We start from the raw sequence: 115,343 nt of genomic DNA, 5'->3' as shown, positions 1-115,343 counted from the left end.
CGTATTGCCGGTTGCTTGCACATGACAATACAAACCGCTGTGTTAATTGAAACATTGGTGGAGTTGGGTGCAGATGTAACCTGGAGTTCTTGCAATATTTTCTCTACACAAGACCATGCTGCGGCTGCTATTGCGGCTGCCGGTATACCGGTATATGCTTGGAAGGGAATGAATGAGCAGGAGTTTGACTGGTGTATTGAGCAAACTCTATTTGCATTTAAAGATGGGCAACCATTAAATATGATTTTAGACGATGGTGGCGATTTAACCAATATGGTTTTAGACCGCTATCCGGAATTAGTAGCAGGAATAAAAGGTTTGAGTGAAGAAACTACTACCGGAGTACACCGCTTGTATGAGCGTGTGAAAAAGGGAGCTTTACCTATGCCTGCAATAAATGTAAACGATTCTGTAACTAAATCTAAGTTCGATAATAAATATGGATGTAGGGAATCGTTGGTAGATGCAATTCGCAGAGCTACCGATTTAATGTTGGCAGGAAAAGTGGCCGTAGTTGCCGGTTATGGCGATGTGGGTAAAGGCTCGGCAGAATCGTTGCGCGGTGCAGGTTGCCGAGTGTTGGTTACAGAAATTGACCCTATTTGTGCTTTACAAGCTGCCATGGATGGATACGAAGTGGTTACAATGGATGAAGCTGCAACACGTGCCAATATTTTTGTTACTGCCACAGGAAACGTAAAAATTATTTGCGACCGCCACTTTAAAGCCATGCGCGATAAAGCAATTGTGTGCAATATCGGGCATTTTGATAACGAAATTGATATGGCATGGTTGAATACTAATTATGGGGCTACGAAATACTCTATTAAACCGCAGGTAGATGTATTTAATGTAGATGGCAAAGAAGTAATTGTATTGGCAGAAGGGCGCTTGGTAAATTTAGGTTGCGCAATGGGGCATCCTTCTTTTGTAATGAGCAATTCGTTCTGTAACCAAACTTTAGCACAAATTGAATTGTGGAATTACAGCAATAAGTACGAGAATAAAGTGTATGTGCTGCCTAAGCATTTAGATGAAAAGGTTGCGATGTTGCACTTAGAACATATTGGTGCCAAATTGGAAACGCTACAGCAAGAGCAAGCCGATTACATTGGCGTAAGTGTCTCAGGACCGTTTAAATCAGACCACTACAGATATTAATACCGTTTAGGCATTAGTAACTGTTTAAGCGCAGATGGGGGCTTCCTATCTGCGCTTTGTTTTTTTTAGAAAGGTGTGGAGTTTGAGATAGAAATACTTACTCTTCTAGTTTTTTGCTGAGGTCGAGCCAGTACCTGCGCCATTTTTCGAGAATGGTTTGGAAATCGGGCGGCAGTTCTTTTTCAAAAAACATTTCTTTTCCGGTTACAGGGTGCTTAAACCCAAGTATGGCAGCGTGGAGTGCTTGTCGCGGAAGTATTTCAAAGCAGTTTTCTATAAACTGTTTGTATTTGGTATGGATAGTTCCTTTTAGTATTTTATTGCCTTCGTAGCGTACATCGCCAAAGAGTGTGTGCCCGATGTGTTTCATGTGTACGCGGATTTGGTGGGTTCTCCCTGTTTCGAGTTGGCACTCTACGAGTGTAACATAATTTAGCCGCTCTAAAACTTTATAGTGGGTTATAGCTGGCTTACCAAAGGAGCCATCGGGAAATACTTCCATTTGCATACGTTGGCGAGAATGCCTGCCAATATGTGCATCTACGGTTCCTTGGTTTTCGGCAATATCGCCCCATGCTAGTGCTATATATTTTCTTTGGATGGTGCGATCGAAAAATTGTTTTGCCAAATGAGCTAATGCTTGTTCCGTTTTGGCAATTACCATTACGCCTGTGGTGTCTTTGTCTAAGCGGTGTACCAATCCCGGGCGGAAAGGCTCTTTGGATGGCGGCAATTGCTCGAAATGATACATGGCGGCATTGATAAGTGTACCGCGTGGATTGCCTAAACCCGGATGCACTACCAAATTTGCCTGTTTATTTATTACCATCAGGCTTTCGTCTTCATATAAAATTTCGAGGGGAATATTTTCGGGAGTGAGGTCGTAGTTTTCGCTGTGTTTAGGGAAAATGAGCAGTACGCTATCGTTTGGCCTAATCTTGTAATTGCTTTTAACCGGTTTTCCGTTTACAATAATGTTGCCTGCTTCTGCAGCGTATTGTATTTTGGTGCGGCTGATATTACTGGTGAGGCGATTGGCTAAAAACTTATCTATGCGTTCGGTTTGCTGGCCAGCATCAATTTTTAGGGTTACTTCTTGTAGCAGTTCGTCTCCGGAGGTGCTGTTGTCGTCAAGTTCAAAATCTTCGGTTGTACTCATATTATTTGAAGCCTTTAAGGTCTTCTTTGGTGGCAGCACTTACTCCTACGCGTTTGCATACTTTAGATGCTACGTGGTTGGTAAATCTGCAAATATCTTTTAATTCCATTTTATGCACCATTGCCAGTGCGGCAGCGGCAATTACGGTATCTCCGGCTCCGCTTACATCGGCAGCGTTGATTGGTTTTACGGATATGGTATCGCTTTCTCCGGCTTCGTTGCTATAAAAAGCTCCATATTGCGATAAGGTAAGCAGCAGGTTTCTAAAGCGGTTTTTGCGTTTTAATTCTTCGGCTGCTTCGTTGAGGGAGGTAAGGTTTTTTGGGTGAATTTTCATTTGCAAGGCGGCAGATAATTCTTTCAAGTTGGGTTTAAAGAGGGCTACATTTTGGTATTCAAAGAAGTTTTTTTCTTTGGGATCTACGCACACGGGAATACCTAATTTGGTGGCTAAAAGCAAGGTTTGTTTTATTACTTTTTTGGTAAGCACGCCTTTGTTGTAGTCTTGAAGAATAATAATGTCTATTTTTTCTTTGCGTAGTATTTCGTTTAGCTTAAGGAGTAGCTGCTCTTCTTCCGGTTTAGAAATATCATCGGTTATTTCTTCATCGTAGCGCATTACTTGTTTGTCTTCATCAAAAATGCGTGTTTTTACGGTAGTAACTCTTTCTTCGCTTACAATAAAATGGTTATTTTTTAAACCCTTTTCGCGTAAAATTTTGAGTAATTCTTTTGCGTAATGGTCATCGCCAGTAACTGTAAGAATATGTGGTTTGGCGCCTAAACCTTTTATATTTAGTGCCACATTGGCGGCTCCGCCTGCTCTAATTTCTTTAGTATCAATTTCTACTACCGGAACCGGAGCTTCGGGCGAAATTCTATTTATTTCGCCAAACAAGTAGCTATCTACCATTACATCGCCTACTATTAAAACCTGTGTTTTAGTAAAGTTTGGAAGTTTCAATGCTGCGGAAGTGTTTTTATATTTTTTGAAATTACGGCTGCGAAAGAACAATTTTAGTTTGAAGAAGTGAAGCGGAAGCAAGCAGTATTTTTGTAGCTACTAAATGGACTTGCCGATATGGATATTGTGGGCTACATTTACCGAATTAAAATAAAAAAGCCCCGATGTTCACCGCATCGGGGCTGTTACCATATTTTGAATATGGCAACAAAATCAACAGCGTTGCAAATGTAGCAACTTAGCAGAACTGCTCTTTACATTTAACACATAATCTTTTTAGTATCTTTTAATTTATTGATAATTAAAGAGTTATCAATGCAAAATATGAATGCATGTTTTTTGTAAAATGTTAATTTTTTAACTAAAATGGACTTTTTTTGTTAGAGGAAGGCAAAGCATTAGCTTTGATTCAATATGGATGGTATTAAGAGAACCCGTTTTAAGTTTCATGGCTCCGGCAGTGCGCTTTTGGGTATTTATTTTTTGAATTTAATATTTGTAATACTTACGCTTGGCTTGTATTATCCGTGGGCAAGGGCAAAGCTTATACAGTATTTTTATGGCGAAACGGAATTAGAGGGTAGCCGTTTCCAATTTCATGGCACGGGAAAAGAAATGTTTTTGGGTTTTATTAAGGCAGTGGCGGTGGTGGCATTTTTGTATGCGGCATTGTTTGCTGCACAGTTATCTGGAATTGCAGCTGTGCGCATTGGCGCTTTTGCACTTTATTTTTTGGTGTTTATAGCCATTGTGCCATTTGCCATACATGGTGCATTGCGCTATCGGCTGAGTAGAACTTCATACAAGGGTATTCATTTTGGCTATAGGGGCAACTTAAAAGAATTGGTAGTACTTTTTGTGAAGGGAACATTGCTTTCAATAGTTACACTGGGAATTTATGGCCCTTGGTTTGAGGCGGCATATCGGCAATATACGATTGGAAAAATTAGGGTTGGCAATGCCTCTTTGGAGTACGATGGCGGGGGCAATACTTTGTTTCTAATTCATTTCAAAGGAATTGTTTTTAGCATACTTACCTTGGGCGTATATGTATTTTGGTATATTAAGAATCTTTATCATTTTCAAATTAACCATGTAAAAATCCGGCAGGGCAACACGTCTTTTCGGCTAAATACCAGTGTTACTGCAGGAGATGTTTTTGCCATTACCATTGCAACTTATGCTGCACTTTTTACGTTGGGTTTGGCGTTGCCGTGGGCTGTAGTGTATAGTTATAGAGTAATTCTTAACTCAATTTCCATAGAAGAGGGTTTTGATCCTGAGCAGTTGGAGCAAACCGAAGAAGATTACAACGATGCCACCGGAGAAGATTTAACAGATATGCTGGATATTGGCATGGTTTAAATTATTATTAAATATATCGTGAAGTTCGATTTCACTTTTTCAAAAATCATTTTAGGTTCGCATTTTACACAAAACGAAAAACGAGTTTATTATTCAACAATTAAATTAAATACGAAATGGGAGAGAAAATAAGTATCAGCCGTGGGAAATTGAAAGTACCCAACAACCCAATTGTTCCGTTTATTGAAGGCGATGGCACCGGGCCGGATATTTGGAAAGCATCGGTAAAAGTATTGGATGCCGCAGTAGAAAAAGCCTATAAAGGCAAAAGAAAAATAGAGTGGAAAGAAGTATTGGCAGGCGAAAAGGCGTTTAATAAAACAGGCAATTGGTTGCCTGATGAAACGCTGGCAGCATTTAATGAATATTTGGTGGGAATTAAAGGCCCGCTTACTACTCCGGTAGGTGGCGGTATTCGCTCACTGAATGTTGCTTTGCGTCAAATTTTAGATTTGTATGTGTGTCTTCGTCCGGTAAAATACTATGCCGGAACTCCATCGCCCGTTAAAAAACCGGAAGCTGTGGATATGGTAATTTTCCGTGAAAACACAGAAGATATCTATGCCGGAATTGAATATGCAGGCGGGAGCGAACAAGCCAACGAAATATTAAAATTCTTGAAGAAAAAGTTTGAAAAGGAATTTGGTAAAATTCGTTTCAACGATAAAAAGCGTGGTAAAGATTATCTGAAGTTGGCTCGTTTAAAGGATGCCGACTTTGAAACTTGTGTGGGAATAGGTATTAAACCTGTTTCAAAAATTGGTTCACAGCGTTTAATTCGCTCGGCAATTGAATATGCACTTTCTCAAAAGCGCAAAAGCCTTACGCTGGTTCATAAGGGAAACATTATGAAGTTTACTGAAGGTGCTTTCCGCGATTGGGGTTACCAAGTGGCAGAAACCGAATTTGGCGATAAAACATATACATGGAGCCAATGGGAAAAAACTAAAAAAGAAAAAGGTGAAGCTGCTGCCAACGAGGAGCAAAAGCAGGCTTTGGCAAGTGGTAAATTGTTGGTAAAAGATGCAATTGCCGATATTACCTTGCAGCAGGTTTTAACCCGTCCAGAAGATTTTGATGTAATTGCAACTTTAAACTTAAATGGCGATTACCTAAGCGATGCATTGGCTGCACAAGTTGGCGGTATAGGTATTGCTCCGGGAGCCAATATCAATTATGTAACCGGACACGCTATTTTTGAAGCAACACACGGCACTGCTCCCAAATATGCCAATTTAGATAAGGTAAATCCGGGTTCTGTAATTTTATCGGGAGCCATGATGTTTGAATACTTTGGTTGGGATGAAGCTGCAAAACTCATTCACAAAGGTTTAAGCGGTGCTATTGCCGGAAAAAGAGTTACTTACGATTTTGCGCGCCTAATGGATGGTGCCACCGAAGTAAAATGCAGCGAATTTGGCGATGAAATTATCAAGCACTTTTAGTATTGGTAGTTTTACGATTACGCAATAAAAAAAGCGGCTCTTCAAATTTTTGGAGAGCCGCTTTTTATTTAGGATACACTGTTTATTTTTTCTTTCCTTTTGCAGGGGCTGGAGCTTTGTAATCGGGTTGTGCTTTTATTTCGGCAATTAGTTTTTCGTTCATTTTTACATAATCGTCATTGCTAGCTTCTTTAGCTTTGGTTAAAGATAATTCGGCACTGGCAATAGCATTGTTATAGTCTTTCAATTTGTATTGAATTTTTGCTTTAAGATGGCTCATCCAAAAAGCATAAGGGCTAATTTCTACTGCTTTTGTGCTCCACTCCAATGCTTTGTTTAAGTCTTTATTGTTTTCGTAATAGTAAGTAGCCGCTTGGTGATATGGGCGTTTGTCGGCAGCCATTTCTTTATCAATAGCTTTCATAATAGTAGCATCAATATCGGCAGTAATGGTAAACGATACTAAGGTTTTGTCCCATTTCAATTGAATATCTGCTTGTGTTGGTTTTATGTTTTGAACATCTATGGTAAATGTTTCAACTGCATCGTTTAGCAATACCGGTTTTACAGGAATACGCACTATGTCGTTTTCTATTTTGTAAGCAGTGGCTGAGGTTACATTCAAATCTTTTGTAAGAATAACTTGCCATTCGTTTTCGCCCGGAATGGTTAGTAAGCCGTATTTTCCTTTTTCTATTTTGGTATGGTCTATGGTTACGTTTTCGCCAAATTCGATGGTGGTAGCGGCATTGGCTCCGGTACGCCAAACTTTACCGAAAGGAACTACATCGCCAAAAATTTTTCTGCCTTTTTTACCGGGGCGAGAGTATTCTAGTTCTACAAACGAAGTAGCAAATTGTTGCTTTAATGTTTGCGATGGACTTGGTGGTGGCGTTGGCAAAGATTGTGCAAATCCGGTGTGTACACTTGCTAATAGTGCAGTTGCCAAAAATGATTTGGCAATAAAATGATTGATAGTTGATTTCATATTGTATTGATGTGTTGTTTTAAAATGTTGTTTATTAATATCTTTTTATTGCAAGCGCATGTATGCAATTAAATCGGTGTTTTCTAACTGAGTATGTCCTAAAGCGCGCAGCATGGTAATTACTTGCCCGCGGTGGAAACTGCCGTGGTTCACAACGTGGAAAAGAATATCTTCTACAGGTTGCGAAAATTCTAAGCCTTTTAAATTTTTATAGTGAATAAGGGAGTCTAAAAATGCCCTGTCTTTGGTAGCAATAAAGTCATGCAATGCTTTTGAATTGGCAGCAAAGGCATCTAATGCTTCATTAAAATTTCCGGTGAAACTTTCGCTGGGCCAAGTGCTAATTTGCCCGCCTTGAAGGCGCGTAAACCAAACCACTTCGGCATCCCAAATATGGTAGATGGTTTTTTTGAGTGTGTTGAAACTGCTGGGTGTTTCTTTTTCAATTAAATCGGGAGAAACTGTTTTGAGCAAACCTGCAATTTTGTTGTTTGCCCAATGGCTGTATGCCAAGTGGCGTTGAATATTGTACATCTAATTTTAATTTTAGCGACTGCGAATGTATATGCTTAAAAGCTACTTTCGTCTAAAAAGTTCATAATAATGAAGAAAAAGGAAAGCCTATCAATAGAAACTATTTGCGCGAGTGATGCAGGCTTAAATGTGTTGAATGCACACGCTGTTCCGGTATTTGCTTCTTCCACATTTATTTATGAGTCGCCTACCGAAGCAGCAAAAATTTTTGCAAGCCAAAGCGAAGGTTTTATTTACAGCCGATGGAGCCACCCCAATGCAGAACTTATAGAAAATAAGATTGCTAAGTTAGAATCGTATGGCTTGCCCAATACCGCAAGGGCACTAGCTTTTTCATCGGGCATGGCAGCATTCAATGCATTGTTTCAATCGCTGCTGCAAACAGGCGATACAGTGTTGGTTCAAGGAAATATTTATGGCACTTCGGTAGATTATTTCAACCATTTTGGAAAGCAGTTTGGAATAAAAGTAATTTATGAAGACTTTAAAGATTTTGAAGCACTGCACCAACACTGCAAGCAGCATCGCATTGGTGTGTTGTATGCCGAAACGCCATCTAACCCAACCGTAAATTGCTACGATATAAAAAAGCTCAGCGCCATTGCTCATCAATACGGCTGTAAGCTTTGTGTAGATAATACTTTTGCCACTCCTTTATTACAGCAGCCATTGCAGTATGGTGCCGATTTTGTGCTGCATTCTGCTACTAAATTTTTAAACGGGCATGGCAATGCGCTTAGTGGAATTATTGTTTCGTGCGATATAGAATTTATGCAAAATCAATTGTGGAAAGTACGCAAACTGCACGGAAGCATTGCGCCTCCATTTGATGCTTGGCTGTTGAATAACGGTATAAAAACATTGCCGTTGCGGATGGATAAGCATTGTAAGAATACGATGGAAGTAGCCACCTTTTTGAGCAAACATAAGGCGGTTGCCACTGTAAACTATCTTGGTTTGCAGCACCATGAAGATTACAAACTTGCAAAAAAGCAAATGAAAGATTTTGGAGGCGTATTAAGTTTTGAGTTAAAGCAAGGCTTAAAGGCAGGAAAGAAATTGATGGAGCGTTTAAAAGTTTGTAGACTAACCGCATCGCTGGGAACTTGCGATACTTTAATTCAGCATCCGGCCAGTATGAGCCATTCTTTTGTGCCGCAAAGCCAGCGCGAAAAATTTGGTATTACCAATGGTTTGGTGCGTTTAAGTGTTGGGTTAGAGAATATAAACGATATTTTAAATGATTTAGAGCAGGGCTTAAAGTAAACAAATGTTTTGCTGCACACAATAATAGTTTCAATTTTACGATATACTTGCGCTGCATTTTTTGCTGGTGAAGAACTATTTACATTTCTTTTTATTACTGCTTGTTTATGATGTTGCTGCCCAGAATCCGGTAGGAGGAAGTGCTGCAATTTCGTTTTTAAGTACTCCGTTTAGTGCACGTGTGCAGGCAATGGGCGGTATTAACCAAACATTGTTTGGCGATGATGTTTCTTTAGGATATTCAAATCCTGCAACATGGAATAAAAAGATGCATAAAACCGTAGCGTTTGGTACCTCTTTTTTGCCTGGTGCCGTAAACTCTGGAAACATAACTTACGCACATCACTTCGATAAAAAAGCAACTTTTGGTTTTGGTATGAACTACATTGCCTATGGTAGCATTACACGTACCGATGAAAGTGCCAATGAAATAGGAAAAATGAATGCCGCTGAGTTTGTATGGTATGGCGGGAGTGCATATCATTTTGCAAAAATTCTTTCGGTAGGAGCCAATGCCAAGTTCTTTTATTCGCAGTTGGCAGAGTTTAGTAGCGTAGGTATGGCGGCAGATATAGCATTTAGCGTAAACGATACGGTACGGCATTTAAGTGCTACACTTTCGGCAACCAATATTGGCGGGCAGTTTAAGCCGTATCGCAAAGGCAATCATGAAATGTTGCCCTTTGATTTGCGTTTGGGATTTGCGTTTGGTTTCAAAGGTTTCCCAATTAAATTTCACATGACTATTCACGATTTGCACCGTTGGAATATCCGCTACAGCAATCCAAACGAAAGCACTAATTCCAATTTATTCGACCAAGCGAATACCACTCCAAAGAAAGATATTGGCGATGAAATTTTCAGGCACTTTATTATTGGTGCCGAAGCCAATATTAAGAAAGTTGTACGCTTGCAGTTTGCATACAATCACCAACGCAGGCAGGAGCTAAAACAGGAAAATGTGCGTGGTATTGCAGGTATTTCTTTTGGCTTGGGAATTCATGTTAAGTTTTTGGATATTCAGTATGGTTTGAATCCTGCTGCACTGGGTAAAACTACTAACCACCTCACTTTTGCACTCAACATTGCCAAGTTGCCTAAGCGCAAAAAATGAGATTGCAAGGCAATAAAATCAATTCCTCTGATCTGCACCCCAGTTTAGTTTATTTTTAAGAGCCGTAAGGAAATTCATATCGGTTAAGCGCACCAAATTTACGCAAAAATCTGCTTTGCGAATGGCAATTTGGAAACTGCTGTCTATACTTTCAAAGCGCGAATCGAGCGTGCACAAAAAACTTTTACTGCGTCCGGTAACCTCAAAGGAGAGTACCACTTTATCGCTTACCACCATTGGGCGCACATTAAGGTTGTGCGGAGCAACCGGTGTAATTACAAAGTTATCTGCCGTGGGATATAGTATGGGACCTCCGCAACTAAGTGAGTAGCCGGTAGAGCCTGTAGGGGTGCTTACTATTAAGCCATCTGCCCAATAGGAGTTCAATAGCTCTCCGTTCAAGTATGTATGAACGGTAATCATAGATGAATTGTCTTTGCGTTGAATCGTCATTTCATTCAATGCAAAATTCTGATTGCCAAAAATTGGTTTGTTGCATTCTAAAGCAAGCAGGGTACGTTTGTCTATAATATAGTTGCCTCTTTCTACGGCTTCTACAATTTGTTCAATATGATCTTTGCCTATATTGGCTAAAAAGCCCAAACGACCAAAGTTAATGCCAACTAAAGGCGTTTCTTTATCTTGAATAAAAGTTACACACTCTAGTATAGTGCCATCGCCACCCATGCTAAACACATATTCTACATCGTTTTTTACCTCTTCGAAATTTTGATAGAGTTCTGCCTCAAACGAAAGGTTGAGTTGGTCTTTAAGCAATGCAGCAAAATCTCTTTGCATAGCCACTTTTCTACCATGTTTTTTTAGGCAATCAAAAAGTTTTTGGGCATAAGGAGCATTGGCTGCCTTAAAGTTTTTGCCGTAAATAGCAATCATATAAAGCTAAGGTGCGTAAAGTTTCTGAGTTATAGAAAATTGGCGTTGAATTTGTTTTAGGCAGGTGGTTTTTCAGGAATTTCGTTTAGTAGTTTTAGGTTTCCGGTTGCTTGGTAGCAGAAGTTCTGTTTTCCATTACTTATCCATAAGTAAGGAACAGAAAGCGCTTGGTTGTAAACTAAAATTTGGTTGAGTGTTTGTTCATTCAATTCAATATGCTGCGCTTTGCATTCTACCATTAAGTAAGGTTTTCCTACACGGTCAAAAACTAGAATATCGAAGCGTTTGGTAAGGCCGTTTACTTCTATGGCACGCTCTATGGCAATTAGATTTTTAGAATAATTTTTTTCAAAAACCAAATAGTGTAAAATATGCTGGCGCACCCATTCTTCGGGCGTGAGCAAAACTTTTTTCTTTCTAACAATATCGAAAATAAAGCGCCCTTGCAGCGTATCTTCAATTTGAAAATTGTAAGAATTAAATACAACTTGGGTCATGCAAAAAAATTAGTTCACAACAGCCAAAACTCATAGTTAATATTTGAATTCTAAAATCTATTATTACACTATGATTCAAATTGGTACATCTTCGGTGGCATACTCTCCTTTTTTAAAGAATGCTGCCATGCTTGGTTTTGGTATGTATCAGCATACCATGCAAGAGCCCGGAACTTTACACGTAAGAGCTTTTGTACTCGAAAACGAAACTCAAAAAATTTGTATAGTAAATGCAGAATTAGGGTTCATAACATTGGCGTTGCACCAGGCTGTTTTAAACGAATTAAAAGCTAAGTATCCGCAGTTTGGATTAAGTGAAAAGAACCTTGTTATTACAGCGCAACATACACACAGTGCTCCGGGTGGTTTTTCGTATTATCCATTGTATAATATGCCTACTCCGGGCTTTTCAGAAAAAATATATAAGGAAGTGTATGGTGCAATTGTGCAGGCAATTGTGCAGGCAGAGGGCAATAAAAAGCAAGGAAAAATATCGCTGCATAAGGGGAGTTTTGAGTTAGATAAAGAAGTGGCATTTCAACGCTCTATGAATGCGTATAATGCTAATCCCGATATTCCCGAGAAACTCACCATGCAAACTTTACACAAAGGTGTGAACCGCGAAATGCAATTGCTTAGTTTTGAAAGTGAAAGTGGAGAGCCGCTGGGCAGCATCAATTGGTTTGGTGTGCATACTACGAGCCTTTCCAATAATTTGCATCAAGTAAATGCCGACAATAAAGGCTATGCTGCTAAATTCTTAGAGGAGTATTTTGCAGCTAAGGGAACGCAATATGTTGGTGCATTTGCGCAAGGTATTTGTGGCGATGTTTCGCCTCGCTTTCGCTACAAGAAGAATATCTTTAAATGGCAACGAGGCTATTGGTATGGCAAGTTCGATAACGATTACAAAAGTGCTGCTTACAATGGTAAACTTCAGTTTGAAAAAGCAATAGAGCTTATAGAACAAAAAGGCGCAACGGTAGGCTCTAATTTCGATAGCGAAATTTGGTGGATAGATTTTACCGAGATTAAGTGCGACCCACAATTTGCAAAAGGAAATACAGATGCTCGCACTTGCGAAGCATGTATGGGGCTTCCATTTTTTAGAGGTGCTTTATTCGATGGCCCCGGCATGCCGGCTGTATTGCTACCGATTGCAAAAAAAATGATTGAACGAGTAAAACAGCGCGATTTAGAAACTCAAGGAAACGATGAAAAGGTACAGTTGAAATATCGCGTGCAAGGCAATAAAGCTATTTTGCTCGAAACCCACGCACCACGAATTTTGGGATATGCTAACTTTAGCAAGTTACCCATACCCGGTATTTTTGATGGCAGCATAGCCGCATTCAAAAAGTATTATGCGCAAATAGGCAGCAAAAGAAAAGTGCTGTACACTCCTAAAGTATTACCTATACAACTTACATTTATCGGTAATGTGGCAGTAGCCGCTTTCCCGTTTGAAATTACAGTAATAGCAGGAAAAAGGCTGGTAGCTTCACTTAAAGAAAAGTTGGCAGCGGCAGGTATTACAGAAGTAATTTTGGCACCTTATGCCAATGGCTATTCCGGTTACATTACTACCAACGAAGAGTACCAAGTGCAAATGTATGAAGCCGGGCATACTGTTTTTGGGCAGTGGAGTTTGGCTGCATTGCAAACTAAATTTAATGAGTTGGCAACCGAAATGCTGAAACCTAAACAAGAACGCCAGTTGGCGCAGGCAACTCCACCGCAGGCAACACTTGAAGAGATGAACGAATTTCCTTTCTACAAAAAGTAATACATGGTTAAAACTGCAAACGCAGAAATATTTATTGTAGTTCCTTCGTTTAACGAAGCCGCACAGTTGCGCAACACCTTGCTACCATTGGTAGAGCAAGGTTATTCTATTGTAGTTGTAGATGATTTTTCTACCGATAATACGGTAGCAACCATTCAAGATCTTCCTATATATTATTTGCGCCATCCTGTTAATTTGGGGCAAGGCGCTGCCATACAAACAGGCACCAGTTTCAGCATACAGAAAGGCGCATCTTTTATTGTGCATTTCGATGCCGATGGGCAACACAATTACAAAGAAATTCCGCTATTGCTAAGCAAACTGCAGGCAAATGAGGCCGATGTGGCGCTGGGTTCGCGTTTTAAGCGTAAAGAAGATATTGCCGCAATACCAACCATGCGCAGAGTCGTTTTGCGTGTTGCAATTATGGTAAATGGTGTTATTACAGGATTATGGTTAAGCGATGCACATAATGGATTTCGTGCATTTACAAGAGCAGCAGCTGCCAAAATTAAAATCACCGAAAACAGAATGGCACATGCTACCGAAATTCTTTCATTGATAAAAGCTCAAAAGCTACGTGTAGTAGAAGTTCCGGTGCATATAGAATATACCGATTATAGCAAACTGAAAGGGCAAAGCAGTGCCAATTCAATCAATATTCTAATTGATTTAATACTGAATAAATTGTTTTGAAATCTGAATTAAATAACGTGATAAAAATTTATGTACGTTTGTAATCTATGCAAGCAATTATTCCGGTAGCCGGAGCAGGCACACGCCTTCGTCCGCTCACTTATACCCAGCCCAAGGTGCTTATTTCTGTTGCCGGAAAACCAATTCTTTCTTTCATAATAGAAAGCCTAAAAGAAAACGGTGTTACGCGTTTTATATTTGTAATTGGCTATTTGGGCGAAAAAATAAAAGACTTTGTAGTAGAAAACTATCCTGAAATCGATGCTCATTTTGTAACGCAAGAAACGCCCGAAGGAATGGGGCACGCACTCTTTTGCGCAAGAGAAATAGTAAACATCAATGAACCGCTTATTATTCAATTAGGCGATACCATTACTGATGCCGATGTGAGCGAGTTGGTACATGGCGAAACTTCAACCCTTTGTATAAAAAAAGTAGAAGATCCGCGTTCTTTTGGCGTAGCAGAGTTAGGAACCGATGGTACCATAAAGAATGTGGTAGAAAAGCCATCTATTCCCAAATCTAATATGGCATTGGTTGGTTTGTATTTTATATACGAAACCAAGCAGTTGTTTGAAGCATTGGCATATAATGTTGAACATAATATTCGTACCAACAACGAGTTTCATCTCACAGATGCACTGCGTACCATGATTACCAACGGAGTAGTATTTAATAGCTATAAAGTAGAGCAGTGGTTCGATTTAGGTAAAAAAGAAATTCTGTTAGAAACCAACACCATCTTATTGCGAAAATTGGGCGATTTGGCAGTGCGCAAAGGCGCTACTCAAAACTCAATTATTATACCTCCGGTGAGTATAGGCGAAGGTGCACAAATTGTGAATTCTATTGTAGGTCCCAATGTTACTATTGGCGATCACAGCGCAGTACAGTTTTCTATTATTCGCGATTCTATTGTGGGCAGCTATACCAAACTCGAAAATATAACCTTGGTAAATTCACTCATTGGCTCCGATGCGGGCATCAAGGGATTCTCACAGAGTTTAAATATTGGCGACAATACCGAAATAGATTTAAGCAATAGCTAAAGTAGGCAGCACGGCTGCTAATTAGAGCCGCATCCTGCTGTTGTTACTTGAAAAAGAATGGTAACAAACCATTTTGTTTTTGTTTTTTGCCTAACATCGCATTCTGTTATGCAAAAATTACGATTGGTATTTTTCGGCACACCGGAATTTGCAGTGCCAATGTTAGAAACGCTACTTACTTCTTCGCACGAAGTGGCAGCAGTAGTTACCGCGCCCGATAAACCGGCAGGCAGAGGGTTAGAACTGCACCAAAGCGAAGTAAAACAGTGCGCACTCAAACATGGATTAAAAGTACTGCAGCCCGATAAACTGAAGAGCGAATCCTTTGTGGAACAACTCCGCACCTTGCAGGCAGATTTGTTTGTTATAGTGGCATTCCGCATGTTGCCCGAAGTGGTTTGGAATATGCCGCGCTTAGGCTCCATAAATTTACATGCCTCTCTATTGCCCAAATACAGAGGTGCCGCCCCAATAAATTGGGCAATTATCAATGGCGAAACCCAAACTGGTGTAACCACCTTTTTTTTACAACACGAAATAGACACCGGTCATATCATTTTTCAAGAAGAAATAGCAATTGCTCCATCAGAAACAGCGGGAACACTTTATGTAAAATTGATGTATTTAGGCGCACAAGTATTGCGAAAAACTATTGATGCAGTGGCTGCTAATAGTTATCCGGCTATTGCACAAGCACACATTATAGATGCCCCCAAAGCTCCTAAAATTTTCAAGCCCGATTGCGAAATAAACTTTAACTATACGGCAGAGGAATTGCACAATTTTGTGCGGGGATTGAGTCCTTACCCGGCTGCCTTTTTTCACTTTAAAGGAAAAATAATGAAGGTGTTTTTATCGGAAATTGAACTGCAAGAACATCAATATTTACCGGGCGAAATTTTTTCTGATGAAAAAACGTATTTAAAGGTAGCTTGTGCCAATGGATTTTTACACCTGCTGGAAGTGCAATTAGAAGGAAAGAAAAAAATGGATATAGCCATGTTTCTAAGAGGGTTCACCATGAATTGAATTTAAAATTACATTGCTAATTTTTGAAAAGAAAGTAAGATGGAAAAGCAAAAAAAAATTCGAATAGTAACAGCCGCTTCGCTTTTTGATGGCCACGATGCCGCCATCAATATTATGCGAAGAATTATGCAGGCACAAGGCGCAGAAGTTATACACCTGGGGCACAACCGCAGTGCACAAGAAATTGTGGAAGCCGCAGTACAAGAAGATGCCGATGCTATTGCCATTACAAGCTATCAAGGCGGGCACATAGAGTTTTTCAAATACATGTTCGATTTGCTAAAACAATACGAATGCAGCCACATCAAAATTTTTGGAGGAGGCGGAGGAACCATTCTTCCTTCAGAAATTGAGGAGTTACACGCTTACGGCATAGCCAAAATATATTCGCCAGACGATGGCAGGCAGTTGGGTTTAGAAGGCATGATTGCAGATGTAATTGCAAACGCAGCAAGCAGCAACGCTCATACCGATACTTCATTTACAAAGACCGATTGGAGCACTGCAAATTGGAAAGCCATTGCACAAGCCATTACCGCAGCAGAGAATGGAGCATTTGATCAAGTTAAGAAGTCAATGAATGGAAATATTTCGGGAAATGCAGTTGTGTTGGGTATTACAGGCACTGGCGGTGCGGGAAAATCGAGTGTAACCGATGAAATTGTAAGACGTTTCTTATTGAACTACCGCAATAAAACTATTGCTGTAATTTCTGTAGATCCAAGTAAAAAGAAAACCGGAGGCGCATTGCTGGGCGATCGTATTAGAATGAACGCCATTTTTAATAAGAGAGCTTATATGCGCTCTATGGCCACGCGCGAAAGCGATAAGGCTCTCAGCGAATATGTAATGCAGGCAATAGATGTGTGCAAGGCAGCCGGGTTCGATTTTATTATTTTGGAAAGTGCAGGGGTAGGGCAAAGCGATGCTTCTATCTTGCAATTCTGCGATGTGTCTATGTATGTAATGACGCCAGAGTATGGCGCAGCTTCGCAGTTGGAAAAAATAAACATGCTCGATTATGCCGATGTAATAGCCATCAATAAATTCGATAAGTCGGGCGCTTTAGATGCACTGAACGATGTGTGCAAGCAATACAAACGAAACCACATGCTTTTTCAGGCTCAAAACGAAGAGTTGCCTATTGTGGGTACGGTGGCATCTAAGTTCAACGATGCAGGTGTAAACCGTTTGTTTGAATGTATTGTACGCACCATACAACGTAAAACAAACGCAAATTGGGGAGAATTGCAACCGGCAGCAAAGGGCACAGATTTAACCCAGGCAATTATTCCGGCACAGCGCACACGCTACCTTGCAGAAATAGCAGAAACTATAGAGCAATACGATGAATGGACAGACGAGCAAAGTATCATTGCACAAAAATTGTATCAACTAAAAGGAACAATAGATTTATTAGGAGAAAAGTAAAATGGAAGCAGCAGTTGATTTTGAACCATACAGTGCCAAAGATTTAGAAACCGACCAAGAAGTAAGGTGGTGCCCGGGTTGTGGCGATTTTGTGATACTAAAGCAAGTACAAATTACCATTCCTAAGCTAAAAATTCCACGCGAGAAAATTGTATTTATCAGCGGAATAGGGTGCTCTTCTCGGTTTCCTTACTACATGAATACTTACGGCATGCACTCCATTCATGGCAGAGCTACCGCCATTGCTACCGGTTTAAAAATAGCCCGCCCGGATTTGAGTGTTTGGATTATTACAGGCGATGGCGATTCGCTTTCAATAGGAGGCAACCACTTAATTCATTTACTTAGAAGAAATGTAGATGTAAATATTTTATTGTTCAATAACCAAATTTATGGTTTAACCAAAGGCCAATTTTCACCCACCTCCGAGCTTCATAAAGTAACTAAATCTTCGCCTGCGGGAACGGTAGATAATCCATTTAATCCATTAGCATTGGCACTGGGAGCCGATGCCAGCTTTGTGGCAAGAAGTATGGATAAAGAACCTCGGCATTTGCAACGAATGTTAGAGCGGGGAGCAGCACATAAAGGCACATCATTGCTGGAAATTTATCAAAACTGCAACATTTTTAATGATAATGCATTTGAGGTTTTTGGAAATAAGGTATCACAAAAAGCAAGTGCCATTTTTGTAGAGCACGAAAAACCATTGCTGTTTGGAGAAAGCGAATCGCTGGGTATTGTTTTAGATGGCTACCAGCCCAAAGTCGTAAATTTACAAGAAGGATACAGCGCCAACGATTTATGGATACACGATGAACGCGATATTCTAAAAGCCCAAATTATGGCGCGATTTTTTAGTAATGAAGACTTCCCACGCCCATTTGGAGTTATCTTTGCAAAAGAAAAACCTACTTTTGAGCAGGCAATTGGAGCACAAGTTGAAGCCGCTAAGCAGCAAAAGGGAGAAGAAAGTCTAAATTTACTACTCTCCGGCAACCAAACTTGGGAGGTAGTGTGATTTTTTTTTAATTCTTTTTTTTCAAAACTTTCAGCTTTGAACAATTTTGATATTTTTGGGCTGATAAGTACGTTAAATTATCTATTGTAACTATTTTTATGGTGAAACTTTCCAAATTATTCAGTACGGCATTATTGTTGTGTTTTATAAGCGCAACAGTAGCACAATCTACTACTGATACCACACAGCAATCAAAAAAGGCTGAGAAAAAAGACATCCAAAATCAGGTGAAATTTATGAAGCCTGACATGGAAGCCAAAGAATTTAATTTTAACGATAGAAAAGCAATAAGCCAGCCGTTAATGCCGCGTATGGACTTAGATAGCGCTGTTTACCAAAGCAAGAAAAAGCAAAAGAAGCAGCAAATGGCATTTAAAGAAATGAAATACCTCTACCCGGCTCGCCCAAGTGACCAATGGGAAATAGGTATTAATTTAGGATATGCTTTTGTGAGCGGTGATGTAAACCCAAATTGGGCTAAAGTATGGCAAAACTGGGGCGCAGGTTTAACTATAAGAAAATCAATTGGACACGTATTCTCTTTGCGTTTCCAATACCAGTTTGCTTGGATGACAGGCTTAAATTGGGAACCGGATTTTAACCTTAAATTCAACCAAGCATTAAATGGTAGATACAACGGAAATGTTAACTATTACACAGGGGTTGGTACCGATACCTCCAATAGAATTCCTAAGGGAAATAGAGGATACTTCTTCTATAATTACAGAACTTTTGTACACGATGTAGCATTACAAGCAGTAGTAAACTTAGGCAATATCCGTTTTTACAGAGAGCGTAACATGGTAAACTTTTACCTCTTTGGTGGTGTGGGTGGAACCCTTACTAGAACACAAGTAGATGCTTTAGATGCTAATGGAAGAATGTATGATTTTACCGATGTGTTGGCAATATACCAAATTGGAGGTTCTCCGGGCACACCTCCGGTAAATGCACGTTTAGATAAAAAGAAAGAGTCTTTGAAAATTTTGAAAGGAAAATTTGATGGAACTTATGAGTCTGATGCAGACAGAGATGTAAACAAAGCAGGATTATTCAAGAACTATCAATTATTACCTACCTTTAATTTTGGTTTTGGAATGGGTTTCCATATTTCAAAATGGGTTACACTTTCACTTGAGCAAAAATTCATTATCACAGGAACGGATGTCTTGGATGGCTATCGTTGGACACAGGACGACTATCCTGGTTTCACACGCGATAACGACAATATCTCTTATACTTCTATAGGATTTAATTTCCATGTAGGTAGAAATAAAGTAGAGCCGCTTTGGTGGTTAAATCCTAATGATTATGTATATCGCAAATTGGCAGAAACCAATCCCGATAAAATTATTGCAGATGCATTTAAGGATGATGATGAAGACGGTGTTCCAAATAAGTTGGATAAAGAGCCTAACACTAAGAAAGGTTGCCCAGTTGATGTAAAAGGCGTAGCACTTGATAGTGATAAAGATGGTATTGTTGATTGCGATGACAAAGAACCGTATTCACCTCCGGGTTATCCGGTAGATCAATTTGGTGTGGCTCAAATTCCACCAAATCCTTGCTGCGATGAGGGCGATGATATGTTAATGCTTGGTGGCGGTGCCGATGGCAAAGGCGGAAAAGAAGGTGTAGGTGCAGAGGGTTCTAGACGCAGACGTGGTCGCGGTGGCGATTGCTCTAAGATTGAGTTGCCGGGCGTTTACTTCGATAACGATAAGTACTATATTGATCCTGCTTACTTAAGCTCATTACACCAAGTAGCAGAAAGAATGCAACAATGTCCTGATATGCGCTTAGCAATTACAGGTTACGATGAAAGCAGAAATGATCAAAAATATAATGAGCAGCTTTCCTGGAATAGAGCACAAAAAGTTGCCGATTACTTGGTTGAGAAATATGGTATTTCAAGAGATCGCTTCTTGGTAAAATATCAAGGAGGTAAAAAATCTAATGCAGGTAAGAGCGAATTAGAACGTAAGCAAAGCCGCAGGGTAGAATTCCGTTATGCAGATGAAGATGAGAAGGGCGAAAGCAATCCGGCTTCTCCGCATCCGGGCTACAAAGCTGGTTCCGATAAATAATCGGTAATTCATAAAAAGAAGAGGCTGCCTCCAAAAGGCAGCCTCTTCTTTTTTGCACCAGTAAGGTGTATCTTACTAAGGGTTGATTCTTTTAAATTAGGGCACTCGTAAAAGTTTACACTTACTTAACTTAGATGCTTGTAAATGTTGTAGTATGCATAGATTAACGATAGCAGACAAGGTTATTTCATTCAATAAGCAATTACAGTTTTCAGGAAAGTTGCCGAAGGGTTTTCATGCACTTAATCCTTATATGGATAATCCGGAAACTATGGTGGTAATGGAAAAGTTTTATCGGAAATACTATAACGACTCAAGAAAAAGGATTCTTATTATCGGTATAAATCCCAGCCGGCATGGCGCGGGCGTTACGGGTGTGCCTTTTACCGATACCAAGCGTTTAGAAAGCGAGTGTGGTATTTCCATGCACTCGGCACACACGCATGAGGTTTCATCGGTTTTTATGTATGATATGATTACGGCTTTTGGCGGAGCAGAAAAGTTTTATGGCAGGTATTATATCAATTCACCTTTTCCATTGGCAATTGTAAAGCAAACAGCACCTCACACATGGCTAAATGCTAATTATTACGATGATAAAGCATTGTTTGAATCTGTAAAGTCGTTTATGATGGCATCATTACTGGTTCATATCGGCATTGCTGCCGAAACTTCCGTTGCTTTTATATTGGGGAAGAAAAATGCAGACTACATTAAGCGGCTTACTAAGGATACACCGCTTTTCGATAAAACTGTTGTGTTAGAGCATCCTCGATATATTCAGCAATATAAGTTGAAGGAAAAAGATAGCTACATCCATAAGTACTTGGAAGCATTGCAGTAATCTACTGCTTACATATCGTTTTGTGCACTTTTAGGTTTAATGAATACCGCTACCTCTTTGCCACCTTCGTTGGTGTATATTTTTAATGTTTGTGAAGTGCTATCAAATTCCTGCCGCCAGTTTTCTAAACCTGTTAGTTGAAAATCGTATCCATTCGGAAATAAAAACTTGGGAATAATAATTTCGGTGGGTGCAGCAATGGAGGAGTCGCTTACATAAGCAAGTTGAAAGATATTTTGATGCTTATCGTATTCAAAGTTTTTTAGTAAGCCGGCAGTAGCATGTGGATATACGGCAACAATTTCGTTCATAATAGGAGAGGGTGTTTTATCGCTTTTAAATGGTCCCCAACCTCCCAAATCGCTCGACCAATAAGACCATGATACATTGTGTTGATTAGCTCTTTTAAAAATGTCTTGTAAGTATTTATCGAAATCTTTTTTGCCAGGGCTTAATCCAAATTCACCAATAAGTATTGGGGTTTGGTGCATAGCTGCTTCGCGAAGTCTATTGCGATACCATTTCACCAATTTCTTTTGATATTTCTTGGAATAGTTTCCGCCAATATCAACAAATGCAAGGTAAAGGTGCGGAGCATATACCAATTTGTTGGTACCGCTCGGTATGGCATCTTCTACTTTAGGCAGGTGCGATTTCATTCCAAAATTTACACCAAAAGAGCGCGGTTCAAAAAAAATATAGCGGGTGGTATCTGCAGTTCTAATACTGCCAATTACTCGTTTGTAAAAGGCGTGCAGTTCCTTTTTTTCAAACTTTCCGGAGAGGGTTCTTATTACCTTGCCGCCATGCGGTTCATTCATTACATCGTAGCCAATTACATAGGGATTATCTTTAAATACTTCAATTACTTTTTTCCATGCCAACATATAGTGGTCTTGCAGTTCTTTTCGTTTTTTATACTTAAAAAAAGTAACGTACGATTTCTTTACTTTCGGCTCTAAGTTTTGCAGCCACCAAGCCCATTTATCGGGTATAATATTTTGAATTTTAGTTTGGGTAGAAGCCCATGCAGGTGCTCCGTTGCCTCCTACGCCAAAGCCGTAAATATCTTGGTGCATATCAAGAATTACATACATTTTTCGGTTGGTGTACCATTCCACCCGCTTTTTTACTTCTGCCAAATAGCTATCGTTGTACACATCTTGTTCCGGCTCAATAGCGCCCCAAAAAATAAGGTACCTTACGGAGTTGAAACCAAATTCTGTTTGTTCGCGTTGCACATCTTCTTCACCTATCCAAGGATGATTATCGGTACTGTGTTTGGCGCTGCTACTGGTATTTAAACCATGCAATAGTAGCGTTCTGCCAAATGCATCTTTTAGTACCGGGTGTGTGGATTGGGCGTAGCTTACGGCACTACTGCAACATAAAAAATATAAAAGTAAACCTAATGGATAATGTAAAACATTATGTAGTTGAAACATAGAATAGGAAGAAATGAAATGAACTTGCAATTTATTGTTTTTATTAAAGCAAAATTTTGGACAAACCAATTTTGTAACTTCTTCATCTTATTTAGAACAAATCTCTATTTTTGGCAACTTTCAAAAAAAACAAACGGATGAGAATAAAAGTTACGCAATTACTTTGTTTAGCTCTACTATTCAACTTAAAAGTATTTGCACAATACAAAGGCTGCAACATTCAGCAAATCATAAGCACTTTTACAGGCCAAGGTTATACGCAGTTAAATGTACAGGGGCAGGATTGTAGTTTGTATTTTATCAATCCCACTTCGCAAGATGCAGCAGCAGCACAGGCAGCAGCGCAGGCTTTAGGAGCCAATTTGGTGGTAATGAACGATGCTACCGAAAACCAGAATGTGGTGAATGCACTAAATGCGCAGAATGCTTTTGCATTGGCGGGTAAAATATGGATTGGTATTAAAAGAACCTCTGTGGCGGCTCCAACTTTTTATGCTTTAGATAGTTCAACCGGTCCTTTCTTGACACCAACCACCGGAGGACCAACTCCGGGAATATACCAAAACTGGTCGAGCGGAGAGCCTAATAACAACGATTACCAATGTTCGCCAATTTGCGGTGTGGGCTGTAATGGCTATGCTTGCAGCAATGGTGAACAATGTGTGCAAATTTATAGCAACGGGTTTTGGAACGATGAAAAGTGTAATGATGGTACCAGCATTTCTTTAATAGAAGTAAACCTTTGTCCGCAAATAACGGGTAATAACGATACTACTATTTGTGAGAATAAAACGGTGCAGTTAAAAACTCGTACCATCTTAGGATCGCCTTCTTATGCTTACCAATGGAGTTCGGGGCAAGCTACTCAGAATGCCTATGTTACTCCGGCAACTACTACAGCATATATTTTTAGAGCTACCGATCGCTATAACTGCTATTCTGAAGATACTGTAACTGTAACTGTAGATGTGTGTCCTCCGGTAGTTGGTCCGCAAGGTTGTGATATTCAACTTATCATAAATACTTTTACCGGAGCGGGATATGTGCCGCTACCTGTTCCTGGCGAAGATTGCAGTTTGTATTTTATCAATCCGTCATCGCAGGATGCGGCACAGGCTCAAACTGCTGCTGCTACTTTGGGCGCTAATTTGGTAGTGTTTAATAGTGCTACCGAAAACCAAAACGTAATAAATGCACTCAATGCCAATAATATATTTGGGCAGTATGGCGGAACTATTTGGATTGGCTACAAGAGAACCGGAACTAATGCTTCTACGTTTTACGCATTGGATGGTTCAACAGGTAGTTTTACTCCGGGAGCGGCAACACCATCACTCTTTCAAAACTGGGCAAGTGGTGAACCTAATAACAGTGGCTACAATAGTTGTACTTTTGGTTGCGGTAACTTTACATGCAGTAATCAATACAAATGCAGCAATGGAGAACAGTGTGTGCAAATTTATAGTGCCGGTTCTTGGAACGATTTAGCGTGTAACGAAACCAGTGTATCTGTTATTGAAGTAAACCTATGTCCAGAAGTAAATGCTACCTTTAATAACCAAACTCTTTTTAATTTATTAAAAGATACCACGGTATGTGCAGGAGCTAATGTGGTGTTGAAATCTAATCCTATTCTGGGGTCTAAACCTTATACGTATGTATGGACACCTAGTGCAAAGGTTTCTCAAAACATCACAGAACAAATTTTACAAACACAGCAGTATATAGTAAAAGTAACCGACCGCTATTCTTGTTATTCTTACGACACGCTTACCGCAAATGTACAAGGTACTTTTAATGCCGGATTTACTGCCAGCCCTGCTACGGTTTGCGAAGGCAGAAGTACATTTTTAAGTTTTAATGGAACACCTTCCCCTAATGCAACCTTTACTTGGGGTTTAAATGGAGGAACTATAGTAAGTGGCACACCAAATGGTCCGGGTCCCATTGAAGTGAATTGGAATTCAAGCGGGGTCAAAAATATTACATTAGATATTAACGATGGTGGCTGTACTATTCCGCAAGCTACCGGCTCGGTAACTGTGAACCCCAATCCTACTGCCGATGCCGGAACAGATATGGTTGTTTGCAGTGGAGGCGCTACGGTTATTGGTGGTGTACCCATACCTAATGCTACTTATTTTTGGACACCAACCACTGGGCTTTCAGATTCATTGGTAGCCAATCCAATAGCGAGAGATACCAACCTTACCAATGCACCCAAAGTTACCAAGTATTATGTGATAGTTACGGCAGCAGGTTGCTCGGGCATAGATTCTATGCAACTAACCATTAGCCCGCCACAGATAGAACCTATTTTACCTGCAAGCCCTATCAATTTATGTAAAGGAGCCAGTGTTACATTATCATCGGCACAGCAGTTTGTTCAGCAAATGTGGAGCACAATGGCTGCTACACCTACTATTTCCGTTAATCAAACGGGTAGTTATTATTTTCTTGGTGTAGATGCACAAGGTTGTGTTTGGAAGAGCGATACCGCACAAGTTACGGTAGCTGCTAATCCGTTGCCCACTACTATTTCTACCAATGGCACTTTGCCTGTTTGTAAAGGCGGAAGTATTGTGCTCAATAGCGATAGTACTTACAATGCTTATGCATGGAGCAATGGTGATGCCACACAAAGTATTACGGTAATGCAAGCGGGTACATATTACCTTACAGCAGTAGATGCCAATAGTTGCGAGGTAAAGAGTAACGATTTGGTAATTACCTTCAATCCCAATCCATTGCCAATTATGATTACTGCCGATGGCCCTGTTGCGTTTTGTGATGGCGGCAGTGTAAATCTGAGTACCGATTCTACTTTCCAAACTTATATTTGGACAAATGCTGGCAGCCAGCAAACTATCAATGTAACGCAAAGCGGCACATACCATGTTACTACCACCGATGTAAATAATTGCGAAGGATTGAGTAACGATATTGTGGTAACGGTTTATTCTTTACCAGTAGTAAATTTGGTGCAGTTGCGCGACCAGCAGTGCTATAATGTAGCAGATGGCAGTATTGTGGTTGATGCTTCAAACGGTGCACCTGTTTACAATTTTGTTTGGGGCAACGGTGCTTCGGGCAGCAGCCTTTCGCAGTTATTACCTAATACTTACGATGTTACCGTTACCGATAACAACCAATGTACCGGAACGCAATCTTTCACCATACAGCCAGCTCCTGTGTTTACCGCATCTATTGATAGCGTAAAACATGTTACGTGTTTTAATGGTAGCGATGGCAGGCTAACGGCTACCGGAGTTGGCGGTACTCCCGGCTACCAGTATTTATGGAATAACAATGCTCAAACCGCTTCTATCCAGCGTTTAAAAGCAGGTAATTATGCCGTTACGGTATTTGATAGCAGAAACTGTGTAGCCACAGCACAAACCACCGTTACCGAGCCAGACGAAATTGTGGCGCTTCCTCCTGATACTACTATTATTAAAGTGGGTAAAAAGCAAAAATTATTGGTAGAAGTTACGCCTTCGAGCAGTAATTATGTGTATGAGTGGCGACCACAGCGCGGATTAAGTTGCTACGATTGCAATGATCCAATTGCTTCTCCAATTCAAAGTATAGATTATACGTTTATTGTGCGCGATGCCAATGGCTGTGCCGATACGCTTTTAATTCCATTTACTGTATTGGCAGATAAAACTATTTACATTCCTAATTTCTTTTCTCCCGATGGCGATGGCAATAACGAGTTTTGGTGTTTATTTGCCGATGCTGTTCAAAGTATAGACTTAAAAGTATTTAACCGTTTGGGCGAAATGGTATTTGCAACCAACGACTTAAAGCAGTGTTGGGACGGCTATTACCGTGGCGAAAAGGTAGATGCAGGTTTATATGTGTATGTAGTTCGTTTTTCATTTATTGATGAAACATGGACACAGCGCGAAGGCAGCGTTTTTGTTTACAGATAACCTAAACATTCAATGACAAAACTATTAAGCGGAAGAGTTGCACTTGTAACCGGAGGTACAAGAGGAATTGGCTATGCAATTGTAGAAACTTTGGCAGCGCAGGGTGCACATGTAGTTTTTACTTATGTAAGTTCCGAAGAGCGTGCAAAGCAAGTAAGCAGCCAGTTAAGCAGCGAAGATGTGAAAGTGGTTGGCATAAAATCCGATGCCGGAAATTTTGAGCAATCCGGTGCGGTAATAGATGAAGTAATTAAGCAGTTTGGCAAAATAGATATACTCGTAAATAATGCAGGTATCACGCGCGATAACCTGCTGCTGCGCATGAGCGAGCAGCAATTTGATGAAGTATTACAAGCTAATCTTAAAAGTGTTTTTAACCTCACCAAACATGCCTCTAAGCACATGCTGCGTGCAAAGCAGGGTAGTATTATTAACCTTACTTCCATTATAGGTTTGCGCGGTCAGGCAGGACAGGCAAATTATGCTGCATCTAAAGCAGGTATTATTGGATTTACTAAAAGTATTGCCGATGAATTTGGCTCGCGCAGCATTCGCTGCAATGCTGTATCTCCGGGGTTTATTGAAACCGATATGACCGAGGTGTTGAGCGATGATGTAAAAGCCGGAATCTTACAACAAATTCCTTTTGGCAGAATGGGCAGCGCACAAGAAGTGGCCAATGCTGTACTATTTCTTGCCAGCGATCTTTCTACCTATGTAAGTGGGCAAGTGCTAAGCGTTTGCGGAGCTATGAGCAGGTAATAATTGCAGCTGTGCAATTGGTGTAAATGCTAATCTGCTATGTACAGAAAGCTGTCTTGCATATCAAATACTAAGGTTACGCGATTGCTTAAATCTGCATATTGCTTACTATTTTGTATCTCCCAGCCTACTATATATTTTCCTGCATAGTTAGCTGCTACATAATTTAAAATTCCGGTGGGAATTACACTGTCGGGTAGCTTAGAAGAACCGTCAATATCAACTATATTCTTTTGCAGGTTAAATTCCAATTTTACTCCGCACGATAGGTTTATTTCATACGCATCATCGCGATTGCCTGTTTCTTTAGTTGCTTTTGTAATGACACAGCTAGGGAAATGCGTGGCAGCATACTGTTTAATTTCTGCCGGAATATCTTTTTCGTCAAGCAACTTTTCTTTATTGCAATTGGTAAGAAAACACATGGCAAAAAATATAGTAAGAAGAACTATAGGATATTTCATAAGGCATTTATTTACAAGGTGAAGTAAGTGTTTTAAAGGTAGTGTTTATTTGTAAGTAACGCACTATATAAACCATTGCCGAAACTTTTTTGTATGAGTATCGTAAGAGATAGCAAACGTCTTATCTGAACAAGAAACTGAAAAGCTATGAAAAACTTTTACATCAGCCCACTTATTGATAGCGCACCGGAGCACGAAGTAATGCCTCCGCAACGCACCTCTAAGGTAGCAACAGCACCACCATCGGCACCGCCCATGGAAGTACCCGCACCTGTTGGAATTTCGTTTATGTGCTAAGTTGGGTGCCGGAGTATTGCATTAAGCCAAGGCGCTTATTTTTTGCAGCAATACTTCTGCAATTTTTCTTTTCGATTCTATTGTCCATCCGGCAATATGTGGAGTGAAGAGCACTTTTTGTGTTTGTGCCAATTGCTGGAGAAGTTCATTTTCTAAAGGCGTGTAGCTTTCCAATTTTTCATTTTCTAACACATCTAAAGCAGCACCATGTATTTTACCCTGCTGTATAGCATGTAGCAGCGCCACAGTATCTGTGCAACTTCCGCGTGCAGTATTTAAAAACCAAATTTTTTGTTTGAAAGCAGCAAAGAATGTTTCGTTGGCAAAATGTTTGGTTTCCGGAGAAAGCGGCAAGTGTAGGCTTACAATTTCAGCCTTTTCAAAAATTTCTTGAAGTGTAGTTTGGCGCACTTCGTTGGTGGTGCAATTGGTGTGGTATTTATCGTAAGCAAGTATAGTTGGGCAAAAGCCTTTTAGCACATTTGCAAAGGCGCTCCCTGTGTGCCCAAAACCAATGATGCCAACAGTTTTACCAAACAACTCTACACCTCTGTTGCGCTCGCGTATCCATTTTTTTTGCACTACCTGTGCATGTGCGCTATGAATATTGTTTAAGAGCGATAGCAGCATGCCAAGTGCGTGTTCAGCCACTGCTTGTCGGTTTCCTTCGGGCGAAGTAATGGGTGTAATGCCGTGTTGGTGGCAGTATTCAAAATCAATAACTTCTTTGCCCGATCCGCAGCGGGCTACAAATTTCAGTTGTGAGGCTTGGGCTAGCAATGTTTTATTTGCCTGTACTTTGCTATTGATAATAAGCCCTGTAAACTCACCAATAATCGGGAGTACTTCTGCAGCTGCAATTTCGGGTAAATGAACTACCTCAAATCCTAGCTGGCATAAGCCCTCGGGCAGGCATTCATGTACAGGTTCGGTAATGAGTACTTTACCCTTATTCATATTGCAAGCGTAAACTAGTATGGATGATTGCTGTTTATTTGCTGCTTTTTGTTTTCGCGTTCAAAATCTTCCAATTCTTTTTTGCGCTCGGCATCGGCTTTGCGCTTAATTTCCATATTGATGCGGCTTTCTTCTTCCTGAATTTTACGGTTGTGTTCTTCTTCCTGTTTTATTCTAATGCTATTCGCGTTCTTGTTTTCGTTTAGCATGTTGGTAACAGGGAAACGCAAATCTTGGAATTTGCCTGTATGGTTGCCGTATTGTTCATCGGCACGGTTAGCAGAAACAAACCAAGAGAATTTAGCATTAGAAGTACCGTTTTTCAATTCAGTAACATCAAATCCGGTAGCAGTTTCGTTGGTAACGAATACACCATTGCAATCGCCTTTCAATGTTACAAAAACACGCATCGGATGTTTTTCATTCACACAAATATTTTTGCTGAAAATAGGGTCGAGCGTAATGTGAGCTTTGCCGTTTATCAATTGCCCTTCTCCAAAATCTTGGAATAGCACTTCAGGTGATTCCGGAGCAAACATTACCCTGCCTTTATTTTCTTGATCGCGCACTACGGTAGAAACAGTACCAATACCTATAATTTTATATGGTGTTGAACTCTCATACGCACCTACTTTTACCAATGAAAGTGCAGTGGAAAGGCTATTGTCGTACACGCCAAACGAACCGCCTGCATGATTGGTAGTGGCATTATTGTCTTCCACGGCAAAGCCTTCTACGCCAATACCAATACCGGCAGCAATAATACCGCGCGAGCCAACATAGTTGTTGGTAGTGTTGGTGATATTATATCCATTGCCTCTTACCCAAATTCCTGCAGTGGCAGAGGTGGTAGAAACTAGCAATCCGTTTTGTGTAGCAGAATTTATTTCTGCCTGAAACGAAGTGTTTGGCTCTACTACGCCAATACCAACTCTTCCGGCAGAAGTAATGGCAACTCTGCGAGAGCCACCGGTATAGAAATCTAAACCATTTTGGTTTTGCAATGCCGTTTGTCTATTTGAAGCAATGGCAGTATTGGCATTGCCAAACATTACACCACCTCCCAGTGCCAAGTTGCCCATATTTTGCCCTGTTCTATCAACAAAAACATACCCATCTACCATAAGAGCCTGCGTTGGGGCTGCTGAACTGCCACTAAGCGTACCTCCTATAGACATATTTCCATTTGCCGCAATAATGGCTCTAACAGTTGGATTGGTAGCGCCTGAATTGGTAGTAGAAAATACCAATCTACCACCCGATCCGGTGGCAGTGGTTCCTTCTGCGTAAGCTTCAATTACTGCATTAGAAGAAAGATTGGTAGTAGGTGTGGCAGCCGTGGCACCATAGTAAGAACGCCATAAAATTCTACCCAGTGGATCTCCATTTACTACGGTTGTGGCACCACTTGGCAGAAAAGTACCTCTGGTTCTAAAGAAAATAAACTTAGAGTAATCCGATGCCGTGCTAGACGACATGCGGAGCAATACCGCATCGGAATTATCGGCAGCAGACTTCGGAATCATGTTAATTTGAACTTTGGTGCCGGTCCATCCGGAGTTTATATTGTTGTCGTACACCAAGGTGTTACCAATGATTACATCGCTATTGGCGGCAACTCGTATTGCTTCGCGGGCACTTGTTCTAATTGAAAATGGTGTGCTATCGGTGGTGCCCACATAATTGGTTAGTGGATTGGTTAAAGTGTTACCTGTCAGTTTCCAAAACTGTCCGGTTGTACTATCAATCACCCATTTTGTGCCATCATACTTTATTACCCCATTAGTAACTTTAGGTCCAACAATAGTATCACCTAAGATTCCATCTACTGTTGGGTTAGGATAAGTGCCGCTTAAATCGCCACCTGCATTACCGCTCATAGAGCCTGTAGGTCCTGTTATACCCGTAGCGCCCGTAACACCATTAGTTCCTGCTGCGCCAGTAGCCCCCGTTGCACCTGTAATGCCATTGGTGCCGTTAGTACCTGCTGCTCCTGTAGCTCCGGTTGCACCAGTTACACCGTTTGTTCCATTGGTTCCATTTGTGCCAGCTGCCCCAGTTGCACCTGTAGCTCCAGTTACACCGTTTGTTCCTGCTGCTCCTGTAGCTCCCGTTGCACCAGTAACGCCATTGGTACCGTTAGTACCTGCTGCTCCTGTAGCTCCTGTAGCACCGTTTGTTCCATTGGTTCCATTTGTGCCAGCCGCCCCAGTTGCACCTGTAGCTCCAGTTACACCGTTGGTTCCTGCTGCACCAGTAGCACCCGTTGCACCTGTAACGCCATTAGTACCGTTGGTGCCTGCTGCGCCAGTGTCGCCTGTAGCTCCGGTTGCACCGTTTGTTCCATTGGTTCCATTTGTGCCAGCTGCCCCAGTTGCACCCGTAGCTCCAGTTACACCGTTGGTTCCTGCTGTACCAGTAGCACCCGTATCACCAGTAACGCCATTAGTACCGTTGGTACCTGCTGCTCCTGTAGCTCCTGTAGCTCCGGTTGCACCGTTTGTTCCATTTGTGCCGTTAGTTCCTGCAGCTCCGGTATCGCCCGTGGCACCCGTTGCTCCAGTATCACCAGTAACGCCATTAGTACCGTTGGTGCCTGCAGCACCAGTGTCGCCTGTAGCTCCGGTAACACCGTTTGTTCCATTGGTACCGTTAGTTCCTGCAGCTCCGGTATCGCCCGTGGCACCCGTTGCTCCGGTAGCACCCGTTGCTCCAGTATCACCAGTAACGCCATTAGTACCTGCTGCACCAGTATCGCCTGTGGCTCCGGTAACACCGTTTGTTCCATTGGTGCCGTTAGTTCCTGCAGCTCCAGTATCGCCTGTAGCTCCGGTAGCACCGTTTGTTCCATTGGTGCCGTTAGTTCCTGCAGCTCCGGTATCGCCCGTGGCACCTGTTGCTCCCGTAGCGCCAGTATCACCAGTAACGCCATTAGTACCGTTGGTGCCTGCTGCGCCAGTATCGCCTGTAGCTCCGGTAGCACCGTTTGTTCCATTGGTGCCGTTAGTTCCTGCAGCTCCGGTATCGCCCGTGGCACCTGTTGCTCCCGTAGCACCAGTATCACCAGTAACGCCATTAGTACCGTTGGTGCCTGCTGCACCAGTGTCGCCTGTAGCTCCGGTAACACCGTTTGTTCCATTGGTACCGTTAGTTCCTGCAGCTCCGGTATCGCCTGTGGCACCCGTAGCTCCTGTTGCTCCCGTAGCACCAGTATCACCAGTAACGCCATTAGTACCATTAGTGCCTGCAGCACCAGTGTCGCCTGTAGCTCCGGTAACACCGTTTGTTCCATTGGTGCCGTTTGTTCCTGCAGCTCCGGTATCGCCTGTGGCACCTGTTGCTCCGGTAGCACCCGTATCACCAGTAACGCCATTAGTACCATTAGTGCCTGCAGCTCCGGTATCGCCCGTGGCACCTGTTGCTCCGGTAGCACCCGTAGCGCCAGTACCACCAGATGGTTGGCAAAGCGAAATCCACTGAACAGTTACCGAATTATAGAAAAACACGCATTGCACATCAGTATCGTAAATTAGCAAACCGTTAGCCGGATTTGCAATGGCTGTGCGCTGTGCAGTAGTTAGCCGCGGTAGCAAAAAGCCTTTATCGGCAGCCGACAAATCTAAAATGGCAGATGGAGCCGGATTGGGCGTGCCTATACCGATATTATTTTGAGCAAAAGTGTGTAAGCCTGCAACTACGCATAAGGTGAGCAATAATTTCTTCATGTAGGTATATATTCTTTATAGACTGATTTTATTTTACTAAATGAAATACTCCCAACAACTTATACCTCAAGGTGGTACCAAAATTGATGAAGCCTTAAATTTAGACACTTTAAAATAAAGAACAGTTGTTTTACAAACAAAAGAATAAACTGAATATTTTCAAACAGTTATGCACATACAGGTGAAAACATAGCGTGGCAAAGGTTTTCTCCGAGCTTTTTGTAATTCATGATCTCTGATTCCTTGAAAAATCGAGCTACCTCTATTTCTCCATTTTCAAGAGAATCTGAAGCATGCACTACATTTGACTGCATACTCGTGTACAAGCAGTTTTTTATCTCCAAAAGGAGTTGTGTTGAATAGATACAAGATGGAATGGCACTGAATACCAAGCAAGGCTGAATATGCGTATATGAAAATGGCGTAGCACTTAGAATGCAGTAGCAGCTACAAAACTGTAAGCAAACAATTGCATTACAAGGTAGTTACTTTACGATTTCTTTTTCTTTGGAGCGAGCGTCATCATCATGCGCTTGCCTTCTAAGGCGGGCATTTGCTCTACGGTGGCTACTTCTTCTAGCCGTTTTGCAAATTGGAGGAGTAGTAATTCGCCTCTGTCTTTAAACACAATAGCACGCCCTCTAAACATAAGCACGGCTTTTACTTTATTGCCTTCGAGCAAAAACTTTTCGGCATGTTTAGATTTGAATTCCACATCGTGTTCATCGGTATTGGCAGTAAAGCGAATTTCTTTTACTTGCACTTTTACTGCTTTTGATTTCAACTCTTTTTCTTTCTTCTTTTTTTCGTAAAGAAACTTGTTGTAATCAATAATTCTGCAAACAGGCGGTACGGCATTGGGTGAAATTTCAACCAAGTCTAATCCCATTTCTAAGGCTTTGGCAATTGCCTCGCGAGTTTGGTAAATTTTCGGTTCAATATTATCACCGACAATTCTTATTTCGGGCGCAGTAATTTTTTCGTTAATTCTGTGTTCCGCTTCTTTTTTGATGGGTCCTTTAAACCGTGGACGTATAGGTAAACTCAAACGCTAAATATTGTTTTGTGAAATAATTTTGTGCAAATGAACAAAGCCTAACTTGAAATTCAAAAAAAGAATTGAAGTTTTGCGCACTTAATGTGGAAAACATGAAACAATTTAACCATAAATGGGTTTTGATAACCGGAGCCACCTCCGGATTTGGCAAGGCAACAGCCGAAATTTTTGCAGCACACGGTGCAAATTTAATTTTAACGGGCAGGCGTGCCGATCGCCTAGAGGTGAGCCGCGAACTACTGCAAGAAAAATTTGGGGTGGAGGTGCTGAGTTATTGTTTCGATATTACGGAGAGAAGCCAGGTAATTGTAATGGCCAACGATTTGCAAACGCGCGAAATTGTACCCGATATATTGGTGAACAATGCGGGGCTGGCTTCGGGTAAAGAGAAAATTTACGAAGGACTTTTTAGTGATTGGGAACAAATGATAGATACCAATTTGAAGGGGCTGCTATATGTAACAAGAATATTTTTACCCATGATGGTAGAGCGCAACACGGGGCATATTGTAAATATCGGCAGCACAGCAGGGCATACCGTTTACCCGGAAGGAAACGTATATAATGCCACCAAATTTGCCGTGCGGGCATTAAGCGAGGCCATCAACATAGATTTGGTGGGTACGAACATACGTTGTTGCTCCATAGACCCGGGTGCTGCCGAAACAGAATTTTCGCTAGTGCGCTTTCATGGCGATGTGCAAAAAGCCAAAAAGGTTTACGAAGGCTACCAGCCACTTACAGCAGACGATATTGCCAATGCTGTGCTATATGTGTGTGCCGCACCACCGCACGTAAATATTACCAATATGGTAATATACCCAACTGCTCAGCGTAATGCGTATGTTTGGCACAAAGAAAAATAATGATAACACGCGTAGTTAAAATGACATTTGAGGCAAGCCACTGTGCCAATTTTGAACGAGTATTTGAAGAGCGGAAGGCACAAATTGCAGCATTTGAAGGTTGCCAAGGTGTGGCATTAAAAAGAAGTGCCGACAATGCTCCCATATATTTTACGTTGAGTACTTGGGAGAGCGAAGAGGCGCTGAACACATACCGCCAATCGCCACTTTTTGAAGCAACGTGGAGTACCGTAAAGCAATGGTTTGCTGCTAAGCCGGAAGCGTGGTCTCTAAAAGCGGTATAAACACACTGCTTGCATTGAAATAAGACTGAATTGCTATTTTCAACATTTGTGGTATGGTAAAATGGTTGATGCTTGTGGTTTTTCCCATGTGGATGGTGGCTCAAAGCCCCAAAATACGGATTCTTTTTTTGCTGGATGCTTCGTACAGTATGAATAAGAACTGGACAGGCGGCACCCGCTGGCAAGCAGCCATGCAAACCATGATAGAAATTACCGATAGCTTAGCTTCGCTGCCCAATGTGGAATTTGCGGTACGTGTGTATGGACATCAATTTTCGCTGCGCGACAACAACTGCAAAGATTCGCGTTTAGAGATGGCTTTTGGCAATGTAAACTCAAATTCTATACGGAGGAAGCTGGCAAGCATAGTTCCCAATGGTGTAACGCCTTTGGCATATTCATTAGAAAAATGTGCCAATGATTTTGCTGCTACCGGAGAGGTGAGCCGCAATTTTTTGATAATTATTACCGATGGCGAAGAAAGCTGTGGTGGCGACCCATGTGCCGTTACGCAAAAATTGCAGCAGAACAATATTCTGCTAAAGCCGATAGTGCTGGGTATTCAGTTGCCGGATGTGCTGCAACAGCAGTTTAGCTGCATAGGCGAACTTACCAATACAGCAAGCGGAGCAGAACTGAACCAAGCATTAAAAAAGGCAGTGGGTGAAACTATTTCCAAAACTACTTTCCAACTCAATATTTTGGATGCAGCAGGCAAGCCCACCGAAACCGATGTGGCATTTACGCTTACCGACTCTAAAACAGGTGTAGATAAATATCATTTTCACCATACTTTAAATGCACGCGGTTTGCCCGACACCATTACCATTTCGCCACTTTTTACTTACGATATACAAGTGCATAGCACACCGCCCGTTTTTGTGAAAGGCATAAGTATGAAGCGCAACGAACACAACATAGTTTCGGTAGATGCGCCACAAGGTGTATTGGAAGTGCAGTTTGCAGGCAGTGTGCCTAAGCATAGTTCGGTAGAAAAAATAAAGTGCTTGGTGCAATTGCCGAGCAACAGCACTACTTATTTTTGGCTGCAACCGGGCAGTAAGCGCAAGGTAATAACCGGAAACTATGTGGTGGAAGTGCTTACCAATCCTGCCATTGCGGCTGCACGGCTTAAGGTAGATGAACGCAAAACAACCACGGTGGTTATTCCTGCTCCGGGCTTGGTAACTTTTAGCCGTACTTATGAGTTATATGGTGCTGTGTTTTTAAAAAGTAAGGAAGGTTTGCAAAAGGTGTATGATTTTAATGAAATGCAGAAGCAAGAGGTAATTGCGCTGCAACCGGGAAAGTATGTGGCTATTTACCGCTCTAAGTTTGCCCAAACAATGCATACCACCGTTGAAAAAGAATTTGAAGTAGTGGGTGGCAGTTCGGTTTTAATACGGCAGTAAGTACCGCAGTTTAAATCTTTTCCAGTTCAATTTTTCGCGTAGCCAGGTTGGCATCTACCACCCGCACGCGGATGGGTTCGCCCATATTGTAGCGAATGCCTGTTTTATTGCCGCGCAGGCAAAGTTGTTTTTCATCGAAAGTAAAATCTTCGTTGCCGAGGCGCTCGGTGGTAACCATTCCTTCGCATAGTAAGGCGCTCATTTCTACAAAAATGCCGCGGGCAATTACTCCGGTAATAATGCCTTCGTATTCATTGCCAATTTTATCGCTCAAATATTCCACTTGCTTATAGCGAATGGCTTCGCGCTCGGCATCCATAGCTTTGCGCTCCATGAGGGAACTTATTTTGCATTTTTCTTCCAGTTCGCTTTTGTCTATTGCTACTTTGCCGTTTTTGAGCAATTCTAAAGTAAGGCGGTGCGCCAACAAATCGGGATAGCGCCTAATGGGCGAAGTAAAGTGGGTGTAGTGTTCTATTGCCAAACCGTAATGCCCAATATTTTTGGTGGTGTAGGAGGCTTTAGCCATGCTGCGGATGGCCATTTGCTCTAAAAGACCTTGCTCGGGATTGCCGTTTACATTTTGCAGGAGTTGGTTTAGGGTGGCTGCCACTTGCTTGGGGCTTTCTAAATCGAAGGTTAGGCGGTAGCCAAAGCGGGAAGCAATGGTTGCAAACTGCTCTAATTTTCCGGCATCGGGTGCATCGTGAATGCGGTACACAAAGGGACTTCGTTTTTTGTTTACATCTAATTTGCTGCCGAAGCGTGCAATGGTTTCGTTGGAAAGCAACATTAAATCTTCAATAAGCAGGTGTGCGTCTTTGCGTTGTTTTACGTATAGTTCAACGGGTTTACCGGATGAATCTAGCCTAAAGCGCACTTCGTCTTTTTCAAAAGAAATGGCTCCGGCATTGAATCTTTTTTTGCGGATAGATTTGGTAATGCGGTGAATAATTTTGAGTTCTTCGGCAAATGTGCCATTACCTGTTTCCAATACTTCTTGTGCTTGCTCGTAGGTGAATCTATGGTTAGAATGAATAACTGTTTTGGCAATGGTAATATTTTTGATTTCGTTTTGGGCGTTGAATTCAAAAATGGTGGAGAATGCGAGTTTATCTTCGTTTGGGCGCAGGGAGCAAATGATATTTGAAATTTCTTCGGGCAGCATGGGGCAAACTCTATCGGGCAAATACACCGATGTGCCGCGTAGAGAGGCTTCTTTATCTAATGCGCTGTTTTCGGTTACATAATGTGCCACATCGGCAATGTGTACACCAATTTCTACGTTGCCGTTGGGCAGGTTTTTAAAGGAAATGGCATCGTCAAAATCTTTTGCATCTGCGGGATCTATGGTAAAGGTGGTAACGCTGCGGTAATCAATTCTATCTGCAGCATCTTTTTCTAATACGGTTTGCGGAAGTTTGCGCGCCTCTGCAAGTACTGCAGGGGGAAATGCCAGGTGAAATCCGTTTTGCACCAATATCATTTTCATTTCGGTATCGCTTTTGCCGAAGGTTGCTATGTGCTCTACAATTTCGCCCGTGGGGTGCTTGCCGGGTGTGCCCCAGTTGGTAATGCGGGTAATTACTTTAGTATCGTTTTCGTAAGTGGTAGCTTGCTCTAATGGAATGTGGATGAGGAAGGTAACGCGCTGGCCTTCGGGTTGCACAAATGCGTGTGTGCGGTGAATGTGTAAGGTGCCAATAAAACTTTCTTGACTGCGCTTGGTAATGGCAATAATTCTGCCTTCGGGTTTCTTTTTGTAGTGGCCAATTATTTCAACTAAAACTTCATCGCCATGCAATGCTCCTTTGGTGAATTTTGCAGGTACGTAAATATCTTTTTCGGAATCTTCGATAATAATATAGGCGGCTCCTGTTTTGGTTAAATCTACAGTGCCTTTCAGGTGTTTAGCGTGTGGGTGTGTGCTTGTGGTGTTGGTAGTGGGAGCTGTGGTGCTTTCTTTAGGCAGTAGTTTTATTTTCCCTCTTTGATGCACTTCTATTTTGCTTTTTGCTTCTAATTTTTTTAGTGCTTCAATAATGGTTTCTTGGGTAAAATCGTCTTCTAGCAGTGGAAACAATTTTTGCAATGTGGCTTGGCTTTCTAAGGCTTTTACTACAATTAAAATAGATTGTTCTGCATCGGCAACACTGCCGCCTTTCTTTTTAGACTTTTTCTTTTTATCCACTGTTGCCTATTAAATTTAGTTTCGATAATAGTTTTTTATATAAGGGCGAGCGTAAGAAGAAATCAACAGTAGCAGGTTTACGGCAACAGTGTTTGTTCTATGTAGGCAGTAATTGCTTCGGTTTCTTGGGGTTGAAACCAGTGGATGTTTTCATCTTTTTTAAACCATGTAAGTTGGCGCTTGGCGTAGTTTCTGGTATTTTGTTTTATGAGTGCAACGGCTTCGGGCAGCGTTAATTTATCGTCTATAAGATCGAAAAATTCGGAGTAGCCTACTGTGTTGAGTGCAGGTAATTTTTTGTTGATATAGAGTTCGGTGGCTTCTTCTTGCAAGCCGTTTTGGAGCATTTGATCTACGCGCTCGTTTATTCTTTGGTAAAGTATTTCGCGCGGGAGTTGCAGCCCTATTTTTATGATGTTGAAAGGGCGCTCTGCTTTTTTGCCAATACGTTGCTCGGAATACTTTTTTCCGGTGGCATAAATAATTTCTAAGGCACGTTTTAAGCGAACAGGGTTTTTGGTATCTACAATAGCAAAGTATTCGGGGTCTAAGCGTTGTACTTCGTTTTGCAGCCACTCCAGCGATTGTTCATTTAAGAATTTTCGTGTAATCCAGCGTTCATTTTCGTTGTCGGTTTCCATTTTATCGAATCCGCTGCAAACGGCATTGATAAACAATCCTGAGCCGCCCACCATAATGGCAATGTTGTTTTTTTTGAAGTAGTTTTCTAAAAATTCGAGTACTTCAAATTCAAATTTTCCTGCACTATAATGTTTGGTAAAAACCGAAAGATTATTGATGAAATGATGGGGGACGGTTTGCAATTCTATGGTGCTTGGCTTGGCGGTGCCTATATTCATTTCGCGGTAAAACTGGCGCGAATCGGCAGAAATAATTTCGGCATTCCAGCGCTGTGCCAATTGTATAGCCAATGCTGTTTTGCCTACTGCCGTAGGGCCGCAAATTACAAGGAGTGTTGGTTTCACTTTATGTTGTTTAAAATTTGCGTTGCCCAAGCGGGGTAGTTGCCTACTGCTATTTTGGCGTTGTAGAGTTCTTTAAACTTATCGCGTTTTAAAAAGTAGCGAATGGTGTTGGCTGCCGGATTGGCTAAGCGCGAATTTGGATTGGTGGCGGCATCAATAAGATTGGCAACCAATTCATCGTTGAAATAGTTTAGGTTTTCGAGTGCATTCATGGCTTTGGTGCGCGTACGAAATTCATAACTGTTTGAAGTGAGCGTTACCAATTTTCTGGCATAGGTTTCAGGCTCATCGGCTGCTTTTATGGAGAGCCATGTAATTTCTACATTTCTGTTGATGCCGTCTATGTTTTTGGTGGCATCTAAGAATTTTGCTTTTTGGTTGGGAAATAGTTTACACAATTTTTGTAGTGTGGTTTCTATGGTAATGTAGCTGGAGTCGCGCAGGAGTTGCTCGTAGTGGTTTAGTTGCGCTTCGGGAATGGAATCTATATACTCTATGGCTGCTCTGCGCACGTATAGGTTGTGGTGGTTAATGGCTTTTTGGAAGAGTGCAAGTTCTGCGTCTGTTTTGGGTTTGCGCAGTTGGTATATTATTTCTTGCTGAATAGGGTAGTAGTTGTTTTTATCGAAGAGTGCAATTAAAAAATCGCTTTTAAGTTCGGGAGCTGTTTTGCGTAATGCCACGAGGGCATCGTAGCGGTCTATAAAGTGTTTGGCTTGCAGTGCTTGAGTTTGTAGTTGGTATGTTGGTTTATTGAAAATTACTTTTTTAAGGATGTGGTCGCCTTCATCAAAAAGTGTGTAAGCAATCTTTTTTCCTAATGGAATTTTTATGGTGAAGGTATCGTTGCCGGAGAGCATTTTGTTTTGTGCTGCGAAGGTGCCATCGGTAAAGTACACTTTTACTTCGGCAGGCATGGTAAAGAGCTTGCCCGATTCGTTTTTTTGTTGTGTTTGAGCTACGGTGAGTTGGTAATAATCGAGTTTGCTTGTATCTGTTGAAATTTCAAATATTGGGTAGCCGCTGTGCAAAATCCATTCATCGAAAAACCAATCTACATTGATGCCGCAGCATTCCATAAAGGCACGCCAAAAATCGTGCGTATCTACGTTTCCGAATTGGTGTTTTTGCACATAATTTTTTACTGCTTTTCTATATACAGAATCGCCTACCGTATGGCGCAACATGCTTAGTACTGCGCTGCCTTTGGGATAATGCCTTGCGCTGCCGGCATTGGAATGTGCCACGGGAAAATGGTCGCGGTTATCGGCATTGATGGCTTGTTCGTATTCGTTGCGTTTGTTCCATTCGTAGTTGGGTTCGCCAAAGGTTTTGCGCATAAAAAGTTTGGCATAGTAGGTGGCAAAACTTTCGTGTAGCCAATGGTGTGTGGCACTCCATTCTGTTATTAAATTTCCAAACCATTGGTGGGTAAGTTCGTGGGCATTGGTGGCAATGTAATTTCTTTCGAGTGCCTGCCTTTTGTTTTGTAAATAGAAATCGGTGAAGATGGTGGCAGTAGTGTTTTCCATAGCTCCATACATAAAGTCTTGCACAGGTATGTTTGCATATACTTCCCACGGGTAAGGTATGCCAATTTCTTCGGGCAGCCACTCCATCATTTCTTTACTGTATTGGTAGGTTGGTTCAAATGTTTCGGGCTGGTTGGCATAGTAGTATTGGCGCGATACTATGCCGTTTTTTGCTTGAATATCTTTATAGGCAAACTTATCTATTGCAAGCATGAGCAAATAGGGCACATGTGGTTTGTTCATGGCGTAATGCCATATATATTCACCTTGGTTGTTTTTCTTTTTTGAAAGGAGTTTGCCGTTTGAAATTACGGTGTAAGCAGAATCGAAGGTAATAACGGTTTCGGTAATAAGGCGATCGTTTACAGCATCGTAGCAGGGAAACCAGTGGCGGTTGTCTATTCCTTGCCCTTGGGTCCAAATTTGCTTGCGCGATAGATTTTGTGGGTCGTTCCATCCAATAAAGTATAAGCCTTTTCGAGGTTGTGCAGTATATACAATTTCGAGTTGGTAGTTTTTTTTCCAGTAGAGTTTTTCGGTAAAATAAATGCTAACACCTTGTTCGTTGGTTTGCCATTTTTGAAGTTTACCATTGAGTTTTACGGTGTCTATTTTTATGCCGGGTGCATCTAAATACAACGTATCAATTACAGGTTGTATTGGTTGAAAATTGTAGCTTGCTTTTCCTGCTACGGTGCCTTTTTTAGGTGCAAAAGCCACTTCTAATTTCAGTTTTATGAAATCTACGTTGTGCTCGCGGTAGCGGCCTGCCTCATCGGGTATATGGCAGTTTAGAGAATCGCAGGCAATGGCCGAGAGGCTGTAAGCAAAGAATGGTAATAGAAAAGCTAAGATGCGCATGTGGCGAATGTACGCTTTTCGGTAGTTTTTTGCTGCTATTTAGCGCTTTTTAATGCTTGAGGTAGCAATAAAAAAAGCCTTGCGAAATATAATTATTTCGCAAGGCTTACCAGTAAAATAAATAGTACTTATCCTTTAAAAAGTGATTGCAGTTTCATGGCAATGCCCATATCGCCTTTTACCTTAATTTTTCCGCCCATGAAAGCGCTCATTGGGTTGAGTGTTCCTGCCATCATTGCTTGTAGGTCTTCTGTAGATACGCCAATGGTACAGTCTGCTTCTTTATCTTCGGTAGAAACTACGTTTTTTTCGCCTGTGCCGTCAATAAATACTTTGTTATCACCGAAATCGAATTTCAAAGTTTTTCCTAAGGTTGGTGCTGCTGCTGCACCTGCTTGTAATGTTGCAAATAATGATTCAAATGCCATTGTGTTGCTATTTTTATTATTGGTTAATGAAATACTTTCTGTTGGTGGGGCGGTGTTGTGTTGCTGTTGGTTGTAGTTGATGGTTAAGCCTGTTTTTTTATATTGCTTATCGTCTATAATCATCTTAGCAATAATTTCGCGCATAATTTCAGTGGAACCTCCTCCAATAGTTAATATGCGGCTATCGCGAAACATTCTTGCCATTTTGTACTCTTCCATATAGCCGTAACCGCCAAAGTTTTGTAGGCACTGGTAGGCTACTTTATCGCTTAGTTCTGTTGCCATAAGTTTGGCAATGGAGCTTTCTTTTACGGCATATTCGCCATCGTTGTGCAGGCGGCAGCAGTGATATACGTAGTATTTTATGGTTTCGGTTTCGGCTGCCAATTGTGCCATGCGGTGGCGCAGTACTTGAAATTTGTTTATTGGCCTGCCAAAGGCATGGCGTTCGCTCATGTATTGGAGGGTGTATTCTATGGCCGCTTCGCAGGCTGCAATGGCAGAAATGGCACCGCAAAGGCGCTCTAATTGTAAGCCGCCCATTAGATATACAAAGCCTTGCCCTTCTTCGCCAACAAGGTTTTCTACCGGCACTTTTACGTTGTCGAAAAAGAGTTCTGCCGTATCGGAGGAATGCCACCCCAATTTCTTTAATTTTTTGGCACTTACTCCGGGTGCATTTCTATCTATTACCAATAGCGAAACTCCTTCGAAACCTTTGGCGGGGTCTGTTTTTACAACAGTTACAATATAGTCGCCATAAACGGCATTGGTAATAAATGTTTTTTGCCCGTTTACAATGTAGTAATCGCCTTGGCGAATGGCTTTGGTTTGTATGTTTTGAACATCGCTGCCTGCTCCGGGTTCGGTAATACCTATGGAACTTACCAATTCGCCTCTTATGGTGGGTGCTAAATATTGTTGTTTTAAAAATTCGCTGCCGTGTTTATAGATGTAAGTGGTGCTCATGTATTGAATAACACTGGGTGTAACGGCAAAACCTCCACTCCACATCTTAGAAATTTCTTCACAAAAAACTACTGAGTACCAAAAATCAACGGCAGATCCGCCATATTGTTCGGAATAGTTGAGTCCCATATAACCCATGTCGCCAAACTTTTTCCAAATTTCTTTTGGGATGCGTTGGTTTTCTTCCCATTCGTCTATGTGCGGTGCTACTTCTTTTTGTAAAAACTCTTTAAGCCCTTGGCGAAAGAGTTCATGTTCTTCAGTAAAATAGTAGCTTTTCATTGCTTGTTTTTCTATTCAAAACAAACGTACATGAATTTTCGGAAAATGGAAACGAAGATGTGTTGCCTTTACTTGTAAGGAAAGGCTTTTAACTGTTTTCCGAGAGGTGGTTTATGAGTTTATCTAGCAGGGTGTTTAGTTGCGCAATTTCTGTTTTAGAGAAAACGGTGAGGGCTTTGCCTTCCATTCCTTGTGCGGCATCAATGGCTTCAAGTACTGCCAGTCCTTTTTGTGTAATTACAATATCTACTGCTCTTCTATCGTGTTCGCAAGTAATGCGCTCTACGAGATTGGCTTTGCGGAGTCGCTCTACTATGCGCGAAACATCGCTATTCTTATCGAGCATTCTTTCGCGTATAAGGTTTACGGTGGCGGGTTTTGGATATTGGCCGCGCAAAATGCGCAGTATGTTGAATTGCTGTGGCGAAATATCGTAGTCCTTTAAAAAATCGTGGTGCTTAGTGTTGAGAATATTGGTAGAAAAGATTAGGCTAATTAGGGCGCGCTGGTAAGGATTTTTAAATGCCGATTGCTGTATTAACTCTTCTATTGAACTCATAATATTTGCTTGTGGGTGAAATAAAGAACGGGTGGCTTTTGTGCCGCCCGCTCTTATCAATTAAACACTAAACTAAGAAGTTGGTTATATTTTTTGAAGTTCGAGTTTTACGGTAATGGTTACATCTTTGCCCACTACTGCTCCGCCTGCTTCGGTAAGCATGTTGAATTTTAAGCCGTAATCGAAACGGTTGATTACACCTGTAACTTTAAAGCCTGCTTTATCTTTTAAAGTACCTCCGTGTACTACATCTAATTTTACGCGTTTGGTTACATCGCGAATAGTTAAATCGCCTTCTAATACATATTTATTGCCACTTACTTTTTTTAGTGAAATACCTTTAAAGGTTATCTTGGGATATTTAGCGGCATTGAAGAAATCATCGGCTTTTAAGTGTGCATCTCTTTTTTCGTTTTCGGTGTTGATGCTGTTTACATCTATGCTAAAGTTGATTACTGCATCGGTGAAATCTTCTTTTGAGGCAGTAACATCGGCTTCATACACTTTAAATGACCCTTCGGTTTCAGAAATCATCATGTGTGGTACGGAAAATTTTACGGTGCTGTGTGCTACATCTGCTTTCCATTTGTTTTGTGCAAATGCTGTAGTTCCTGCAAATAGGCTTAATGCAATCAATAAGTTTTTCATAATTGTATGGTTTGAATTTTAAATGATAATGCAAATATAAGTTTAAACATTTAATGTTGCAACATGAATTTATTCAAATTGAATTTCTTTAACAAAAGCATTGCAGCAGCGCTACTTAAATGCAGCGAAGGAAATTATAGAAAGGAAGCCCGCTGAAGGCGGTCGTTTATTGCTTTTCCCAAGCCCTCATCTGGAAAGTATTCTGCCAGCAGCACATCGAAATTGCTTTGGTCTAGCTGGCGCATGGTGGTAAACAAATTTGCAGATGCTTCTTTTAAATCTTTGTTTACCGAAAGCGGAAAAGCGGTGGCATTTGCAATTGCTGTAGTATGAAATGTAATTACGGCAATATTTTTAGGGAGGTGTTCTTTTACGAGGGCTTCAATATTGTTTGAAAGGAATAATTGTTTTTTGGGTGCGTAGTGCGAAAGCAGTTTGCCCGGTGTGCCTGGATTAGAAGATTGGTTGATGTGTAAAGTGATATTGGGGCAAACGGTTTGTAATTCTTCTACACTTACTCCACCTAAACGGTGGACAATAATTTCGTTTTCTTTTGCTTCTACAATGGTAGATTCTACTCCAATATTGCAATTGCCGCCATTGAGTATGTAAGGTAATTTTCCGTGTAGTTGTGCTGCTACATGCTGTGCTGTGGTTGGGCTAATGTAGCCAAACGGATTGGCACTGGGCGCTGCTAATGGAAATGAAAGTATATTCAGCAATTTCAATGTGAGCGGATGGTTGGGTATGCGCAGTCCAACGGTGCTTAAGCCGGAGGTTACCAAATCTGGAATTATATCTTTTTTGGGTACGAGCAAAGTAAGTGCCCCGGGCATAAATTGCTGTGCTAGCTGCAAGCCTAAATCAGATAGTTGCTCAGCATATATTGGAATTTCTGCAACGCTTTTTAAATGCACAATAAGCGGATCGAAATGTGGGCGATTTTTGGCTTCGAAAATTTTGGCTACGGCATTGGTGTTGAGTGCATTGGCTGCCAGCCCATACACAGTTTCGGTAGGTATGGCAACCAATTCTCCGGCTTCGAGCAATTGCTTTGCTTGCTGTAAGTCTTCACCAATGTGGGTTTCAAACATTAGCCTAAGCTTTCTTCCAATAATTTAATCTTAAGCAAGGCATCATCGCGTTTTTTCTTTTCGTTGTCTAGCACATTTGCGGGTGCAGAGGATGTGAAGCGTTCGTTGCTTAATTTTTTTTCTACGCTGGCAAGAAATCCTTTGGTGTATTCCAACTCTTTAAGAAGTTTTTCGCGCTCTGCGGCAGTATCGGTGGTGGTACCGGTATCTACAAAAAACTTATAGCCTTTTACTACAAAACTTTTTAGTTGCTTTAAGTCATCTGCTGTGGGCTTTAAAGTTTCGAGTTTACAGAGTTTGCTTATGCTGGGTGCAAATGCTGCAAAACTTGTTTCATCGCTGCCGTTGTAAAAGCATTTGGCGGTTGCGGCATTTTTCATACCTGCTTTGGTACGGATGTCGCGTATGTTTGAAATAATTTCGAATGCGAGTTCGGCTTGGTTTAGCAAGGTGGTGTTGGCTGTGTGTGCAGCACGCGGAAATGCTGCCACACAAAGACTTTCGCCCTCTTTTCTAGGTGTAAGGTTTTGCCATATTTCTTCTGTAATAAATGGCATAAATGGATGCAGCAATCGCATGAGGGTATCGTAAAACTCTACGGTTTTATGGTAGGTAAAAGTATCTATTGGTTTACCGAATTCTGGTTTAATGAGTTCTAAGTACCAAGAGCAGAAATCGTTCCAAAGTAGTTTGTATAGGTTAATGAGTGCTTCGCTCAGGCGAAAATCTGTGAATGAGTCTTCTAATTCGGCAATGGCAATGTTGAGTTTATTTTCAAACCAATCAATTACCACTTCGTTGGCAGTATTTTTTTCGCCTGCTACATCCCAACCTTTGATAAGGCGTAGTGCATTCCACATTTTATTGCAGAAGTTGCGGCCTTGTTCCGGTTGTTTATCATCGTAAAGCAAATCGTTTCCGGCAGCGGCAGCACTCATTACGCCAAAGCGTACACCATCGGCACCGAATTTTGCAAGTAATTCCAAGGTGTCGGGCGAATTGCCAAGGCTTTTGCTCATTTTTCTGCGTTGCTTATCGCGTACCATTCCGGTAAAGTAAACCTTCTTAAATGGTTGTTCGTTTCTAAACTCGTATCCTGCAAAAATCATGCGGGCAACCCAGAAGAAAATAATATCCCACCCGGTAACGAGTACAGAAGTAGGGTAGTAGTATTGAATTTCTTTATTGTTGGGGTTTTTAAATCCATCAAAAACCGAAATGGGCCAGAGCCAACTGCTGAACCAAGTATCTACTACATCTTCGTCTTGTTTAATATCTTGGATTTGCAATTGAGGGTCATTGGCTAGGAGTTGCTGGTAGGCTTCTTCTTTTGTTTTTGCAACGGTGAATGCACCATCAGGAGCATACCAAGCTGGTATGCGTTGCCCCCACCAAAGTTGGCGCGAAATTGGCCAATCGCGGAAGTTTTCGAGCCAATGTTTATAGAGATTTTTAAATCGCTCAGGAAAGAACTTTATGTTATCGTTCATTACATTTTCTAAAGCAGGTTTTACCATTTCTTCCATGCGCACAAACCATTGGAGCGAAAGGCGAGGCTCAACTGCTGCGCGGGTTCTTTCGCTTAGCCCAATTTTATTGGTAATGGTTTCTGTTTTTACAAGCAATCCGTCTGCCTCTAATTTTTCGGCCGCTAACTTTCGAGTAGCAAAGCGGTCTTTGCCAACGAATAATTGTGCGGCTTCGCTAATGGTGCCATCTTCGTTAAAGCAATCAATTACAGGAAGGTTGAATTTTTTTCCGATTTCGTAATCGTTGATATCATGTGCGGGAGTTATTTTTAAGATACCTGTGCCGAAAGTTATATCAACATACTCGTCTGCAATTACGGGTACTTCGCGATTTATCATTGGCACAATAACTGTTTTACCAATGTATTGTTTATAGCGTTCATCGTTAGGATTTACGCACACGGCCACATCGCCCATAATGGTTTCGGGACGCACGGTGGCCACCGGTAAAAATTCTTCGCTGTCTTTGAATTTATACTTAATGAAGTAGAGTGAAGTTTGTTGTTCTTCGTACAGAACTTCTTCGTTGCTTAGGGTTGTTTTGGCTGCGGGATCCCAGTTTACCATTTTTAAATCGCGGTAGAGGTAGCCTTTTTTGTAAAGGTGAATAAAGGAGTCTATTACTGCTTCGCTCAGCGATTCTTCCATGGTGAAGCGTGTGCGCTGCCAATCGCAACTGGCTCCCAATTTTTTTAACTGCTCTAGAATAATACCGCCATATTTATCTTTCCATGCAAAGGCATGTTTTAGAAATTCTTCGCGGGTGATGTCGCTTTTTTTTATGCCTTTTTCGCGCAGCATTTGCACTACTTTGGCTTCGGTGGCAATAGAGGCATGGTCGGTTCCGGGAACCCAGCAGGCATTTTTGCCTTCCATACGCGCTTTGCGTATAAGAATATCTTGAATGGTATTGTTGAGCATGTGCCCCATGTGCAGCACACCGGTTACGTTTGGCGGTGGAATTACAATGGTGAAAGGCTCTTTTTCGTTTGGTTCGCTATGAAAAAAATTATTGTTCAGCCAGTACTGATACCATTTATCTTCAACGGTTGCGGGATTGTATGTTTTCTCTAATTCCATGCGGGCGAAGATATAGAGATGAACTATTTAACGAAATGAAGTTTCTAAAAAAATAAGAAAGAGAGGTTTGCACCTTACACAATTCTGTAGTTGATGGCAGCAGCTATTGGCTGTAAACTTTTATGCAGCGCGGTAAACTGCTCGAAAGTAAGTTGCTGCTCGGCATCGCTTTGTGCGGTGGCAGGGTTGGGGTGTGTTTCAATAAGCACACCGTCTATACCCATTGCTACTGCCGCACGACACAAATCGGAAACTCCGTAAGCAAAGCCCATTGCGTGGCTTGGATCTACTATTATTGGCAGGTTTGTATTTTCTTTTAGCCAACTTACGCCACAAAGGTCGAGCGTAAAGCGCGTTTTTGTTTCAAAGGTTCTTATGCCTCTTTCGCAGAGTATTACATTGGGGTTGCCGCCACTTAATACAAACTCTGCTGCTTGTACAAATTCTTGCAATGTGCTGCCAAAGCCTCTTTTTATTAAAACAGGTTTTTGTGTTTTAGCACACGCCCGCAATATGGCTTGGTCGTACATGGCTTTAGCCCCAACTTGGATAATATCGGCATATTCAATTACTTGATGAACATGGCTGGAATCTTTTACCTCTGTAATTATTTGCAACCCGAAAGTGGAGCGTATTTTGTGGAGTAGTTGCAAACCTTCTTCGGCTAAACCTTGAAAACTGTATGGCGAAGTGCGCGGTTTAAATGCTCCGGCTCGCAATATTTTTACCCCTGTTTTTACACAAAGTTCGGCACATGCAGTTATTTGTGCTTCGCTTTCAACAGAACAAGGTCCGGTAATTACAATTGTGTTTTGTGTGTTGCCGCCTATGGTTATTTCACCAATAGTGATGGTTCTTTTTTGTGCTCTAAAATCTTTGCTTGCTAACTGAATATCGCTGCTTGTATGCGTAACTCTTTGTGCTAAACTTTCAACTTCGGGAGTGATGTTTTTTTGCTTGAATGGCGTAACTAAAATGTACTTTCCGTTTTCTTGAAAAAGTAGGGCTTGGTAAGCAATGCTTAATTTTTCGGCCTGTGCTTTTTGCACAGATTCTTTTAGTTCAATTATCATTTCAACTTGCTTTAAAGTGTAATTACGCCTTCAAAAACTTTTTCTGCTTTGCCAATCAATTTAATGTTGGAAAACACTTTACCATCGTAGTTAAAATCTACTTGCAAATTGCCGCCTTTGGTAATTATGTTTGTTTGCGGAGTGGTTGCTTTGGTATATAAAAAGTTGGCAATAGAAGCAGCTACCACGCCTGTACCGCAGCTTAGTGTTTCGTTTTCTACACCTCGCTCGTAAGTGCGTATGGTTATTGAGTTTGCGCCTAGGGACGCAACAAAATTTACGTTAATTCCCTCTTGAGCAAAACGTTCGCTGTAACGTATTTTATGTGCTTCTTCTACAATGTTTAATGCGTTTGGCTCTGCGGTAAACTGTACAAAATGCGGAGATCCGGTGTTGAGCACAAAACTGTTTTCGTGCTGCTCAATGTGTGCAACATTATTCATGGCAAGTGTTACTATGCCTTGGTTATCTATACTTCCTGTGTGTATGCCATCTACTGCTAAAAAGGTGCATTGGTTTTGTATTGCACCAATTTCTTTTGCAAACTGAATAATACATCGGCCGCCATTTCCGCACATGCTGCTTTCGCGTCCATCGCTGTTAAAGTATATCATTTCAAAATCGAAACCTTCTTTGTTTTGAAGCAGGATTAAGCCATCGGCACCAATGCCAAACTTACGGTGGCAAATGGTTTCAACCAGTGCAGTATTCTCTCTGTTGAAGAAAAGTGTGCGGTTGTCTATCATCACAAAATCGTTACCTGTGCCTTGGTACTTTTTAAAATTAACGTTCATTCAGTATTGCTTGTTAAATGAATTAAAGTGTTGCCTTTGGTGAAATAAAATTGGATAGAAAGCGTACTAATTTTGCAAAGGAAACAATTTCGGTTGTTTCTGTTTTTCAAAAAAGAATAAAACTAAATCGTATGAATTTTAAAACAATTGTAAGTGTGGTTGCCGCTTCGGTTTTAAGTGCCGTGTTGGCAATTGTTGGGTACGAAAAGTATTTTGGTAATAAAACTACGGTGCAAATTGTGGAGCAGCTGCCAGTAAAATTGGCAAGCTATAGCTCAAACAGTTCGCTGCAACCGGTAGATTTTAGATATGCAGCAGCAGCGGCAACGCCAAGTGTGGTGCATATAAAATCGGCTTACAAGGCAGAGCCGGTAAGCTACCGCGGGCGCGATCCGTTTGGCGGTTTATTTGGCGATGATGCGCTTAAATATTTTTATGGGCCTAATCCTTATCAAAGCCAGCCTAAGGTTGCTACCGGAAGCGGTGTAATTGTAAACGAAAGCGGTTACATTGTTACCAATAATCATGTGGTAGAAAATGCCGATGAAATTGATGTAACCCTGCATAACAACAAGAACTATAAGGCAAAATTGGTAGGTCGCGATCCGGATACCGATTTGGCTTTAATAAAAATTGAGGGAGAGAACTTTCCTGCCATCAATTTTGCCAATAGCGATAGTGTAATGATTGGTGAGTGGGTAATGGCAGTAGGTAATCCTTTTAATTTATCTTCTACTGTTACGGCAGGTATTGTGTCTGCAAAGGCGCGCAACATCAATATACTTGCACGCAGCAATTCCAGTTCGGCAATAGAATCGTTTATACAAACAGATGCTGCCGTAAATCCGGGAAATAGTGGCGGTGCTTTGGTAGATATTAGCGGAAATTTAATTGGAATAAATACAGCCATTGCTTCGCCTACAGGCAGCTATGCAGGCTATTCTTTTGCCGTGCCTTCTAACATTGTGCGCAAGGTAGTGGTAGATTTGCAAAAATATGGTGCCACACAGCGCGGCTTTTTGGGTGTGCAGATTCGCAGTGTGGACGATGAGCTTGCTCAAAAAATAGGACTGAGCAAACCTATTGGCGTGTATGTAGATGTAGTGAATGAAGGCAGTGCAGGCAAGGAGGCAGGCTTAAAATCGAAAGATGTAATTACCAAAATAAATGGCATTGATGTAAATAGTGCTCCCGAATTGCAAGAGCAGGTTGCTAGGTTTCGCCCCGGTGATAAATTAAATGTGGAGTTTTATAGAGATGGTAAAGTTGAAAAGGCAACCGTGGTATTGAAGAATAAATACAATACAACTGCTGTAGTAGATAACAATCGCGATATTTTAGGTGCGCTTGGTATTGAAGTTGATGAGCTTTCGGCTAAGGAGAAAATGCAACTTGGAGTAGAAAGCGGTATAAAAGTTACCAATATAAAACCCGGAAAAATTCAAGAATTTACCGGAATTAGAAAAGGTTTTGTAATTACTCAACTAGACGATAAACGTATTGACTCTGTAAATGATTTTGTAAATGCCTTAAAGAATAGAAATGGCAAAGTATTGGTAGAAGGAATATATCCCGGAAAGCCAATGAGTTACCTATATGCATTCAGGATGTAAAATAATTTGTAATAACATGCTCAACTTCTAAGTAGTATTTTTATTATTACAAAAAAGTTGAGTATGTTTTTACAAAAAGTAGCAGCTACGGTTATAGCTGTATTTATTACCACAGTTTCTTGTTGGTCTCAAACAATTATTTCTTACACTTTACTAAAGTCATTCAGCAAGCAGCAAGTAGATTCGTTGTTAACAGCCAATAGCATTCCGGCTTCGGCATTAAATACTAAGTATGGTGTAAATTTCTATAAAGTATTATACCGAACGCCATACAAGCATCCCGATTCGCTGGTGCAAGCATCCGGTGCGGTGGTATTGCCACAAAATGCTACGTGTAATGTTCCATTGGTAATATATAGCCACGGTACAGAAAGTAATGCAAGCAAAGTAGCATCTACATTTAAGGGCGCACAGTGGGAAGTAGGCGTGGGATTGGCAGCTTCGGGTTTTGCAATGGCACTTACCGATTTCTTGGGCATGGGCGATAAAGATCCAAAAGTTTTAATGCACCCATACCAACATGCTTTTCACGAGGCTAATACAGGCATAAATATGTTGCGCGCTACGCGCGAAGTTGCACAGTCGGAATCGGTTGGGTTAAATGGTCAGGTATTTCTTTTTGGTTATTCGCAAGGCGGTTATGTAACTACTGCCATTTGTAAAGAAATTCAGCAAAAATACAGCCATGAGTTTACAATTGCTGGTGCGGTTCCTATGAGTGGTTCGTACGATTTAGATGGGGCTCAGTACGACTTAATGAAAAGCAACGACCCATATCCGACTCCGGGTTATTTACCCTTCTTAACTTTAGGCTACCAAAGCGTTGGAGTACCTTTGTTTACAGTTCCTTCAGATATTTTTAAGAGTCCTTACGATACGGTAATTCCTCCGAAATTATATTCTGGTACAGTGGGAATTGGTACTCTCAACGGTTTCTGTAATCCGGTACCCAAACTCATGTTTAAAGATTCAATTGTGAATGCAATTTTTAGTGATAGCAATCATGTTTTTCGCCAAGCATTGCGCGATAATAATTTGGTGAAAGGTTGGGTTCCTCAGTTTCCTATCCGTTTGTTTTATTGCTCGGGCGATGAGCAAGTATCTCCACAAAACACAGTGGTGGCATATAATACATGGCAAGCGGGTGGTGCACCTAATTTGGCTAAATCTGATTTTGGAAATTTATCGCATGGCAATTGTGCGCAACTTTGTTTCTTAGCAGGGAAAACATTTATTGATAGTTTGAAGCAAGATTGCACTACAGGAATTAAAGAAACAGGAAGTGCTGCCATACAATTGTTTCCTAATCCTGCAAACGATGTTGTGCGCATTGCATTTACCAATGGTGTAAAACCTATGAGCATAGAAGTATGGGCTACCGATGGAAGGTTAGTGGTTTATGCCGATAAGTTGGTTTCGAATATAGAACTGAATGTGGCTCAATGGCAAAGTGGATTGTATGCAGCTGTAATTACTACCGATAAAGGGAAGTTTACAAAAACCTTTATGGTAAGCAAGTAGCCAATAGGCTATTTTATGGAGCAGTCGAAAATTTTTTGGTTTTCGATAAAGCCTTCCAACGTATCGCCAATAGTAATTTTGCCAACACCAGCAGGCGTACCGGTATAAATTAAATCGCCCAGTTGCAGCGTAAAAAACTGCGAAACGTAACTGATAATTTTATCGAAGGAATACATCATTAGCTGAGAGCTGCCTTCTTGTACTTTTTTTCCGTTGAGCAGCAAGTGAAAATGTATGGGATCTGAAAGCCCTTGCTTAGGTATAAAAGTGCCGATAACTGCACTACTATCAAATGCTTTAGCAATTTCCCAAGGCAAGCCTTTTGCTTTTTGATGGTTTTGTAAATCGCGGGCAGTAAAGTCAATTCCAAGTCCTATTTCTTCGTAGTACTTATGGGCAAATTTTTCTTGAATGTATTTGCCTTGTTTGGAAATCTTAATAACTAATTCGGTTTCGTAGTGAATATCGCTGCTCCATTCGGGATGGAAAAATGGCTTGTTGTCTTTTAGAAGAGCTGTATTGGGTTTCATAAAAACTACCGGATGTGCCGGTATTTCATTTTGCAGTTCTTGTATGTGATCTACATAGTTTCTGCCGATGCAAATTATTTTCATGCCTAGTACTTTTATTTTGCGGCTTGTTGGTATTTGTTTACTGCTGCTAAATTGCAAAATCGGTTAAAAGAAAATAGAATAGCGTAAGCAAGGTGTTTATTTTTTTGTAATTATTGTTTATTGCATTTATGATTACATATCGCAGAAACGAACAGCTTACAACCATTTTGCCGGATTGGAAGGGAAACCCTGTGGTACATGGAAAATTTATAGATCCAGAGAAGCGTTTTTCGGGTTCGTTCAAAAAGTTTTTGCAATGGAAGTTTTCAAAAAATGAGAAAGCAATCGCCAAGAAAAATGATGTGTGGAAGGTGGGTGTGCGCAAGGGAAACGATTTTCTTTCGTGCAGCGAAAATATATTGGTATGGCTGGGACACGCCAGCTTTTTCTTGCAAGTAAATGGCATTCGCATACTTATAGATCCGGTATTGGGCAGCATATCCGGAATAGTGCCGCGCTATAGCGAATTGCCGTGCAGCATAGATAATTTTAGAGGTATTGACTATGTACTTATTTCTCACGCACATCGCGACCATTGCGATAAAAGCACGCTGCAAAAGCTGGCGGCACAGAATAACTTTACACTACTTACTTCGCTGAACACGGGCAAACTAATTGCCGGTTGGATAAGTAATTTAAAATTTCAAGAAGCAGGTTGGTATCAGCAATTTAATTTGCTCGAAGAAAAGTTGCGCATTACATTTTTGCCAACGCAACACTGGAGCAATAGGTTTTTAACCGATACGAACCAAACACTTTGGGGTAGTTTTATGATTGAAGCCGATGGTAGAAACCTTTTCTTTAATGGCGATTCCGGCTATTGTAAATATGCTAAGCAAATAGGAACACTTTTTCCCAATATAGATATTGCCATGATTGGTGTGGGAGCCTACCATCCACCAATGATGATGCGCGATGTACATACCAATCCATACGAAGCATTACAGCTATTTGAAGACTTGAATGCCAAAACTTTTGTGCCTATGCACTATGGCACTTTCGATTTGGCCGATGAGCCTATGAGTGAACCGTTTACGGTGTTGCAAAAATTAGAAACCGAAGAACGATACAAGGGAAAAATACGTTTATTGGAAGTTGGTGAAAAGATGGTGCTTTAATTTTTTACAACTTTTATTGAAAGGTTTTGATGCATTTGACTTCTTTCGGCTTTTGAAATTGATGAAACATAGTTTGCAACACTTACTGAAATACATATTGAAATTGCTATCTGCAATAGTGCTGCTTACAATGCCGCTACTTACCAAGGCGCAACTAAATTTCGACTTTCAAGAAGGTACATTTTTAATAAAAGGAAAGGTAACCGATTTACAAACCAAGGCTGCTATTCCAAAAACAAATGTAACCTTGGTGAATAGAAGAGCGGGACTTTCTGCCGATGTAGAGGGTGTTTTTTCTATGTATGTTTTTCCTGGCGATACATTAAAATTTTCATCGCTCGGATATATTTCAAAAAGATTAGTGGTGGCGAATATTCCTAAAGATTCTATCTATAATATCCATATTGAATTGGTGAAAGATTTTGTGCGGTTAAAAGAAGTAACTATTTACCCGTATAGAACAGTAGAAGAATTTAAGCAGGCTTTTATGGAAGCAAAAGATGTGAATAAAGTGGTGTTGCCGGGCATTGCACCACCTAAGTATTCTACCAATATCCCTCGACCTAAGTTTACCAACCCAATTTCTTTTCTCTACGAAAGAACTAAGAAGAGGCGTGCTGCAAATCCCGATTTTCGCCCGTAGAAATTTTTTTTTGCCATTCCCAAAATCCATAGCAGGCCATTAGGCAAAAGAGTATGTATAAGCCCGAAGTAGCATACAGTTGTTTAGAAAAATACATGTATGCGGCCACGGCATCTATGGCAATCCACATCCACCAATTTTCTATCATTTTTTTTGCAGTCATCCAAGTGGCAATGAGGCTAAAAACTGTTACGCCTGCATCTAAAAAAGAAGAAGTTTGTGCCAAGTATGTTTTTCCAAATTTTCCCAGCACGTAAGTAGCCGCCATTCCGATTACCATCAAAGAAGCCCAGCGACTGTGGGTTATCTTTGTTATGGTTGGTAGAGAAGAGTTGCTGCGGTTATTCCAAAGTGCTAAGGCATATATGGCAACTGCTACATAATATAATTGAAGCGCAGCATCGTAATACAATGCCGCTTGGTAGTTTATGAATACATAAATGGCTGAACCTAGGCCGCCAAATAGCCAGCACCATTTGTTTTCTTGTGCAGCTAACCAAACATACAACAGCGATAAAATAATTGCTGAAATTTCTACAACCTTATCAATTTCCATTATTAGCGTACCAATGTAATACTACCTTTAAAATTATTGCGGTTATAGTTATCTATCCAAACTACTTTCAAGTGGTAAATATATACTCCTGGCTCTGCTTCTTTTCCATTAAAAAAGCCATCCCATCCTTCTTTAAAACTGCTGCTTTCAAACACTTTTTCGCCCCAGCGATTAAACACTTTTAGGCTAAATTCTTTTACGGCTTTTTGGTTGCCAAGAATGTTTAAAATGTCATTTGAACCATCGTTGTTGGGAGTAAAAAAGTTAGGAATAAAAATAGTGTAATCCGGTACTACGGTTGCTTGTAGAGGAACCGAGGCAGTACAGCCATTGGCATTGGTTACAAGTACTGTATATGCAATAGAAGAAATTCCATCGAATACCGGATTGCTGCAATCGTAGCAACTCAATCCTGTTGTGGGCATCCAATTGTAAGTTACTGTTCCGGTTTGGTTAGAAGTTACATCTATGTCCATTGGATTGCCCAATGGTGTTGCAAGTGGATTTGGTGAAACTGTAAGCATAATAGAATCGGGCTCGTTTATTTGCGTAGTGAAGGTTGCAGAGCAACCATTCATGTCTGTAACTTCTATGTAGTAACTTCCTGCGGCTAAGCCCGAGTATATGCCGCTCAGCGAAGAATCTAATCCATCGCGCAAGAAGCGATAACCCGGAGTGCCGCCACTGGCGGTAATTTCAATTATACCATCCTTGAAATTGTAGCAAGATACATCGCTGTTGTTGAGTGTGTAGCTCACAGGAGTAGGCTCTGTTACTTGCAAAGAAGTTGTTGCCGTGCAGTTATTGCCATCGGTTGCAGTAATGGTATAAGTTCCTGCAGGAATATTGCTGAAAAGCCCTGAGGCGGCTGTGTAATTAGAAGCGCCATCCGATGCAGTATAAGAAAAAGGGCTAGTGCCACCGATAGCATTGCTTGTAATGCTTCCATCGCTAAAGCCATTGCATGTAGTTGCTGTTGGGTATGCGCTTAGTTGAATGGCTGTTGGTTCATTTAGAGTAATAGATATGGTAGCGGTGCAGTTGTTGCTGTCTGCAACTGTTACATTGTAAGTGCCTGCTGCTATTTGCGATGCACTAGAGGTAGTGCTCACATTAGGGCTCCAAGTGTAAGTAAGATTTCCTGAACCTCCGCTTGCAGTAATTGTTGCCGTGCCAGATTGGTCTGCATTGCACAGCAAATCAGTTTGGGTACTGTGGGCAATAATTTGTGTTGGTTCGTTTATAGTAATGTTGCCAACTTGCTTGCATCCATCTGCCGCAGTAGAAGTAACTGTATAGTTGCCTGCCGGTAATGCAGCGGTTGCAATGGTAGAGTTGCCTGCACTCCATTGAAAGCTATATGGAGCTGGGCCAACGGTTGGTGCAGCGGTTGCACTTCCGTTTGCACCAAAACACAAAGCATCGGTGGCAGTTACGGTAAGCGGAATGCCGGCAGGCTCTGTGATTTGTATTGAAATAGTATCGGTACAATTGTTGGCATCGGTAACGGTGAGTGTATAAGTACCTTGTGTAAGTGCGGCACGGTCTTCATTGGAATTAGCATCGTTCCAAGCAAAAGTATAAGGCGTAGTACCTCCGGTTACAGTAATATCAATACTGCCGTTGTTTCCACCAAAGCAAGAAACATCGGTATGCTGTTCTGCAAGTATAAGTTGCGCAGGTTCTGTAACCGTTTCGCTTACTGCCACAGAGCAGTTATTGGCATCTACAACATTGCCTGCATACGTATTGGGTGCAAGATTAGGAATAGTAGAGCTTCCGGCAGGTACAGGATTGTTTAAGAAAGAATAAGGAGCTGTGCCACCGCTTACGTTAATGGTTACAGTACCATTGTTAAGCCCAAAGCAAGTAACATCGGTATGCGAAGTGGTTACGGTAAGTGCGCTATCGGGCTGAGTAAGGGTTACAGAATCCACTTTCGTACATTGGTAGGCATCGCTAATAGTTACCTCATATTTTCCTGCCGGAATATTTTGTGGATTGCTACCAATTGCCGTTACGGGATTCCAAGTGTAAGTATATGCAGGCACACCGCCACTTACAGTTACATTAATGCTTCCGGTGGCATCGCCAAAGCAGTTTACATTTTGTGGCGTAATGGAATAGGTGATTGCTGGCGATTGGGTTATAGTGGTGCTTCCGGTAACGGTACAGCCTTTATCATCGGTAACGGTAACTGTATAATTTCCGGCAGCCAAATCTAAGTTAGTGGCTGCAGATGCAATATTGCTCCATTGGAATAAATATGGTGCTGTTCCTCCGCTTGCATTGGCTGTTGCAGTGCCCTTTCCGGCTTGGTAGCAGCTATCTATGGTATTGGTGATATTTACCGCCAATGGAGTGGGAGCCGAAACAACACCGTTGGCGGTAGCGGTACAGCCTTTAGAGTCGGTAACTGTTACGGAATAATTTGCTGCAGCTAAATTATTTGCTGCAGGATTGTTTGGTAAACCACCACTCCAAGTGTAATTGTAATTGGGTGTGCCTCCCGATGTTACCGAAACTAGTGCACTGCCATCGTTGGTTCCGGCACAAGATAAGTTAAGGGTGGTCATGCTGGCAACCATAGCTGCAGCTGGCTGCGAAATTGTTACGCTACCACTAAATGAATTACCTGCATTATCGCTGTAATTATAGGTGTAATTCCCAGCGGCCAAATTACTTATGGAGGCACCGGAGCCTCCGTTGCTCCAAGTAATTGTTTTGGTGCTGCCACCGCCTGTAACGTTTAGTGTGGCGCTGCCATTGGTGCCGTTAAAGCAAGTTACATCGGCTACGGTGGTAGAGGAGGTAATGCCACAAGGTAAGTTGTTGAGCGTTACACTGTATTGCAATAGCGAAGAACATCCGTTAGCATCTTTAAAATCGGGAATATAGGTGCCTGCTCCTAAGTTGCTGGCAACATTAGTGGTGCTAATGGTAGGCCAGTTTATATATTGGTAAGGTGTAGTTCCACCGCTTACAGTTACGGTTGCAGATCCATTTGCCAAGTTGCAGTTAGGATCTGTTTTAGTAATGCTTGCAGTAAGTGCAGTTGGCTGGTTTAAGGTGTATTGCCCTGTGGTAGTGCAAACGCCATCGGTTACGGTTACGCTGTACGTTCCGGCTGTTAGCCCAATGGCATTAGCAGTATTTTGTCCTGTGCTCCAACTGTATTGATAGCCACCATAGCCTGCCGAAGGTCCAAAACCATCTGTTGCCGCCACTGTAATACTACCATTGTTGCCGCCATTGCAAGGTGGCGGTTGCATGGTTGGTGTTAATGTAATATTGGGAGCAATGGTAACAGGTTTTGAAAAACTTTTGGTACACCCGCTTACATCAGTAATTACAAGCGTTACATTGTAAGTACCAATCGCTGCATACGTATGTGAAGGATTTTGTTGAGAGGAAGTACCTCCATCGCCAAAAACCCATGCCCATGATTGTATGCTGCCTACATTGCTGGTAGAAACATCTGTAAATTGAATGGTGGGTGAACACGATTGGTAGTTTGTGCCAGCTACCCAACTCGAAATACTTTGAATACAAACATTTTGTTCGTTAGTGCCGCCTCCGGTTGCAGCTGTCCATCCCCAGTTTACAATTGGGTTTCCGCCAAAATAAGTTTGAACTATATTGGGTATTACCATGCTCAGGCGCAGGTTGCCATCCAAGTACACAGAATAGGTGTTGGAGTTTACGTCCCATACAATTCGCACAATATGGTTTTGGCAATCGTCTAACGGTGCAGAGTTAGGTTGTGCCGGCACCGGCCCGCCAACATTGTGATTGTAAAGACCTGCCGAGTTAAAAGCGATATGGTGATAGCTCGGATCATTTACGTTTGAATTTTGATAAGTATCAAATTCTACGGCAAATGAAAACGGTTGGTTATTTCCAGCATAGCCCAAACCTTCGCCCGGATTCCCTAATCCATTGGGATTGGTAGTGAGGGCAAACATTAAACCATCGGCACCGCCACCGTTGTTGCAACCAAAAAACACCGAGAATGTAAAATCAAAGGAGTTATTAAGGTTAATGGTTTTGTTTTGGAAAATAGCACCTGCCTGATTCTTGGCATTGGGCGTAATTCTAAAGCATTCGCAACCGCCCAATTGCACAGCATTGCCAAGTACGGTATAGTTCTGTGCTTGTATGGTTGCAAAGAAAAACAGTGAAATACAAAGTAGTAGTTGGTGTAAAGATGAGCGCATATTCAGTTGATACTACCTTAAAGACACGATTTTTTTTTCAAAAGTTGGCAATTAGATTTCAAAGAGTTTCCACATTCCGTTAATTTTATAGCGTCTATTGCCTTTTTCGAGTGTAAATTATGCTTGGGCAATTCACTAATTAGCCTACATTCGCGCTGCGTTTAAAAATCGGTTTCCATGAGTTCTTTTTCACAAACGACAGTAGCAGCCACCCCTTCGCCAAGTTTATTGGCTATGGCAGACGAAATGCAGCATGAGCAAATACTTTATTTTAATGATGATGAAACCGGATTAAAAGGGTTTATTGGTGTTCACAATACAGTTTTAGGACCTTCTTTAGGCGGTTGCCGCATTTGGAATTACAGCAGCGTAGATGCTGCATTTTTAGATGTGCTTCGGTTAAGCAGAGGCATGACATTCAAATCATCAATAAGTGGTATAAATCTGGGAGGCGGCAAGGCTGTAATTCTCAATAATAATCCGGCACAGCGTACCGAAAAATTTTGGAAAAAATTTGCTGAATATGTAGAAAGTCTGGGTGGAAAATATATTACCGCAGAAGATGTGGGAACTTCTACAAAAGAGATAGCATACATGATGCCGGTAACCAAGCACTTGAGCGGTAAGCCGGTAGAGCAAGGCGGGGGCGGAGACCCATCGCCATTTACGGCTTATGGTGTTTATTTAGGACTAAAAGCTGCCGTAAAAAAGGCTTTTGGGAATGAGAAGGTAGAAGGCAAACGCGTGGTAGTGCAAGGTGTTGGGCACGTTGGTTATTATTTGGCAGAGCATTTAGTAAAAGAAGGTGCAAAAGTTTTTGTTACCGACCTTAACGAAGCCGCAGTGCAAAAAGCAGTGCAGCAACTTGGTGTTTCAGCCATTAGTTTGAACGAAGTTTATACGCTGGATTGCGATGTGTATGCACCGTGTGCATTAGGTGCAACACTAAATGAAAGCACCATTCCGCAATTAAAGTGTGCCGTAGTGGCAGGTGCTGCCAATAACCAGTTGGCAAACGAGAATGCCGATGGCAAGCGATTGCTCGAAAAAGGAATTGTATATGCTCCCGATTTTTTAATCAATGCAGGAGGCGTTATCAACTGCTACCAAGAAGTAATTGGCTACAATCGCCAAAAAGCACAAGAAAAAGTAGAAGGTATCTACGACCAAACACTTAATATCTTACAGTTAAGCGATACCGAAAAAATATCCTCGCACGAAGCAGCTGTAAAAATTGCGATGGAAAGAATAAAGAAAGCAAAAGCCAAATAGTTCAATGTTAGGAAGAAGAAATCTTAGAATAAAAGTAATGCAAACTCTTTACGTTCGCGAATTGGGTGATGATGTAAGTTTGCAATTCTTAGAAGGACAGTTAAAAACAAGTTTACACCGTAGCAATTTACTGTACCTTACGCTTGTTCAATATATTATAGACGTAAGTTTGTATGTATTGGAAGATAAAAACAAGCGCATGGCCAAGTTTTTGAAAACAAAAGAAGACTTAGCACTCAATACTATTCTTTCAAGAAATAAAGTAGTAGAAACATTGCGCACCGATGAGCGGTTGCAGCAATACCTAAGCCAAGAAAAAATTTCTAAATACATAGATGCAGATGTAGTGCGCCAACTTTATATCGAAGTAACCGAAAAGCAACGGTATAAAGAATACATTAAGTTAGAAGAATCTACCTTAGATGCCGATATAGATATACTTGCGTTCATTATTAAGAATGTACTCACCAAAAACAAAGTTTTAGATAAGTATTTAGAAGAAACTTTCGTGAATATGGATGACGATAGCGGCACACTTTGGCTTGTACTTCAAAAATATGTAGAAGGCTTTGCCAAAAGCGGAGTAGCCCTATTTACCGATGCCATAAGTTATTGGGAAAAAGAACATCCGTTTGCTTTAGAATTATTAAAGAAAGCATACCAACACAACGAAGAAATTATTGAAGTAATTCGACCATTTCTTAAAAACTGGGAGTTAGACAGAGTAGCCGTAATGGATTTATTGATACTTAAATTAGCCATGTGCGAATTGCTCTACATGCCTACCGTGCCTATAAAAGTTACCATGAACGAGTACATAGATATATCTAAGTTTTATAGCACACCAAAAAGCAAAGACTTTGTAAACGGAGTGCTCGATAAAGCTAAAAATCAATTGCAAGAAGAAGGATTGGTAAAAAAACACGGAAGAGGATTAGTTGAATAATTTTAAGAAACACGCACACCGAAAATTATACCTTCGCAATCCGCAAGCACAACGCGGCTTTATGTATAAAACAAACCGGAAATGAAAAAAGTAGTAATAGCCTCAGTTTTGTTACTGTTTTTATTGGCAACAGAATCTTGCAGACGAAAAGGAAATGAAGTGCTGCGCAATGGTGGTCTAACGCCAGAAATGCTGCGCGATTCCACACTAGTAGAGTTTCAAGAAATTGAGTACGGATTCGATACCATAAAACAAGGCGATAAAGTAGAGCATACCTTTACACTTAAAAATGTGGGCGAAAAGAATTTGTTTATCACCAATGCCTTTGGCAGTTGCGGCTGCACCGTACCCGAATATCCAAAAGAGCCAATAGCACCCGGCAAAACTGCACAAGTAAAAGTAACTTTTAACTCTGCAGGAAAAGAAGGTGCGCAAAAGAAATCAATTACACTGGTAATGAATACACCTAAGCGAAACGAGTTGGTGTATATGAACGGTTTCGTAAAAGTAGAAAAGTAATTCCACCAATATTATTGGAAATAACTATACAAAAATTTCAAGCAATAAAAATTAAACTAAAATGATTTTACTTCAAGCAGCAGGCGGTTTCGACCCTATTATCTTAGTTATCTACGGAGCCTTATTCGTAGTAATTTATTTCTTCTTTATTCGCCCGCAAACCAAGAAAGCGAAAGAGCAAAAAAACTACATAGAGCAAGTGCAAAAAGGCGATAAAGTAGTTACCACCGGAGGTATTCACGGCAAAGTAGTTAGAGTAGACGACAATGCTTTTTTTATTGAAGTAGATAACAACGTAAAGTTGAAAATCGAAAAAAGTGCCGTATCAATGGAAATGTCGAAGCCATTGAACAGTGAACCTGCAAAGACAGAAAAATAAGCTCAATACAATGCTTCGCATTGGCATTACGGGCGGCATAGGCAGTGGAAAAACAACTGCATGTAAACTCTTTGAAAAACTAGGAGTGCCGGTTTACTATGCCGATACCCGTGCCCGCCAGTTGATGGAAGACGATAAGCAATTACGCCAATCCATTATGAAGCATTTTGGTGGAGAGGCATATTTGCAAGACGGCTCGTTAAATAGAACATATCTCTCTTCTATAGTATTTGGAAACGAAGAAAAGTTACAGCAACTCAATACTTTGGTGCATCCGGTAGTTGCAGCCGATAGCGAATCGTGGAATAAGATTTTGGAGCAAAACGGATATGCATATTCGCTACGCGAAGCTGCGTTATTGGTTGAAACCGGAAGCTATAAGTTATTGCACAAACTTATTGTGGTAACGGCTCCTGAAGCCGAGCGCATAAAAAGAGTAATGCTGCGCGATAATGTAACTGCAGAGCAGGTAAGAGCAAGAATAAATGCTCAAATGCCCGAGGCTGAAAAAGTGAAGCTGGCAGATTTTACTATTGAAAACACCGATTTAATTGCTTTAGCACAGCAGGTTAAGCATATTCACGATACCATAATGGCACTTTCTTCTAAAGCGTAAATCAGCATAATTATTTTCTACTGAAAGTATATATGCACATGCTTAAAAGAAAAATCCCTTGCAAATAACTATCTGCAAGGGATTTTAAATTTTGTGTGGTGTGGGAGGGAATCGAACCCCCGACACAAGGATTTTCAGTCCTTTGCTCTACCGACTGAGCTACCGCACCATCCGTGTTCTTTCTTTGAAAAAACGAAGCGCGAATATACAATCGTTTTACACTCTTCCAAAAAAAATGCTTTTTATTTTCTGCTGTTATAGTATTCTGCAAATGGTTTCAGTTCGTTGGTATTTATCCATTCTACACCGGAGTTGAGCAATTTTTTCCAAATGCCATAATTATCGGGAGCGCCCCAAAAGCGGAGGGTTTTTCCGCTGGCATGTGCTGCTGCAACTAATTTTTGCAATGTTTTGGCTTCGTCTTTAGGCATTGGTCCGGCTCCATTCCATAAGAAGTATTTATACCAATAGGTGCTAATGCGCGGTACCAATACATTAGAAACAGCCTGTGCGGTATCGCTTATGCCACCATCAATATTGGCAAAGCGAATAGAGTCTGCCTCTATATCGGCACGAGGCGCTCCACCCGAAATTAATATAGTAAGCCAACCTTTTTGAATTAAACTATCGCCCTGCCATTGGCAAAAGTACTTTTGGTAAGGTGCTATATATTCTTTTAGGCGTGCATAGGATTGGCTTGGTTCGTTTTTAAATTCAACCATTAGCGTAAGGGGAATGGAGTCTTTATTGTCGTATAATTTTCCCTTATTCTTCTTAATAATATGAGCTAAGGGTTGCAGGTATAAAGAGTCTATGGAAAGTTTTCGGTTTAAGCCCAATTTAGTGTGCGATACTACTAACTTGCCTTGGTGCAGCCACACATCAATTTCTATACTTTTGTAGCCATAGCGTAAGGCTTCATACAGCGGTTTTTTTTGTGCGTAATCGTTGTGTGAGTGGCCGCTATAAATTTGGGTATAACCACAGAAGTAAGCTAAAAAAAGAAGGAGTAGAAGCAGGCTGTTGCGCATAGTATTTATACCCGTTTTATTTCGGCACCAATGGCATTTAAACGTCCGTCAATATTCTGGTAGCCGCGATCTATTTGATCTATGTTATGTATGGTAGATTTTCCTTCGGCACTCATAGCTGCAATGAGTAGCGAAACACCTGCTCTAATATCGGGCGAGGTCATGGAAATTCCTCTGAGTTTGTAAGCGCGATTTATTCCAATTACTGAGGCGCGGTGCGGGTCGCAAAGAATTATTTGTGCGCCCATATCAATAAGTTTGTCGGTAAAGAATAAACGGCTCTCAAACATCTTTTGGTGAATGAGTACACTGCCTTTTGCTTGGGTTGCCACTACCAGCACAATGGAGAGTAAATCGGGTGTAAACAAAGGCCAAGGACCATCGGCAATGGTTAAAATGGAGCCGTCTATAAAGCGTTGAATTTCGTAACCTTCTTGTGCAGGCACATGAATATCGTCTCCGCTTATGTGCATGTTTATGCCTAATTTTTCAAATACGGGTAGAATATTTCCCAGCATATCTACACGGCAATTTTTTATCAAAATATCGCTTTGTGTCATGGCTGCCAAGCCAATAAAGGAGCCAATTTCTATCATATCGGGCAGCATGGTGTGCTCTGTGCCGCCTAATGTTTCTACGCCTTCGATATACAGTAAGTTGGAGCCTACACCTTCTATTTTAGCACCCATGCGGTTGAGCATGGCACACAATTGCTGTAAGTAAGGTTCGCAGGCGGCATTAAAGATGGTGGTTTTCCCTTTTGCCATTACTGCCGTCATTACAATATTGGCAGTACCTGTTACCGATGGTTCATCTAGTAAAATGTATTGTCCTGTAAGGTTTCCGGCTTCTACGCTGTAAAAACTTTCGGAACTGTCGTAGTTAAATTTTGCGCCTAATCTTTCAAAGCCAAGGAAGTGTGTATCTAGTCTTCTTCTTCCAATTTTATCGCCACCGGGTTTAGGTAAATATGCTTTTTTAAAGCGTGTGAGCAATGGCCCCATAATCATGATAGAACCCCTAAGAGCTGCGCCTTTCTTTTTATAGGTATCTGTTTTTAGGTATTCTAAATCAATATTATCTGCTTGAAAACTGTATGTGTCGGTTGCAAGTTGCTCTACCTTTACGCCCAAATCTTTTAGGATATCTATAAGCGCCAGCACATCGCGTATTGCGGGAGTATTTTTTATGGTAACTTTTTCGGGAGTAAGTAAAACGGCACATAGAATTTGCAGTGCTTCGTTTTTAGCACCTTGCGGCACTATTTCACCTTTCAGTTTTTTTCCTCCTGTTACTTCAAAAGCGTTGGGCATATTGTTGGTATTTTAAGTTGGGAAGATATTTACTTCTTAAATTTATTTTTGTTTTTAAACTTCTTGTTTTTCCCGCCTCCATTGCGGTTGTTATTGTTGCTAACTGGTTGCGGTTTGTAGCCTCCACGCGAAAGTAGGTTTATGTTTGCTTGGCTATCGAGGCTTAACTGGCCATCGCTCAGCAGGCGTAAGTCATCTTTAATTACATCATCGTTGGCACTTTCTTTATTCCAGTTTTGGTAAACCAATTTCATGTAGTTGCCAATGGTATGGGCAAGCCCTTCACGTTTTTCTATTTCGGTTGTTTCTTGTGCCTTTTTTACTAATGTTTCTACATGTTTTCCATAGTGTTTAAAACGTATTTTGCTTTTTGGATAGGGTAGTGGAACTGGTTTGCGTTCCAGTTCTTCTTGCGATTTTTTTGGATAGGGGGAATCTACATCTAATTTGTAATCGCTCATAATAAACAGATGATCCCAAAGCTTGTGTTTAAAATCTTCTACGTTTCTTAAATGTGGGTTTAATTGCCCCATCAATTCAATAATTTCATTAGCAAAGCGGTTGCGTTGTTCACGGTCTTCAATTTCTATGGCATGGGCAATAATTCTTTGAACGTGTCTTCCATATTCACGAATAAATAAATGCTCACGCGAAGTGTTGTAAATCATATTTTAAAATGTGTTTAATAATGTTTGAAAAAAACAATTCCGAGGTTGCTAAAACAAGGATAAAGGAGAGATGGTATCTGCTTTTGCTACCGAATTGCAACGTAAATATGAAATGTTTTTTGAGAATTTCAAATACTATTAATCTCGTCTTTCTTTTAAGAAAACGAAGCCATTTTTTCTGCCAATCTCATCGGCATTTACCCATGTTTTTACTTCTTCTAACCTATGAATTTTGGTGATGATATAGCGAGGAGCATTGGCAGGATAGGAGTGAGGCGGCTGTTGTTGTCCATAAAACAATGGTGCATAGCTTTTAAAGCCGAGTGCTTCTATCCGTGCATTTTCTTTTTGTTTTTCTGTAATAAAATCTATGAGTGCTCCTTGCGAATAGCGTTCAATTCTAGGTATAAACCAAACCATTGTAAGGTGCGAAAAAATGGTGGTGCTAAAGAGCAACAGTGCAATAGCTTGTTTAAGTTTTGAGGTGGTAAAAAGTAAAATTGAAGTAAAAAATGATACTCCAAAAATAACTGCGGGAATAAAATCGCTTTTGCTCCAATATACTTTGGCATTGAGTGCCTCGCTGGCAAAATCGGCTTTAGCAAAAGGTTGTATTTTGTACATTTTATTGCCAACAACCGGAAGCACAATTAGAGCGGTGAGTAGTAGCAAACCCATTACCGAAAGGAGTAAAACAATCCAGCCTTTCATTTTGAATTTTTCGCTCATTACTTTTTCTAAATAGTATGCTCCAAAAAATGTAATAGGGAAAAATGCCAACGATGAATAGTGAATGATTTTGGTTTGCACTATACTAAAAACTACCAGCACCACACCTAAGAGCGCAAACATCCAGCGCCTGAAACTATCTTGCTCAAAGCCATCGCTGTTATCGTTTTTAAAACCTGCCAGCGCAAAAACAGATGCAGGAAAGCAGCCAATAAGCAATACTACAAAATGGTAAAACCAAGGGCCGCTATGACCCGCATCGCCTGTGGTAAGCAAGCGAATTTGGTATTCAAAGAACGGACGTAGAAACTGCATGCCGTTGCGCTTAAATTCAAGACTTAGCCATGCTGCCACAATAAGGCTAATCCAAAACGCCCACATAAATAAATGCTTAAAGCCAATCGTTATTTTCCCTTTATTCCAAACAAACACCACCAGTATAGTAAGCATTATGAGCAATACGGCAACCGGTCCTTTTGTAAGCACTGCCAATCCTGTAAATAGAGAAGATAAAACTATATACCAGCGTTGTTTCCATCGGTGGGTTTTTCTATCGTCAAACTCATTGGTAAACGATATTAGGTAGATAAAGTAAATACCTAAAAAAATGAAGAGATTAAATACAGGATCTATAATGCCGCTTTTGAAATAAAAATGTGGCAACAGCGATGCGCAAAACAATAGCGACCAATAAGTGGCTAAGCGCCCGGTATATAACCGCCTGCCAATTGCCCATACAATAAGCACGGTAAATACTCCGCAAACTGCATTTGGGAAGCGCGCTGCATATTCGTTTATGCCCCAAACTTTCATGCTGAGTGCTTGCAACCAAATGAAGAATGGTGGCTTTTCGTGAAATAACTCAAAGTTGATTTGCACCATGCGCCAATTGCCGGAAACAAGCATTTCGCGAGCACTTTCTGCAAAGTTTATTTCGTCCCAATCAAATAAGTGTACATTTCCTAAAAACGGAAAGAATAACAAGCCCGCAAATACCATTAGAAAGAAGCGGGTAGGGAACTCCAATAAACTTTTTAATAACGACTTCAATTATTTGATTGCCAATTTAGTTTTGCAAAATATAAATTTATTAGCCAAGCAACAGCAGTGCCTAAAAATACACCTGCTACTACATCGGTTAAAAAGTGTTGCAGCAAATACATACGCGAAATTGCAGTAAGCAACGCCAATAGAAAGAAGAGCAATTTCAGCCATGTTTTGTGTGTGTGAAAAGAAAGTGTAGCAAACAGGCAAAATGCAGCGGTGGTATGCCCCGATGGAAAACTGTAATGATACAAAGGTTCAATATTGGGAATAATTCTGAGTGGCTGTGTTTGCTCAAAAAAGAGGTGTGGACGAAAGTAATCGCCAAATACAATACGTTTGAAAAACTGAACCGAAAGACTGGCAATAACGATAGCTGCAATAGCCTCTGCGGCTGATTTTGTACCTTTTAACTTCCAAAATACCAGTAGGCAAACAGCAATAAAAGGGAACTCTCCCAGCCTTGTAAAAAGCGAAAAAAAAGTATCGGCAGCAGCACTGTGGTATTGGTTAAAGAAAAGATTTTCGGTGCCTTTGGAGTGGCTGCCAATAAATGCCAATCCTACTATTGCTGCCACCAAGCTGCACCATACAAACAGTGGAATGCGGAAGATGTTTCTCATTTTTTCAACCGCAATAATTTTTTGTAAAAATCGGCTGAAAGTATGCGCGAATCATCGGTAGCTTTCATGGCAAGAAATGCTCCTATAGGTAATAAAATAAAGGTACTCAGCCACATGCCGGTAAATACCGAAAGTTTATCGCGCTCGCTTAATTTTTCGCCAATCATACTGCTTACGTGGTACAGAATAAAAAAGAGAACTGCATAAAACAAGGGCCACCCTAAACCACCTTTTCTAATAATTGAGCCTAATGGTGCACCTACTAGAAACAGTACTACACAGGCTACCGAGAGTGTAAACTTTCTATACACTTCAATCATTATACTATTGATGTCGCGTCCCTTAAATTCTAGTTGTTTGGTGGTAATGTCGGTGTAGTTTTTGGCATTTCTGGCATTATTGATGGCATTTTCAAGAATGGCGGCACGCACTTCTTTAGGTTGTTTTTTTAAAATCTCATCGAAAGTGTTTTGCTTTTCAACCGTGGCGGAATGTGGAAGTGTATCTAGCCCAAACCTGTAAAAGTTGAAGTAAGGTCGCATGTAATCGCGCAGTTGATTTCGCAGGTTTTGTTTTTCAATTTCTACGGTGTCTTTTTGTTGAATCAATTGCCCGAGCGACAGCATTTGTTTTAAATCGCGAAAGTAGTTTTCATCGGAGCGCGATAGTTTAAACTGGCTCAAATCGAAGCGTTTTTCGTATGTGCCAAACGAGGAACGATACATTTGAAAGGCAGTGGAGTCGTTATCTTTTGGTGCCATTTCTTTGTATTGCTTTCCATTTTGCAATGCAAGTGTAAGTACCAGTTTTTCTTCGTCTTGAATAATGCTGCCTTCTTTTGCTGTAATTACATGGTCGCTTCCTAATCCGCTGGTGTGGTCGAAAACTATAATGCCGTATAGTTTATTACCGTCTTCACTTTTTTCTTCGGCACGAATGGCGTAGCCTTCTATGCCATTGTAAAAAATACCCGGTTTAAGCGCTATAGATGGTTTTAGATGCCGAATATCGTATAGCAGCGTGCTGAATTTTAAATTAGAAAGCGGTAAAATATAATTTGAAAAAAATAGTGCCAGCAAACCAATGGCAATAGAGGTAATGAAGAGAGGAAACATAAAGCGCAGGAGCGAAATTCCGGCTGCTTTAGTGGCTGTAATTTCCAAATGTTCTCCAAAGCTGCCCATGGTCATAATAGATGCCAGCAATACAGCTAAGGGAAGTGCCAGCGGCACTAATTTGGCACTGGCGTAAAATAGAAGCTCTGCCAATACCCAAGTACTGATTCCTTTGCCTACCAAATCATCTACATACTTCCATAAAAACTGCATTACCAACACAAATAGGGCAATGCCGAATGTGAGCAAGAATGGACCTATAAATTGCGAAACCACTAAACGGTCTATACGCTTCATAGGCGGCTAATATAACTTTTGGAAAGTAACCATGGGCTTAAAAAAACGTGAAGTGTAAAGTAGCAGTGTATTAGTGGTTGTTGAGTTTGTATTTTTTTCCGGGCATACCTATTACAATACCATTCATTTCCATTTCTAAGAGAGCTGCCGAAAGTTCGCCCGCAGAAAGGTTGCCATTTGCCAAGAGTGTATCTACGGTTTGGCTGCCGCAGCTAAGCATATCGTAAATAATTTTTTCTTTTCCGCTGAGTACCATTTGCAGTTGTTTTGCAGGTGCCGGTGCTGCATTGTTTTTTATTTCCCAATTCATGGCAAGGAGTAAATCTTGCCCGCTTTCTATAATGGATGCTTTGTAGGTTTTTAGTAAAAAGTTGCAGCCTTTGGAGTATTTATCGCCTACTTTTCCGGGTATGGCAAATACATCGCGGTTATAGGAATTGGCAATGTTGGCTGTAATTACAGCTCCGCCTTTTATATCGCTTTCTATTACAATAACGGCATCGCTCATGCCGGCAACAATGCGGTTTCGCTCGGGAAAATTTCCCGGATGGAAGTTGCTGCAGGTGGTGTATTCTGTAAGCAGTCCTCCATCGTTTATCATTTGTTTGGCTAGGTTTTTATGCTTATCGGGATATATTCTATTTAGCCCGTGTGCTAATACGCCAATGGTTGGGAGTTTATATTCTAATGCTGTTTGATGTGCAATACCATCTATGCCATAGGCCATACCGCTTAATATTGTAATACCTGAGGCATAAAGTTCTTTCACTATTTTTTTGGTAATTTCTTTACCATATTCAGTTGGACTACGCGTGCCTACAATGGCAATAGTTTTTGTTGCATTTAAGTCGGCATTGCCTTTGTAGAAGAGGAGTGCAGGAGCATCGTTGCAGTGTAAAAGACGCTGCGGAAATGAACTGTGCGTATAAAGTAGTGGTTGGATTTTATGCTTTTCAATAAATGTTACTTCTTGTTCGGCAGCTTGTAGTACTTCGGTTTGGTGAAGGGATTGGCTAATTTTTTCGGCACGTACTTCGCCCACCAAAGGAATTTTTTTGAGCTTAGATTTGGTAGTGGAAAATACGGCTTGTGCGCTGCCACAGTAAGCAATTAAGTTTTTACAAATGGTGTTTCCTACTTCGGGAATTTGGGTGAGTGCAATGGTGTAAAATAGTTCTTCTGTAGTGGTGTGGGGCATAGTAAAATGGTTTTATTTTTGGGCGCGAAGATAAGCGCTGCCAAGCGGTTTCCGCATTTCTACTTCGTATAGTTCGCCATTGCGGTAGCGGTAAATATTGGTTACGTCTTTTAGTTTGTTTACATATTCACCGGGTGCTGTTTTCTCAAATGCTACAAATTCGCCCATGCGCTCAGAGAATACTCTTTTTTCGTTTATAGGTTCCGAAAAATATAGTTCCATAGAAGAGAAGGTGGCGGCTTCGGTTATGTGTTTTGTTTCGTTTCCTTTTTTTACCAAATAACCATGCGCATCTTTGCTTATATCGGTTGTTGCCAATTCTCCATTGTTCATTGCGCGGCATTGCGCGGAGTATAGTTTTCCTTCGAAATACTTAATATCAAAAGTCATGGAACTGGAACGGTTTTGAAACATTACAGTTATAGATGATTGATTGGCTAAGTGGTATGAAGTAAAGCCTTTTTCATCGGTTTTTTTTGTAACGGTTGTATGCCCAATAGTTTTACCAAGTACTACTACATTGAATTTTTTTTGCTGTGCAGTAGTGGTTTGCCAAAGTAGTACGGCAAAAAATAGGGACATTATTTTCATGATTAGGCTAATATACTTTTTCAAAAACTAAATTATATGTTTGAAGCCATAAATAGGCTCTATGTTTGAAGATAAAATTATTGTTTCGGAAAAAGTTCCTGCGGGCAAGCGCACTTATTTTCTCGATTTGAAAGAAACAAAGCAGGGCGATAAGTTGCTTAAGATTACCGAAAGCAAAAAGAATGATGGTGATTTTATTCGCCACAGTATTTTAATTTACGAAGAAGATTTCGAAAAAATTTTTGAAGCACTGGCTAAGATAAAAGAGCGTATGTAAATAAGCGATTTTATTGCTAATGTGCTTCTTTGTAAGATGGTTTAAATTTCAAGAATTAGTAATTCTGTTCTGCGGTTTTGAGCCTTGCCGTTTTCGGTATTGTTATCTGCAATTGGTTTCAATGCAGCGTAGCCTTTATAGGCAATACGTGTTTCTGCAATGCCTTTTTGTATTAAATAGTCAAACACGCTTTTAGCTCTTTTTTCAGATAATATTTTGTTGTTGGCATCTAAGCCGGTATTATCTGTGTGTCCGCCAATCTCTACTTTAAGCGTTGGATTTTTGGTGAGCATTTCGGCTATTAAATTCATTTCGGTTTTGGAACTTTCTTTGAGTGTAAACTGGTTGCTTTCGTAAAACACATTGTTGAGTACAATGGTTTGTCCTGCTTTTATTTTTTGCAGCGGTACGTTTACATGAAATGGTGAACCTTGCTTTACATCTTTCAACGAAAAGTGGAGGGAATGGAATAGGTATCCTTCTTTCATTACCTCTACTGCAAAGTCTTTTCCGGATGGGAGTGTAACCATAAATTCTCCTTTGTTATCGGAGGAAAGTGTGGTATATATTTTTCCTGTTGCGAGGTCGAATAGCTGAACATTTGCTTTGAGTGCAGCTTTTGTTTCGGAGTCGAAAATTTTTCCTTTTACATAAGTAACGTAGTTGGGTTTAAAGCTTTCATCGGTATCGAAACTATAGATATCCATTCTGCCATTTCCATCGTTTCGCTCGCTGGCAAAGTAGGCGGTTCTGCCATCGGCACTAACTACTATTCCAATTTCATCGCCAGGTCCATTTATTGGAAACCCTAAGTTTTCTGGGCGACTCCATTCTCCGTTGGGCAATTTTCTACTTACAAAAAAATCGCTGGCTCCAAAACCCGGATGTCCATCGCTGCTAAAGTAAAGTGTTTGGTCATCGGGGTGAATAAAAGGACGCTCCTCGTCAAATTCGGTGTTAATGAGCGGTCCTAAGTTTTTGGCTTCGCTCCAAGAATAATCGTCTTGCAATACTGAGTACCAAATATCTAAACCGCCATAGCCGCCTTTGCGGTTGCTGGCAAAGTAAAGGGTTCTGCCATCGGCACTAATGCTGGGTTGAATATCTTTGCCGGGTGTATTTATCTTGCCACCAAGGTTGCGTGGTTTTTCGAATCCGGTTTCGTTTTTTGAAGCAAACCAAATATCGCAATTGCCTAAGCCTCCGGGTCGCTCGCATGATGTAAAAAACAGGTATTTCCCACTAGGCGAAATGCAAGTGGCACCATCGTTGTAAGAATATAAACTAATGGGAGCATCTACCATCTGTGCGGTGCTCCAATGCCCGGCAGAATCGTGGCTTACATAGATATTTTCTTCGAGCATGTAGCCGCTGCGGTCTAAACGGGTAAAGTAAATTAACCGCTCATCGGCAGTAATGGTTGGCATCAGTTCATCGGTACCGGTGTTTACTCCAATGCCTAAATTTTTTGGTTGAAATTTACGCGGATGCTGAATGGCTACTACTGCAAAGTCGGCACTTTTTAAAAACATATCTACTTGTTTGGCATCGTGAATAGAAAGCGTTTTGCCTTTGCAGAGTGTGAGTGCTGCTTTACTTTTTTCGTATTGCTGGTTGTAAAAATATGCTCTGCCTAATTGAAAGCATAGTTCGGGTTTATAGTTTGGGTCGAGTGTGTTTACCTTTTCTAATGAAGCAACTGCAGCAGCGTAATCTTTTACATTTTCCATTTGCAAGATGCCCAATACAAACCAGGCATCAATAAACCCCGATTGGTTTGCAGTAGCTTGTTTCAGCAAATCGGCAGCTTCGTTGTATTTTCCAAATGCCAGCGCATTGTCGGCCTGTTCAAATAAATCTTTTGAACGTTTGTTGGCACCTTTTTCATAAGTTACAACTTGTGCGGTAGCGGTGTGTAAAAAGCAAAATACTAAAAACAGTAGGCCTAAAACAAATTTATTCATGGTTGCTAAGATGCTTTTTCAGTAGCAAAAGTTTAGTGCAATTACAAACACTAGAATGTTGGTTGAGTTGAAGCTAAGAAGTGTAGCTGTAGTTCAATGTTGAACAATATACCTGCATGGGGTTTCATTTGTAGTGAAGATTAGTGTTTCCTCAAAAAGAATAACTTTGTGGCAGTAGTTTTTTTGAATGACAACAGCAATAAAGCAGCTTGGTAAGAATAAATTTGGGCAATACTTTACTCCAAAAGTTGTGGCCAATTTTATGATTGATATGGCTACTATTACTGAATATTCGAAAGTGCTAGAGCCGTCTTGTGGCGAAGGGGTTTTTTTAGAATTGTTGCAGCAACGTGGCTGCAAAAACGTGGCAGCTTATGAAATAGACTCAACACTGTCGCTACGCTTTCAAAATGTGCGTTATGAAAGTTTTGTTTCCGCTGTAATTGATGAGAAATTCGATTTGGTAATTGGCAATCCACCATACATACGCTGGAAGAATTTGGAAGATGATTTAAAGGCAGAACTTTCTTACAATCCAGCTAAGTTTGTGAAGCCATTTGAGAAATACATAAAGTAAGTTGCCTTGTATCACAAATTGCTATCAACTTCACATATTTTTAAACACTAGATTATAAACCATAAAAAGAATAATTACAAATGAAAGTTGCACTAATTGGCTATGGAAAAATGGGAAAAGAGATTGAACGTATAATAGCCGAAACTGCCGGAGCCGATGAAATAGTACTAAAAATTACGAGCAGCAATTTACATGAACTTACTATAGAGAATCTGCAAAAAGCCGATGTGGCAATCGAGTTTACACAGCCGGAAGTTGCGGTAGAGAACATAAAAAAATGTTTTGCTGCAAATGTACCGGTAGTAGTGGGCACTACTGCATGGCTGCAACATTTGCCCGAAGTACGGCAGGCTTGCCACGCAGCCGATGCGGCACTTTTTTATGCTCCCAATTTTTCTATTGGTGTAAATATTTTTTTTGAGGTGAATAGGAAGATGGCTGCTCTCATGCAGCACCAGCCGCAATACAAGGTTGAAATGGAAGAGATTCACCATACAGAGAAGAAAGATGCCCCCAGCGGTACTGCCATTAAAACTGCAGAGGTTATTTTAAGCGAGTTGAAAAGGGTAGAGCAGTGGCAATTGCACACTACCACTGCACAGAACAGCACTACTTGTTTACCCATAGTGGCAAAACGCGAGCCGCATGTGCCGGGTACGCATACGGTTGTGTACAAGAGTGATGTAGATGAACTAGTGTTTACACATCAAGCGCATTCGCGCAGAGGTTTTGCGGCAGGTGCTGTAACCGCTGCACGTTGGTTGGTTGGCAAAAAAGGTGTGTTTGAAATGAAAGATTTATTGGCACTTTAATACACCAATTAAGGCTTGGGCGAAATACAAAATTTTATACCCCAATTATTGCCGAAATCTTTCCAGTAGTTACCTCTGCTTGGATTTAAGTGTGTAGCACGCCAAACAAAATCTATTCGTATTACTTTTAAGATATTCTCGAAGCCAAAGCCCGCTTCAATGTACGGTACTAGCGATAAAGTATTGAAATCGCTTGGCACAATAAGCGCTTTATTATTACTGTGCGAAAAGTTGCCCAATAGAGCTTTAAAGGTTACAAACTCACGCAGTTGCAGTTTTTTAATTCCGGGAATTTTGTTGAGGAAAAAGCCTTCGAAATGATGGTCTATCCAAATGCTCACATATTTATCTGCAATAAACTCGAAATCGCGCATTAAGTTATAGGTAGTTTTATCGTAATAAAAACCTGTGAGTGCCCCACTAAACACAAATGCCGATGGGTAAGGAACTTTGCCTAAAAGATAACCACCTTTAATAGTGTATTTGGTATAACCGGCAGCCCAGTTTAAGCGGTGGTATAGCATGGCATTCAACTTCATGTAGTTGTATTGGCCGTCTAAGAAGCCTTTAAAGCCGCCTGTAATTCTAAAGTTGAGTTGCGGAAAGCGGGTTCCCTTTTGGAAATATCGGTAGCCATACGCTATGTATGATTGCTCTTTGTGTGCATAACGGAGATCTACCCACAATTCGGTGGTGGTATAGTTGGGCACGCGCACTATTCTTCCGGTATGCGGATCTCTTTTTGCGAAATCAAAAACCTGTGGAATATCGTAGTAGGTTTTTTGGTCGAATGCCATAATGGTAGAAAGTCCGTTTAGCCAATCTTTTTCCCATTGCACATTGGCATTTCTAATTTTCATTACGCGCTGCAATGGTTTCTTTCTAAGAAGCGACATTACGTTATCGAACGTTACAATAAGGTTCTCTTGCCCAAGAACAGCCATATCGTATTGGTACATGAATTGGAGGGCATTCCACTTGCGCACCTTCGATGGCGGAAAAATTCTAATAGTACCGTTGTATTTAAATTCTTTATCTTTTAGACCGTATGCCACATGTCCTTCCAACATAAAATATGGCGAAAGATGTTTGGTAGTTCTGCCGCCAATTCTAAGCCTCCAGCCTTCAACATTATTACGGCTTACAAATTTGTATATCCTGCCAATATCTACCGGACCTTCAAAATTAGGTATTCTAAACATGAAGGTTGAAAGCACATTGATGGCATAGTACCATTGTTTGTATGCTCTCACCTTTGGCAAAGTATCGCTAAATACATATACTTTTCGTTCTTGCGGTGTAAGCGGAGAAAATCGAAGACTATCTAAACGTGGGCGTGCCAAGGATTTGGCGCTGTCGTCAAATTCAACTTCATCGGGTATTCTAAAAACAGAGTCGGGGAGCGGAACATCTATTTCTATGTTTTTGCGCTCGTAGTGTTTTTGTGCTAATACGGCAAACCAACTTCTTTTTTTATTGATGCTTCCTACGGCTTGTAGATTCTCCGATTGTAGAATCCACTGATTTTTTATGAATGAAAATTCTTGTTTAATACTGTAATCGGCAAGGAAGTTTACATTGGCTTTTTCGTTGGGGCGGAATTTGTAAAGTTTTATTGCCCATGTGGCAGAATCTATCCATGCGTAACCTTTGAGCGCCACATCTTCTTTGTTCTTTGCTACGAAGTGAAGTTTATAGGTAGTTCTACCTTCCATCTTTACGGTATCTGTAAGATAGTATCGGTAAAGAATATTAGAGCCGGGTGAAAATGGCGATTGAAAAGATTTTCCGGCAATTACATACAAGTCATCATAGGTTTGAATATTGGATGTTTGGTAATCAATAGAAGCATTCAGCGATTCGTTATCTACTCCGGTAAGCACATCGGCAGTAACTAGGCGCTTATATTTTTTTGGATGTTTTTGGTAATATACATCTGCCATACTTTCTTTCATTAAGCCGGGCACAAATTTGCTGCTGTCTTCGGTGTAGTCTATGTTTTCAAATAAAAATTTGAATGGTTTAAGAATGCGCAACCGTGTGAACCATTTGGGTGGGTTAAGCATAGATGTAAGCAGCTTGGTGTACTCTTGGTAGCGATATGAATTTGCATTGTCTGCACTGTTTTTACTTTTGTTTTCAAGTACTCTGTAGTAAACATACTGTGCGGCAGTATCTATTTCGCGCTTACGCTTTTTGGCTTTTACCGTAACTTCTTCGAGCGAAATTCCACCTTCTTCCATTTCCACATTTATTTCTTGGTATTTGCTGTGGCGCAGCTTTTTATATACCTTTTTATAGCCCAGAAAATTAAAGATAAGTGTATCTACGGATTGGTTGGTTCGTATTCTGTACACGCCATTATCATCGGTAATAACGCCTTGCAATACCTTGTTGAATTTCACGCTCACGTAAGGCATTGGTTCTTGTGTGCGGGCATCGTACACTCTACCAAATACCTCTATGTTTTGGGCTGTTGCAACCAACGATATACATGATAACAAAGCTATTACAAGCTGTCGGAACACTATTACATTCTTATTTAAGAGAAAAGGGTGCGCGAATATAGCCTAATAGGCGTTACATCTTTGCTTTTACGATTTCTAAAATAGAAGTTTCTCTCAAGAGTGCTGATTGTAGTAAGGTCTCAGCTTTTGCGAGTATCTCATTTTTAAAGGTTTCATTCTTTAATGAAGCGGCATTTATTTTTACGTTAAGGTATGCGCCATACACGGCTGTTCTGGCACAAAGCGCACCTACTCCGGCATCGCTTATGGAGTTGGGGTTGCCTTTCTCTGCCATTGCCATCAGTAAATCAAAACTTTCGGCTGCCATTTCCATTACATGGTAAGGAACTAAAATTGCATTTTGGGTAGCTTCTTCTATGGTTGCGGCACGTACCTTTTTTTCTGCATCGGTGGTTTTAGGTAGTGCAAAGGCATTCATAATGGCATTGAATGCTTGTGTGTCTTCATCTACTGCTTTTAGTAGTTGTGTTTTTAAGGCTTGTCCTTTTTCTGCCCAGTTGCTAAAGTATTGCCATTGGTCGTCCCAGCCTTTTTTGTGCGAAGAAAGGTTAGCCACCATTGCTCCCAACGAGGCGCCCAGCGCTCCGGCATAAGCAGCAACCGAGCCCCCACCCGGAGCAGGACTTTCGCTGGCTGTTTGGTTTGCAAAGGCAGTTAGCGTTTTGTTTGCCAGCAAGGAGGTGCTTTTATCTTTCAAAACATATTCGATAATGCGTTCTTCGGGTATAAATGGCGATAGCTCATCTAGGCCTAAACTTTTTATGGCAATACGCACCAATTCTTCTTCTCCCACGCCTATGCTGCGCTGTTGTTTTTCTAAGAAGTAGCGACCGGCATTTAAAAGAGATTGCAGCGGAATTAAGCCCACGAGTTCAGAACCGGTTACGCGCATGCCACGCTCGTATGCACTTTTTACGCAGGCATCAAATGCTGTGTGAATGGGTGTTTGAGCTTCATCGGTAAGGTTCATAGATACTTGTGCAATGCCGTATTCTTCAATATACCAACCAATTGCTTTTACAGCTTTGCACCAACCGGGTTGTTGTATTTCTTCTCCTTGTTGGTTCTTTACTTTTCTGCCTTGCTCGCGTACATCAAACGCAATGGAGTTGGCTCTGCGCACCGAAGTAGTGTTGATGTTTACATTGTAGGCAATGAGTATTTTTCTGGCTCCGGTAATTAGGTTGCCACTCTTTTCATTAAAAATGGCTGCACCAAAATCGGGCTTCCATTCGGGTAATGTAATTTTTTGTGCAATGCCTTCGTATTCGCCAGCGCGTATGTGTGCCAAGTTCTTGCGGTGTGGTGCTGTTGCAGCTTCTTCGTATAGATAAACAGGAATGTGTAGTTCTTCTGCTACTCGCTTTGCTAAGCGCTGCGCGCAATGAATACAGTCTTCCATGCTGGCATTGGCAATGGGAATAAATGGGCACACATCGGTAGCGCCTTGTCGCGGGTGTTCTCCGGTGTGGTGGCGCATATCAATTAGTTCGCTTGCTTTTTTTACTGCTTGGAAAGCGGCTTCTACAACGGCATCTTCATTACCCGCAAAGGTTACTACGGTGCGGTTGGTGGCAGCGCCCATATCTACATGCAAAAGTTGTGCGCCTTCTACTTTTTCTATGGCTGAGGTAATTTGCTGTATAATTTCTTTGTTGCGTCCTTCGCTAAAGTTAGGAACACATTCAATTATTTTTTTCATGGAAACACTATTTTGCAGGCAAAACAAAGAAAGGATGCAAGAAAAACTAAAGGCATTTGAAAGGATTTTGAATATTATGAATGAATTGCGCGAAAAGTGTCCGTGGGATAAAAAACAAACCATGGAAAGTTTACGCATCCTTACCATTGAAGAAGTGTATGAATTGAATGAGGCTATTGCGCAAAACGATTTAAAATCTGTGAAAGAGGAGCTGGGCGATTTATTGTTACATATTGTATTTTACGCAAAAATTGGTGAAGAGCAGCAAGCATTTAATATCGCAGAGGTTATTGATAGTTTATGTGAAAAGCTAATTGCACGCCACCCACATATTTATGGCGATGTAAAAGTGAATAATGAAGAAGAGGTGAAGCAGAACTGGGAGAAATTGAAGTTGAAAGAAGGGCGCAAAAGTGCATTGGAAGGCGTGCCAAAATCGCTCCCTGCTTTACCTAAAACGCAGCGAATTCAAGAAAAGGCACGCCAACTCGGGTTCGATTGGGAAGCACCACAGCAAGTGTGGCAGAAAGTGCAGGAAGAAATTGGTGAGTTGAATGAGATGATTGAAAAGAATGCTTCTAAAGGTGATGTTGAAAGCGAGTTTGGGGATGTACTTTTTTCGTTGGTAAATTATGCTCGTTTTATTGATGTAAATCCTGAAGCCGCATTGGAAAGAACGAATTCGAAATTTGTTTATCGCTTTCAATATATGGAGAAGAAGGCTGCCGAGAATAATTGTAAACTAAGCGATTTGAGCTTAGCCGAGATGGATGTTTGGTGGAATGAGGCCAAACATACTCAACCATAATTTTTGTTGTTTTTCTAGTACAGCTAGGCATAGCTCCTTAGTGTGTAAACTTTACAATTTCATGACAAAACTGTGCATTGTTTTTGCCTAGTAAAAGAGCAAAAATGCAATTAACATTTTTGAGGAAATTTATTTACGATAAAATTGTCCGAAATATAAAATGCTTTTACATTTGCATAGCGAAACAATAACTGCAATGTTTTCAAAAGCATGTGAGCACGGTATTAAGGCTATTATTTATATCGCTACCCAATCGCTGGAAGGCAAGCGGGTAAAAATTGGCGATGTGGCAGAGCATTCCGGTTCACCAGAAGCCTTTACGGCAAAGGTTTTAGGCGCACTTACCAAGCATAATATTTTGAATTCCTGCAAGGGGCCGCACGGTGGATTTGACATGAGTATTGAGCAAATGCGCCAAACTAAAATGAGCGATATTGTTTACGCAATTGATGGCGATTCTATTTACAACGGCTGTGGTATGGGATTAGAAAGTTGCAACGATGAGCAGCCATGCCCCATGCACGAAAAGTTTGCTAAGGTTAGAAAGGGAATAAAAGTAATGCTTACCACAACCAGTGCATACGATTTGGCATTGGGAATAAAATCGGGAAAAACAGTATTGAAGCGATAGAGGAACGAGTAGTAATAGGAAAAATAAAATTGGTTCATAACATAAAATTAGTATCATGGAAAGTACAGAAATTTGGTTGCCGTCTTTAATTACGGCTACACCACAAGAAGGTAGAGAGTTGGCAGTAAAACTAGCTCGTAAATCAATTGCTGCCATACAAACTAATCCAGATATACGGAAAAAATTGAGAGACGATTATTCCAACGATACGGCACAACTTATTGCCTCTGCCAATGTAATTGCAATTGAGTTTCAAACTATAGCTGCGGCTAACAATTATTGGAAAAAGAGTTGATAGGAGAGCAGCAGTAAAAATGAGTGGATTAAAGGATATTGAAACCTTAGAGGATGTGCAACTTTTGGTAAATAGTTTTTATGCCAAAGTAAGGGAGGATGATATGTTGAAAGATATTTTTAATAATGTGATACAGGATCGATGGGATACACATTTAGAAAAAATGTATCGCTTTTGGCAAACTATTTTACTCGAAGAGCATACTTACTTTGGAGCTCCATTTGTGCCCCATGCAAAGTTGCCTGTAGAGAAAGAACATTTCAACCGATGGGTACAGTTGTTTGTAGAAAATACCGATGCTCATTTTAGAGGCGAAAAGGCTGAGCGAGCCAAATGGCAAGGAAGTAAAATGGCAGAGATGTTTAACTCGAAAATTCAATTCTACAAAAACAATACCTCCACTCCACTGTTATGAGAACTGTAAAGCTTCCAATAGTATTAGCATTTACCTTTCTTTGGATTGGTTTTGTATGTGCTATCAGTTTTATGGAATCGTGGATTAAGTTCCGCGCTCCGGGCATTACGCTTCCGCTTGGATTAGAAATTGGCAGGTTGGTTTTTGCAGCTTTGAACAGAGTTGAATGGGTAATTACTATAGCAATAGCGGCAATATTACTGCTATCTAAAACATCAGTAGTTCAAATACGTTTTGCTGTGTTTCTAATACCGGTTTTGTTGTTGGCAATTCAAACAGGTTGGCTGCTGCCGGCATTAGATGAAAGAGCGCAAGCAATTATAAATAATAAAGTAGTACAGCCCTCGAATCTGCATTTCTTGTTTGCCGGATTTGAAGTAATAAAAGTAGCGGCTTTGTTTATTTTTGGCGTTTTACTTATTAAATCAAACAACTAATATGAGCACAGGAAAAATCATCCATGACCTTGAGCAAAAGTATCGCCAATTGGGAGAAAATCCTGAAACTTATTTCAAAGGATTACTACAAGCAAAGCCAATTACATATTGGGATTACATTCAGGTAGACACCTTGCTTACGCTGCAAAAAACACGCACCGATTTTAAAGACGAAACCATTTTTGTTATGTATCACCAAGTAACAGAATTGGTTCTTAATATGATGATTCACGAGTTGAAACAATTGGTATTTGAAGACTTGAGTGAAGCTGTTTGGATAGATAAATTGAATAGACTCAACCGTTACACATCCATGCTCATTACATCATTTGATGTTATGAAATATGGTATGAATTACGATGACTACAATACATTTAGAAGCACTTTGGCACCTGCAAGCGGTTTTCAATCGGCATCGTTTCGCTATCTAGAAATTTATTGCACGCCATTGGCAAACCTTATCAACGAAGAAGGAAAAAAGCGCCTTCCTGCCGAGCCTGCTACCGAAGATTATTTTAATCATATTTATTGGAAAGATGCAGGCACCAATAGGCAAACAGGCGAAAAATCGCTTACGCTGCGCTTATTTGAAGAGAAATATTTAGAAAGTTTTGTTGCATTGGCAAATAGAGTTGCAGGCAATACCTTAGAAGAAAAGGCTCAGAAATTCACCAACCCATCGGCAGAGCTTACAACCAAATTGAAAGAATTCGATTGGCTCTATAATGTAAAATGGCCATTGGTGCATTTAGAAACAGCACAGCATTATTTAGACAGCAAGGGCGAAAACAAAGCAGCCACGGGCGGTAGCGAATGGAAAAAATATTTACATCCTAAATTCCAGCAGCGGAAATTTTTCCCGCAGCTATGGAACGAAGACGACTTAGCACAATGGGGAAATACACAGTGAATAACTAAACAGTAATGTATTATGGATACCAAAGATTTTTCAAAAGCACAAGGGCATTGGATTTTAGCCAGAATGGGGAAAAAAGTACTGCGCCCTGGTGGAAAAGAACTAACCCAAAAATTAGTTGCCGCATTAGAAATTTCTTCGGAAGATAATATAGTAGAGTTTGCTCCGGGGCTTGGTTTCACAGCTTCTTTAGCATTAAAAAAACAGCCAAAAACTTATGTGGGTATAGATGCAGATGAAGATGCTGTGGATATGTTGCAACACAAGTTGAAAGGTAATAATATTCAGTTTGTATTGGCGAATGCAAGTAGCACCAAACTAAGCGATAATTCAAAAGACAAAGTTTGGGGTGAAGCTATGCTAACAATGCATAACGATCACCGCAAGTCAGAAATAATTAGAGAAGCACACCGCATATTAAAAAGGGGAGGTTTGTATGCTATACACGAATTAGGATTGGTAGATGTAAACGAAACTTCAAAAAGTGAAGTTCAAAAAGATTTAGCCTTTTCAATTAAGGTAAATGCCCGCCCACTTACCGAAAGCGAATGGAAGGAGCTATTGGAAAAAGAAGGGTTTTCGGTTAAAAAAGTGTTTACAAACCAAATGCTATTGTTAGAAACAAGGAGGATTTTAGACGATGAAGGTTGGCTGGGAACACTCAAAATAGGCATGAATGTTTTATTAAATCCTGCAGCCATGAAACGTATTGTAGAAATGCGTTCAGTTTTTCAAAAACATCAACGCAATATGAATGCAATAGCCATTGTTGCAGAAAAAAACTAATAAACAAAATATCGTATCATGAGTATCACAAAAGAAACAGTAATTGGCGATTTGGTTGCTAAAGATTATCGTACAGCATCGGTATTCAAAAAGCATAAAATTGATTTTTGCTGTAATGGAAACCGCACCATAGGCGAGGCTTGTAATCAGCGCGAAATCGACCCTTCAAACCTTATTCAGCAGTTAGAAGAAGCAACGGTTTCTTATAGCCCAACTGCCTCTGATTATGCTTCGTGGCCACTCGATTTATTGGCAGATTATGTGGAGAAAAAGCACCACCGATATGTAGAAACCAAAATTCCTGAAATACTTCCGTTCTTAGAAAAGATTATTCGCGTGCATGGCGAACACCATCCCGAACTTGCCGAAGTGGGCGAACTATTTGAAGCCTCTGCGGGCGAACTTACCATGCACATGAAGAAAGAAGAGCTGATGCTCTTTCCATACATTAGAAAAATGGTAAAGGCTAAGCAAGAAGGCACTACCGCACAAGCTCCTTTTGGAACTGTGCAAAATCCAATTAGAATGATGATGCACGAGCACGATACAGAGGGTGAGCGCTTTCGAAAGATTGCAGCACTCACCAATAATTATGAGCCACCGGCAGATGGCTGTAATACTTATAGAGTAACATTTGCAATGCTAAAGGAGTTTGAAGAAGATCTGCATTTACATATTCATTTAGAAAACAATATTCTATTTCCAAAATCAATAGCATTAGAAGATTCATTTAGTGCGTAATTATGAAAATGGAAAAGCGTTTTAGCATCTTCTTGGTTTTACTTCTTCTATTGGTGGCTTGCAACAATGCTGCACAGCAGCAAGCAACGGTAGTAGAAAATGTTGAAGGAGAAAAAACACTTCAACTTAATAATGGCGAACGCTGGGTAGTAAATGCCGCAATGAAACCATTCATAGAAAAAAGTATGCAATTGGTAGCAGCCTACCAGCGTAATCCTACAACAGGAAATTACCAAGCATTAGCAGCCGAAATAGAGGCACAAAATAAGTTGCTTGTAAACAGTTGTACCATGAAAGGAGCTGCGCACGATGCGCTGCATTTATGGCTTTACCCGCACTTGCGTTTGGTTCGCCTGCTAAAATCTGCTACATCGCAAGAAGAAGCCAATACCGTAGTAACCCAACTCCAAATATCATTCGATACGTATAAAAGATTTTTTCAATAATTTTTAAACAATCAAAACAATCAACAACATGAAAAAAACACTGTTCGTTTTTGCATCTGCCGCTTTATTATTTTCGGCTTGTAACAATTCTTCAAACACCACAGAAGCTACTCCGGCAGCAGAAGCACCTGCGGCAGAGGCTCCCGCTGCAGAAGCTCCGGCAGCTCCGCTCAGCGATGCTGTAGTTACCATTACCGGAGACGACAACATGAAGTTTGACCTTACGGAAATTAAAGTAAAAGAAGGCCAGAATGTAAAGCTTACGCTAAAACATGTAGGCAAAGCTCCTGTAGTAGCAATGGGGCACAACTTTGTGTTATTGGATGAAGGCGTAGATTTAGAGGCATTTGCACAAGCTGCCGTTGCTGCTAAAGACAACGATTACATTCCTAAAGACAAAGAAGGTGAAGTAATTGCACATACAAAAACTATTGGTGGTGGGGAATCTACCGAAATAGAGTTTACTGCACCCGGTAAAGGAACTTACGATTTCCTTTGCTCATTTCCTGGGCACTACGGAATGATGAAAGGTAAATTCATTGTAGAGTAATTACATCGAATTAGGGTATGTAAATATCAATCCCATTGCGAGAGGCTGCCCTAATAAAGCAGCCTCTCTTTTTTTTTACCGTATAAAATAGAAAGAGTATCCTCTACATTTGTAAAAAAGATAATTAGGTATGAAAGTAAAGCGTATTTACGAAGCACCTGAAGAAGACGATGGTTACCGAGTTTTAGTAGATCGCCTTTGGCCACGCGGCATTAGCAAACAAGCGGCTGCTATTGATGAATGGCTCAAAGAAATTGCACCTTCTGCAGCATTGCGAAAATGGTTTGGGCATGTGCCTGAGCGGTTTATAGAGTTTAAGAAATTATACAGGGAAGAATTGAAAAGCCATACCAGTGAATTAAAGCGATTAAAAGCAATGGATGCAACTAGCAATGTAACCCTGCTCTATGGAGCTAAAGACCCCGAAATGAACCAAGCAGTTGTGCTATTGGAAGTGCTTGGGAAAATAAAATAACACCTATTTTTTATGTTTAGAAGTAAGAAGTTTTCAAACAAAATTTTGGATGCAGCATACATTTGAATAGACTAAGTTACACCTTAAAGTAGATAACGCTGCATTAGAAAAAAATCTTCAAAATTGTATGTAATCATTACTAATCTTAGGCTCAATTTTAAATAAAAATGAACAATATATTACAGTATAGAAAATGGTTTGTATGGGGTATTTTGAATCTATCCATAGTGGCATTATTTGGAGTGGTAATGCGCTATAAAATTGCTTACGATTTTCCGTTTTTCAGCCAAAAAAATTTGTTGCATGCACATTCTCATTTTGCGTTTAGCGGATGGGTAAGCCACATGTTGTATATGGCATTGGCATTGGTACTTTCACTAAGGTTAAAGAATGTAAACCAAAGAAAATATACATACCTTTTTATTTTCAATTTGGTTTGTGCATTTGGAATGTTGTTTGCATTCACTGCACAAGGATACAAAGCTGTTTCAATTACATTTTCTACACTATCAATAGTATTGGCAGTGGTATATGCGGTTTATTTTATCCGCGATTCAAGAGCATTGTCAGCCAAGGAGCATCCATTTAAGCTGTGGGCAATTGCAGGTTTATTGCTCAATATTATATCTGCGGTTGGCCCGTTTACATTGGCGTATTTAATGTCGAGTAAGCAACGCATTACACCCGATTTGTATTTAGGGCTTATTTATTACTTTCTACATTTTCAATACAACGGATGGTTCTTTTTCGGCAGTATGGCATTGGCTGTATCTATGCTCCCTAAAGGTTTTCCCGATGTAAGTAAGTACTTTTGGATATTTGCAATTACATCGGTGCCCACTGTATTGCTTTCTATGCTTTGGCTAAAGTTGCCGATGTGGTTATATGTAGTTACTGTAATTACTACCTTTTTGCAAATGTTTGCATGGGTAGCATTGGTAGTTAAGTGTTATCCGCTGCTGCGACATTTAAAGCACGAAACAAAACCTGTGTGGGTAAATTTATTCTTGTATAGTGCAGTTATTGCATTGAGCATAAAATTTCTATTGCAAACTGTTTCGGTAATTCCTTCACTCAGCCATTTGGTGTTTGGTTTTAGGTCTATTGTAATTGCATATCTGCATTTGGTTTTGTTGGGAGTATTCAGCCTGTTTTTGATTGGTTATTCTTTCTTTAATAACTATCTGCAGCCTACCAAAACTGCACGTGTTGCTGCTTTTGGTTTCTTCACAGGCGTATTGCTAAACGAATTGCTTCTGGGCGTGCAGGGAATGGCTTCGTTTACCTACACACCTGTGCCGCATATAAACGGTTTGCTTTTGTTTGCTGCACTTGTATTGTTTTTTAGTGCTGTAATGCTGTTTGCTTCGCAGTTAAAAAAGGCACAATCTTAGTGGGCTTCTTTAAATGATTGTATGAAAGAAGATATAGTAATTGTGGGTGCCGGTATTGGTGGACTTACCACTGCTTTGGCACTAAAACAAATTGGAAAGCAGGTGATTGTTTTTGAAAGTGCAGTTGCCATAAAACCTGTGGGTGCCGGAATTGTATTGGCAAACAATGCCATGCAAATTTTCAAGAAACTTGGTATTCACTCTAAAATTGAAGCGGCCGGCAATAAGGTAGCTTCAATGAATATTACAAACGAAAAGCTTAGCACACTTTCATGTATGGAGCTTGGAAAGTTTGAACAGCAATATGGCGTGTATAATGTGGCCATTCACCGAGCCGATTTGCAGAGCATACTTGCAGCAGAGGTGGGCCTAGAAAATATACAGCTATCTAAGCGCTTATCTAAGGTTGAAAAAAGCGATAGATTCTCACTTGTGTTTGAAGACAATTCAACGTTTGCATGTGATGTGTTGATAGGTGCCGATGGCATAAAATCTATAGTGCGAAATCAATATTTTGAAAGGAGTGAGATACGCAGTGCTGCACAAGTATGTTGGCGGGGAATTTGTGAAGTAGATTTGCCAAGCCAATATGCTCATACAGCAATAGAAGCGTGGGGCAGCGGATTGCGTTTTGGCTTTGTGAAAGTAAGCAGTAGCAAAGTGTATTGGTATGCTGTGGCAAACGAAGAGTTGGTAAAAGATGAGCATGTAGATTTGCAGGAATTGTTTAGTTCGTTTAGTGCCGATGTTTTAAGGCTAATAGCTGAAACGCCTAAAGCACAGATTGTTTTTAGTAATATTTCGGATATAAAACCTAATGCTGCGTGGCATAGAGGAAACGCTTGTTTAATTGGCGATGCAGCACACGCTACCACTCCTAATTTAGGACAAGGTGCATGCCAAGCAATCGAAGATGCTTATACCATTCAGAAGTTGCTGCTTGCCGGAAATAGCATGGCTGATGCTTTCGAAAAGTATGCGGCATTGCGCGTAAAAAAGGTACATGATATTGTAAATACCAGTTGGGCAATAGGCAAGATTGCACATTTAAAGAATCCAGTTGCTATTGGATTTCGTAATGCTTTAATGCGCCTAGCACCTGCTTCGTTAAATGCCGGACAGTTCAATAAGATTTTTGATATCGGTTATGTATAGCGCAGCGTTTATGGCTTTGCCAAGGCAGGATTGGTAATAAATGTTTGGTCGGTTAAAGACCTTAGAAATGCAAGCAAATCTGTTTTTTCTTGGGTAGTAAGTTGAAGCCCATTTTCTTTTTCGGGCAGCAGCATGAGGGGGTCTATATTGGGGCTGCTTTGATGGAAACCGCTATCGTAAAAATCTATCACCTCTTCTAGTGTTTTGAACCTGCCATCGTGCATAAATTGTGTACGCAAATCGCAGTTGCGCAGTGTTGGAGTTTTGTATGCGCCCATATCGGCATCTTTCCCTGTAATGATGTATCTGCCTTGGTTTGCGGGACTAAGCACACTATCTAGTCCTATGTTATGAAATGAGTTATCGGTAAAAAGTATGCTGCCGTGACAATGGAAGCAGTCGCCTTTTTCGGAAAAAAATATATCCATTCCTCTTCGTTCACTTTCTGTAAAAGATATTTCGTGGCGGTAGTATTGGTCGAATCGAGAGTTGCCGGAAATCATGGTTCTGAAGAATTGTGCCAGAGCATACGCAACATGCTGCGATGTAATATTTTTTATGCCATAAGCTTTTTGGAAGAGCAGTTTGTATTCCGCGCTGGCATTCAGTTTACTTATGTCGGTTCCAAAAAAATCTTCTACTTCAAAAAGCATCATTTCTTCGAGTGAGCATTGTTTTTCGCCACGCCAAAGGAAGTTGGTATTCCAACCTAAATTGATGTGTGGAAGTATGGGTGTGCCTATGGTTTCGGTAGTAAATCCTTTAGATTGGAAATGGCAGGAGGAGCAGGAGCGTCCATCATTTGAAAGTATTGGGTCGTAGTAAAGTTTTCTTCCGAGCAGCAAGCGCTCTTCGGTCATTTTATTATCGTCCGGAATTTTCATTTTGGGAAAGAAGCGTGGAATATCCAGCACAACAGGAGTTTCGCTCATAGCTACCGGAGTTTCGGCATTTTCTTTCTTGCAAGAAGCAATGCTTAGTGCCATTCCAAAAAACACTAACAGTATTTTGGTTGTTAGTTGCATAACATTCAGTTTTATACAGTGGTGTGTTTAGTTAAATACATCCACTCCGTTTCTATATAATTTTTTCATAGCGCTATCGTTGTTCATGGAGTAGCTTCCATCGGCTGCAAAGTCATATACTTCGGGGTTTTTGAGCCATTCGTTTAGGTTCATATTTAGGCTTAGCAGCGGTTGTTGGTTAGGTTGTATTTCAAACTTTTTTTCGATGTGAATAGGAACTGCATTTCCATTTTTTCCTAAGTGCATGGCAAAGCCTGCATTACCGGAGTTGCCTGTATAATAACCTTCCAGTTTTAAAAAATGATAGCCGCCTCCCATTGCATCGGGCCACGACATGTTTGCATTTTCTATAGTTGCATCCAAGGCATTCGATTTGTTTTGCGCTGTATCTAAACCTATGTAGAAATATATATCGGTATAGCTGCCAAGCGGCATGCCTGCCAGCGAAATAAGTTGCGTTGCCTCTTGCTGCGCATCTACATAAAACACCTTTTTTGAAGTGATTAGGTTCCCTTTACTATCCTTTATTGCAAAGCCTGATAGGTAGTATTGCAATCTGCTAATTTTGTAAGTGTAGCCTGCCGCGCAAGTGTAATTCATAGCGTTGAATTCAAACACTTGAGTATCAACTTTGTGTGCAAGTTGTATATTGATATTGCCGAAAGTGGCAGCATCTTTTTTACACCCAAAGAGTAGTAAAGTAATAGCAATGGCAACTGTTTTTAGTAGATTCATACACCTTGAGTTTTGTATAAAGTTATGTGTGCTTATTGGCAATAGAAATGATGTTCATCATGTTGAAATAAATTTATGTTGTTGCTTTTTTGCAGGCAATTAGTGTTTGGCATATACCGAGATTTTCTGTTGTGGAAGTAATTTCCAAGCCTGCCTTTTTTATCATGCTTTCCATATCCTCAAAAGAATACATGCGGCTGTTTCCGTTTGCTACGGTTGTAAAATAGAGCGAGGTAAGTTGCACCACAAAAGCTGCTGCAGGATAGCGCTGGCGGTTAGTTAGTGGCTCAAGAATATAAACCATAGTATGTTCTTGCATGGCAGCCACACATTTTTTTAGAATAGAAATTATTTCGTTTTCAGAAAAGCAATCTAAAAACTGGCTCATCCAAATTATATCGGTATTGGAGGGAAGTTGGTTTTCGTGCAAAAGCATATCTGCTTCGTGGAATTGTATGTTTCCATTTGTATTGAATGGTAGTACGGCATTTTTCGCGATTCCAATTTGCCCCGGCAAATCTACAATGGTAACGATGGCTTTTGGATTGTATGCAATGCAGCGTTTGGCAAATTTTCCTGTGTTGCCACCAATGTCGAGTATGGTTGTAATGTCATTCTTAAAGAGAATGGGCATTACTTTGTCAAAAACATCATCGGAGTAGAAATGGTCGAATGCAAACCAACTATTTTGCACTTGAGGAGGTAGTTGCGATAAGCCTTCATATACAGTTTGCCAGTTGCCAAACTCTTTTAAACCTTCGGGGCGTTTATTTTTTATGGAGCTTTCAAGGTGATCTAAAGGGCGATAGCAAACATCGTTTACAAAATCGAAATTTACTTTAGTCATTTCATCGTTTAAGAAGAAGTATCCGGTAGAAGTAAGTATAAAGTTGTTGTGGTTTTTCGAGAGGAGTCCTGCCTGAACTCCGCCATGCAACAGCACGTTTAGTCCATATTCAGAATAGGGAATTTGGTGTTGGAGGGCTTCAATAGAAAGTCCTTTGTTTCCGGCAGTTTCAATGAGTTGTAGAATACCGAGATTGCGAAGTGCTAGGGCTACTTTAAAAATTACAGGGGCAAATGCAATGTATTGTGCTTTCTCTTTTGCTTGATGTGCTGTAAGATTTTTTGAGTCTAGAAATGATGTTTTTTGTTTGCAAAAGTCGGTAGTTGCTGCCATGGTTTTCTATTGTTTTATTGTTCTGTTTTTAGAGATGTTTTTGAATGAATAGCAGCATTGTTTTTTTGTGGATAGTCGCTACGGAAGTGGCAGCCTCTACTTTCTTTTCTGTTGAGTGCAGCAGTGCAAATCATTTTTGAAGATTCTACCATGTTTAGCAATTCCATTGCCAGTATGGAGAAGCCTTCGGTTTCTAAAATTTGCAGTACTTTGTTTTCAATGGATTCGAGTTCTTGAAGGCAAGAATCAAGTTTACTTTCAGTTCGTATAATGCCGCAGTTATGCCACATTAGTGTTTGTAAGTGCCATTTTAGCGCAGTGAGTTTGGAGCTACATGTAGTGCATATTTTCAGTGCTTCGAAGTAGGGAGTATCAAAATATTTTTCGTTGTTGTTTGCGCTATTTCCCATTTGCAACAGCTTGTTTTGGGAGTCGTGGGCAGCTTGCTTTGCAAATACCAATCCCTCTAGAAGCGAGTTGCTGGCAAGTCTATTAGCGCCATGCACTCCGGTGCCCGTACATTCTCCACAGGCATATAAGTATTCTACGGTGGTATTGCCTTCTAAATTGGTGTGAATACCTCCACAAACGTAGTGTGCGGCCGGTACCACAGGAATCATATCGGTAGCGGGATTTATATTTTCTTCCTTGCAGCGTTGGTAGATATTCGGAAAGTGTTGTGCCAATTCTTGTTGGTTAAAACTGGTAAGGTCAAGATATACACAATCGCTTCCTGTTTTATCCATTTCGCTTATGATGGCTCGTGTTACAATATCGCGTGGGGCAAGCGATTTAAGCGGATGTTGGTTCTCCATAAATGGAATGCCATTTTTGTTTTTTAGTTCCGCTCCAAACCCGCGTATTGCTTCAGTAATAAGGAATGTTTCTTTTTCTTTTGCAAACAAAGTGGTGGGGTGAAACTGTACAAATTCCATATCCATCATTTCTGCTCCGGCTCGGTATGCCATTGCAAATCCATCGCCAGTAGCCACGGCAGGATTAGTGTTTTGTAAATAAATTTGCCCGGCACCACCGGAGGCCAGCATGGTTAGTTTAGAAGCTATGCCAATAAATTTTTTGGTAGCAGGGTTAAATGCAATTATGCCTTTACACTTATTGTTGTTTACTACTACATCTACAGCAAAATGATTTTCGAGAATGGTAATGTTTTTGCAGTTGTGTACGGCTTTTACCAAGGAGTTTTCTACTTCTTTTCCGGTGGCATCGGCATGGTGTACAATACGGGCGTGAGAGTGCCCTCCTTCGCGGTGCAAATCGAAAGTGCCACTTTGTGTTTTATTGAAATTTACTTGGAGTTGTTCTAAATACAGAATGGCTTCTTTGGCATTGCGTGCAAGCAATTCTACTACTTGCTTATCGCAAAGACCATCTCCGGCAGTGAGCGTATCTGCTACGTGGTTGCTTATGGAATCATTATCATCAAAAACGGCAGCTATTCCACCTTGCGCATACATAGTATTCGACTCACCAATATTGCCTTTTGTAACAATGGCTACTTGTGCAAATTCGGCACAGCGCATGGCATACGATAAACCGGCAATGCCGCTTCCTATAACTACAATATCAAAGGTTTCTGTTTTCATGCAAAATCTAACATTCTTTTTATGGGAAGATATGCGTTGCGCATAGTGTTTTCTGGTAGAATAATTTCGTAGCGGTTATTGTTTTCGGTGCCAATTGCTTGAAGTGTTGCCAGTGTGTTTTCTAGATTTATTTTTTTCATATATGGGCATCTAAAACAAGGTGTAATAAATTCTCTATCGGGGTACATGCCTTTTAAGGTGGCGCCTAAATCGCATTCCGATGCAAGGATGAATTTGCTGGCACTACTTTCGCCCACATAGCGCAAAATATCGTTGGTACTTCCTAAAACGCCTTTGCTGTTTTCAAAAGAAGTATTTACGGTTTCTTTAGGCACTTCCCAGTGCATGAGCATTTCGGCATCGGGATTCATTTGTTGCATCATTTTCATAGAAGCGCCTGTAAACTGCTCGTGTACTTCGCATTTACCGTGCCATAGAATTAGTTTTTTTCCGGTTTGGGCTTCTATGTTTTGCTGTAAGTTTTGCCCCATGTAAATATCTGGCACAAAAATGAGTGTGTCGGAATCGAACGATTGGGCTATTGCCAGTGCATTGCGCGAAGTACAGCAAATATCGCATTCTGCCTTTGTTTCGGCATAAGTGTTTACATAGGCAATTACAGGCACTCCGGGATATTGTTTTTTTAAATTGCGAACATCCTCTGCGGTAATAGAGGATGCTAGTGAGCATCCGGCATCCATATCGGGTAAAAAAACATGTTTGGTAGGGTTTAAAATTTTTGCAGTTTCTGCCATAAATTTTACGCCACAGAAAATAATGTTTTCAGCTTCTACTTTGGTAGCTTCTATGCTTAACCCCAGCGAATCGCCAATAAAATCTGCCACTCCGCCTTTGTTTACCATTACTTGCAAATCGGGTGTCATGTAGTAGTGCGCTAATACAACGGCATTTTTTTCTTTCTTGAGTTGCTGTATTTGTTGTGTTAGTTCTTGAACGTTCATGTTACTTAATGAATGAAGTTTGGATGAATAATAGTGTTACTTAGATAAATCGCTTTCTAACTGAATTGCTTTTGGAAAGAGTATATTGTTTTCGAGATGAACATGAATGTGGAGGTCTTGTTCAAATTCATCCAGCTTTGCATAGAGTGCTTTAAATGTGTTGCAAGCCCATTCCGGTGGCGTGTAGTTATTGCTGATTTTAGAAATTTCGCGCAGTAAATTTCCTGCAATTTCATGTTCGTTTTCCATGGTAGAAATTGGATTTTGCACCGTGCTAAAATGTGCCGCTTCCATTGGCTGATTGCTTTTTTTAGCTGCTACCAGTTTTTTGATGTAGGGAAAAACTACAAATTCTTCAACCTTCATGTGTGGTACTAATTCACCTGCTACCGCATGAAAAAGTTTTAAGATTTCTACTACCGGAGGATGTGCGTGCCCGTGTACCGATGCTACTTTTTGTGCATACGATAAAATCATGGGCAATGCTTCATTTACATAAGCATGGTGCGTGTTTACAATGTAATCGCATAAGAAATCTATTTCCCAATTATTAAAGTTGTGTGCGCCCGAAGGAGCATTTTCTAATTTTTGTAAATCGGCAATTAGGTCGTTTATATCTACATTATTTTTTCTACAGGCACGCTCCAGCGATACGCCACCACCACAGCAAAAATCAATTCCATATTTTTTGAAAACGTGCGCAGTTTTTATGTTTTCTTTTACAAAGTCGCCCACTCTTTTTTCCTTCAATTCCATGGTTTCCATGTTTATATGTTTTATGTGATTGAATAATTTTCTACTGCTTAAGTACAAGGTTGGGATATACCGCCATACTTGCCACAAAGCTATGGCATAGTGCTATCTAAAACTATGATAAAAATCAGACAAAATAGTCCGATTAGAGATGATTAAAGTATTTAACTGTGCTTAATTTTTTGGAATAAAAGTGCCAGTGCAGCTAGCAATTCGGTAGGCGAGGAGAGTATTTGGTAATGATTTTGCCCAAACATTTGTGGGAGGTAGTAGCGGGCTTGTGCTTCTATTGCAAGTGCATAGGAGTTGATATGTTGTTCGTTGAGCTCACGTAGTGCTTGCTTTACATCGCTTATGCCGTATTTGCCTTCGTATTTATCGTAATCGTTGGGTTTGCCATCGCTTAAAAGGATAAGCCATTTATTACGTGTTGCCCGTGCTTGGAGTTGTGCTCTGGCATGGCGTAGTGCTCCGCCAATTCTAGTGTAGCCTTGCGGCTCTGCGGCTCCTATTTTGTATTTGGCTGTATTCCAAGGCTCGTTGAAATTTTTGAGTGTGTTGTAGCACAGATAATTTCTTGTTTTAGAGAAGAAAGAGGCTACGGAAAAATCTATCTGAAACTCATGTAGTATTTCGCCAAAGAGGATGGCAACTTGTTTTTCAATATCTATTACTCTGTTTCCTGCCACATAGCCATCGCTGGAGAGGCTGCTATCGAGCATAAGCAGAATGGATATGTCTTTTTCTTTTTTTCTATTGGATAGATATATTTTATCGGAGGGTGTTTTTTTGCTGTGTACATCAGTAAATAAATCGGTAAGGGCATCTAAATCAAATTCATTGCCGTGTGGTTGTCTGCGTTGTTGAGCTAATTTGTTATTAGTGGCAGTTAGCGCCTTGCGTAAGCCGTTGAGTACTGATTGGTGAGTATTGATGGTGTGCTTATAGTATTGGCTATTGGTATTTGCTTGGTGTTGGGGAAACACTTTACAAAAGTGCTGGCGATACTGGCGATGTGCGTAGTCCCATTCGGGATAAGCAATGGAGAAGCTGTTGTTGGGTTGTTCGCTGCTTTCGGCAATGGAGGTGTTTTCTATAAACTCTGCCTGGTAAACGGAGTGAGTGGTATCATCTACCCTAACCGTAAGTTTCATGTTGAGTTCATCTAAGGCATCTTGGTGTTTTTCTAGCTCATCATCGCCATCAAAGTTTCTCCATACACCATCGAATTCTTCTGCGGTTTCTACCTTTTCGAAATTATGTGTAAGAACATAGTCTTCTTGTTGTTTTTTATCTACCGCTATACTTTGTATTGCTTCTACTGCTTTTGCTTTAATGGTAGTAGGTGGCTTTTGCTGTAAGGCTGCTTTTATTTTATCTCCAATGTTTTGTAACTCTTTTGGTGGTGTAGTTATAGGTTCATTTAGCATCCATTTGCCATATAGCCAAGTGTAATCGGGAGTTGCTTTAGGGTTGCTGTGTAGGTTACAAAGTTGTTGTTTCAACGCTTCATGCAGTTCAAATGCAATGGGGTATTTTTCTTTTAATGTATGCAATACAAGCGGAGCTGTTTCTTGTGCTTTGCTTTGCGATTGTGCAGCTATTTCGATTGTATTTTTTTGCCAATTTAGTTGTAGCGCTTGCTGTACCGATAAGTAAATAATTCGGTAAAAGTAAAACGATAAGTTTTCGTTGTAGGTAGGAAAAAGCGCCATGGATACGGGTAGAAAGAAGTTGTTGTTTTTGTATCCTCCTTCGCGCTCGGCCGGAAATATTTCAATTGGTATGCCGGAGAATGCTCTAGCAATAATGAGCAGGCGCGGACGAATATCTTCTAACACTACGCGCTGTACTTCGGCACGGTGTTTTTCTTTTTCTCTACGTTTAAAGTATTTGGCTATTCGCTCAAAAATATATTCGTCTAAATCCATAGTTGCTAAATGAGTAGATTACAGGTATCAGCCAATGCTTGAATTACTTCTTCATCGTCTGAAAGTGGTTCTATGATAGCTACGCGCACCGATAGTCTTTTAGGCAATCCACTTTTTATGAGTTTGGCGGCATCTACTAAAAGGCGTGTGGAAGCAGTTTCTGTAAGACCCATTTCTTTTAGGTGGCGAATTTTATTGCCAATGGCTACAATTTTCTTAGCAGTATCTTCATCTATGTTGGTTTCGTTTACAAGTATTTCTGTTTCTATGGGGGGCACAGGATAGTTAAAACCTAATGCTATAAAACGCTGGCGGGTAGATGGTTTTAGTTCCTTGAAGCCTTTTTGATAGCCCGGATTAAAGGATGCTATAAGCATAAAATTTTCATGTGCCTTTATAGTTTTTCCGAGTTTATCAATGTATAATTCGCGTCTGTGGTCGGTAAGGGAGTGTATGGCTACAATTACATCGGGGCGGGCTTCTGCAACTTCATCTAAATACAGTATGTATCCTTTTTTTACGGCTGTAGTGAGTGGTCCGTCTATCCAAATGCTTTCTGCACCTTTAATGATAAACCTGCCAATAAGGTCGGTGGCAGAGGTTTCTTCGTGGCAACTTACAGTAATGAGTGGCTGCGCAATGGTGTGTGCCATGTGTTCTACAAATCTGGATTTTCCACTTCCTGTTGGGCCTTTTAGCAATAAAGGCAACTTATTGGCTACTGCTTTTTCAAATACTTCAATTTCTTTTCCGGTGGGTTTGTAGTACGGAATGTTTGTTTTGCTTTCTATCATTTCAATTACTGCTTCCATAACTTGCTTTTACTGAATAGGTATTTATTGTTTAGGAAAAGGCTGCCTGTGGCAGATGCAGCAAGCAGCCTTGTGTATATAGAATAGTTTAGTGTTGAGGCTCTAAGGCTTCATCTGTTGGCAATCCGTATTTTGCAAATTCGTAGATAAAGAAACCTACTCCGGTAGCAAAGAGTGTGGCACAAAGTACCAGTACTAAAAAGTGAACTTGAATTTCGCGTTGTACTTCTCCAAAATCAAGCCCCATTATTCTTTCCATATACACCTGTGCTATACCTGCTGCTGCAAAGGCGGAGGTCATGCCAATCATGCCAATGTTGGAGAGCCAAAATGCCCATTGTCCGTTGGCATTGTCATAACGTTTTCTTCCGGTCATATTGGGCATGGTATAGCTTATTATTGCGAGTACTATCATGCCGTAAGCACCCCAAAATGCTAAGTGTCCGTGCATGGCAGTTACCAATGTGCCGTGGGTGTACATGTTTACGGATGGCAAGGTGTGGGCTAAGCCTAATAATCCTGCGCCAACAAATGATACTATTGCGGTGCCGAGTGTCCAGCTTAGTGCAATTTTATTGGGGTGTTTTTTCTCTCCTTTTCGGTACATGGCTATTGCAAAAAGTGCCATAGCTAAGAATGCCAAAGGCTCTAGTGCTGAAAAAATGCCGCCTATCATTAGCCAGTATTTTGGTGCACCAATGTAGTAGTAGTGGTGCCCTGTGCCTAAAATGCCGGATATAAATGTTAGCCCTACAATTACATAAAGCCATTTTTCAATTACTTCTCTATCTACACCTGTAATTTTAATGAGTAAGAATGCTAGAATACCGCCCAGTATAAGTTCCCAAACTCCTTCTACCCAAAGATGTACTACCCACCAGCGGAAAAACGAATCCATGGTTTGATTGTCGAACCATATCATTCCCGGGAGGTAAAGCAGTGCTGCAAACACCAATCCCATACTCAATACTAATGAGGTGGTAGTGCGTTTTTTTCCTTTAAATAACGTAAGCAGAATTATACCTAGAAAGGTTAAAACATTTACTACTACAAGGTAGTCTAATGGACGTGGAATTTCAAGGAATTTTCTGCCTTCCCAGTAGTTGAAGTGATAGCCAACAATGGCAATTACGCCAACTATTGCCAGCGATACAAGTTGTGCATATGCAAGTTTTACACTCACCAGTTCATTTTCGGCTTCTTCAGGAATTATATAGTATGCGGCTCCCATAAAACCTGCCAGCAGCCAAACTACTAATAGATTGGTGTGCACGGCACGTGCCGTATTAAATGGAATGAAACTATGTAGGTTATCGTAGCCCATGTGTGCAAAGCCCATGATGAAACCATATACCAATTGCAGCGAGAATAGAAGCATGCATAGCGCAAAGAACCAGTATGCTACTTTTTGTGATTTGTACCTCATATTGTGTTGTTTAATTGTTATGACTTGTTTTGTATTTTGGTTTTGCAGGGAATCCGTTTAAATCTGCATTGCCAACCCAGGTAAAGAATGCAACCAAATCGTTGGCTTCTTGTTCAGAAAAACCATATGCTACCATTTTTCTACCGCGTGGCGACCATGGTGTTTTCGACATGAGCGCTGCTTTAATATAGTTTTCGCCTCTGCGCTCTACTACTTTTGTAAGTTCGGGTGCATAGTATGCTCCTTCGCCCATAATGGTGTGGCAACCCATGCAGTTATTGTTCTCCCATAAATGCTTTCCATTTATGACCTGCGATGTAAGGTTTTGTTCGTGTGTTTGTTTTGGCACTTCGGTGCTGAGCGAGTCCCACGATAATCCTAAGAAAACTGCAAAGGTTACTGCAGTACCTCCCAAGAAAAATGCTCGCGCTTGTCCTTTAGATAACATACGCTTTTTATTTTTTTGTTAATCGGACAAAATTGTCCATTTTTAAGTGAAAAAAAATTTAGTCCCTATTGAAACAGAATGGCCTTAGGATCATCCATAATATCTTTAAGTGAAACATTGAGCAATTCAGTGTTTAATTTTTCTTTTATTGGTTTATACAAATGGTGAACGGGGCATGGGTTTTGGTCGCTGCATTTTGGAAAGCCCAGGAAGCAACTAGTAGAAATATCGCAGCTTTCAATTGCTTTCATAATAGTAACGAGCTTAATTGTTTTTAGCTTTTTGGGGTTAATTTCAAAACCACCGCCAATACCTTTAATAGAATCAACAATTTGTGCTGCCACCAAGCGCTGCAATATTTTAGAAGTAAAAGCTGGAGGAGAATCAATAGCTTTTGAAACATCTTTTAATGTAACGCGGTTTGGCTGGCTGCCAATAAAAATAAGCGACTTAATTGCGTATTGCGAAGCTTTTGAAAGCATGTTGGATGATTGTACTGCAATATTACAATCATAGTTTAGAATTAAAGGTGATTTTAATTATTCGGTAAGATGATTTTCATGTTGAATAAAACTGATATGCATGCGTATGAAACATGATGAAGGTCAGTAATTTGATGGTTGTCTTTCAGCATGTAAAGTATTGCTTGCAGCAGGCAGGCTGCGGTATGTTGCTGGTTATGCTACTTTTTGAAATTTAGCTGTAAAGTGTCGTAAGAAGGGAGGTTCATAAACAATTTTGTAGCCCTGTTTTTGTTCACGTAATTCAAGAATATCATCAAAAACATCGAGTACGTAATCAATATGACTTTGTGTATATACCCTTCTTGGAATTGCCAATCGCACTAATTCGTTTTGGGCAGGAATCAATTTTTTATTGCTATCGTATTTGCCAAACATTACACTTCCAACTTCTACACAGCGTATGCCGCCTTGGGTGTATAAATCGCAAACGAGTGCTTGCCCCGGATATTCTTCAACAGGAATATTGGGATATAGTTTTTTTGCATCTATATATACTGCATGTCCGCCAATTGGCCATACTACGGGAATACCTTTTTCTTTTAAGTGATTGCCTAAGTAGGTAGTGCTTTTTATTCTGTAGTGTAAGTAATCCGGGTCGAATACTTCTTTCAATCCAATGGCAAGTGCTTCCATATCTCTGCCGGCAAGTCCGCCATAGGTGGTAAATCCTTCAGATATAATTAGAAGGTTTTTGCATTTGGTGGCAAGGGCATCATCTTTGAGCGTGAGTAGCCCACCTATGTTTACGAGTCCGTCTTTTTTAGAACTCATTACAAAGGCATCGCCCAGCGCCAGCATTTCTTGTGCAATGGCGTAGTAAGATTTTTCTGCGTAGCCTTCTTCTCGTTGTTTAATAAAGTAGCTGTTTTCGGCAATGCGGCAGCCGTCTATTACCAATAGCAATTGGTATTTATCGCAAAGAAGGCGCAGTGCTTTTACGTTTGCCATGCTTACAGGTTGGCCGCCCGATGAATTATTGGTAACGGTAATTACAATAGCGGCAATATTTTCTTTGCCATATTGTTGAATCAATTTTTCGGTTTTCTCTATATCAATATTCCCTTTGAATGGGAGATATAGCTCTGGGTTGTTGGCTTCATCGGGCATTACATCTATGGCTGTGGCTCCGGTAAATTCAATGTTGGCGCGAGTAGTATCGAAATGTGTGTTGCTAATGAATACCTTGTTTTTGCCACCGAGTATGCCGTATAAAATTCTTTCTGCGGCTCTGCCTTGGTGTGTAGGCAATACGTGTGGCATACCGCTTAATGCTTTTACGGTATGCTCTAAATGCTCCCAACTGCGAGCTCCTGCGTAACTTTCGTCTCCGGTCATAATTCCAGCCCATTGGCGATCGCTCATGGCGCCTGTGCCACTATCGGTAAGCAGGTCTATAAATACATCATCGGAGTGCAATAAAAATGGATTGTAGCCGGCTGCTTCCAATGCTGTTTTTCTATAGGCTTCTGTAGTAACACGCAAAGGTTCAACCATTTTTATTTTAAATGGTTCGCAGAGTGTTCTTTGTTTTTTATCGCTCATGTTTCTTGTACGGTTTTATACCGTTTTGTTTAGCGGCTAAAGTAAGTACAAGAAGGGGTTCAATAAACTGATTTATTTCATCTTTTGGCTTGGAAAGCCAATAACATAAATAGGCTGCAACTGCGGTTGCAAGCTGTTTTTAAAGTAGTGAATGTACACTGCTTAACGCAGCATTATAGATTGATATTTGTTTTCTTCTAACTGAATTTTAATAGACTTTGTGCTCTCGGTTTTTTGCGATGTTGCAGGTTTATAGATAAGCAGGTAGTTGCCCGGTTGCAGTTTAAATTGCTTATTGTCTTTTAACTCAAACTGTTCAATTATCCTTTTTGAATTATTACTTTCTTCTGCAATTAAACTTACGGTGTATGCTTCTATGGCACTAAGCGATAGTGTGGCAAATCCTGTAATAGCAATTTCATTTTTGGTATTGGGTGCTGGTATAATTTCGTGCCAAAACGTTGGTGGCAGGGTAGTGGCTTCGGAGCTATATTTTCCTAAGAGGTATTGCTTGGTTTCGCCTATGTTTTGTTGCGAGATTATGCTGCTATTATTTCGAACCACAACAGCGGCATCGTTGGCAGCTGCTCCCGAAAAAGTTACATTGCCTAAAGGTGCATCTACAGCAATAATGTTGTGCTTGCCTACGGTGAGTTCAATATTGTTTTTACGCACTGCCGGAGTGGTGTAAACAATAATATCGTATAAGCCAACGGGGTTTAAAAACAGCGTGTCTGAATTGCCTTTGCTATCGGTATGGTGAACAAAATTATAGAGCACTTTACCACTGGCAGCATCTAAGAGCGAAAATGGAATATTGGTGATGGAGGCATTGCCATTTTGGTCTATTAAATTTACTTGAGTGGTAGTGGTGTGGAGCGTTTGTTTAATAATAATACCTACGGTATTGCTGAAAGAATTCTCGTCTTTTGGATTAAAAACAGTGCCCACACAATTAAATTTTTCAGCGGCCGGCTGCGAAAAGTTTAAGCCTACTATAAATGGTTTTAGCGCAATCCGTTTTAGTGCTAATTGTTTAGCAGCATCGCATGGATTTAGGTTGCAGTTTTCTTCGCCATCGGTAATTAAAATAATAGAGTTAAGAGCGCGCTCATCTTCAGGAAAATCGGTAGCCGATTGTGTAATGGAATAAGCAATGGGTGTCATTCCTTTAGGCGAAATGCTTTGAAGCATCCGATGTATTTTCTCTGAATTGTTTTTTGCAAAAGGTACTAAGAGTTTGGAGTCGGTGCAGTTTCGCTGCTCGCGCGGAAATTGATGACCAAATACCCTAACGGCAAACTCCACATTCGGATTTTTTTGTTCTACAGAATCAATAAGCTTCACCAATAGTTTTTTGGCAGTTTCAAAACGAGTTTCGGTATGCCATTTTTCTTTCATGCTACCCGAAGCGTCTAATAGAAAAAGAACCCTATGCACTTTGGGTGCATACTTTGGAATGTTTTGCGCATTTACCAACAAGCAACAAGAAAATATTAGCAATAAATAAATGCGCATGAGTCGCAATTTTATTGGTTTGGTAGCCGGGCATCGCTACTTTGTACATAGGCAATGAGCGCTTGTTTCACATTCTCTAAAGCTTGTGGCTCCAGCATGGCAACGGTGTCTAAACGCGTGTGGTAAGTTGGGTCAAGTTTTTTAGTATTTAAACCAATAATAGATATGGCTGGAATACCTTGTGCCGAAAATGGAACGGCATCGGTTCCACCCATTGGCAGCGGATGAATGCCGCATGGCAATTGTAGTTTGTCGAAAGCTGTTTTTACCTCTTGCACCAATCCTGCATCGTGGGCTACACCAATCATAGTTTCTTTATGAACAATGGTAACATCTTGCGCCACCCTAATAGTATCAATGTTTACGAGTTTGCTGTTTTCTGCTTTTAGCTCAGCAAGATTAGCGGCAACATAAGCTTTAGAGCCTCTCAGTCCTTTTTCTTCAGAACCAAAACTAATGAACCTGATGCGTGTGTGCTGCAATGGATTGTTGTGGAAAAATTTCAACAAATCATACGAAATGGCAATACCGCTCAAGTTATCGGCAGCACCTTCTACCACACGTTTTGAGTGAAAAGTGAAATACACTAATTGAACCGGAGCCAGCACCAAGAAGAACCAGTTTAGCTCTCGTAAAACATGTTTGCCGAAGGCTATTAAAAACAAGGCTTCTACAGTGGTAAACACCGCAAAAAGTATAATTAGTATGCCGCAAACAAAGGTAAGGTAGCCGCCTAGTTGCTTTAGCCAATACCACCACTGGCATTCTTCTGTAGAATCTATATGACCGGCAAATACAATAGTTTGGCGTGCGCGCTGTTGTGGCTCTACTACTGCGGTTACATTGCTCGATTGCAATTTGGGAAACAAAAAATCGAGTAAAGTACCGTTGCGCATTAAATCGTTTACGGTAATAAATGCATTGCCAATAGCCAACACAAAAGCTGCTAGTGGATTCCAGAAAAACAGAGCCGTGCTAACCCAATATAGCACAGCATAAATTTTCATTTTGCGGAACTTGGCTGTAAGTGGCGCTTTAAAAGTTTGCAATGTAGCTTGCGGTAAAAACTGCTCTATTTCCTGCTTTACAAAAAGCTGCGCATTGGCTTCGGCTGTGCTGCCTGCCAATCGCGGACCAAAGCGTTGAATAATTTCAGAGATAAAGCCAATCATTCTTTAAATTTTTGAAGGGTGTTGTAAATAATTTCCAAGGCTATGCCGAAGAGCATCCAAAACGGTGTGTATGCAAGGTGAATATATCCATGAATAGCGTACGGACTGTGGTATTCCCATGGGCATTTTCCCGTAACCATATCTAAAATCCAACCTGTAATGTATTCTACTATAAAGATGCCAATGGGGTAAAAAAATAAACGAATGAAGAAGCTGAACTTTCGGAAATACGGCATCAAATAATCTAAAAAAATAGCAGCACTTCCATAGATGGGAAACATCCACACGTACGATTTTCCGGTTAAACCCCAATCTGGCGTTCCTCCTTCGGTGTACGCAAAGTAGAGATTGTAAAAAGCCGTAAAAAATATCTCTGTGCAAACGCCCGAAACTCCAAACAAAAAGAACCCGAAAAACTTTTTGGGAATATAAATTTTATCCATTGCGTAAACCTACACATTCGCTCCCGAATGCTTTGCATAAATTTAGGAATTCTTAGAAGTTAAGTATTAGGGTTGCATAAAATATTGCGTAGGCATAACTATCAGAAAGTTGTTGCAAACTCAATTTACAACGGGCTTTTCTTTTTGAAAAACTTTCGGATAGTTATGATATTAAGATATACTTTTTTACCACCCTTAACATTTTGCTATCTTTTTAGAATCTTGAGCCAAACCTCATTTTACATTGTGAAATGATTCAACTCTTTCTTTTTTTTACAAATATCATAGATGCCATGTCGTAATGAACGACCGTTACTTCGCGGGTCTTATTTTTCTTTTCTTTACTCCGGTATTAAACGTAATCAATCTATCAGTGCAACTATATCTATGATACTCACCTCTAACCTGAACCGTTAATGTAGCTTTTCTTGGTCTAAATTTATTTCTAACTTTCCGACAGTGCTTTGTTTGAGCATTTATGCTGCTATATGGTAAAACGAATGTGTTAATCACAATTAGCCTTGACCTCATTTGTAAGGATTTTCCGGAACCAAACTAAAATTCTTCAAAACTCTTTTCAATTGGCTTGCAACAATCAGATTTTTGTTCTTTAACTTCTTTTATATCAAACTCACAGTAAACCTTTTCTGATCTATAACTTGTTCCTTCCTTTTCAATCCAAACACATATTTTATACTTTCCGTCTTTCTTGAAATTCAGATATGTCCCGCCTGCGCTCGCATCTTGCGAATACAGGCGGAATCACTCGCATCAACTATGGCAGCAGCCACCATGCACGAGCCTGTGCGGGTTCTCCAACAGGAGTATCATTTATTTCTAAATCAGGCAGAAGTAGAATTTCTATCACGGAATACCAATACCAATGTGATTACAAATGCTTGTATAAGAATAAATACAAAATTCACGGGTTCAAAATTTGGAAAAATGTATGGAACCACTAAATTAAGAATTAGTAAACTTACAAGTAATTTTACAAACACAATCAGTGCTTTTTTCAACTTCTGATTCATAATATGATAATGTATAAAACTATTTCAATAATTTTACCTAAGCCCTCCAATATTTGGAGCTGTAGGCATGACGGGCGATACCAAACTGCCTGCTGCGCCCCATATTAGTCCTTGCCCTATTCTATGTCCAGAATTGTTTGAACTTAACCCACCAGACCAATTGTTCTAGCCCCTTATAAGGGGTACATGGTATGACAAAGTTCGGTTATTTTCTTTAAATTTTCTAATTTTGTCCCCTCCTAATATAACTTCATTAAGCAGGAGAGGATTTTTATCTTCCCTCTTTTTGAAGAAATTATTTTTATTAAATTCATCAATAAATTGTTGTGGTGTTTTATAGTTTGCAAGGTTCAAGTTGTAAACGCTCTTCATTATAACATTTCATAAATCGAGTAATCGCTGCTTTCATTTCATCAAAAAAATAGTAATCATTATACCATGAGGCGAGTGGTGGTGTATGATGCCAAAAACGACCGAACTATCGAACTCATCACCAATAATTTTGAATGGAGCGCCAACACCGTCAGCCAACTCTATAAACGCAGATGGAACATTGAGTTGTTCTTCAAAGCACTCAAACAAAACTTGCAGGTAAAAACCTTTACAGGCACAGCCACAATGCCGTAAAATCACAAATATACATCGCGCTGATTGGCTACCTGCTCTTAGAACTGCTGCGCAGAAACACCTGCAAGGCAAATCACGCCTTCTCCAACTTCACCGAAAAAATAAGAAACTGCTTGCCTTATTACCTTTCCTTAAATTATGTCTGCAACAGAATTTGTCAAGGAGCTAAGCCCATCACTCTAAAACCGCCAAACTTATTTTCCAACCAAAATCAACTGTCGCTCAATGTTGGCGATGCTTTCAGAACCCTTTTTGACTAATTTACCCCAAAAGTTCGGATAGCCATGAGTTAAAATTTATATTTGTTTTTAAATCGCTGCCATGAAAAATTTTACATCTCTAACATTGACTCTTTTTTTCGCTTTTACTATTAATACCAAAACGGAAAGTATATAGCGTAAATTGCCCGAAATGAAACAGTTACAAAAATTTGCCCAACACAATAGTTCCTGTTTTGGCATAATTTGAGCCATAAATAAGCCCAATACGGCTCATAACAAGCAAAAATAATCCCACAATGCACGCAAGGGTGTTTTATCTCCTTAAATCGAATGTTTTTAGCTAAAGTGTAAGAAATTATATACATTTTGTTTCTTACACTTTTCTTACACTTTTCTTACACTTTTGTGTAAGGTTTTTGCATACATTTTGTTTTCCAAATCTTACACTTTTGACGTTTTTAATACAAAATTTACCATAAAAAAACCACTTTTTGAACGTTTAAAAGTGATTTTTATAGGTTAAAAGCCTGTTTTTGCTGCTTTTTTTGTTAAAAAAATGGCTCAAAAAAAGAAAATAACCGCGTAAAACCTCACTTTTTGCTATTTAAAAGAGTGTGTAATATACATTTTGAATGTGCGGAAGTTAATCGTTGTTACTTGTTTGCCGGAAAGCTCTTTCCATTGCTTCGTACTCCTTAATTTTATTTTGTAAAAGTGTAATTAAGAGGTGTTGCCTTTCAATTATTTCATCTTTTAGTTCGTTTTCGGTTTTCTCGTGGCGCTCAATTTTGCCCGGATTGGCGTGATATTTTTCTTGCTCCTCCTTAACTATGGAAACTTTATTTTCCAGCCCAAAAACATCTTTAAATAAAAGGGTAAAACTTCTACTTATAGGCTCGTTGCCTAAGTGTCGATTGAAGTTTTGTCGTGTCATGTTCATTTTACGCGAAGCATCAGTAATGCTAATGCCCAGCTCTTTTAGTCTGTTATGAATAATCTCTTTGGTCAGTAAATTTTCCATGTTAGCAATTATGTGGATAATTTATTTTCCATTTGTTTTGAAAATGTAAACAAAACGTTCCATGTTTGCAATAAAATTTAATGCAAGATATGACAATTTTAGAAATCAAAGAAAATATAGTAAGGGAAGACAAAATGATGTGCGCAATAAAATGCGAAACGGCAGAAACAACGATAAACGATATGCTTGCCGGAAGGCGCAACAGGGAAACAGAGTTGGGCAGAAAGATAATGGCTGAACTTGAACGTTTGGCGCGAATAAATATTTCGGCAAAAAAACAAAAGCAATTAGTGGCTTAATTTTTAAAAGGAAAGATATGGTAAGTACTATAATAGAGCGAAGTGGAGGCAATAGAACGCTGTGGCTGCACAGTAGTTTTGTGCAGGACAAGCTAATGCTTGACAATAATAAAATATATGTGTATAAGAGCAGATGGAAAGCCAAAAAAATAGAGGGTAACTGGTACTTTAATTATGATGAGATACCAAACAGAGCGCCAAACTTTTATCGCGATATGTTGCCGGGTGTTGCGGATTTGCTTGGCTTCGATAAGCCCAAAGAAGCCGTTTCGGAGAGGTTGGGCGATAGACTATCGCTTCATGTTGCGCAAAAAGTAGATACAGCAGACGTAGCTTATTACGTGAAAACACACAGCGTTTCTCCCGAAACAGCTTTGCAGCTTGCGGAGGCGAAGGCGTGGTTAGATACTTTGCTTGTTTTAACCAAAACGAACGAAAAAATACTGCTTGGTTTTGAGAAGATAAAAGATGTGTACGCTGCTGCCATATCTGTTCTTTCGCAAAAGAAGCTAAAAGGGCTAAAAGTAACCAACGAGCTAAGCCTTAGGCGTAAAGTTGCGGAGTATGCGCAAGTGTTGCCCGAGCTGCGCATAAGATACTTTGTGCATGGTCAGGCAAATAATCAAAATGCAGCTATTATCGGCAAAATCAAAATATATCACCCCGAAACAGGCGAAGAAATGTACTTCGATGTTCATTTGGCTTTAATTTACTCGCTGTACCTCAATACAGGTTTCGGGAATAAATTATTTAAAACAACAATATATAAAGAATACGAAGCCGAAATTCTTGAAAATGGCTTGCAGCCGCTTAGTTACAGCAGCCTTTGCAAGCGTACACATCAATTTAACATTCGCTCGTTAATGAGCGTGGAGCGTGATGGCAATAAGCATTTCAATGATAATTATCTTCCTTATGTATCTGCCGAGCGTTTGCAGCTTAGCAATACAATGTGGGGTGGCGATGGTAGCAGCACAAAGTTGCTATACAAAACCGATGCAGGTACAGTAAGGTCGCTTATGTGTTACCGCGTTGCCGATATAGCGAGCAGAAAGGTGCTTGGTTGGCACTTTTACGAAGGCGGCAAGGCACAACGTGGCGAAAGCGCAGAAACGATTTTAAAAGCCTTAAAAATGGCTTACAAAAACGCTGGTGTATTTGCTTGCGAATTTATTACGGATAACGGAGGTGGGCATGGCGAAGCCGAATTTAAAACTGCGGCAAAAATGTTGTTTCAAAAGCATACTACTATAACGCCCGGCAATTCGCAAGAAAACCCGACTGAAAATATCATAAAATCAATGAATAATTTTGGCAGAACCTACCGAAACTGGGGCGGTTCAAGTTGGGGGGCAAACGATGCCGCCAATTTGCCAAATTACGACAATATAAACGTGTCGGAGTTGCCCGACAAAGAAAGTGCTTACCTGCAAGCCTTGCAGTGGATAGAAGGTTACAACAATACAAAAGGTGCAGACGGATTAACTCCAAACGAAAGATACGAGATAAACAAGAATAACCGTGCGAAAGCTATAACTGAAACCACCTATCGCTTTGTTTTTGGCAACAAAACAAGGGTAGATGTAAGCTATATGCGCGGATTTGTGAATGTTGAATTTAGAGGTGTAAAACTGCAATACACCATACCAAATTACAACGTAATTATTGATGAAATAGCCAAGAAAACAGGGTATAAAGGCACTATGGACGTTGCTATTTATTTCGATGAAGCCGCAGCCGATTTGTATTCATTGGATAACCAGTACATAGTTAGTTGCCCGATTACGCAAAAAGCACACAAGAGCGAGTATGAAGCCTTTAATGGTAGTTGGGCTAACCATAGAGATTTAAAAGAAAGAAAAAGCGAATTTAAAGAGCGTGCAGAAGGTTTAATAAATGCAGTTGCACAGTCTATGGAAGCCGCTCGATACGAACTTCTTGCCAAACAAAAGAGCGTGGTAAAAGATGACTGGGAAGAAGTAAATACAAGCCAGTTGCCCATGAACCGAACAGAAAGTAACGAAGCTGCCGAAGAAGCTAAAGAAGTTTCACCCAAAAATAAAGGCGAAATGAGTATAGAAGAGCTTGCAGAGCATCAAATGTATTTTGGAATGTAAACAAAAAAATCTCAATAAAATGTTCACAGAAAACGAAAAACAAACAATAGCGCAACAACTTTTAAAAGAAGCAGAAAATAGCCACTTCTCGCCATCTCGCTACGCTACTTCGGTAGGGTTAAAAGCTGCCGATTTAAGCAATATTAAAAACAGAAATTACGAGAAACAGCCGTTTTTAATTGGCGATGCCAAATGGATTAAAATAGCTCGCATAGTTGGCTTTAGTAGGCGCAACGAAATGGACTGGAAGGTTGCTCGAACACAAACGTTTAAATACCTGGTAAGCCAGTTCATGGTAACGCAGCGAGATAGCTTATCTTCTATGCTGGTAGATGATGCCGGAATAGGAAAGAGCATGGCAGCAAAGTGGTTTGTAAAAAACAACAAATATGCCTTCCGTATTGATTGCAGCGACCACAACAACAAATCTTCTTTAATCCGCGCAATAGCTCAAACCGTTGGCGTTGGCAGCGATGGAAAACTAAATGACCTGCTAAGCGATTCTATTTACGCACTCCAACAAATGGAACTGCCGATTTTAATCTTTGATGAAGCCGGAGATTTAGAAGATAAAGCATACCTTATTTTAAAACGTCTGTACAACGCATTGGAAGGCTCTTGTGGCTTTTATCTAATAGGTGCAGATGGAATGAAAAGAAAAATAAAATCGGGCGTAGCAACCGGAAGGTTAGGATTTGTGGAAGTGTTTAGCCGCTTCCGCAGAAACTTTAAAAAAGTAACGCCCGATTTACTTGACGAAAAGGTAACTTTCTACAAACAGCAAGCAATAGATATAGCTACGGCAAACGGGCTAAACAACGAAGAGGCGCAAGCCATTGCAAAGATGCTTACACGCAATGGGAAATTAAACGATATGCGATTTGTTGAAGATGCTATAAAAGGATTTTTAAAACGCAAAAAAAACAGCAATGGAAACTAAAGTTTACACGCTTCCGCAGCCTGAATTAGGCTGGATTGCAACTGCCAAAAAACGACACGGAGCGGTTGTGGATTATTTGCAAAAAACCTTTGGAGTAAACAAAGATAAATGGCACGAACTGCGATTTGAATACATGTGCAGATATGCCGAAATGCACAGTAGTAATTATCATTTGCTTATTGCCGATGAACAGTTTCGTGTATCGTTTTTGTTTCAGTGGGCTAAGCACGATTTCGCTTTAGCCGATAACCGAATAACAGGCGATTACAAAGTACTCAAAGAGGAGGTACTTTTCGATAAAGATATAGAGCGATTTATTTTTTCACACATATAGTAAAAAAACCATGAACATAACAACCCACCAAAAAAGCGTGATACACATGCTTCTTAAAAAAGCAGATGCAGTTTCAAATAAAAAAGATATGGTGTACAGCGTGAGCGATGGCAGAACCGAAAGCACGTGCGACCTCACATTTGTTGAAGCAAATGTACTTATCGAAAGACTAAAGAACATTGTTGGAAATAAAGATGCAGAGTTAGATGCTAAGCGAAAGCGTCTTATAGCAATGGCTTTCAGCATGGGAGGTGATGTGAATTTTGCTAAAAAATGGTGTGAAAAATACGGCACAGGAGGCACAAAGAAAAAGTTCAACGAGTACACAAGCAAAGAGCTTAGCGCCCTTATTGCAAAATTTCAAAAAGTAAAAAAACACACTCTAAACAAAATAGTAACCCTCGGAAATGATTAAAGCGATTTCGCCAAGCCGGCTTTCAAAATCAAAGTTCAAAGAGTTCGATTTTACAGGGGCTTTTTTGGATTCTTTCGGCAAACCGGAAATGAAAAGCAGGTGGCTCATTTATGGTTATTCGGGCGAAGGAAAAACAGAATTATCTATGCAACTATTTAAGTATTTCACGCAATTTGGGAAAGCTGTTTTTTACAGCAAAGAGCAAGGTTACAGCAGCTCGCTTAGGGAGTGTGTGGTGCGCAACTGCATTGGCGATTTACACGCCAAAACAGCTAAAATAATTGTAGGCGGAGCGTTTGCCGATTTGGTTTCTTTTTTAAAGAAAAATAAGAGCGTAGCTACTGTAATTATAGATAGTGTGGATTACTTAGAATTGACCATAGAGCAGTACAAGCTGCTTATTGAAACTTTTCCGAAAAAAGCATTTGTGTTTGTGGCTTGGAAAGACGGCAAACGCCCCAAAAATGCAGCCGCAAGAGCAATGGAGTACATGGTAGATATAAAGATTGAAGTAAAGCACTTTGTGGCATTTCCGCGCAGCAGATATGGCGGCAATTTGCCTTTTGTAATTTGGGAAGAAGGCGCAAAAAAACATCACGCATTTTTAAATATATGAACGAAACCCAACAACTTCTTAAAGACTTTTTAGGCGAAGAAAAGTTTTTTGAAATGCAAAAAAAATTCGGAGGCATAAGCATATATGTTTCTCGCCCGGGCGAAGATGCCGTATTGCATTACTACAAGAAAGGACTTTCGCCACGCATGGTAGCCATGCAGCTAAACGTTACTGAATCCTTTGTTTACAAAGTAATTAAAACCTATTTAAAAACCTCTTAAAACGATGAAAAAAGTAAAGTTAAAACTAACGTTCGATGAACTGCAATGCTTTGTAAATGTGTGTCAAATTATCGGCAATTTACAAACTGCATCAGACCTTGAGAAAGCCACAATAGCGCAGCTATGGTACAGGCTTCAATCGCGCGTTCATTTTGCATTTAAAAAGTCCAAAACGGTAGCGCTTACCGTTGCCGAAGGCATTGCCGTGTGCAACGTATCGGGCAAAGTGTCTTCCGACTTTTTTGGCGGATTTGCCCTTGCAGTTATGGTAACTATTTATTCAGAAATAAAAAAACAAATAGCATGAGCAATTACGTAATTACATCAAACAAATTTGAAGGTGCTTTTTACCTCGCTTACGGCAATGGCTGGCTTGTAAAGTTAGACCTCACAGAGGCTAATCTAAGCAAAGAGCAACACGCTTACGTGCTTGGCAATCTTCCTTTAAAAGAAAACGAATTAAAAGCATTTGCAGCCACTGCAAAGCTGCAATGCAAGGAGCAAATAACCCAAGTAACCTTTGAAGTTTTTTACAACGCCTACGGCTATAAAGAAGGCAGAAAGAAAGCCGAAAACGCTTGGAATAAATTAAGCAAAGCCGAGCAAATAAAGGCTTACCAATACATATCTGTATTAAAGGCAAAAAAGGCTTTTAGTAACGAAAATTTACCGTATCCGGCAACATATCTTAACCAACAACGCTGGAGCGATTAAAACCAAAAACAAATAGTTATGAAATACGAAATTACCACACACCAAAGTGCCTCTATTACCGCAGTACTGGCAAATGCTGAAACAAAAATATCGGAGATATTGCAGCAGCCTGTGCAAGTGCTGCTTACCTCGCCCAAAGTAGAAATTGGCGTTGGTTCGCTCGATGACTTGCTTTACCGCGTAGCAGAGGTTGTTTACAGCATTACAGGCATCACGCGCGTGGAGCTTTTGGGTAAAAGCAGAAACGGCAATACTCCCATAGTTCGCAACATAGTTTACAAAGTACTGTACGAAAGTAAAATAGAACCATCGTACAAACAGGTTGGCAGGTTGTTTCTGCGCGACCACAGCACGGTTCTTAGTGGCGTAAAATCAGCCAACAACTGCATACACACAAGCGAAGTATATCGCAATTTATATCACTCAATTTTAAAGCAAATACAGCATGACAAATGAACAACTAAATGAGCTACTCACCGAGCGTGAGAAACTAAAAATTAAACTTCGGAAACAAGAGGCGTTACTGCCGCCTATTGTACGCGATGCAGTACACAAGCCCGGTGCCATAGATTACGCACTTATGCTATACGAGTTGGATCAGCTTAATTATAGAATAT

General features: G+C 40.5%; 108 protein-coding genes and 1 tRNA gene (2 of these 109 running past the window's edge). 56 read left to right on the top strand and 53 right to left on the bottom strand.

All coding sequences use genetic code 11. From position 1 onward, the window contains the following. Window positions 1–1,161 carry the 3' portion of an adenosylhomocysteinase gene (ahcY, locus tag KF872_06585; protein MBX2903210.1) on the top strand. 156 nt of this gene lie to the left of the window's left edge, so the window shows 1,161 of its 1,317 coding nt (coding positions 157–1,317); its start codon lies beyond the left edge, outside the window; it ends in the stop codon at window positions 1,159–1,161. 97 nt (window positions 1,162–1,258) lie between these two features. Here ahcY and KF872_06580 read toward each other — a convergent pair whose 3' ends face one another. After that, entirely contained in the window at window positions 1,259–2,320 is a 1,062-nt protein-coding gene (locus KF872_06580; GenBank protein ID MBX2903209.1) for an RluA family pseudouridine synthase, read from the bottom strand. A 1-nt stretch (window position 2,321) separates the two neighbouring features. Then, complete coding sequence (locus KF872_06575) at window positions 2,322–3,284, bottom strand: carbohydrate kinase (protein ID MBX2903208.1); 963 nt, start codon at window positions 3,282–3,284, stop codon at window positions 2,322–2,324. Between the two features lie 414 nt (window positions 3,285–3,698). Here KF872_06575 and KF872_06570 point away from each other — a divergent pair, with 414 nt between their 5' ends. Both KF872_06570 and icd read left to right on the top strand, forming a co-directional pair. Next, entirely contained in the window at window positions 3,699–4,649 is a 951-nt protein-coding gene (locus tag KF872_06570) for a DUF898 family protein (GenBank protein ID MBX2903207.1), read from the top strand. Window positions 4,650–4,765: 116 nt separating this feature from the next. After that, a complete protein-coding gene (icd, locus tag KF872_06565) occupies window positions 4,766–6,094 on the top strand; it encodes an NADP-dependent isocitrate dehydrogenase (protein ID MBX2903206.1) in 1,329 nt (442 codons plus the stop codon). Window positions 6,095–6,176: 82 nt separating this feature from the next. Here icd and KF872_06560 read toward each other — a convergent pair whose 3' ends face one another. Together KF872_06560 and KF872_06555 are read right to left on the bottom strand one after the other, a co-directional pair. Further along, window positions 6,177–7,082 carry a DUF2911 domain-containing protein gene (locus tag KF872_06560; protein ID MBX2903205.1) on the bottom strand — a complete coding sequence of 302 codons (906 nt, stop codon included), beginning with the start codon at window positions 7,080–7,082 and terminating at the stop codon, window positions 6,177–6,179. Between the two features lie 45 nt (window positions 7,083–7,127). Next, the gene (locus KF872_06555; GenBank protein ID MBX2903204.1) at window positions 7,128–7,616 is read right to left on the bottom strand and encodes a DinB family protein; all 489 of its coding nucleotides are present in this window, start codon (window positions 7,614–7,616) and stop codon (window positions 7,128–7,130) included. A gap of 69 nt (window positions 7,617–7,685) precedes the next feature. Between KF872_06555 and KF872_06550 the strand changes: the two genes are divergently transcribed. Beyond that, window positions 7,686–8,882: an aminotransferase class I/II-fold pyridoxal phosphate-dependent enzyme gene (locus KF872_06550; GenBank protein ID MBX2903203.1), complete on the top strand. Its 1,197-nt coding sequence runs from the start codon at window positions 7,686–7,688 to the stop codon at window positions 8,880–8,882. 67 nt (window positions 8,883–8,949) lie between these two features. Next, complete coding sequence (porQ, locus tag KF872_06545; GenBank protein MBX2903202.1) at window positions 8,950–9,996, top strand: type IX secretion system protein PorQ; 1,047 nt, start codon at window positions 8,950–8,952, stop codon at window positions 9,994–9,996. An 18-nt stretch (window positions 9,997–10,014) separates the two neighbouring features. On the opposite strand, the gene KF872_06540 is transcribed toward porQ, so the two are convergent. Together KF872_06540 and KF872_06535 are read right to left on the bottom strand one after the other, a co-directional pair. Next, window positions 10,015–10,890, bottom strand: a complete 876-nt coding sequence (locus KF872_06540) for an NAD kinase (GenBank protein ID MBX2903201.1) — start codon at window positions 10,888–10,890, stop codon at window positions 10,015–10,017. Window positions 10,891–10,946: 56 nt separating this feature from the next. Continuing rightward, a complete protein-coding gene (locus tag KF872_06535; protein MBX2903200.1) occupies window positions 10,947–11,387 on the bottom strand; it encodes a type I restriction enzyme HsdR N-terminal domain-containing protein in 441 nt (146 codons plus the stop codon). 70 nt (window positions 11,388–11,457) lie between these two features. Here KF872_06535 and KF872_06530 point away from each other — a divergent pair, with 70 nt between their 5' ends. From KF872_06530 to KF872_06495, 8 genes are all read left to right on the top strand, one after another. After that, window positions 11,458–13,173 carry a neutral/alkaline non-lysosomal ceramidase N-terminal domain-containing protein gene (locus KF872_06530; GenBank protein MBX2903199.1) on the top strand — a complete coding sequence of 572 codons (1,716 nt, stop codon included), beginning with the start codon at window positions 11,458–11,460 and terminating at the stop codon, window positions 13,171–13,173. Between the two features lie 3 nt (window positions 13,174–13,176). Further along, window positions 13,177–13,869: a glycosyltransferase family 2 protein gene (locus KF872_06525; protein ID MBX2903198.1), complete on the top strand. Its 693-nt coding sequence runs from the start codon at window positions 13,177–13,179 to the stop codon at window positions 13,867–13,869. A gap of 47 nt (window positions 13,870–13,916) precedes the next feature. Continuing rightward, window positions 13,917–14,918: an NTP transferase domain-containing protein gene (locus KF872_06520; GenBank protein ID MBX2903197.1), complete on the top strand. Its 1,002-nt coding sequence runs from the start codon at window positions 13,917–13,919 to the stop codon at window positions 14,916–14,918. Between the two features lie 108 nt (window positions 14,919–15,026). Then, window positions 15,027–15,947: a methionyl-tRNA formyltransferase gene (gene fmt / locus KF872_06515; protein ID MBX2903196.1), complete on the top strand. Its 921-nt coding sequence runs from the start codon at window positions 15,027–15,029 to the stop codon at window positions 15,945–15,947. A gap of 39 nt (window positions 15,948–15,986) precedes the next feature. Next, entirely contained in the window at window positions 15,987–17,378 is a 1,392-nt protein-coding gene (locus KF872_06510) for a cobalamin-dependent protein (protein MBX2903195.1), read from the top strand. 1 nt (window position 17,379) lies between these two features. After that, a complete protein-coding gene (locus KF872_06505; GenBank protein MBX2903194.1) occupies window positions 17,380–18,399 on the top strand; it encodes a 2-oxoacid:ferredoxin oxidoreductase subunit beta in 1,020 nt (339 codons plus the stop codon). A gap of 98 nt (window positions 18,400–18,497) precedes the next feature. After that, window positions 18,498–20,486: an OmpA family protein gene (locus KF872_06500; protein MBX2903193.1), complete on the top strand. Its 1,989-nt coding sequence runs from the start codon at window positions 18,498–18,500 to the stop codon at window positions 20,484–20,486. A gap of 154 nt (window positions 20,487–20,640) precedes the next feature. Next, on the top strand, window positions 20,641–21,330 hold the full coding sequence (locus KF872_06495; protein ID MBX2903192.1) for an SMUG2 DNA glycosylase family protein: 690 nt from the start codon (window positions 20,641–20,643) through the stop codon (window positions 21,328–21,330). Between the two features lie 8 nt (window positions 21,331–21,338). Here the strand turns inward: KF872_06495 and KF872_06490 are convergent, their stop codons facing one another. Then, window positions 21,339–22,775 (bottom strand): cellulase family glycosylhydrolase, encoded by a 1,437-nt coding sequence (locus KF872_06490; GenBank protein ID MBX2903191.1) that lies wholly within the window; start codon window positions 22,773–22,775, stop codon window positions 21,339–21,341. A 137-nt stretch (window positions 22,776–22,912) separates the two neighbouring features. Here KF872_06490 and KF872_06485 point away from each other — a divergent pair, with 137 nt between their 5' ends. Further along, entirely contained in the window at window positions 22,913–26,713 is a 3,801-nt protein-coding gene (locus tag KF872_06485; protein MBX2903190.1) for a gliding motility-associated C-terminal domain-containing protein, read from the top strand. 12 nt (window positions 26,714–26,725) lie between these two features. After that, on the top strand, window positions 26,726–27,475 hold the full coding sequence (gene fabG / locus KF872_06480) for a 3-oxoacyl-[acyl-carrier-protein] reductase (GenBank protein ID MBX2903189.1): 750 nt from the start codon (window positions 26,726–26,728) through the stop codon (window positions 27,473–27,475). Between the two features lie 29 nt (window positions 27,476–27,504). Here the strand turns inward: fabG and KF872_06475 are convergent, their stop codons facing one another. Continuing rightward, on the bottom strand, window positions 27,505–27,939 hold the full coding sequence (locus tag KF872_06475) for a PepSY-like domain-containing protein (GenBank protein MBX2903188.1): 435 nt from the start codon (window positions 27,937–27,939) through the stop codon (window positions 27,505–27,507). A 147-nt stretch (window positions 27,940–28,086) separates the two neighbouring features. Here KF872_06475 and KF872_06470 point away from each other — a divergent pair, with 147 nt between their 5' ends. Further along, window positions 28,087–28,236, top strand: a complete 150-nt coding sequence (locus tag KF872_06470) for a hypothetical protein (GenBank protein ID MBX2903187.1) — start codon at window positions 28,087–28,089, stop codon at window positions 28,234–28,236. Between the two features lie 21 nt (window positions 28,237–28,257). Here KF872_06470 and KF872_06465 read toward each other — a convergent pair whose 3' ends face one another. The 4 genes from KF872_06465 to infC form a co-directional block, all read right to left on the bottom strand. Further along, window positions 28,258–29,193, bottom strand: a complete 936-nt coding sequence (locus tag KF872_06465; protein MBX2903186.1) for a hydroxyacid dehydrogenase — start codon at window positions 29,191–29,193, stop codon at window positions 28,258–28,260. 14 nt (window positions 29,194–29,207) lie between these two features. Next, the gene (locus KF872_06460; protein ID MBX2903185.1) at window positions 29,208–32,918 is read right to left on the bottom strand and encodes a hypothetical protein; all 3,711 of its coding nucleotides are present in this window, start codon (window positions 32,916–32,918) and stop codon (window positions 29,208–29,210) included. A 167-nt stretch (window positions 32,919–33,085) separates the two neighbouring features. Next, a complete protein-coding gene (locus KF872_06455) occupies window positions 33,086–33,232 on the bottom strand; it encodes a hypothetical protein (GenBank protein MBX2903184.1) in 147 nt (48 codons plus the stop codon). A 176-nt stretch (window positions 33,233–33,408) separates the two neighbouring features. Next, window positions 33,409–33,966 (bottom strand): translation initiation factor IF-3, encoded by a 558-nt coding sequence (gene infC / locus KF872_06450; GenBank protein ID MBX2903183.1) that lies wholly within the window; start codon window positions 33,964–33,966, stop codon window positions 33,409–33,411. 101 nt (window positions 33,967–34,067) lie between these two features. Here infC and KF872_06445 point away from each other — a divergent pair, with 101 nt between their 5' ends. From KF872_06445 to KF872_06435, 3 genes are read left to right on the top strand one after another with little or no spacing between them, the layout of a single operon-like run. Beyond that, window positions 34,068–34,841, top strand: a complete 774-nt coding sequence (locus tag KF872_06445) for an SDR family NAD(P)-dependent oxidoreductase (protein ID MBX2903182.1) — start codon at window positions 34,068–34,070, stop codon at window positions 34,839–34,841. Beyond that, window positions 34,841–35,125 carry an antibiotic biosynthesis monooxygenase gene (locus KF872_06440; protein ID MBX2903181.1) on the top strand — a complete coding sequence of 95 codons (285 nt, stop codon included), beginning with the start codon at window positions 34,841–34,843 and terminating at the stop codon, window positions 35,123–35,125. The genes KF872_06445 and KF872_06440 overlap by 1 nt, the downstream gene beginning before the upstream one ends. Window positions 35,126–35,178: 53 nt before the next feature. After that, window positions 35,179–36,537: a VWA domain-containing protein gene (locus tag KF872_06435; protein MBX2903180.1), complete on the top strand. Its 1,359-nt coding sequence runs from the start codon at window positions 35,179–35,181 to the stop codon at window positions 36,535–36,537. Between the two features lie 10 nt (window positions 36,538–36,547). Here the strand turns inward: KF872_06435 and rnr are convergent, their stop codons facing one another. The 10 genes from rnr to KF872_06385 form a co-directional block, all read right to left on the bottom strand. Next, the gene (gene rnr, locus KF872_06430) at window positions 36,548–38,728 is read right to left on the bottom strand and encodes a ribonuclease R (protein MBX2903179.1); all 2,181 of its coding nucleotides are present in this window, start codon (window positions 38,726–38,728) and stop codon (window positions 36,548–36,550) included. A gap of 77 nt (window positions 38,729–38,805) precedes the next feature. Beyond that, window positions 38,806–39,714: a tRNA (adenosine(37)-N6)-dimethylallyltransferase MiaA gene (gene miaA / locus KF872_06425; GenBank protein ID MBX2903178.1), complete on the bottom strand. Its 909-nt coding sequence runs from the start codon at window positions 39,712–39,714 to the stop codon at window positions 38,806–38,808. After that, a complete protein-coding gene (locus tag KF872_06420; GenBank protein ID MBX2903177.1) occupies window positions 39,711–42,107 on the bottom strand; it encodes a M1 family metallopeptidase in 2,397 nt (798 codons plus the stop codon). Before KF872_06420 ends, miaA begins: the two co-directional genes overlap by 4 nt. Before the next feature lie 128 nt (window positions 42,108–42,235). Further along, window positions 42,236–43,786, bottom strand: coding sequence for an acyl-CoA dehydrogenase family protein (locus KF872_06415; protein MBX2903176.1), 1,551 nt, complete (start codon window positions 43,784–43,786; stop codon window positions 42,236–42,238). A gap of 88 nt (window positions 43,787–43,874) precedes the next feature. Continuing rightward, window positions 43,875–44,345: a MarR family transcriptional regulator gene (locus KF872_06410; protein MBX2903175.1), complete on the bottom strand. Its 471-nt coding sequence runs from the start codon at window positions 44,343–44,345 to the stop codon at window positions 43,875–43,877. Window positions 44,346–44,429: 84 nt separating this feature from the next. Beyond that, window positions 44,430–44,993, bottom strand: coding sequence for a YceI family protein (locus KF872_06405; protein MBX2903174.1), 564 nt, complete (start codon window positions 44,991–44,993; stop codon window positions 44,430–44,432). 134 nt (window positions 44,994–45,127) lie between these two features. Next, a complete protein-coding gene (locus KF872_06400) occupies window positions 45,128–46,087 on the bottom strand; it encodes a threonylcarbamoyl-AMP synthase (GenBank protein MBX2903173.1) in 960 nt (319 codons plus the stop codon). Next, entirely contained in the window at window positions 46,087–48,696 is a 2,610-nt protein-coding gene (locus KF872_06395; GenBank protein MBX2903172.1) for a valine--tRNA ligase, read from the bottom strand. Before KF872_06395 ends, KF872_06400 begins: the two co-directional genes overlap by 1 nt. Before the next feature lie 74 nt (window positions 48,697–48,770). After that, window positions 48,771–49,769, bottom strand: coding sequence for a 3-deoxy-7-phosphoheptulonate synthase (gene aroF, locus KF872_06390; protein MBX2903171.1), 999 nt, complete (start codon window positions 49,767–49,769; stop codon window positions 48,771–48,773). Between the two features lie 11 nt (window positions 49,770–49,780). Further along, a complete protein-coding gene (locus tag KF872_06385; protein MBX2903170.1) occupies window positions 49,781–50,563 on the bottom strand; it encodes a diaminopimelate epimerase in 783 nt (260 codons plus the stop codon). Between the two features lie 131 nt (window positions 50,564–50,694). Here KF872_06385 and KF872_06380 point away from each other — a divergent pair, with 131 nt between their 5' ends. Together KF872_06380 and KF872_06375 are read left to right on the top strand one after the other, a co-directional pair. Further along, window positions 50,695–52,176: a Do family serine endopeptidase gene (locus KF872_06380; protein MBX2903169.1), complete on the top strand. Its 1,482-nt coding sequence runs from the start codon at window positions 50,695–50,697 to the stop codon at window positions 52,174–52,176. Window positions 52,177–52,239: 63 nt separating this feature from the next. Continuing rightward, the gene (locus KF872_06375; protein ID MBX2903168.1) at window positions 52,240–53,697 is read left to right on the top strand and encodes a T9SS type A sorting domain-containing protein; all 1,458 of its coding nucleotides are present in this window, start codon (window positions 52,240–52,242) and stop codon (window positions 53,695–53,697) included. Between the two features lie 8 nt (window positions 53,698–53,705). On the opposite strand, the gene KF872_06370 is transcribed toward KF872_06375, so the two are convergent. Continuing rightward, window positions 53,706–54,311, bottom strand: a complete 606-nt coding sequence (locus KF872_06370) for a fumarylacetoacetate hydrolase family protein (GenBank protein MBX2903167.1) — start codon at window positions 54,309–54,311, stop codon at window positions 53,706–53,708. A gap of 128 nt (window positions 54,312–54,439) precedes the next feature. Between KF872_06370 and KF872_06365 the strand changes: the two genes are divergently transcribed. After that, on the top strand, window positions 54,440–55,429 hold the full coding sequence (locus KF872_06365; protein MBX2903166.1) for an MBL fold metallo-hydrolase: 990 nt from the start codon (window positions 54,440–54,442) through the stop codon (window positions 55,427–55,429). Window positions 55,430–55,490: 61 nt separating this feature from the next. Beyond that, window positions 55,491–56,072: a carboxypeptidase-like regulatory domain-containing protein gene (locus tag KF872_06360; GenBank protein ID MBX2903165.1), complete on the top strand. Its 582-nt coding sequence runs from the start codon at window positions 55,491–55,493 to the stop codon at window positions 56,070–56,072. Here KF872_06360 and pnuC read toward each other — a convergent pair. Both pnuC and KF872_06350 read right to left on the bottom strand, forming a co-directional pair. After that, window positions 56,032–56,628, bottom strand: a complete 597-nt coding sequence (gene pnuC / locus KF872_06355) for a nicotinamide riboside transporter PnuC (protein MBX2903164.1) — start codon at window positions 56,626–56,628, stop codon at window positions 56,032–56,034. The genes KF872_06360 and pnuC overlap by 41 nt on opposite strands. 2 nt (window positions 56,629–56,630) lie before the next feature. After that, window positions 56,631–60,845, bottom strand: coding sequence for a gliding motility-associated C-terminal domain-containing protein (locus KF872_06350; GenBank protein MBX2903163.1), 4,215 nt, complete (start codon window positions 60,843–60,845; stop codon window positions 56,631–56,633). 177 nt (window positions 60,846–61,022) lie between these two features. Here KF872_06350 and KF872_06345 point away from each other — a divergent pair, with 177 nt between their 5' ends. The 5 genes from KF872_06345 to coaE all read left to right on the top strand — a co-directional run bounded on the left by KF872_06345 (window position 61,023) and on the right by coaE (window position 64,577). Continuing rightward, entirely contained in the window at window positions 61,023–62,117 is a 1,095-nt protein-coding gene (locus KF872_06345; protein MBX2903162.1) for a Glu/Leu/Phe/Val dehydrogenase, read from the top strand. Between the two features lie 37 nt (window positions 62,118–62,154). Further along, window positions 62,155–63,063 (top strand): transcription antitermination factor NusB, encoded by a 909-nt coding sequence (gene nusB, locus KF872_06340; protein ID MBX2903161.1) that lies wholly within the window; start codon window positions 62,155–62,157, stop codon window positions 63,061–63,063. A 189-nt stretch (window positions 63,064–63,252) separates the two neighbouring features. Further along, window positions 63,253–63,582, top strand: a complete 330-nt coding sequence (locus tag KF872_06335) for a DUF1573 domain-containing protein (GenBank protein MBX2903160.1) — start codon at window positions 63,253–63,255, stop codon at window positions 63,580–63,582. Between the two features lie 61 nt (window positions 63,583–63,643). Next, on the top strand, window positions 63,644–63,961 hold the full coding sequence (yajC, locus tag KF872_06330; GenBank protein MBX2903159.1) for a preprotein translocase subunit YajC: 318 nt from the start codon (window positions 63,644–63,646) through the stop codon (window positions 63,959–63,961). 10 nt (window positions 63,962–63,971) lie between these two features. Next, entirely contained in the window at window positions 63,972–64,577 is a 606-nt protein-coding gene (gene coaE / locus KF872_06325) for a dephospho-CoA kinase (GenBank protein ID MBX2903158.1), read from the top strand. Window positions 64,578–64,673: 96 nt separating this feature from the next. Here the strand turns inward: coaE and KF872_06320 are convergent. The 9 genes from KF872_06320 to KF872_06280 form a co-directional block, all read right to left on the bottom strand. Then, window positions 64,674–64,746 (bottom strand) — tRNA-Phe (locus KF872_06320). Window positions 64,747–64,819: 73 nt separating this feature from the next. Next, window positions 64,820–65,608: a hypothetical protein gene (locus KF872_06315; protein MBX2903157.1), complete on the bottom strand. Its 789-nt coding sequence runs from the start codon at window positions 65,606–65,608 to the stop codon at window positions 64,820–64,822. 5 nt (window positions 65,609–65,613) lie between these two features. Beyond that, the gene (gene murA, locus KF872_06310) at window positions 65,614–66,921 is read right to left on the bottom strand and encodes a UDP-N-acetylglucosamine 1-carboxyvinyltransferase (GenBank protein MBX2903156.1); all 1,308 of its coding nucleotides are present in this window, start codon (window positions 66,919–66,921) and stop codon (window positions 65,614–65,616) included. Window positions 66,922–66,950: 29 nt separating this feature from the next. Next, window positions 66,951–67,589: a DUF4290 domain-containing protein gene (locus tag KF872_06305; protein ID MBX2903155.1), complete on the bottom strand. Its 639-nt coding sequence runs from the start codon at window positions 67,587–67,589 to the stop codon at window positions 66,951–66,953. 138 nt (window positions 67,590–67,727) lie between these two features. Further along, window positions 67,728–69,368 (bottom strand): glycosyltransferase family 39 protein, encoded by a 1,641-nt coding sequence (locus KF872_06300; GenBank protein MBX2903154.1) that lies wholly within the window; start codon window positions 69,366–69,368, stop codon window positions 67,728–67,730. Then, window positions 69,365–69,985 (bottom strand): phosphatase PAP2 family protein, encoded by a 621-nt coding sequence (locus KF872_06295; protein MBX2903153.1) that lies wholly within the window; start codon window positions 69,983–69,985, stop codon window positions 69,365–69,367. Before KF872_06295 ends, KF872_06300 begins: the two co-directional genes overlap by 4 nt. Then, window positions 69,982–71,397: an LptF/LptG family permease gene (locus tag KF872_06290; GenBank protein MBX2903152.1), complete on the bottom strand. Its 1,416-nt coding sequence runs from the start codon at window positions 71,395–71,397 to the stop codon at window positions 69,982–69,984. Before KF872_06290 ends, KF872_06295 begins: the two co-directional genes overlap by 4 nt. A gap of 70 nt (window positions 71,398–71,467) precedes the next feature. Next, window positions 71,468–72,595, bottom strand: coding sequence for a DNA-processing protein DprA (gene dprA / locus KF872_06285; GenBank protein MBX2903151.1), 1,128 nt, complete (start codon window positions 72,593–72,595; stop codon window positions 71,468–71,470). 12 nt (window positions 72,596–72,607) lie between these two features. After that, window positions 72,608–73,186, bottom strand: a complete 579-nt coding sequence (locus KF872_06280) for a hypothetical protein (GenBank protein MBX2903150.1) — start codon at window positions 73,184–73,186, stop codon at window positions 72,608–72,610. A gap of 61 nt (window positions 73,187–73,247) precedes the next feature. On the opposite strand from KF872_06280, the gene KF872_06275 reads away from it, so the two are divergent. Next, window positions 73,248–73,463 carry a DUF3276 family protein gene (locus KF872_06275; protein ID MBX2903149.1) on the top strand — a complete coding sequence of 72 codons (216 nt, stop codon included), beginning with the start codon at window positions 73,248–73,250 and terminating at the stop codon, window positions 73,461–73,463. A gap of 41 nt (window positions 73,464–73,504) precedes the next feature. Here KF872_06275 and KF872_06270 read toward each other — a convergent pair whose 3' ends face one another. After that, entirely contained in the window at window positions 73,505–75,427 is a 1,923-nt protein-coding gene (locus tag KF872_06270; protein MBX2903148.1) for a PD40 domain-containing protein, read from the bottom strand. Between the two features lie 187 nt (window positions 75,428–75,614). Here KF872_06270 and KF872_06265 point away from each other — a divergent pair, with 187 nt between their 5' ends. Both KF872_06265 and dapB read left to right on the top strand, forming a co-directional pair. Continuing rightward, a complete protein-coding gene (locus KF872_06265) occupies window positions 75,615–76,004 on the top strand; it encodes an SAM-dependent DNA methyltransferase (protein ID MBX2903147.1) in 390 nt (129 codons plus the stop codon). Between the two features lie 80 nt (window positions 76,005–76,084). Next, window positions 76,085–76,816, top strand: coding sequence for a 4-hydroxy-tetrahydrodipicolinate reductase (gene dapB, locus KF872_06260; GenBank protein MBX2903146.1), 732 nt, complete (start codon window positions 76,085–76,087; stop codon window positions 76,814–76,816). An 8-nt stretch (window positions 76,817–76,824) separates the two neighbouring features. Here dapB and KF872_06255 read toward each other — a convergent pair whose 3' ends face one another. Beyond that, a complete protein-coding gene (locus KF872_06255) occupies window positions 76,825–79,320 on the bottom strand; it encodes a carboxypeptidase-like regulatory domain-containing protein (GenBank protein ID MBX2903145.1) in 2,496 nt (831 codons plus the stop codon). A gap of 76 nt (window positions 79,321–79,396) precedes the next feature. Continuing rightward, window positions 79,397–81,046: a glutamate formimidoyltransferase gene (ftcD, locus tag KF872_06250; protein ID MBX2903144.1), complete on the bottom strand. Its 1,650-nt coding sequence runs from the start codon at window positions 81,044–81,046 to the stop codon at window positions 79,397–79,399. Window positions 81,047–81,080: 34 nt separating this feature from the next. On the opposite strand from ftcD, the gene mazG reads away from it, so the two are divergent. The 13 genes from mazG to KF872_06185 all read left to right on the top strand — a co-directional run bounded on the left by mazG (window position 81,081) and on the right by KF872_06185 (window position 90,095). Further along, window positions 81,081–81,854: a nucleoside triphosphate pyrophosphohydrolase gene (gene mazG / locus KF872_06245; GenBank protein MBX2903143.1), complete on the top strand. Its 774-nt coding sequence runs from the start codon at window positions 81,081–81,083 to the stop codon at window positions 81,852–81,854. A gap of 196 nt (window positions 81,855–82,050) precedes the next feature. Continuing rightward, window positions 82,051–82,485 carry an Rrf2 family transcriptional regulator gene (locus KF872_06240; protein MBX2903142.1) on the top strand — a complete coding sequence of 145 codons (435 nt, stop codon included), beginning with the start codon at window positions 82,051–82,053 and terminating at the stop codon, window positions 82,483–82,485. A gap of 55 nt (window positions 82,486–82,540) precedes the next feature. Further along, the gene (locus KF872_06235; GenBank protein ID MBX2903141.1) at window positions 82,541–82,780 is read left to right on the top strand and encodes a hexameric tyrosine-coordinated heme protein; all 240 of its coding nucleotides are present in this window, start codon (window positions 82,541–82,543) and stop codon (window positions 82,778–82,780) included. Window positions 82,781–82,799: 19 nt separating this feature from the next. Further along, window positions 82,800–83,195 (top strand): group III truncated hemoglobin, encoded by a 396-nt coding sequence (locus KF872_06230; GenBank protein MBX2903140.1) that lies wholly within the window; start codon window positions 82,800–82,802, stop codon window positions 83,193–83,195. Continuing rightward, a complete protein-coding gene (locus KF872_06225; GenBank protein MBX2903139.1) occupies window positions 83,192–83,632 on the top strand; it encodes a hypothetical protein in 441 nt (146 codons plus the stop codon). Before KF872_06230 ends, KF872_06225 begins: the two co-directional genes overlap by 4 nt. A 1-nt stretch (window position 83,633) precedes the next feature. Next, the gene (locus KF872_06220; GenBank protein MBX2903138.1) at window positions 83,634–84,542 is read left to right on the top strand and encodes a tryptophan 2,3-dioxygenase; all 909 of its coding nucleotides are present in this window, start codon (window positions 83,634–83,636) and stop codon (window positions 84,540–84,542) included. 21 nt (window positions 84,543–84,563) lie between these two features. After that, entirely contained in the window at window positions 84,564–85,334 is a 771-nt protein-coding gene (locus tag KF872_06215; protein MBX2903137.1) for a class I SAM-dependent methyltransferase, read from the top strand. A gap of 18 nt (window positions 85,335–85,352) precedes the next feature. After that, complete coding sequence (gene ric, locus KF872_06210; protein MBX2903136.1) at window positions 85,353–86,075, top strand: iron-sulfur cluster repair di-iron protein; 723 nt, start codon at window positions 85,353–85,355, stop codon at window positions 86,073–86,075. Window positions 86,076–86,083: 8 nt separating this feature from the next. Further along, on the top strand, window positions 86,084–86,521 hold the full coding sequence (locus KF872_06205) for a hypothetical protein (protein ID MBX2903135.1): 438 nt from the start codon (window positions 86,084–86,086) through the stop codon (window positions 86,519–86,521). Window positions 86,522–86,549: 28 nt separating this feature from the next. Then, the gene (gene azu, locus KF872_06200; GenBank protein MBX2903134.1) at window positions 86,550–87,071 is read left to right on the top strand and encodes an azurin; all 522 of its coding nucleotides are present in this window, start codon (window positions 86,550–86,552) and stop codon (window positions 87,069–87,071) included. Between the two features lie 130 nt (window positions 87,072–87,201). Further along, window positions 87,202–87,546: a DUF488 domain-containing protein gene (locus KF872_06195; GenBank protein MBX2903133.1), complete on the top strand. Its 345-nt coding sequence runs from the start codon at window positions 87,202–87,204 to the stop codon at window positions 87,544–87,546. Window positions 87,547–87,722: 176 nt separating this feature from the next. Continuing rightward, window positions 87,723–88,940, top strand: a complete 1,218-nt coding sequence (locus KF872_06190; protein ID MBX2903132.1) for a hypothetical protein — start codon at window positions 87,723–87,725, stop codon at window positions 88,938–88,940. 21 nt (window positions 88,941–88,961) lie between these two features. After that, window positions 88,962–90,095: an FAD-dependent monooxygenase gene (locus KF872_06185; GenBank protein ID MBX2903131.1), complete on the top strand. Its 1,134-nt coding sequence runs from the start codon at window positions 88,962–88,964 to the stop codon at window positions 90,093–90,095. An 8-nt stretch (window positions 90,096–90,103) separates the two neighbouring features. Here KF872_06185 and KF872_06180 read toward each other — a convergent pair whose 3' ends face one another. The 15 genes from KF872_06180 to KF872_06110 form a co-directional block, all read right to left on the bottom strand. Continuing rightward, window positions 90,104–91,120, bottom strand: coding sequence for a hypothetical protein (locus KF872_06180; GenBank protein MBX2903130.1), 1,017 nt, complete (start codon window positions 91,118–91,120; stop codon window positions 90,104–90,106). Window positions 91,121–91,147: 27 nt separating this feature from the next. Continuing rightward, complete coding sequence (locus KF872_06175; protein MBX2903129.1) at window positions 91,148–91,855, bottom strand: hypothetical protein; 708 nt, start codon at window positions 91,853–91,855, stop codon at window positions 91,148–91,150. A gap of 73 nt (window positions 91,856–91,928) precedes the next feature. After that, window positions 91,929–93,035, bottom strand: a complete 1,107-nt coding sequence (locus KF872_06170) for a methyltransferase domain-containing protein (GenBank protein MBX2903128.1) — start codon at window positions 93,033–93,035, stop codon at window positions 91,929–91,931. 14 nt (window positions 93,036–93,049) lie between these two features. Continuing rightward, on the bottom strand, window positions 93,050–94,639 hold the full coding sequence (nadB, locus tag KF872_06165; protein MBX2903127.1) for an L-aspartate oxidase: 1,590 nt from the start codon (window positions 94,637–94,639) through the stop codon (window positions 93,050–93,052). Then, a complete protein-coding gene (gene nadA, locus KF872_06160; GenBank protein MBX2903126.1) occupies window positions 94,636–95,601 on the bottom strand; it encodes a quinolinate synthase NadA in 966 nt (321 codons plus the stop codon). Before nadA ends, nadB begins: the two co-directional genes overlap by 4 nt. A 36-nt stretch (window positions 95,602–95,637) precedes the next feature. Further along, a complete protein-coding gene (gene ric, locus KF872_06155) occupies window positions 95,638–96,366 on the bottom strand; it encodes an iron-sulfur cluster repair di-iron protein (GenBank protein ID MBX2903125.1) in 729 nt (242 codons plus the stop codon). A gap of 152 nt (window positions 96,367–96,518) precedes the next feature. After that, a complete protein-coding gene (locus tag KF872_06150; protein ID MBX2903124.1) occupies window positions 96,519–98,285 on the bottom strand; it encodes a VWA domain-containing protein in 1,767 nt (588 codons plus the stop codon). 5 nt (window positions 98,286–98,290) lie between these two features. Further along, entirely contained in the window at window positions 98,291–99,097 is an 807-nt protein-coding gene (locus KF872_06145) for a CbbQ/NirQ/NorQ/GpvN family protein (protein MBX2903123.1), read from the bottom strand. An 88-nt stretch (window positions 99,098–99,185) separates the two neighbouring features. Continuing rightward, complete coding sequence (locus KF872_06140; protein ID MBX2903122.1) at window positions 99,186–100,523, bottom strand: cbb3-type cytochrome c oxidase subunit I; 1,338 nt, start codon at window positions 100,521–100,523, stop codon at window positions 99,186–99,188. 10 nt (window positions 100,524–100,533) lie between these two features. Further along, entirely contained in the window at window positions 100,534–100,971 is a 438-nt protein-coding gene (locus KF872_06135; GenBank protein MBX2903121.1) for a cytochrome c, read from the bottom strand. Between the two features lie 65 nt (window positions 100,972–101,036). Beyond that, complete coding sequence (locus KF872_06130; GenBank protein ID MBX2903120.1) at window positions 101,037–101,453, bottom strand: Rrf2 family transcriptional regulator; 417 nt, start codon at window positions 101,451–101,453, stop codon at window positions 101,037–101,039. A gap of 195 nt (window positions 101,454–101,648) precedes the next feature. After that, window positions 101,649–103,037 (bottom strand): tryptophanase, encoded by a 1,389-nt coding sequence (locus KF872_06125; protein ID MBX2903119.1) that lies wholly within the window; start codon window positions 103,035–103,037, stop codon window positions 101,649–101,651. Window positions 103,038–103,199: 162 nt separating this feature from the next. Continuing rightward, window positions 103,200–104,555, bottom strand: a complete 1,356-nt coding sequence (locus KF872_06120; protein ID MBX2903118.1) for a VWA domain-containing protein — start codon at window positions 104,553–104,555, stop codon at window positions 103,200–103,202. 11 nt (window positions 104,556–104,566) lie between these two features. Continuing rightward, window positions 104,567–105,727, bottom strand: coding sequence for a M28 family peptidase (locus KF872_06115; GenBank protein MBX2903117.1), 1,161 nt, complete (start codon window positions 105,725–105,727; stop codon window positions 104,567–104,569). Further along, window positions 105,724–106,170: a hypothetical protein gene (locus KF872_06110; GenBank protein ID MBX2903116.1), complete on the bottom strand. Its 447-nt coding sequence runs from the start codon at window positions 106,168–106,170 to the stop codon at window positions 105,724–105,726. Before KF872_06110 ends, KF872_06115 begins: the two co-directional genes overlap by 4 nt. Before the next feature lie 1,469 nt (window positions 106,171–107,639). On the opposite strand from KF872_06110, the gene KF872_06105 reads away from it, so the two are divergent. Then, window positions 107,640–107,828, top strand: coding sequence for a transposase (locus KF872_06105; protein ID MBX2903115.1), 189 nt, complete (start codon window positions 107,640–107,642; stop codon window positions 107,826–107,828). 864 nt (window positions 107,829–108,692) lie between these two features. Here the strand turns inward: KF872_06105 and KF872_06100 are convergent. Further along, window positions 108,693–109,070, bottom strand: a complete 378-nt coding sequence (locus KF872_06100) for a hypothetical protein (protein MBX2903114.1) — start codon at window positions 109,068–109,070, stop codon at window positions 108,693–108,695. Window positions 109,071–109,159: 89 nt separating this feature from the next. Here KF872_06100 and KF872_06095 point away from each other — a divergent pair, with 89 nt between their 5' ends. The 11 genes in view from KF872_06095 to KF872_06045 are tightly spaced (at most 46 nt apart) and all read left to right on the top strand, a layout consistent with a single transcriptional unit that may run on beyond the window. Next, a complete protein-coding gene (locus KF872_06095; GenBank protein ID MBX2903113.1) occupies window positions 109,160–109,369 on the top strand; it encodes a hypothetical protein in 210 nt (69 codons plus the stop codon). Window positions 109,370–109,386: 17 nt separating this feature from the next. After that, window positions 109,387–111,486 carry a hypothetical protein gene (locus tag KF872_06090; GenBank protein MBX2903112.1) on the top strand — a complete coding sequence of 700 codons (2,100 nt, stop codon included), beginning with the start codon at window positions 109,387–109,389 and terminating at the stop codon, window positions 111,484–111,486. Between the two features lie 19 nt (window positions 111,487–111,505). Beyond that, window positions 111,506–112,426 (top strand): ATP-binding protein, encoded by a 921-nt coding sequence (locus KF872_06085; protein ID MBX2903111.1) that lies wholly within the window; start codon window positions 111,506–111,508, stop codon window positions 112,424–112,426. Further along, window positions 112,416–112,760: a hypothetical protein gene (locus KF872_06080; protein ID MBX2903110.1), complete on the top strand. Its 345-nt coding sequence runs from the start codon at window positions 112,416–112,418 to the stop codon at window positions 112,758–112,760. The genes KF872_06085 and KF872_06080 overlap by 11 nt, the downstream gene beginning before the upstream one ends. Before the next feature lie 46 nt (window positions 112,761–112,806). Beyond that, window positions 112,807–113,175 carry a hypothetical protein gene (locus tag KF872_06075; protein ID MBX2903109.1) on the top strand — a complete coding sequence of 123 codons (369 nt, stop codon included), beginning with the start codon at window positions 112,807–112,809 and terminating at the stop codon, window positions 113,173–113,175. Further along, a complete protein-coding gene (locus KF872_06070; GenBank protein MBX2903108.1) occupies window positions 113,168–113,791 on the top strand; it encodes a hypothetical protein in 624 nt (207 codons plus the stop codon). The genes KF872_06075 and KF872_06070 overlap by 8 nt, the downstream gene beginning before the upstream one ends. Continuing rightward, window positions 113,788–114,012, top strand: coding sequence for a hypothetical protein (locus KF872_06065; GenBank protein ID MBX2903107.1), 225 nt, complete (start codon window positions 113,788–113,790; stop codon window positions 114,010–114,012). Before KF872_06070 ends, KF872_06065 begins: the two co-directional genes overlap by 4 nt. A 4-nt stretch (window positions 114,013–114,016) precedes the next feature. After that, a complete protein-coding gene (locus KF872_06060; GenBank protein MBX2903106.1) occupies window positions 114,017–114,319 on the top strand; it encodes a hypothetical protein in 303 nt (100 codons plus the stop codon). Then, window positions 114,316–114,726 (top strand): hypothetical protein, encoded by a 411-nt coding sequence (locus tag KF872_06055; GenBank protein ID MBX2903105.1) that lies wholly within the window; start codon window positions 114,316–114,318, stop codon window positions 114,724–114,726. Before KF872_06060 ends, KF872_06055 begins: the two co-directional genes overlap by 4 nt. A gap of 18 nt (window positions 114,727–114,744) precedes the next feature. Next, on the top strand, window positions 114,745–115,182 hold the full coding sequence (locus KF872_06050) for a hypothetical protein (protein MBX2903104.1): 438 nt from the start codon (window positions 114,745–114,747) through the stop codon (window positions 115,180–115,182). Beyond that, window positions 115,172–115,343: the 5' portion of a hypothetical protein gene (locus tag KF872_06045; protein MBX2903103.1), read on the top strand. Its footprint extends 32 nt past the window's final position; 172 of the gene's 204 nt are visible here — the first part of the coding sequence; the start codon lies at window positions 115,172–115,174; the stop codon falls past the right edge of the window. The genes KF872_06050 and KF872_06045 overlap by 11 nt, the downstream gene beginning before the upstream one ends.

The organism is Chitinophagales bacterium, assembly GCA_019638515.1.
In the GTDB taxonomy this organism is placed as follows: domain Bacteria; phylum Bacteroidota; class Bacteroidia; order Chitinophagales; family LD1; genus UBA7692.
Note: the sequence above shows the minus strand (reverse complement) of the source record. Positions and strands in the feature narration are given on the sequence as shown.

Bases quoted from the DNA above. Each gene is read 5' to 3' on its own strand.
- KF872_06470 (MBX2903187.1), top strand. From the start codon at position 28,087: ATGAAAAACTTTTACATCAGCCCACTTATTGATAGCGCACCGGAGCAC.
- KF872_06265 (MBX2903147.1), top strand. From the start codon at position 75,615: ATGACAACAGCAATAAAGCAGCTTGGTAAGAATAAATTTGGGCAATAC.
- KF872_06380 (MBX2903169.1), top strand. From the start codon at position 50,695: ATGAATTTTAAAACAATTGTAAGTGTGGTTGCCGCTTCGGTTTTAAGT.
- KF872_06455 (MBX2903184.1), bottom strand. From the start codon at position 33,232: ATGCAGTCAAATGTAGTGCATGCTTCAGATTCTCTTGAAAATGGAGAA.
- KF872_06315 (MBX2903157.1), bottom strand. From the start codon at position 65,608: ATGCGCAACAGCCTGCTTCTACTCCTTCTTTTTTTAGCTTACTTCTGT.
- KF872_06100 (MBX2903114.1), bottom strand. From the start codon at position 109,070: ATGGAAAATTTACTGACCAAAGAGATTATTCATAACAGACTAAAAGAG.
- KF872_06535 (MBX2903200.1), bottom strand. From the start codon at position 11,387: ATGACCCAAGTTGTATTTAATTCTTACAATTTTCAAATTGAAGATACG.
- KF872_06180 (MBX2903130.1), bottom strand. From the start codon at position 91,120: ATGCAACTAACAACCAAAATACTGTTAGTGTTTTTTGGAATGGCACTA.
- KF872_06105 (MBX2903115.1), top strand. From the start codon at position 107,640: ATGAGGCGAGTGGTGGTGTATGATGCCAAAAACGACCGAACTATCGAA.
- icd (MBX2903206.1), top strand. From the start codon at position 4,766: ATGGGAGAGAAAATAAGTATCAGCCGTGGGAAATTGAAAGTACCCAAC.
- KF872_06400 (MBX2903173.1), bottom strand. From the start codon at position 46,087: ATGTTTGAAACCCACATTGGTGAAGACTTACAGCAAGCAAAGCAATTG.
- KF872_06275 (MBX2903149.1), top strand. From the start codon at position 73,248: ATGTTTGAAGATAAAATTATTGTTTCGGAAAAAGTTCCTGCGGGCAAG.
- KF872_06580 (MBX2903209.1), bottom strand. From the start codon at position 2,320: ATGAGTACAACCGAAGATTTTGAACTTGACGACAACAGCACCTCCGGA.
- KF872_06150 (MBX2903124.1), bottom strand. From the start codon at position 98,285: ATGGATTTAGACGAATATATTTTTGAGCGAATAGCCAAATACTTTAAA.
- KF872_06195 (MBX2903133.1), top strand. From the start codon at position 87,202: ATGAAAGTAAAGCGTATTTACGAAGCACCTGAAGAAGACGATGGTTAC.
- KF872_06365 (MBX2903166.1), top strand. From the start codon at position 54,440: ATGATTACATATCGCAGAAACGAACAGCTTACAACCATTTTGCCGGAT.
- KF872_06540 (MBX2903201.1), bottom strand. From the start codon at position 10,890: ATGATTGCTATTTACGGCAAAAACTTTAAGGCAGCCAATGCTCCTTAT.
- KF872_06135 (MBX2903121.1), bottom strand. From the start codon at position 100,971: ATGTTATCTAAAGGACAAGCGCGAGCATTTTTCTTGGGAGGTACTGCA.
- KF872_06145 (MBX2903123.1), bottom strand. From the start codon at position 99,097: ATGGAAGCAGTAATTGAAATGATAGAAAGCAAAACAAACATTCCGTAC.
- KF872_06115 (MBX2903117.1), bottom strand. From the start codon at position 105,727: ATGATTGGCTTTATCTCTGAAATTATTCAACGCTTTGGTCCGCGATTG.
- aroF (MBX2903171.1), bottom strand. From the start codon at position 49,769: ATGATAATTGAACTAAAAGAATCTGTGCAAAAAGCACAGGCCGAAAAA.
- mazG (MBX2903143.1), top strand. From the start codon at position 81,081: ATGCAAGAAAAACTAAAGGCATTTGAAAGGATTTTGAATATTATGAAT.
- KF872_06435 (MBX2903180.1), top strand. From the start codon at position 35,179: ATGGTAAAATGGTTGATGCTTGTGGTTTTTCCCATGTGGATGGTGGCT.
- KF872_06175 (MBX2903129.1), bottom strand. From the start codon at position 91,855: ATGAATCTACTAAAAACAGTTGCCATTGCTATTACTTTACTACTCTTT.
- KF872_06485 (MBX2903190.1), top strand. From the start codon at position 22,913: ATGAGAATAAAAGTTACGCAATTACTTTGTTTAGCTCTACTATTCAAC.
- yajC (MBX2903159.1), top strand. From the start codon at position 63,644: ATGATTTTACTTCAAGCAGCAGGCGGTTTCGACCCTATTATCTTAGTT.
- murA (MBX2903156.1), bottom strand. From the start codon at position 66,921: ATGCCCAACGCTTTTGAAGTAACAGGAGGAAAAAAACTGAAAGGTGAA.
- KF872_06385 (MBX2903170.1), bottom strand. From the start codon at position 50,563: ATGAACGTTAATTTTAAAAAGTACCAAGGCACAGGTAACGATTTTGTG.
- KF872_06240 (MBX2903142.1), top strand. From the start codon at position 82,051: ATGTTTTCAAAAGCATGTGAGCACGGTATTAAGGCTATTATTTATATC.
- KF872_06555 (MBX2903204.1), bottom strand. From the start codon at position 7,616: ATGTACAATATTCAACGCCACTTGGCATACAGCCATTGGGCAAACAAC.
- KF872_06110 (MBX2903116.1), bottom strand. From the start codon at position 106,170: ATGGATAAAATTTATATTCCCAAAAAGTTTTTCGGGTTCTTTTTGTTT.
- fmt (MBX2903196.1), top strand. From the start codon at position 15,027: ATGCAAAAATTACGATTGGTATTTTTCGGCACACCGGAATTTGCAGTG.
- azu (MBX2903134.1), top strand. From the start codon at position 86,550: ATGAAAAAAACACTGTTCGTTTTTGCATCTGCCGCTTTATTATTTTCG.
- ric (MBX2903125.1), bottom strand. From the start codon at position 96,366: ATGGAAACCATGGAATTGAAGGAAAAAAGAGTGGGCGACTTTGTAAAA.
- KF872_06490 (MBX2903191.1), bottom strand. From the start codon at position 22,775: ATGTTTCAACTACATAATGTTTTACATTATCCATTAGGTTTACTTTTA.
- KF872_06055 (MBX2903105.1), top strand. From the start codon at position 114,316: ATGAGCAATTACGTAATTACATCAAACAAATTTGAAGGTGCTTTTTAC.
- KF872_06205 (MBX2903135.1), top strand. From the start codon at position 86,084: ATGGAAAAGCGTTTTAGCATCTTCTTGGTTTTACTTCTTCTATTGGTG.
- KF872_06335 (MBX2903160.1), top strand. From the start codon at position 63,253: ATGCTGCGCGATTCCACACTAGTAGAGTTTCAAGAAATTGAGTACGGA.
- KF872_06375 (MBX2903168.1), top strand. From the start codon at position 52,240: ATGTTTTTACAAAAAGTAGCAGCTACGGTTATAGCTGTATTTATTACC.
- KF872_06420 (MBX2903177.1), bottom strand. From the start codon at position 42,107: ATGCGCATCTTAGCTTTTCTATTACCATTCTTTGCTTACAGCCTCTCG.
- dprA (MBX2903151.1), bottom strand. From the start codon at position 72,595: ATGCCCCACACCACTACAGAAGAACTATTTTACACCATTGCACTCACC.
- KF872_06225 (MBX2903139.1), top strand. From the start codon at position 83,192: ATGAGAACTGTAAAGCTTCCAATAGTATTAGCATTTACCTTTCTTTGG.
- KF872_06120 (MBX2903118.1), bottom strand. From the start codon at position 104,555: ATGCGCATTTATTTATTGCTAATATTTTCTTGTTGCTTGTTGGTAAAT.
- KF872_06060 (MBX2903106.1), top strand. From the start codon at position 114,017: ATGAAAAAAGTAAAGTTAAAACTAACGTTCGATGAACTGCAATGCTTT.
- KF872_06370 (MBX2903167.1), bottom strand. From the start codon at position 54,311: ATGAAAATAATTTGCATCGGCAGAAACTATGTAGATCACATACAAGAA.
- KF872_06065 (MBX2903107.1), top strand. From the start codon at position 113,788: ATGAACGAAACCCAACAACTTCTTAAAGACTTTTTAGGCGAAGAAAAG.
- dapB (MBX2903146.1), top strand. From the start codon at position 76,085: ATGAAAGTTGCACTAATTGGCTATGGAAAAATGGGAAAAGAGATTGAA.
- KF872_06410 (MBX2903175.1), bottom strand. From the start codon at position 44,345: ATGAGTTCAATAGAAGAGTTAATACAGCAATCGGCATTTAAAAATCCT.
- KF872_06070 (MBX2903108.1), top strand. From the start codon at position 113,168: ATGATTAAAGCGATTTCGCCAAGCCGGCTTTCAAAATCAAAGTTCAAA.
- ric (MBX2903136.1), top strand. From the start codon at position 85,353: ATGAGTATCACAAAAGAAACAGTAATTGGCGATTTGGTTGCTAAAGAT.
- KF872_06215 (MBX2903137.1), top strand. From the start codon at position 84,564: ATGGATACCAAAGATTTTTCAAAAGCACAAGGGCATTGGATTTTAGCC.
- KF872_06185 (MBX2903131.1), top strand. From the start codon at position 88,962: ATGAAAGAAGATATAGTAATTGTGGGTGCCGGTATTGGTGGACTTACC.
- KF872_06280 (MBX2903150.1), bottom strand. From the start codon at position 73,186: ATGAAAATAATGTCCCTATTTTTTGCCGTACTACTTTGGCAAACCACT.
- KF872_06520 (MBX2903197.1), top strand. From the start codon at position 13,917: ATGCAAGCAATTATTCCGGTAGCCGGAGCAGGCACACGCCTTCGTCCG.
- KF872_06445 (MBX2903182.1), top strand. From the start codon at position 34,068: ATGAAACAATTTAACCATAAATGGGTTTTGATAACCGGAGCCACCTCC.
- nusB (MBX2903161.1), top strand. From the start codon at position 62,155: ATGCAAACTCTTTACGTTCGCGAATTGGGTGATGATGTAAGTTTGCAA.
- KF872_06235 (MBX2903141.1), top strand. From the start codon at position 82,541: ATGGAAAGTACAGAAATTTGGTTGCCGTCTTTAATTACGGCTACACCA.
- KF872_06510 (MBX2903195.1), top strand. From the start codon at position 15,987: ATGGAAAAGCAAAAAAAAATTCGAATAGTAACAGCCGCTTCGCTTTTT.
- KF872_06170 (MBX2903128.1), bottom strand. From the start codon at position 93,035: ATGGCAGCAACTACCGACTTTTGCAAACAAAAAACATCATTTCTAGAC.
- KF872_06290 (MBX2903152.1), bottom strand. From the start codon at position 71,397: ATGAAGCGTATAGACCGTTTAGTGGTTTCGCAATTTATAGGTCCATTC.
- KF872_06085 (MBX2903111.1), top strand. From the start codon at position 111,506: ATGTTCACAGAAAACGAAAAACAAACAATAGCGCAACAACTTTTAAAA.
- KF872_06075 (MBX2903109.1), top strand. From the start codon at position 112,807: ATGCTTCTTAAAAAAGCAGATGCAGTTTCAAATAAAAAAGATATGGTG.
- KF872_06560 (MBX2903205.1), bottom strand. From the start codon at position 7,082: ATGAAATCAACTATCAATCATTTTATTGCCAAATCATTTTTGGCAACT.
- KF872_06125 (MBX2903119.1), bottom strand. From the start codon at position 103,037: ATGAGCGATAAAAAACAAAGAACACTCTGCGAACCATTTAAAATAAAA.
- nadA (MBX2903126.1), bottom strand. From the start codon at position 95,601: ATGAACGTTCAAGAACTAACACAACAAATACAGCAACTCAAGAAAGAA.
- KF872_06220 (MBX2903138.1), top strand. From the start codon at position 83,634: ATGAGCACAGGAAAAATCATCCATGACCTTGAGCAAAAGTATCGCCAA.
- KF872_06090 (MBX2903112.1), top strand. From the start codon at position 109,387: ATGGTAAGTACTATAATAGAGCGAAGTGGAGGCAATAGAACGCTGTGG.
- KF872_06295 (MBX2903153.1), bottom strand. From the start codon at position 69,985: ATGAGAAACATCTTCCGCATTCCACTGTTTGTATGGTGCAGCTTGGTG.
- KF872_06305 (MBX2903155.1), bottom strand. From the start codon at position 67,589: ATGATTTACAACACTTCGCGTGAGCATTTATTTATTCGTGAATATGGA.
- KF872_06505 (MBX2903194.1), top strand. From the start codon at position 17,380: ATGGAAGCAGCAGTTGATTTTGAACCATACAGTGCCAAAGATTTAGAA.
- KF872_06230 (MBX2903140.1), top strand. From the start codon at position 82,800: ATGAGTGGATTAAAGGATATTGAAACCTTAGAGGATGTGCAACTTTTG.
- KF872_06495 (MBX2903192.1), top strand. From the start codon at position 20,641: ATGCATAGATTAACGATAGCAGACAAGGTTATTTCATTCAATAAGCAA.
- KF872_06415 (MBX2903176.1), bottom strand. From the start codon at position 43,786: ATGAAAAGCTACTATTTTACTGAAGAACATGAACTCTTTCGCCAAGGG.
- KF872_06360 (MBX2903165.1), top strand. From the start codon at position 55,491: ATGAAACATAGTTTGCAACACTTACTGAAATACATATTGAAATTGCTA.
- KF872_06530 (MBX2903199.1), top strand. From the start codon at position 11,458: ATGATTCAAATTGGTACATCTTCGGTGGCATACTCTCCTTTTTTAAAG.
- KF872_06465 (MBX2903186.1), bottom strand. From the start codon at position 29,193: ATGAATAAGGGTAAAGTACTCATTACCGAACCTGTACATGAATGCCTG.
- KF872_06080 (MBX2903110.1), top strand. From the start codon at position 112,416: ATGGAAACTAAAGTTTACACGCTTCCGCAGCCTGAATTAGGCTGGATT.
- KF872_06405 (MBX2903174.1), bottom strand. From the start codon at position 44,993: ATGAAAAACTTATTGATTGCATTAAGCCTATTTGCAGGAACTACAGCA.
- KF872_06525 (MBX2903198.1), top strand. From the start codon at position 13,177: ATGGTTAAAACTGCAAACGCAGAAATATTTATTGTAGTTCCTTCGTTT.
- KF872_06140 (MBX2903122.1), bottom strand. From the start codon at position 100,523: ATGAGGTACAAATCACAAAAAGTAGCATACTGGTTCTTTGCGCTATGC.
- KF872_06130 (MBX2903120.1), bottom strand. From the start codon at position 101,453: ATGCTTTCAAAAGCTTCGCAATACGCAATTAAGTCGCTTATTTTTATT.
- ftcD (MBX2903144.1), bottom strand. From the start codon at position 81,046: ATGAAAAAAATAATTGAATGTGTTCCTAACTTTAGCGAAGGACGCAAC.
- pnuC (MBX2903164.1), bottom strand. From the start codon at position 56,628: ATGGAAATTGATAAGGTTGTAGAAATTTCAGCAATTATTTTATCGCTG.
- KF872_06500 (MBX2903193.1), top strand. From the start codon at position 18,498: ATGGTGAAACTTTCCAAATTATTCAGTACGGCATTATTGTTGTGTTTT.
- KF872_06270 (MBX2903148.1), bottom strand. From the start codon at position 75,427: ATGAATAAATTTGTTTTAGGCCTACTGTTTTTAGTATTTTGCTTTTTA.
- KF872_06475 (MBX2903188.1), bottom strand. From the start codon at position 27,939: ATGAAATATCCTATAGTTCTTCTTACTATATTTTTTGCCATGTGTTTT.
- KF872_06050 (MBX2903104.1), top strand. From the start codon at position 114,745: ATGAAATACGAAATTACCACACACCAAAGTGCCTCTATTACCGCAGTA.
- coaE (MBX2903158.1), top strand. From the start codon at position 63,972: ATGCTTCGCATTGGCATTACGGGCGGCATAGGCAGTGGAAAAACAACT.
- KF872_06570 (MBX2903207.1), top strand. From the start codon at position 3,699: ATGGATGGTATTAAGAGAACCCGTTTTAAGTTTCATGGCTCCGGCAGT.
- KF872_06395 (MBX2903172.1), bottom strand. From the start codon at position 48,696: ATGGAATTAGAGAAAACATACAATCCCGCAACCGTTGAAGATAAATGG.
- KF872_06350 (MBX2903163.1), bottom strand. From the start codon at position 60,845: ATGCGCTCATCTTTACACCAACTACTACTTTGTATTTCACTGTTTTTC.
- KF872_06440 (MBX2903181.1), top strand. From the start codon at position 34,841: ATGATAACACGCGTAGTTAAAATGACATTTGAGGCAAGCCACTGTGCC.
- fabG (MBX2903189.1), top strand. From the start codon at position 26,726: ATGACAAAACTATTAAGCGGAAGAGTTGCACTTGTAACCGGAGGTACA.
- KF872_06345 (MBX2903162.1), top strand. From the start codon at position 61,023: ATGAGTTCTTTTTCACAAACGACAGTAGCAGCCACCCCTTCGCCAAGT.
- KF872_06095 (MBX2903113.1), top strand. From the start codon at position 109,160: ATGACAATTTTAGAAATCAAAGAAAATATAGTAAGGGAAGACAAAATG.
- nadB (MBX2903127.1), bottom strand. From the start codon at position 94,639: ATGAAAACAGAAACCTTTGATATTGTAGTTATAGGAAGCGGCATTGCC.
- KF872_06460 (MBX2903185.1), bottom strand. From the start codon at position 32,918: ATGAAGAAATTATTGCTCACCTTATGCGTAGTTGCAGGCTTACACACT.
- KF872_06550 (MBX2903203.1), top strand. From the start codon at position 7,686: ATGAAGAAAAAGGAAAGCCTATCAATAGAAACTATTTGCGCGAGTGAT.